Source organism: Kitasatospora aureofaciens, assembly GCF_001188955.3.
GTDB classification, from domain to species: Bacteria; Actinomycetota; Actinomycetes; order Streptomycetales; family Streptomycetaceae; genus Kitasatospora; species Kitasatospora aureofaciens.
On sequence record NZ_JPRF03000019.1, the window covers coordinates 1 to 112586 of the forward strand.

Consider the following 112586-nt stretch of genomic DNA (forward strand, 5'->3'; position numbering starts at 1 on the left):
TGCGGCCGCCGGTGCCGAGGGTGCCGCCCCGGCGGTGCGGGCGGACCGGCCGCGGCGGACGCGGTCGGTGTCGGAGGGGTCGGCGAGCCAGGGGGCCGCCGAGGCTCCGGACACTCCGGCCACTTCTGAAGCCCCGGCCGCTGAAGGCGCTCCCGCAGCCCCGGCCGCTCCTGCCGCCGAGGGTGTCCCGGCGGTCCGGGCGGACCGGCCGCGGCGGACACGGTCGGTGTCCGAGGGCTCGGTCAGCCAGACAGCCGATGAAGCTCCTGCGGCTCCTGCGGCTCCTGCGCGGCCCCGGTCCTCCGACGCGCCCTGGCACAACCCGGTGCCGGCCCGCGACGAGAAGCCCTCGGGTGAGGAACCGGACGGGGCGGCGGAGAAGGACGAGAACTCGGCCGGAGCGGCCGACCAGGACGGAGACGGCACGTGAACCTGCTCGACACGGTGCTCCGCTGCGTCGCCACCCTCGTCGTCTTCCTGGTCTTTCCGCTGGTCATCGGCCAGACCGAGCACAAGGTCATGGCGCACATGCAGGGCCGGCTCGGCCCGATGTACGCGGGCGGCTTCCACGGCTGGGCGCAGCTCGTCGCCGACGGCGTGAAGTTCGCGCAGAAGGAGGACATCGTCCCCGCCGGGGCGGACCGCCGGATCTTCCAGCTGGCGCCCGCCGTCTCGCTGCTGCCGTACCTGTTCGTGCTGCTGGCGATCCCGGTCGGCCCGGACGGCTTCGTCGGCCAGGCGATCGACGCCGGACTGTTCTTCGTGCTGGCCGTGATGGGCGTCGGCGTGATCGGCAAGCTGATGGCCGGCTGGGCCTCGGCGAACAAGTTCTCGCTGCTCGGCGGTCTGCGCACGGCCGCGCAGCTGATGTCCTACGAGCTGCCGATGGTGCTCGCCGCGGCCTCGGTGGCGATGGCCGCGGGCACCCTGTCGCTGCCCGGGATCCTGGACGCCTGGCACTGGTACTGGCTGCCCTGGCAGATCATCGGCGCCTTCGTGTTCTTCACGGCCGGCCTGGCCGAGCTCCAGCGGCCGCCGTTCGACATGCCGGTCGCCGACTCGGAGATCATCTTCGGCGCGTACACCGAGTACACCGGTCTGCGCTTCGCGCTGTTCCTGCTGTCCGAGTACGTGGGCATCCTGGTGGTGTCGGCGCTGACGGCGGTGCTCTTCCTCGGCGGCTGGCACGGGCCGATGGCCGACCAGCTCGGCTGGCTGTGGATGCTCCTCAAGACCTTCGCACTGGCCTTCGTGGTCATCTGGCTGCGGGTCACCTACCCGCGCCTGCGCGAGGACCAGCTGATGCGCTTCGCGTGGGTGGGGCTGATCCCGCTCGCACTCGTCCAGCTGGCCCTCACCGGCATCATCAAGGTGGCGATCTCATGAGTTTTCCCGGTGTCGGTCTGGCCAAGGGGCTGGCCGTGACGCTGCGGACGATGACGAAGAAGAGCGTCACCGCGCAGTACCCCGACGTGCAGCCGGTGCTGCCGCCGCGTTCGCGCGGCGTCATCGCGCTGCTGGAGGAGAACTGCACGGTGTGCATGCTCTGCGCGCGCGAGTGCCCGGACTGGTGCATCTACATCGACTCCCACAAGGAGACGCTGCCGGCCGCCGAGCCGAACGCGCGGGCCCGCACCCGCAACGTGCTGGACCGGTTCGCCATCGACTTCTCGCTCTGCATGTACTGCGGGATCTGCATCGAGGTGTGCCCCTTCGACGCGCTGTTCTGGTCGCCGGAGTTCGAGTACGCGGAGACCGACATCCACGAGCTGACCCACGAGCGGGAGAAGCTCCGGGAGTGGATGTGGACCGTCCCGGCGCCGCCGGCGCTGGACCCGGCGGCCGAGGAGCCCAAGGAGATCGCCACCGCGCGCAAGGCGGCGGACAAGCTGGCGGCTGCGGCTGCGGCTGCGGCCGACGCCGAGGAGAAGGGTGACGACGCATGACGGGCGCTGCCACGCTCCTCGCGGCGACCGGTTCGTTGGAGCCGGCCGCCCGTTCGTTCCTGTCCCCGACCGGCCAGGAGATCGTCTTCCTGCTGGTCGGCATCGCGGTGCTCGGCTCGGCGGTGGCCTCCGTCACCACCAAGCAACTGGTGCACGCCGCGCTCTGGCTGGTGGTCGCGCTCGGCGGGCTTGCGGTGGAGTTCCTGCTGCTCACGGCCGAGTTCATCGCCTGGGTGCAGGTGCTGATCTACCTGGGCTCGGTGATCGTCCTGGTGCTGTTCGGGCTGATGCTCACCAAGGCGCCGATCGGGCGCTCCCCGGACGCCGACTCCAAGAACCGCTGGGTCGCCCTGGTCGTCGCGCTGGCCTCGGCCGGGACGCTGGTGACGCTGGTCGTCGATGCCTTCCGGACCTCCTGGATCGACCTCGGCGCGGGCGGCGGCTCGGCCGCCGTCACCGGGGCCAGTCTGTTCCGGAACTGGGTGCTGCCTTTCGAGGCGCTGTCCGTGCTGCTGCTGGCGGCGCTGGTCGGCGCGATCGTGCTGTCTCGCGGGGCCAAGCGCCGGGTGCCCGCGCCGCGGGCGGGCAGGCTGCGGGCCGGACGGCCGGTCGGGTCGAACGGGACCGTCGCCGCGACCGCGCCGCGCACCGCCCCGGAGGCCGCCGCGCCCTCCGCGCCGTCCACGCCGTCCGTGACGGAGGAGAGCTGATGCACCTCGCCTACCCCGTCGTCCTCTCCGCGCTGCTGTTCAGCGTCGGCGTGTACGGCGTCCTCGCCCGGCGCAACGCCGTCCTGGTGCTGATGTCCGTCGAGCTGATGCTCAACGCCGTCAACCTCAACCTGGTCGCCTTCGACGCCTGGCTGCGCGACTCGCTGCACGCCGGGCAGGCGCTCACCCTGTTCACCATCACCGTCGCCGCCGCCGAGATCGGGCTGGGGCTCGCCATCGTCCTGCTGCTGTTCCGGGCCCGGGGCACCGCGGACATCGACCGGGCCACCGCGCTCGGCGACCCGGCCGAGCCGTACGCCTCCGTCGAGGAGGAGCCGGCCGCAGCCGAGGCACTGAAGGGCCGGGCCACCGCATGAACCTCGCCCTGCCCGCCCTCGTCCCCGCGCTGCCCGCCCTGGGCGCCGCCGCGACCCTGGCCGCCGGCAAGAAGGCGCCCGGGCTGGCCCGGCCGCTGGCGATCGTCCCGGTCGCCGTCTCGGCAGTGCTCGCCCTGGTGGTCGCCCTCCAGCTGGGCACCGGTCAGACCCTGGACGCGGCCACCCGGCTCACCCCGACCGGCGGCCCGGACATCTCGCTGGCCGTCCACCTGGACGGCTTCAGCTCGCTGATCTCCGTCCTGGTCGGTGTGGTCGCCACCTGCGTCCAGGTCTACTCGACCGCGTACCTGAAGGCGGACCCGCGCTACCCCTCGTACGCGGCGCTGGTCTCGCTGTTCACCGCGGCGATGTTCCTGGTGGTCTTCTCGGGCGACCTGATCGTGCTGCTGGTCGGCTGGGAGGTCATGGGCGTCTGCTCGTACTTCCTGATCGGCCACCACTGGGAGACCGCGGACGCCCGCTCGGCCTCGCTCAAGGCCTTCCTGGTCACCAAGCTCGGTGACGTGCCGTTCCTGTTCGGGATCTTCCTGCTCGGCGCGGACGTCCACAGCTTCCGCATCCCGGACGTGCTGGCGGCCGCGGGCGAGGGCAGGCTCGGCCACCCGACGCTGATCGCGCTGCTGCTGCTCGCCGGCGTGGCCGGCAAGAGCGCCCAGTTCCCGCTGCACACCTGGCTCCCGGACGCGATGGCCGGTCCGACGCCGGTTTCCGCGCTGATCCACGCCGCCACCATGGTCGCGGCCGGCATCTACCTGGTGGCCCGGCTGATGCCGGTGTTCCTGCAGTCGGGCGCGGCACTGGTCGTGCTCGCCGTGATGGCCGCCGTGACGATGATCGGCTCGGCGCTGTGCGCACTCGCCCAGGACGACCTCAAGCGGGTGCTCGCCTACTCCACCGTCGGCCAGCTCGGCTACATGGCCGGCGCGCTGGCCAGCGGGGACCGCGAGGCCTCGGTGTTCCACCTCGTCAGCCACGGCGCGTTCAAGGCCCTGCTGTTCCTGGCCGCCGGCGTGGTGATCCACGCCGCGCACACCAACTCGATCTCCGCGATGTCCCGGATCCCGGGGCTGCGCAAGCGGGTGCCGGACGCCTACTGGACGACGGGCATCGCGCTGGTCGCGCTGGCCGGGCTGCCGCCGTTCTCCGGCTTCTTCAGCAAGGAGGCGGTGCTGACCGCCGCCGAGCACGCCGCCAACGGCGAGGCGCTGACCAACGGGCTCGGCCCGGCCTCGGGGGTGCCGCAGGCGGCCGGCTGGATCGTGCTGATCTCGGCCGGGCTCACCGCCCTGCTGACCGGCGCCTACGCCACCCGGTTGTTCCTGGTGACCTTCCACAGCCCGGCCGGTGCGGCCGCGGCGGCACCGGAGGTGCTGCCCGCCGCCGACCGGGCGACGGTGGTGGCCGACCACGAGGCGGACGCGCCGTACTCGCCCGAGCTGGACGAGGCCGACCCGGCCACCGCCGAGCCGCCCGCGATGCGCTGGCCGCTCTGGGTGCTGGCCGTTCCGACCATGGCCTTCGGCGTCGCCGGGCTGCGCCCGGACTGGCTGCCCGCGCTGCTGGACGGCGGCTCGCTGCGCCCCACCGGCGTCACCGCCGTGACCGGCACCGGGCTCGCCGTGGTCGGGGTGCTCGCCGCCTACGGCGCCTGGCGCTCGGCCACCGCGCGGCTGGCCACCGGCCGTCCCGCCCCGGCCGCCGTCGGCCGGGTGCCCGAGCAGGCCGGAGCCCCGGCCGCCGAGGTGATCGTCGCCGACCCCGGGCGCACCCTGCTCGGCCCGCTGTTCGGCCCGGCCCGGCACGGCTTCGGCGTCGACCGGCTGTACCACGCGCTGTTCGTCCGCCCGGTGGCCGCCGCCGCCCAGCTGGTCCGCTTCCTCGACCGCGAGGTCGTCGAGGGCTACGTCCAGGGCAGCGGGATCGGCGCCAACCTGCTCGGCCGGGCCGTCCGGCTCGCGCAGACCGGCAACGCGCAGACCTACCTCAGCGCGCTGCTCGCCGGGGTCGTCCTGCTCGCCGTCCTGGTGGCGGTGTAGCCGGTGCTGCTGTCCTCCACCCCCGTCCCGTTCACCCCAGCTGGGAGCCCCCGATGAACGCGGTCCTCATCGCCCTCCTGGTGCTGCCACTGCTCGGCGCCGCGCTCACCCTGGCGCCCGTGTTCGGACCGGACCGGGCCGTCGCCGACCGGCGGGCGCTGCGGCTGAACTCCGTGGTCACCGGCGCGGTGTTCCTGGTCTCCGTCGCCCTCGCGGCCGGCTTCGACCACGGCTCGCCGGCCCGGATGCAGGCCACCACCGACGTGTCCTGGATCCCGGCCCTGCACGTGCGCTTCCACCTCGGGGTGGACGGCGTCTCGCTGCCGCTGATCGTGCTGACCGCGCTGCTCACCTTCCTCTGCGCGCTGTACTCGGAGAAGCGGCTGCCGGGCGGGGAGGCCCGGGACGCAGCCCCTGACGAGCACCGTCCCTCCGGGCAGGCCTTCGTCGGGCTGTTCCTGCTCCTCGAAGTCGGCATGCTCGCCACCTTTGCGGTCCTGGACCTCCTGCTCTTCTTCCTGGCCTTCGAGATCGTGCTGATCCCGATGTACTTCCTGATCGCCCGCTGGGGGAGCGGCGCGAAGACCCCGGCCGCCAACCGGTTCATCCTGTACACGCTGCTCGGCTCGGCCGTGATGCTGCTCGGCTTCCTGCTGATCGGCAGCAAGGCCGGCACCTTCGACATGCAGGCGCTGGCCGCCGCGCACGGCCACGGCCTGAGCCACACCACCCAGGTGATCGCCGCACTGGCGATCATGGTCGGGCTGGCGGTCAAGGCCCCCGCCTGGCCGCTGCACAGCTGGCTCCCCGACGCGCACACCGCCGCCCCGACGGTGGGCTCGGTGCTGCTCGCCGGCGTGCTGCTGAAGATGGGCACCTACGGTCTGGTCCGCGTCCTGCTGCCGGTCGTGCCGGACGGCACCGCGACGCTCGCCCCCTACCTGGGCGCCTTCGCCGCCGTCGGCATCGTCTACGGCTCGCTGGCCTGCCTGGCGCTCGCCCGCCCCGGATCCAAGGGCGACCTCAAGCGCCTGATCGCGTACTCCTCCGTCGGCCACATGGGCTTCGTGCTGCTGGGCATCGCCTCCCTCACCCCGGTGGGCGTCAACGGGGCGCTGTTCGCCAACATCGCCCACGGTCTGATCACCGGTCTGCTGTTCTTCGTCGTCGGCGCGCTCAAGGACCGCTACGGCACGGCGGACCTCGACACCCTCTCCGGCGCCACCGGCGCCGCCCTGTACGGGCGGGCACCCCGGATCGGCGCGCTGCTCGCCTTCGCCGCCGTCGCCAGCCTCGGCCTGCCCGGGCTGGCCGGCTTCTGGGGCGAACTGCTCGCCATGTTCGGCGCCTTCGACCCGGCCGCCGGCCTGTCGCGCCCCGCCTTCGTCACCTACATGGTCCTGGCCGGCCTCGGCACCCTCCTCACCGCCGCGTACCTGCTGATCGTGGTCAAGCGCGTCTGCATGGGCGACCCCGCGCAGCCCGCACCGGTGGACCGGCTGCCCGACCTGCGCCCGTACGAGGCCGTCAGCTGGACGCCGCTGGCCGCGCTCACCCTGGTGGCCGGGCTGTGGCCCGCTCTCCTGCTCGGCCTCTCCGACCCTGCCGTCAAGCACCTCCTCGGGGGTGGCTGACCGTGCTCGCAGCCCACACCGCCGCACTCGGACCTCACTCCACGGGGCAGCACACTGTGACCTCCCTCGCCGTAGCCAACCCGGGCAGCCTGATCCAGTCCGTGGACTGGGTGGCGATCGCGCCCCCGCTGATCGCCGCCGTGGCCGCCCTCGCGGTGCTGGTCACCGACCTGTTCCTGCCCGAGCGGCACAAGAAGTGGCTCGGCCGCCTCGCCGCGGCCGGACTCGCCCTCGCCCTCATCGCACTCCTCCCGCTGACCGGTTGGTCACCCCGAGCGACCTTCTGTGTCCGGAACGTAGCAGCGGCCACTGACACTCCGCCGGTCGGCGGCCCTGCCGCGGCCGGCTGCTCCTACGTCGCCGACCACTTCGCCCTGGTGTTCCAGCTGCTCGCCCTCGGCGGCGCGCTGATCGCGGCCCTGCTGTCGATGCACACGGTCGAGAAGGAGCGGCTGCCGGGCGGCGAGTACTGGTTCCTGCTGCTCTCCAGCGCCACCGGCGCCGCCCTGCTGCCGGCCTCCCGCGACCTCGCCACCATGGTGATCGCCCTGGAGGTCGCCTCGCTGCCCGCGTTCGCCCTGGTCGCGCTGCGCCGGGACGGGCGGGGCGCGGAGGCCGCGCTCAAGTTCTTCGTCTCCTCGGTGACCGCGACCGCCGTGATGCTGCTCGGCATCGGCTTCGTCTACGCGGCGAGCGGCAGCCTGCACCTCGGCGCCGTCGCCCAGGGCCTGGAGCACGCGCCCGGCCAGCTCAAGCCGCTGGCCGAGGCCGGGGCCGTGCTGACCCTGGTCGGCTTCGCCTTCAAGGTCGCCGCCGTCCCGTTCCACTTCTGGGTGCCCGACACCTACACCGGCGCCCCGCTGCCGGTGGCCGGCTACCTCTCGGTGGTCGGCAAGGCGGCCGGCCTGTCCGGTCTGGCGCTCGCCACCACCGTCGCGTTCCGCCCGTACGCCCACACCTGGGGCCTGGCGCTCGCCGTGCTGGCGGCCGTCACCATGACCGTCGGCAACGTCGGCGCGCTGCGGCAGCGCTTCGACACCCGGTACAGCGCGGTGCGGCTGCTCGCCTGGTCCTCGGTCGGCCAGGCCGGGTACCTGCTGGTGCCGCTCGCCGCCGCCGGGTACGCGCCCACCGGTGCCGACCCGCTCGGTGCGACCGCCGCGTACGCGCTGATCTACGGCGTGGTGAACCTCGGCGCCTTCGGGGTGGTCGCCGCCGTCGGCCGTCGGGCCGGGACCAGCGTGGACGACTTCCGCGGCCTGTTCGCCCGCAACCGCTGGACGGCGCTCGCGATGGCCTTCTTCCTGCTCTGCCTGGCCGGGCTGCCGCCGGGCGTGATCGGCCTGTTCGGCAAGGTCGTGGTGTTCCGCGCGGCGGTGGACGCCGGGCTGGGGTGGCTGGCCGTGGTGATGGCCGTCAACGTGGTCGTCGCCCTGTACTACTACCTGCTGTGGACGGCCCGGCTGTTCACCCCGGCCGACCCGGCGGCGGTCGCGGACGGTGCCGGGGCCCGGCTGCCGGTCAGCCTGACCGCCACGCTGGGGCTCACCGCCTCGGCGGCGGTGGTGCTGTCGGTCGCCCCGCAGCTGGTCCTCCAGGTCGCCGGCGGCAGTCTGTTCTGAGCCCGGGCCCGGGCCGAGCGCAGTCGTCGGCCCGGGGCCGTCCGGGTGGTGCGGCGGCGGCGCGGTGGTGTCGCGTCCGTCACAAGGGAACAAGGTCCCCGGCCCCACCCGTTGACCGGGCAAGAGGGACGAGGCGGAAAGGGCTTCCCCACCGCACCACTGGAGGGCCTGACGTGCACAGCCGGCACAACGGACTGAGGACCGCCGTCCTGCTCGGTGGCCTCTCGGCGCTGATCCTGGTGATCGGCAGTTTCTTCGGCCGGACCGGCTTCGTGGTCGCCCTGCTGGTCGCCCTCGGGACCAACGCCTACGCCTACTGGAACAGCGACCGGATCGCGCTGCGGGCCATGCGGGCCCGCCCGGTCAGCGAGTTCGAGGCGCCGGGGCTGTACCGGATCGTGCGCGAGCTCTCCACCTCGGCCCGCCAGCCGATGCCCCGGCTCTACATCTCCCCGACCCCGGCCCCGAACGCCTTCGCGACCGGCCGCAACCCGCGCAACGCGGCGGTCTGCTGCACCGAGGGCATCCTGCAGATCCTGGACGACCGCGAGCTGCGGGGCGTGCTCGGGCACGAACTGAGCCACGTCTACAACCGGGACATCCTGATCTCCTCGGTCGCCGGGGCGCTGGCCTCGGTGGTGATGTTCCTGGTGAACTTCGCCTGGCTGATCCCGTTCGGCCGGAGCGAGGACGACGACGGCCCCGGGCTGTTCGGGATGCTCGCCATCATGATCCTCGGGCCGATCGCCGCCGGACTGATCCAGATGGCGGTCAGCCGATCCCGCGAGTACCAGGCCGACGCCGACGGCGCCCGGAGCACCGGTGACCCGCTCGCCCTCGCCAGCGCCCTGCGCAAGCTCGACGCCGGCACCCGCCAGCTTCCGCTCCCGCCGGAGCCCCAGCTGCAGACCGCGAGCCACATGATGATCGCCAGCCCCTTCCGCCCGGGCGAGGCCGGCGCCCGGCTGTTCTCCACCCACCCGCCGATGGCCGAGCGGATCGCCCGGCTGGAGCGGATGGCGGGGTACCGGGGGTAAGGGCCGCTGAGCGGGCGCGGGTGGGGCGGCCCCGGAACTGGCCCCGGAGCTCGTTCGGGGCGCGGTCGTTCGTCGGCCCGCGGAGGCGTGGACCGGGGTGACGGGCCGCGGGCCGGCTCAGCCCACCGACTCCTCGCACGCCGTCCGCAGCCGGTGGATGCCCTCCGCCACCTGGGCGGGGCTCTCGGCGGCGGCATAGCTCAGCCGCAGGTGCGGGGCCGGCGGTTCGGCGGCGTGGTACGGGCGGCCGGGGGTGACCTGGACGCCGGCGCGCAGGGCGGCGGCGACGAGGGCGGCGTCGTCGGTGCCGTCCGGGAGGCGCAGCCACAGGTGGTAGCCGCCGGGCCGGTAGGCGCCGAGCAGGCCGGGAAGTTCGCGGTGCAGGGCGGCCACGGCGGCGGTTCGGCGCTCGCGCAGTTCGGCGCCGAGGGTGCGCAGGTGGCGGGCCCAGGCGGGGTCGGCGACCAGTTCCAGAGTCGCCTCCTGGAGCGGCCGGGGCACGAAGAAGCTGTCCACCACCTGGGTGGCCCGCAGCCGGGCCAGCGCCGGGCCGCGCGCGGTGAGGGCGCCGACCCGCAGGTTGGGGGAGGCGGCCTTGGTGAGCGAGCGCAGGTGCACCACCACGCCGTCCCGGTCGTCGGCGGCCAGCGGGCGGGGCAATGCCGGGGCGTCCGCGTGGACGAGCAGCCGGGCGAAGTCGTCCTCGACCACGAAGGCCCCGGCCGCCCGGGCGATCCGCAGCACCTCCGCCCGCCGCGCGGGTGAGAGCACCGCCCCGGTGGGGTTCTGGAACAGCGGCTGGCAGACGAAGACCCGCGCCCGGGTCGCCTCGAAGGCGTCGGCCAGCAGGTCGGTGCGGACGCCGTCGGCGTCGATCGGCACCGGTACCGGCCGCAGCCCGGCCGCCCGGATGACCGCGAGGATGCCCGAGTACGTCGGCGACTCGACCAGCACCGGTGAGCCGGGCGCGGCGAGCGAGCGCATCGCGACGGTGAGGCCGCCCTGCCCGCCGGAGGTGATCAGGACGTCCCCGGCGCTGATCGGCCCGGCGTGGCCGCCGATGTCGCGGGCGAACCAGCCGCGCAGCTCGGTGAGGCCGTCGGTGGGCGGGCGGTCCCAGGCGCCGGGGCGGCGGCCGGCCCGGGCGAGGGCGGCCGCGAGCAGCCGCTCGGGCAGCAGGGAGGCGTGCGGGTAGCCGCTGTTGAGGTCGATGACGTCCGGCGGCGGCACCCGGAGGGTGGCGAACACCGGGGCGGCCAGCAGGTCGCGCGGGCCGGAGTCGGCGCTGAGCGCGACCTCCTGCCAGGAGAGGTCGCCGGGGCGGGCGGCCGGTGCCGCCGGTCCGCCCGGGGCCGCGGCGAAGGCCGCCGCCCGGAACACCCCCGCACCGGGCCGGGAGACCACCAGTCCTTCGGCGACCAGCACCGCGATGGCGCGGGAGACCGTTCCCGGGCTGACCTGGTGGCGTTCCATCAGGGCCCGGCTGGAGGGGAGCTTCCGTCCCTCAGGGTAGCGCTCGACCTCTCGCCGCAGACTGTCGGCGAGTTCGGCCACGCTGCTACGCTCGTTCATGACAGCACAAGATAGCGCTACCCGGCCGGTGGCAGTAGCAGCGCAGCACGGCGGCCACGCCTCCGGCACCGCCCTGGCCGCCCTCGGGGTGGCCTCCTTCTCGCTCAGCTTCCCGGCCACCGCGTGGTCCCTGACCGGCTTCGGCCCGTGGACCTCGACCGGGCTGCGCGGCGCCGTGGCCGGGGTGCTGGCCGGGCTGTACCTGCTGGCCTCCGCCGCCCCGCTGCCGACGCGGCGGCAGTGGCCCGGACTGCTGGTGGTCTCGGCCGGCTGCGTGCTGGGCTTCCCGCTGCTCACCACGCTCGCCCTGCGGACCTCCTCGACCGCCCACTCCGCGGTGGTCATCGGAGTCCTGCCGCTGGCCACGGCGGTGGTCGCGGCACTGCGCACCGGCCGTCGGCCGTCCCGGGTGTTCTGGGCGGCGGCGCTGGCCGGAGCCGCCGCCGTGCTGGCCTTCACCCTGCTGCAGAGCCACGGCCGGCCGACCCTCGCCGACCTCTACCTGCCCGTCGGCCTGCTGGTCTGCGCGGCCGGGTACGCGGAGGGCGGGCGGCTGTCCCGGGAGCTCACGGGGGCCCGGGTGATCGCCTGGGCGGTGGTGACCGCGCTGCCCGCGATGCTGCTGACCTCCGGGTACGGGCTGGCCGCGGAGCCGGTGCACCTCGGCGCGAAGGCGCTGGCCGGGCTGGCGTACGTAGCGGCGGTCTCGCAGTTCGGCGGGTTCGTGCTCTGGTACCGGGGGATGGCCGCGATCGGCGTGCCGAGGGCCAGCCAGCTGCAGCTCGCCCAGCCGCTGCTGACGCTGCTCTGGTCGGTGCTGCTGCTGGGGGAGGACCTGCCGGTGGCGGCGCCGGTGACGGCGGTGGTGGTGCTGCTCTGCATCGCGGTCACCCAGCGGGCCCGGGTCTAGGACGTGTCTGCCGGACACGTTCCGGGGCACGCCCGGGACACGCCCGGGACTCGCTCCGCAGGCTCCCGGGCGGTGTCGTGCGCCCGCGAACCCTCGCGGTGAGCCGTCCGGAGGAGCCTTCCGCTCGTTAGGATGAGCCCGCGCCCCGCGTCGGTCCGGGGCGCGGCATCCGGAGGGAGTGGGCCGTCATGGCAGACGAGAGGCACGCCCCGGCGTCCGGGGACGCGCCGGCCCGCAGGCGCGGCCAGGGCGAGCTGGAGGCGCAGGTGCTGGCGGTGCTCCAGCAGGCGCCCGGCCCGGCCAGCGCGGGGTGGGTCCAGGAACGCCTGGAGGGCGATCTCGCGTACACCACGGTGATGACCATCCTGTCCCGGCTGCACGCCAAGAACGCCGTCTCCCGGAGCCGCTCCGGCCGCTCGTACCTGTGGCAGGCCTCCTCCGACGCCGCCGGGCTGGCCGCGCTGAGGATGCGCCGGATGCTCGACGGCGAGGCGGACCGGGACGCCGTCCTCGCCAGTTTCGTCACCGCGCTGCTGCCGCACGACGAGGAACTGCTGCGGGCGCTGTTGGACGCCGCGTCCGCGGATCCGGCAGCGGCCGACCGTGAGAGCTGATCCGTGGGCTTCTTCGTCTTCCTCCCGCTCATCCTGCCGCTGACCGCGGTGCCGATCGCCCGCCTGACCGAGCAGCACCTGCACCCGCGCGGTGCGGCCCGGCTGATGACGGTGATCAGCGCCGTGATGGCGGTGTGCAGCGTGCTCTGCCTGGGCCTGATCGGCGTGGTGGGCACCGCGCAGATCCCGGGCAACCCGCTGCCGGACAGCTGGTCGGACCCGGTGGTGCGGCACGCGCTGCCGTACCACGAGACGGTCGGCACGGCCGCGATGTGGCTGCTGGTGCTGGTGGCGTTCACCTGCTGCCGGACGGTCGTGCGGCACCTGCGGGTCCGCTCCCGCGCCCGGCGGGCGCTGGCCGGGCTGCCCGAGGGATCGGCCGGGGAGGAGGGCCTCGCGGTGCTGCCGGACCGCAACCCGTACGCCTACGCGCTGCCCGGCTCGCCCGGGCGGGTGGTGGTCTCCACCGGGATGCTGGACGGGTTGGCCGAGGACGAGCGGGAGGCGCTGCTCGCGCACGAGCGGGCGCACCTGCGCCACCGCCACCACCGCTACCTGCTGACCACCCAGCTCGCCGCCTGCGTCAACCCCTTCCTGCGGCCGCTCCAGGCGGCGGTGGCCTTCAGCGCGGAGCGGTGGGCGGACGAGGAGTCGGCCCAGGCGGTCGGGGACCGGCGGATCACCGCCCGGGCGGTGGCCCGCGCGGCGCTGGTCTCGCACGCCGCCCCGGCGCCGGGCTTCGCCGCCTTCGCCGCCCCGGCCGCCGCCCAGCCCGGCCCGGTGCCGCGCCGGGTGGCCGCGCTGCTCGGCCCGGTGCCGACGGCCCGCAACTGGCCGCCGGCCAAGACCCCGGCGGGCCTGGCGGCGATGGTGGCCGCGGCCGGTACGGCGGCCTCGGCGCTGTGCGCGCTCAACGCGGCGGTGGCCCTGCTGGTGGTGCTGAAGGCCGTCACCCCGCTGTAGGCCTGTGGGCCCGTAGGCTCAGATCCGGACGATCATCTTGCCGGTGTTGGCGCCGCGCAGCATGCCGAGGAAGGCCTCCACCACGCGGTCGAAGCCGTCCACGACGGTCTCGTCCGGGACGAGGGCGCCGGAGCGCAGGTGCGGGACGAGGAAGTCGTACAGCTCGGGGCGGGCGTCCAGGTGGTCGCGGACCAGGAAGCCCTCCAGCCGCAGGTTCTTGCCGACGACGTCGTACAGGTTGCGCGGCGCGGCCGGCGGGTCCTGGAGGTTGTTGTACTGGGCGACGGCGCCGCACCAGGCGATCCGGCCGCGGTCGCGCATCGCGCTGATCGCGCCCTCCAGGTGGTCGCCGCCGACGTTGTCCAGGTAGACGTGCAGCCCGTCCGGCGCGGCCTCGCGCAGGCGGTCGGCGATCGGACCGTCGTGGTAGTCGAAGGCGGCGTCGAAGCCGAGGTGCTCGGTGAGGTGGGCGGCCTTGGCGGCGGAGCCGGTGCTGCCGATGACCAGTCCGGCGCCGAGCAGTCGGGCGATCCGGCCGGCGGCGGTGCCGACGCCCCCGGCCGCCGCCGAGACGAACAGGGTCTCGTCGGGCCGGAGCCGGGCGATCCTGGTCAGACCGACCCAGGCGGACAGCCCGGTGCCGCCGAGGACCGACAGGTGGGCGCTGAGCGGGACGCCGGCGAAGTCGGGCAGCAGGTGGGCGCGCTCGGCGGTGACCACGGAGTGGGTGCGCCAGGCCTGCCGGTGGAAGACCAGGGTGCCGACCGGCAGCGTGTCGGCCCGGGTCTCCACCACCCGGCCGAGGGTGCGGCCCTCCAGCGGGGCGTGCAGCTCCCAGCCGCCCTCCTCCATCTCCTCGCGCATGTACGGGTCGACCGACTGGTAGAGGTTCTCGACGAGGGCCTCGCCGGCGACCAGGGCCGGGACGGGCTCGTCGACGAAGGCGAAGTTCTCGGCGCTCGGCGCGCCCGAGGGGCGGGAGACGAGGTGGACGACGCGGGCGGTGGGGCGGGACATCGGCGGTGCTCCGTACGGGTGGGTGCGGGTGGGGCGCGGTGGGACGTGCCCACCGTAGGGAGCCCGGGAGCGGCCGAGCAGGGGCCGGCGTCGATGGAACGGGGGGTTCCATGAGCGGCGTCGATGGATGCCGGTAGGTTCGCCGCATGACCGATCTCGCACCGCACGAGCTGCGCGTCCTGGTCGCCGTCGACGAGGAGCGGAGCTTCACGGCGGCCGCCGCGCGCCTGGACACCACCCAGTCCGCCGTTTCGCACGCCGTGCGCGCCTGCGAGCGGAAGCTCGGCGCGGTGCTCTTCGACCGTGGGCGCCACGGCGCACGCCCCACCGAGGCCGGCGCGCGGGCTGTCGGGTACGCCCGTCGGATCCTGCGGCTGCTGACCGTGATGGGCCCCGAGGTGCGCGGTGCCGGTGCCGGGGCGGTTGGGCCGGTGACCGGGACGCTGCGGATCGCCGCCTTCCGGAGCGCCGCCGCCCACCTGCTGCCGCCGGTGCTGGCCCGGCTGGCCGCCGATCACCCCGGGCTCACCCCGCACGTGCGGATCGTCCGGGAACTCGGCCGGGGCACCGCGGGGGAGGTCGCCGACGGGCGCGCCGACCTGGGGCTGGCCACCCTGGACGCCGGCGGCCCGCCGCCCGTCCCCGGCCTGGTCGCCGTCCGGCTGTACCGGGAGTCGTACGCGCTCGCGCACCCCCAGGACCACCCGGAGCCCGGCCGGCTGCCGCTGGTCGACTGGGCGGAGAACTGCGACTCCTACACCAGGGACTGGTGGCAGCGGCAGGACTGGCTGCCGCCCGCGACCGTCGACGCGGAGGACGACACGGTGGCGCTCTCGCTGGTCGCCCAGGGGCTCGGCATGGCGATCATGCCCCGGACGGCGCTGCTCGGCGCCCCGCCCGGACTGGCCGTCACCGACCTCGGCCCCCGCCCGCCCAGCCGCTTCGTCGGGTACGTGACCACGCCCGAGCTGGCCGGGACCCCAGCCGTCCGGGCGCTGATCCGCGAGCTGCGCGAGCTGCCGCTGCCGGCCGGGGTGACCGCCGCTCAGGGAGTGTCCGCGCCCTCGACGCTCTGACGGAGCTTGCGGAACTCGGCGGCCAGCGCGTCCAGGGGGTAGTGGGCGTTGAGGCCGCTCGGGTTGGGCAGGACCCACACCTCGGTGTCGCCGATGCCCTCCGGCTGGCGGCCGATCGCGGCCTGCCGCTTGCCGAAGGCCGTCCGGTAGGCACCGATGCCGAGCACCGCGAGGACACGGGGCCGCAGCCGCAGCACGCGTTCGCGCAGCGCCGCGCCGCCCTCGCGCAGCTCCTCGGCGGTGAGCTCGTCCGCCTTGGCGGTGGTGCGCGGGGCGACGTTGGTGATGCCGAGGCCGAGGGCGGGCAGCTCGCCCTGCTCGTCCGGGCGGTACTGGCGCACCGTGAAGCCGGAGCGGTGCAGGGCGGGCCAGAAGCGGTTCCCGGGGCGGGCGAAGTGGTGCCCGGTGGCCCCGGACCACAGCCCCGGGTTGATGCCGCAGAACAGCACCCTCAGTCCGGGGCCGGTGACGTCGGGGATGGTGGTGCCCTGGGCGGCCTGCAGTTGCTCGGGGGTCGGCCTCATCGGTGGTGGCTTCGGCTTCACCCGGCCAAGTCTGCCTCGGCCGCCGCCCGCGCCGTACGGCGGTTGCGCAGCAGGCGCAGGCCGAAGACGACCACGGCCGCGTACGTCCAGCCGACGAGGACGTCGACGATGAAGTGCTCGGCGCCGTAGACCAGGGTGAACGCCATCGCGAGCGGATAGGCGACCAGCAGCGCCCGCAGTGTGCGCCCGGCGGCCGGCCAGAACAGGAACAGCAGCATCGCCGGGTAGGCGGAGTGCAGCGAGGGCATCGCGGCGACGTCGTTGGCGAACTGACTGCCGTTCTCCAGCAGGGAGTCGGCCTGCGGCAGGCCCATGGCGGAGATGGTCTCCCAGACCACCCGGTGCAGCGGCGGCAGGTTGCCCTGCTGGGCGACCAGCCACGGCGGGTCGGCCGGGTAGAGCAGGTAGGTGGCGAAGCCGGCGAAGGTCAGCGTGAAGTAGCAGGCGAGCAACTGCCGGAAGCGCCGGTGGGAGCGCCGCCAGAGCACGGCGAGCAGGACGAAGACCACGAGGAAGTGGGAGAGGTAGACGGCCGTCGCGGCGTAGTCGTACCAGTGCGGTGAGCCCGGGGTGTAGAGGGCCTGCTGGAGCCGTACGGTCCAGGTCTCGCCGGAGCCGAGCAGCTCGTCGGCGCGCAGCTGGGGCAGCCAGTGCGGGGCCCAGGGGGTCTGGGCGCCGTAGCCGCGCAGCAGGGAGTAGACCCAGACCACGGCCATCACCGGGATCCAGTCGCGCAGCACCAGGAGGAAGCCGCGCCCGCCGTGGCCGCTGTGGACGGCGGCGGTCAGCAGGGCGCCGATCAGCCAGAGGAACACCACGTCATTGGCGAAGGCCATGCCCTGGGTGGCCACGAACCAGACGAAGGCGGTCAGATAGGCCGGCCAGGCCAGCAGACGCAGTCTCGACAGGCCGGTTCGGCGGTCGCGGTCGGACACCGGGCGCAGTCGTCCGGCCCGCACCGGGGACGGTGGGGCCGGGCTGAGCAGCTTCGTCATGCTCACCGAAACTAGCAACGGAAGCTTGAAGGACTCTGGGTGAACTATGACCAGCCCGTAAGAAAATCCCACGGTTGGGTCAAATCTGACCGGGCAAAGGTCCCGGAACCGTGCGGACGGGCCAGGCGGCGCGGCGCAGCGTGCGGCTCGTGGTCGCGGGCAGCAGGGCGGCGGCGAGCACCCCGGCGATCGAGGCCAGTGCGACGGGCCGATTTCTCGCTGCGGCTCGAACCGGAGCGGCTGGCCCGGCTGCAGGTCCGGCTCAAGGAACTCCTCGACGAGCTGACCGCGGAAGGTCCGAGTACGGCCGACGACGCCGTGGACGTGACCCTCTTCACCCTCCTCTACGGCCTCCGGCCGGGCACGGAATCATAAATTCCGCGCCGACTGTCGGTGCGGTGGGACAGCATGTCCGGCATGTCGTATGAACTCCAGGCGCTGATGGGCACATTGGAGCTGCTGACGGTGGCGGCCGCGGAAGTGCCGGCGGCCCGGGTGGTGCCGCTGGCGCAGGGGCTGGCACTGATCCCGCTCACCTCCGCCGTGCTGTCCGCACTCCAGGGCGACGCCGCCGTGCCCAAACCCGCCGGTGGGGCGGGGTTCGGCTGGCACTCCGACGGCTTCGAACTCCGGATCGCCGCCTGGTCCAAGGCCGGTCCGATCGCCTGCGTCGAGGCCGAGTACTTCGGCGGCAGCGGCACCCAGCGCGCCGCCGTCTGGTCGGACGGCCGGGTCGTCCTCGGGCCGCTCACCAGCGGCGACTCCGAGCCCTCGCCGGCCGAGGGCACCCCGATCTCCCGGGCCCTGCGGTGCCTCGGCGGACACGTCGAGCCGGGGCGGGCGGACGAGTTCGACTCGGTCGGGCTGGGGGCGCACCGCAGCACCGCGGGCTGGGCGACGGGCTGAGTCCGCGGGAGCCGACGGCGGGTCGAGAGGAGACGCGCCGCCGTTCGGCGTACCTGCGGTGGCTGCGCCCGGACGGCGACCGCACGGTGTGGGTCAGGCGATCTCGCCTGACCCACGTCGACAGGAAGCAGCACTCGTGCGTGCCACCCGGATGGCCGCCCTGCTGACCGCAGCCCTCGCGCTGACCATGGTCGCCACGGTGTCCGCCACTGCCGCCGACCACGGAGCCGCGGCCTCCCGATCCACCGTCGCCGCCCCGACCGCTGCTGTCCTCCCGGTCGTCCCGGTCACGGTCCCGGCACCGCCGACCACCCTCCCGGCCGCCGACCCGGCGCTCCCGGGCCTCCCCGTCGGCCAGGCCGACGAACCGGCGGTGCCCACACTGCCCGCGGTCCCCGGTGCTCCGGCCGACCCGACCCTCTCCGCGCTTCCCACGCTCCCCGCCGTCCCGGCCGCAGCGGATCCGAGCACGGCCCCCCTCGGGGCGGTCGGAGACCTCGTCAAGCAGATCACCGGCCTGATCTCCACGGTGACCTCCACCGTCCCCGAGCTCGGCGGCGCCGTCCAGCAGCTCGTCGCCTCACTGCAGAGCCTGCTGCAGAAGCTGATCGGCCAACTCCAGCCGATGGCAACACCGGCGAACGCCCCCGCCCCGTCCGCGCAGCCCGGCTCCGCATCCGCCGGCCTCCCTGGGCAGCTCGACGCCCTGCGCGCCCAGGCGCAGGCCCTGGCCGCTGCCGCCCAACTTCGGCCCGCCGCCGGCTGACCGACCCCGGCCGACGCGAACGGCCCCGCCCCCGAATCGGGAGCGGGGCCGTGCCGTCGCGTCCCCGCGGACGGGGGAGCGGCGGGTCGACTAGCGGTAGTTCACGAACTGGATCGCGAAGTCCAGGTCCTTGCCCTTGAGCAGGGCCTGGACGGTCTGCAGATCGTCGCGGCTCTTGGAGCTGACGCGCAGCTCGTCGCCCTGGACCTGGGCCTTGACGCCCTTCGGACCCTCGTCCCGGATGATCTTCGCGACCTTCTTGGCATCCTCCGTGGTGATGCCCTCCTTGATGTTCGCGAAGATCTTGTACTCCTTGCCGGACAGCTGCGGCTCGGCGGCGTCCAGAGCCTTCAGCGAGAGGCCGCGCTTGACGAACTTCGTCTGCAGCACGTCCAGGATGGCCCGCACGCGCTCCTCGCCGTTGGCCTTCATCTCGATCTTCTCGCCGGAGCGGCTGATCTCGCCGCCCACGCCCTTGAAGTCGAAGCGGGTGGCGATCTCACGGGAGGTCTGGTTGATCGCGTTGTCGACCTCCTGCCACTCGACCTTCGAGACGATGTCGAAACTGGAGTCGGCCATGGGTGTTGGTCTCCTTGATGCTCTGGCTTCACTGGCACGGCCCGCCCCAGCGGGCGCCCGCCGCCCAAGCCTATCCAGCGCCACCCCGGCCCCGCCCGTGACAGTCGCGCCGCGGTCCTTGATCATCGCGTGATCTATCGAGTGGCGGAACACCCCCGGGGATCAGGTATGGTTTACCAAGTCGAGCGGGGCGAGAGCCCGGCGAGACGACAATCCTGGCTGGTTGCCCGAGCGGCCAAAGGGAGCAGACTGTAAATCTGTCGCGCAAGCTACGCAGGTTCGAACCCTGCACCAGCCACAGGATAGAGAAACGGCCCCCGATCTGCGGAAACGCGGATCGGGGGTCTTTTCGTGCGTCCGGATGCCGCCGGGGGCAGTTATTGCGTATGGCTTGCAATTACGGTGATTGGGCAGCAGAGTGGGGGCCGGGGGTGGGAGTCCTTTCGAGCTGATCGTCTTCCCAACCGGCGCCCGCCGGGACAACGGCTTCGCCCACCCCCGCCAACAGCCCCTCCCGCCGTACGGTCCCCGTCGTGGGTACGCGTGAAGGCCTCCGGCGGCGGCATCAGGAACGCATGGGGGACGGGTGGCGTCGGGCGCGGTGACTCGGCGGCGCAGCGTGCTGGTGGTTCCCGTGACGGCGATCACCCGGCTCACCGTGCTGATCCCCGAGGTGGAGCCCGCCCACTGGTGGCAGTGCGCGCGGCAGAACCGGAGCGGCGCCGTGATCGACCGCGCCCTGCGCCGGCACGCCGACGCGGTGGTCCGCCGACTTCGGATGCGGAGCTGACCGGCGGGGAAGCAGGGGGAAGCCGCGTACGGCCCCGGACGGCGAACCGCCGTCCGGGGCCGTTCGTCGTCCCACCACCCCCGCGCGTCAAGGTCCCGTCAACGACCGGCCCGCGCCCGTATGGAGGGCGTCAGGGCCTCCTGAACGCGCCCTTGACGGCTGGTTTGCTGCATCTGCCGGTCGTCCGCCGGCGCCGCACGGAGGCGCCGGGGGTGGGCGGAGCCGTGCCCCTTCCGGTTCAACCACGGGTGACGACCCGAAGGAGGACCCGGTGCCGGACCCGAAGTGGTTCCAGCCCCGGCCCTCCGCCAACAACTACGCCGGTGACAACTCCGGCGCCTCCAACCTGGGCCCGAACAGCGAGGACCTGCTCAAGGCCGTCAACGACCGCCGCGCCGCCGTCGCCGCCTTCGACGGCGTCGACCCGGCGAGCGTCCCGGCCGACGCGCTGACCGCCTCCGGCTCCGGCCTCGACCCGCACATCTCGGTGGCCTACGCCAAGGAGCAGGTCAACCGGGTCGCCAAGGAGCGCAAGCTGCCGGTCGAGACGGTCGCCAAGCTCGTCGACAACTACACCGAAGGCCGCTCGCTCGGCTTCCTCGGCGACGAGGGCGTCAACGTCGTCCTGCTCAACAAGGCGATCAGCGAGCAGAGGTGACCGAACGGTGACACCCCACGACATACCAGGGTGACCGGGCCGACCCGGGCGGGGGAGGATGCCTCCGCGCCCGGGTCGGCGGCCCCGTGTCCGCCGACGCGTACCGACCAGCCGTCACCTCCCGATGGAAAGAAGCAGTGCCCATGGCCCGCGACTTCACACCCGGCTCCGGCGTCCGCACCGGTCGGCTGAGGGTGTACCTCGGTTCCGCCCCGGGGGTCGGCAAGACCTACCGGATGCTGGACGAGGCGCGGCGCAGACAGGAACGCGGGGCCGACGTCGTGGTCGGGTACATCGAGACCCACGGGCGCCAGCACACCCGGCGGATGTTGGAGGGTCTGGAGGTCCTGCCGCGGGTCCACCGCTCCTACCGCGGGGCCGAGTTCGAGGAGATGGACCTCGACGCGGTGCTCGCCCGCCGCCCGTCCGTCGTCCTGGTCGACGAGCTGGCGCACACCAACATCCCCGGCGGCCGGCACGCCAAGCGCTGGCAGGACGTCGAGGAACTGCTCGCCGCCGGGATCGACGTCATCACCACCGTCAACATCCAGCACCTGGAATCGCTGAACGACGTCGTCCGGAAGATCACCGGCATCCCGCAGCGCGAGACCGTCCCGGACGAGGTGGTCCGCCGGGCCGACCAGATCGAACTCGTCGACATGGCCCCGCAGGCGCTGCGCCGGCGGATGGCCCACGGCAACGTCTACAAGGCCGAGAAGGTGGACGCCGCGCTCTCCAACTACTTCCGGGTCGGCAACCTGACCGCCCTGCGCGAACTCGCCCTGCTCTGGGTGGCCGGCCGGGTGGACGAGGGACTGCGCGACTACCGGGCCGACCACCGCATCGACCGTGTCTGGGAAACCCGTGAACGGGTGGTGGTCGCCCTCACCGGCGGCCCCGAGGGCGAGACGATCATCCGCCGCGCCGCCCGGATCGCCGACCGCACCGCCGGCGGCGACCTGCTGGCCGTCCACGTCTCCCGCAGCGACGGCCTGGCCGGTGCCTCCTCCGGCGCGCTCGCCCAGCAGCGGCAGCTGGTGGAGGCCCTCGGCGGCAGCTACCACGTGGTGGTCGGCGACGACGTCCCCACCGCGCTGCTCGCCTTCGCCCGCGCCCACGACGCCACCCAGCTGGTGCTGGGCACCAGCCGCCGAGGCCGGATCAGCCGCTTCCTCACCGGCCCCGGCACCGGGCAGACCACCGTGGACGCCTCCGAGGACATCGACGTCCACATGGTCACCCACGAGTTCACCGGTCGCGGCAAGCTGCCCTCGCTCGGCCGCCGCCACTCCAAGCGCCGCACCATCGCCGGCTACGCCGCCGGATTCGTGCTGCCCTGGCTGCTCACCGCCGTGCTCTCCCAGGCCCACGCCAGCATCAACCTCACCACCGACGCGCTGATCTTCCAGCTCGGCGTGGTCATCGTCGCCCTGCTCGGCGGCGCCATGTCCGCTCTGCTGGCCGCGTTCATCGCCTCGGTGCTGCTGAACTACTACTTCATCCCGCCGATCCACAGCCTGACCATCGGCGAGACCAACAACCTCGTCGCCCTGGTGGTCTTCGCCGCCATCGCGCTCGCCGTCTCCACCGTGGTCGACCACGCCGGCCGGCTCACCAGCCGGGCCGCCCGCGCCACCGCCGAGGCCGAGACCCTCTCCACCCTGGCCGGCAGCGTGCTGCGCGGCGCCGACGCCCTACCCGCCCTGCTGGAGAAGTCCAGGACGGCCTTCGGCATGCGGACCGTCGCGCTGCTCTCCCGCTCCGACGGCGAGGTTCTCGCCCACTGTGCGGACCGGGCAGCCGCCGAGCACCCGGACGACGAGGAGACGCCGCACGAGACCACCGAGGTCCCGGTCGGCGCCGACGCCGTCCTGGTCCTCACCGGCCGCCGGCTGCCCGCCGCCGACCAGCGGGTGCTCACCGCCTTCGCCGCCCACGTCGCCGCCGCGCTGGAACGCGACCGGCTGGCCGTGGTCGCCGCCGAGGTGGAGCCGATCAAGGCCGCCGACCGGATGCGCACCGCCCTGCTCGCCGCCGTCAGCCACGACCTGCGCACCCCGCTCGCCGCCGCCCGCGCCTCGGTCGGCTCGCTGCGCAGCCCCGACGTCGAGTTCTCGCCCGAGGACCAGGCCGAACTCCTCGCCACCGCCGACGAGTCACTGGTCAAACTCACCCGGCTGGTCGACAACCTGCTCGACATGAGCCGCCTCCAGGCCGGCGCGCTCACCCTGCACCTGGCGCCGACCTCACTCGAGGAGATGCTGGTACGAGCCATGGACTCCTTGTCCGATCCGCAGGCCCCGATCCAGCCGCTGGACCTCGACACAGCGCCGGCGGTGCTCGCCGACCCGCCGCTGCTGGAACGCGTCCTCGCCAACGTGATCACCAACGCGCTGCGCCACAACGCCCCCGGCGCGCCCGTCCTGGTCACCGCCAGCCACCACGCCGACCTGGTCGAGGTCCGGGTGATCGACCGCGGCCCCGGCATCGCCCCCGAGGACCGCGACCGGGTCTTCCTGCCCTTCCAGCGCCTCGGCGACACCGACAACACCACCGGCGTCGGCCTCGGCCTCGCCCTCTCCCGCGGCCTCGCCGAGGCCATGGGCGGCAGCCTGGAGGTCGAGGACACCCCCGGGGGCGGCACCACCATGCTGCTCACGCTGCCCGCGGCCGCCGGGCACACCACCGCCGGGCACTCCACCACCGACCACTCCACCACCGACCACTTCACCGCCGAGCACTCCGCCACCGGGGAGGAGTCACCGCATGAGTGAGATCCTGATCGTCGACGACGAACCGGCCATCCTGCGCACCCTGCGGATCAACCTCAGCGCCCGCCAGTACGCCGTCCGCACCGCCGCCACCGGCGGGGAGGCGCTCGACCGGGCCGCGCACTCCGCCCCGGACGCCGTCCTGCTCGACCTCGGCCTGCCCGACCTCGACGGCATGGACGTGCTGTGCGGACTGCGCACCCGCAGCACGATGCCGGTCATCGTGCTCTCCGGCCGCTCCGACGCCGCCGACAGGATCGGCGCCCTGGACGCGGGCGCCGACGACTACCTCACCAAGCCGTTCCTGATGGACGAACTGCTCGCCCGGTTACGGGCGGTGCTGCGCCGGCCGCTGGGCGCCGTGCCGCCGGAGAGGGCGGTGATCGGCGACCACACCGTCGACCTCGCGGCCACCACGGTGCTCGGCCCGGGCGGCCCGGTGCGGCTCACCCCGACCGAGTGGCGGATCCTCGGCCTGCTGCTCGCCACCCCCGGCCGGCTGGTGCCCGGCCGGCAGATCCTGCGCGAGGTGTGGGGGCCGGCTCAGGAGACGCGCGGCAACTACCTGCGGGTCTACCTGGCGGGGCTGCGCCGCAAGCTGGAGCCCGACCCGGCCCGCCCGCGCCACCTGATCACCGAGCCGGGGATCGGGTACCGGTACGTGCCGTAGCACGCGCCGTAGCCGTAGGGCGTGCCGCAGTGCGGGCCCCGGAGCGTGCCCTGCGTCAACGAGACGTCAAGAGCCGGTCGTCGGGCGACAGGAGGGTGTCAAGGCCGGTCGGGGCCGGTGGTCCGCGGTCGTAGGTTCGGTGCCGGAACGAGCGGGCCCTGCTCCGTGTGGGGGAAGCCGGGGCCGCTCCGGCCGCCGTCCCCGAGGACGGCCAGCAGGTGGGGGAGGGGCGCGCGGCGCAAAGCGCGCGCCCTTCTGGCCTGCGGCCTCAGCAGTCGGCGCCGTCGGACTGCCGGGGCAGCGCCAGCGCCACCGTGTCGGCGAACTCCCGGACCGCGCTGGTCCGGCTGACCACCCGGCCGCTGTGCACCACCAGCCGGCTGTGCCCGCCCGCGAGCGCCCCGGCCAGACTGTCCCCGCGCACCGCCAGCAGCTCCGCCGGGAATCCGGCGTCCACCCGGACCGGCGGCAGCCCGAGCGCCGCCCGGGCCTGGTTCGCCACCGCGTCGTAGGCCGCCTCCGGGTCCAACTCCCCGCCCGCCGCGAGCAGATAGGCGGACTCCAGCGGGTCGGCCCGGCCGACCGGGTTGGACTGGTCCCGAAGGGCGCCGCTGCCGGCCGCCAGCGGCACCCGGGCCGCGGTCAACTCCCGCACCAGACCGGGCCGCTGGCCGGACGGCCGACCTTCCAGCCCGGTACAGCCGCCGTTCTGCGGCAGCCAGACCACCCGCACCCCGCTGGTCGCCAGCACGGTGGACGCGCCGCGGGCCAGCGCCCCGCACGGGCCGAGCGTCACCCGCGGCCGAAGCGGCGCCAACGCACTCGCCAGACGGGCGAGTTGGGCCGCGTCTGCGGCGGTGGTGTGGAGGTCGACCGGGCAGTCCGCCTCCCGGGCGGCCTCCAGCAGCAGCTGCACGTACCCCGCCGGGTCCGGGTCCAGCTCCGGGCAGCCGCCGGCCGCCGTGGCGCCCAGTTTGAGGGCCTCGCGCAGCTGGGCACGCCCGTCCGCGCCGGCCCGGCCGGTGAGCAGCCGGGGCATCGCCACCGCCTGGAGATCGGCCAGGCCCCGCAGCGCCTGGCGGGCGGTGAGCACCGCCTCCAGCGGGTGCAGCCCGTGCACGTCGCCGATCCGTACGTGGGTGCGCTGGGCGGTGGCACCGTAGCCGAGCGAGGTGAGCGCGGCCTCGGTGACCCGGCGGGTGAGGTCGGCGGGGGTGTCCGGCGGCGGGGCGGGCAGGGCGGCGGAGAAGGCGGAGTCGTAGTGGGCGTGCGCCTCGGCGGGGGCCGGGAGCAGGAGGTAGCCCCGGAGGTCGATCCGGGCGCCGGTGGTGACGGTGGGGGCGCCGGGCAGGGCGGGCAGCGGGCCGAGGCTGCCGACGGTGCCGACCGCCTGGATGCGGTCGCCGCTGATCCGGACGTCCACCACCCGTCCGTCGGCCAGCCGGGCCCCGGTGAGGAGCAGGACCGGGCCGTGTCCGAGTGGGTTGGCCGCCGGGTCGGGCCCGGAGTGCGGCCCGTCGGGGGCTGCGCTGTCCATCGACGGCTCCTTCTCGTGCCCCGGCCAATGAGCGTCGAGCCTATGGCGCACGGGGGCGGGCCGCCGGGAGGCGGGCAATAGTCGTATCGGCTCGGGGCGCGCGGCTCGTGGGCCGATCGAACGCCCGGCCTTGGATCGGTCGTCCGTGCACCTCGCCGACCTGCGGTCTTCGCCCCGGGATACGGATTTCACCTCTGGGCGCGGAACGTGTAATCTCTTCCTCGTTCGCCCCTATAGCTCAGTCGGTAGAGCGTCTCCATGGTAAGGAGAAGGTCTGCGGTTCGATTCCGCATGGGGGCTCTGGTGAAAGGCGGTCAGCTTCGGCTGTGCTGCTGATCACTGTGGCGGTGTAGCTCAGTTGGTAGAGCAAGCGGCTCATAATCGCTGTGTCACCGGTTCAAGTCCGGTCACCGCTACCCCGCGTAGTCGGTCGGGAGATCGCACTCCCGGTCGGCTACTCTTGTTGTGTTCTTATTCGTTGTCCAAGGAAGGCACTCCCGTGGCTGCCACCGACGTCCGCCCGAAGATCACGCTGGCCTGCGTGGAGTGCAAGGAGCGGAACTACATCACCAAGAAGAACCGGCGTAACGACCCGGACCGTCTTGAGATGAAGAAGCACTGCCCCCGCTGCAACTCGCACACCGCGCACCGCGAGACCCGCTGACCCTGTCGCAGGGCGCCGGGCCTGTGTGAACTCAGGTCTTCGACTCCGGGCCGTATCCCTCAACAGGGGGTGCGGCCCGGAGTCTTTTTCGTATCCGTCCGCGTTTCCATCCGCGTTCCGAGGAGCTGCCATGGCGCTCGACCCGTCCTTCATCGGGCGTAGTTACCCGCCCACCGATCCTTACGAGGTCGGCCGGGAGAAGATCCGCGAGTTCGCGATCGCGATCGGGGACGCCAACCCGGCGTACACCGACGCGGAGGCCGCGAAGGCGCTGGGTCACCAGGACGTGATCGCCCCGCCGACCTTCCCGTTCGCGATCGCCTTCCAGGCGGCCGGCCAGGTCGTCGAGGACCCGGAGCTGGGCCTCGACTACAGCCGGGTGGTGCACGGTGACCAGAAGTTCCGGTACAGCCGCCCGGTGCGGGCCGGTGACCGGCTGACGGTCGCGGTCACCATCGACAACATCAAGTCGCTGGCGGGCAACGACGTGCTCACCGTGCGCGGCGAGGTGGCGGACGAGACCGGCGAGCACGTGGTGACGGCGATCATGACGCTGGTGGCCCGGGCCGCCGACGAGGCGGGGGAGTGAGCGCGATGGCGATCAACTACGACGAGGTCGAGGTCGGCACCGAGCTGCCGGCGCAGTCCTTCCCGGTGACCCGCGCCACACTGGTGCGCTACGCGGGTGCCTCCGGCGACTTCAACCCGATCCACTGGAACGAGAAGTTCGCGCTGGAGGTCGGCCTGCCGGACGTCATCGCGCACGGCATGTTCACCATGGCCGAGGCGATCCGGGTCGTCACGGACTGGGTCGGCGACCCGGCCGCGGTGGTCGAGTACGGCGTCCGCTTCACCCGGCCGGTGCCGGTGCCGAACGACGGGGTCGGCGCGGTGATCGAGGTCTCGGCCAAGGTCGCCAAGAAGCTGGAGGACCGCAGGGTGCAGGTCGACCTGCTGGCCACCTCGGGCGGCCAGAAGGTGCTCGGGATGTCCAGGGCGGTCGTCCGGCTCGCCTGAGGCGCCCGATCTCCGGCCGGTTCGCCGGCCCGGCTCCCGGTCTGTTCCCAGGCCGTTCTCCGAGGTCAGCCGCCCCGGAGCCCGTTCGGCGGGTTCCGGGGCGTTTTTCGGGCTTGCGGGGCTAGTGATTGGTCACTAACTTATTGCCGTGGCGAAGACGAGCATGCGGATGAGTGCGGAGGAGCGGCGCGAGAGCGTCGTCCGGGCCGCGGTGATCGAGTTCGCCAGGCACGGCTACCGGGGCACGTCCACCGAGGCGATCGCCCGCCGGGTGGGCGTCTCGCAGCCGTACCTGTTCCGGCTGTTCCCGGGCAAGCAGGCGATCTTCACGGCCGCCGCCGAGCGCTGCATCGAGGAGACCTGGCGGGTCTTCGACGAGGCGTCCGTCGGGCTGACCGGGGAGGAGGCCGCCGCGGCGATGTCCGAGGCGTACATGGGCCTGGTCGAGGACCGCGAGCAGCTCATGATGCAGATGCAGCTCTACGTCTCGGTGTTCGCCTCCCGGATGGCCGGCGAGGACGAGATCGGGGCGATGGCCCGGCAGCTGTGGGGGGAGCTGTTCGAGCGGGTCCGGGAGCGGGTCGGCGGTGACGTGCAGGGCACCACGGAGTTCTTCGCGTACGGGATGCTGATCAACACCCTGGTGGCGCTGGGCTTCCCCCGGGAGCACCGGATCTGGGACGGCTTCGGCGAGCGCGAGGACGGGCACGAAGGCGAACGCCGGTACGGGCACGAAGGTGAACGCCGGGACGAGCACGACGGCGAGGGCGAACGCCGGGACGGGCGCGCGGGCGGGGAGTAGCAGGTCGCACGGTGGAGTCCGTGCGGCCCTTTTTCGGCCGTGGAAAGTTAGTGATCAATAACTATCTGGGAAACTCTGGGGGAAGTGGAGTCATGACGGAGATCACGACGAAGAACGCGGCGGAACTCGCGACCGATAAACCGGGCCTCGGACGCACCGGCGTCTGGACCCTGGTGATCACCAGCCTCGCCGGCTTCATGGCGGCCCTGGACAACCTGGTCGTCACCACCGCGCTGCCGTCCATCCGCGAGGAGCTCGGCGGCGGGCTGTCCGACCTGGAGTGGACGGTCAGCGCCTACACCCTGTCCTTCGCCGTGCTGCTGATGTTCGGCGCGGCGCTCGGCGACCGCTTCGGCCGCCGCCGGATGTTCCTGATCGGGCTCAGCCTCTTCACCGTCGGTTCCGCCGCGGCCGCACTCTCGCCCGGCATCGGCGCGCTGATCGCCGCCCGCGCCCTCCAGGGCGTCGGCGCCGCGGTGTCGATGCCGCTCACCCTCACCCTGCTGACGGCCGCCGTCCCTGCGGTCAAGCGCGGGATGGCCTTCGGCATCTGGGCCGGGGTCAACGGCCTCGCCATCGCCGCCGGCCCGCTGATCGGCGGCGCCCTGACCGAGCACTTCTCCTGGCAGTGGATCTTCTGGGTGAACGTCCCGGTCGGCGTCGCCCTGGTGCCGCTGGCCGCCCTGCGGCTGCGCGAGAGCTTCGGCGCCAGCCCGGCCCTGGACGCGGTCGGCACGGTGCTGGTGAGCCTCGGCCTGTTCGGCGTCGTGCTCGGCCTGATCCGCGGCAACCCGGACGGCTGGACCAGCCCGCTGGTGCTGGCCGCGCTGGCCGGCGGCCTGGTGCTGCTGATCGCGTTCGTGCGCTACGAGCAGCGCGGCGCCAGGCACCCGATGCTGCCGATGCGGCTGTTCCGCAACCGCACCTTCGCCGCGGTCAACGCCTCCGGCCTGCTGATGTTCCTCGGGATGTTCGGCTCGATCTTCCTGATCAGCCAGCACCTCCAGACCGTGGGCGGCTACACCCCGCAGGAGGCCGGCATCCGGATGCTCCCGTGGACCGGGGTGGGCCTGGTCGTCGCGCCGGCGGCCGGAATCCTGGCCGACCGCTTCGGCGGCCGTCCGATCGTGCTCGTCGGACTGACGCTCCAGGGCGTCGGCCTGGCGCTGTACGCGGCGATCAACGACGGGCTCGGCCACTACGAGTACTCCCCGGTGGTCCCCGCCGTGGTGATGTGCGGCGTCGGCATGGCGATGTACTTCGCGCCGACCGCCGCCATGGTGATGGACAGCGTCCGGCCGGAGGAGCAGGGCATCGCCTCCGGTGCCAACAACGCTCTGCGCGAGGTCGGCGGCGCGCTCGGGGTGGCCGTGCTGTCGGCGGTGTTCTCGGCGCGCGGCGGCGACGGCTCGGCGGGGAACTTCGTCCACGCGATGGTGCCCGCGCTGTACGTCGGAGCCGGCCTCGTACTGGCGGGCGCGGTCTGCGCGCTGGTGCTGCCGCGCCGGGCGAAGGCGGCCGGGGCCGTGGTGACCGAGCAGGCGGCCGTGATCGAGAGGGCCGCGATGATCGAGCAGGCGGCGGTGATCGAGCAGTCCGCGGCGCCCGTGGAGGGGCGGCCCGTCCCGGCCGAGGTCTCGAAGGCCTGAGCGGTGGGCGCGGGCCCGGGCCCGCGCCCACGTCCACCGGGGGCGGCCGACCGGCCGCCCCCGTCCCCTTACGCTGGTGGGCGTGCTGGTAGAAAACGACGCCCCCCTCGCCCCGCTGACCACGCTCCGGCTCGGCGGCCCGGCCCGCCGCCTGGTGACCGCCCACACCGACGACGAGGTGATCGCCGCCGTCCGCGAGGCCGACGCGGCGGGCGAGCCGCTGCTGGTCCTCGGCGGCGGCTCCAACCTGGTGATCGGCGACGCGGGCTTCCCCGGCACCGCGCTGCGGATCGCCACCACCGGCTTCGCCCTGGACGGCACGGTGCTGGAGCTGGCGGCCGGCGAGGTGTGGTCGGAGGCGGTCACCCGCGCGGTGTGCGAGCACGGCCTGGCCGGCATCGAGTTCCTGGCCGGCATCCCCGGCTCGGCCGGCGCGACCCCGGTGCAGAACGTCGGAGCGTACGGCCAGGAGGTGGCCCAGACCGTCACCGAGGTGGTCGCGTACGACCGCGCGGCGGGCGAGGTGGTCACCCTCACGAACGCCGAGTGCGCGTTCTCCTACCGGCACAGCCGCTTCAAGGCCGAGCCGGACCGCTACGTGGTGCTGCGGGTGCGTTTCGCCCTGGCGGACCGGGCCGGGCTCTCCACCCCGGTCAAGTACGCCGAGGTCGCCAGGCACTTCGGCGTCGAGCAGGGCGAGCCGGTACCGCTGGTCGAGGCGTACGAGGCGGTGCTGGCGCTGCGGGCCGGGAAGGGCATGGTGCTGGACCCGGCGGACCACGACACCTGGTCGGCCGGCTCCTTCTTCACCAACCCGGTGCTGACGGCGGCGCAGTACGAGTCCTTCCGCACCCGTCCGGGCACCGAGAACGCCCCCGCCTACCCGGCCCCGGAGGGCTGCACCAAGACCTCGGCGGCCTGGCTGATCGACCGGGCGGGCTTCGGCAAGGGTTACGGCGACGGCCCGGCGACCCTCTCCACCAAGCACACCCTGGCGCTCACCAACCGCGGCGCGGCCACCGCCGAGGACCTGCTGGCCCTGGCCCGGGAGATCCGGGACGGGGTCCGCGAGGCCTTCGGGGTGGAGCTGGTGAACGAGCCGGTGATGGTGGGCGTCAAGCTCTAGGACCGGACAGCCCTGGGCCGGCCAGCCCCGGGCCGGACAGCTCCAGGACCTAGGACCCGGGGGGTGCCTGCCCGTCCACCAGCCAGGCGTCGATGTCCGCCAGCAGCTCCTTGCGGACGGCCTCCGGCGCGCACGAGCCGCGCACCGACTGCCGTGCCAGCTCGGCGAGTTCGGCGTCGCCGAAGCCCAGGAGGTCCCGGGCCAGGTCGTACTGGGCGGCGAGCCGGCTGCCGAACAGCAGCGGGTCGTCCGCGCCGAGCGCCAGCGGCACCCCGGCGTCGAACAGCCGGCGCAGCGGCACCTCCTCGGGGCGCTCGTAGACGCCGAGCGAGACGTTGGAGGACGGGCAGACCTCGCAGGTGATCTGGCGGTCCGCCAGCCGGGCCATCAGCCGCGGGTCCTCGGCGGCCCGGACGCCGTGGCCGATCCGGCCGGCGCCCAGGTCGTCCAGGCAGTCCCGGACGGACTCCGGCCCGGCGAGCTCGCCGCCGTGCGGGGCGGCCAGCAGCCCGCCCTTGCGGGCGATCTCGAAGGCCCGGTCGAAGTCGCGGGCCAGGCCGCGGCGCTCGTCGTTGGAGAGGCCGAAGCCGACCACGCCGCGGTCGGCGTAGCGGACGGCGAGCCGGGCCAGCGTCCGGGCGTCCATCGGGGACTTCATCCGGTTGGCCGCGACCAGTACCCGGATGCCCACCCCGGTGGCCGCGGAGGCGTGCTCGACGGCGTCCAGGATCAGTTCCAGCGCGGGGATCAGCCCGCCCAGCCGGGGCGCGTAGGAGGTCGGGTCGACCTGGATCTCCAGCCAGCGGGAGCCGTCCCGCCGCTCGTCCTCCGCGGTCTCCAGGACCAGCCGGCGGATGTCCGACTCGTCGCGGAGCACCGAGCGGGCGGTGTCGTAGAGGCGCTGGAAGCGGAACCAGCCGCGTTCGTCCGTGGCCCGCAGCTTGGGCGGCTCGCCGGAGCTGAGGGCCTCCGGCAGCCGGACGCCGTGCTTGGCGGCCAGCTCCAGCAGGGTGGCGGGCCGCATCGAGCCGGTGAAGTGCAGGTGCAGGTGGGCCTTCGGGAGGCCCCTGACGTCTCGCGGGTTCAACAGGCGTTCCATTTTCCGATACTGCCGTATGCGGCCCCCGAACGGGAACCGCCCTCTTCCCATCCCCCGAAGGGGTGAAAGAGGGCGGTGTGCCGGGTGAATCCCGGATGTCGTGTTGACCTGGGAGGTCAGTCGGTGGCCTCGCCGAGCAGCTTCTGGAGCCGGCTGACGCCCTCGACCAGGTCGGCGTCGCCCAGCGCGTAGGAGAGTCGCAGGTAGCCGGGGGTGCCGAAGGCCTCGCCCGGGACGACCGCGACCTCGGCCTCGTCCAGGATCAGCGCGGCCAGCTCGCCGGAGGTCTGCGGGCGACGGCCGCGGATCTCCTTGCCCAGCAGGCCCTTGACCGACGGGTACGCGTAGAAGGCGCCCTCGGGCTCGGGGCACAGGACGCCCTCGATCTCGTTGAGCATCCGCACGATGGTCCTGCGGCGGCGGTCGAAGGCCTCGCGCATCTCGGCCACCGCGTCCAGGTCGCCCGCGACGGCGGCCAGCGCGGCGCGCTGCGCGACGTTGGAGACGTTCGAGGTGGCGTGCGACTGCAGGTTGGTCGCGGCCTTGATCACGTCCTTGGGGCCGATCACCCAGCCCACCCGCCAGCCGGTCATGGCGTAGGTCTTGGCGACCCCGTTGACCACGATGCACTTGTCGGCGAGCTCGGGCAGCAGGGCCGGCAGCGAGGTGAAGCTCGCGCCGCCGTAGACCAGGTGCTCGTAGATCTCGTCGGTGAGCACCCACAGGCCGTGCTCCAGCGCCCAGCGGCCGATCGCCTCGGCCTCGGCCTCGGTGTACACCGCGCCGGTCGGGTTGGACGGGGAGACGAACAGCACCACCTTGGTGTTCTCGGTGCGGGCGGCCTCCAGCTGCTCGACCGAGACCTTGTAGCCGGTGGTCTCGTCGGACACGACCTCCACCGGGACACCGCCGGCCAGCTGGACCGACTCCGGGTAGGTGGTCCAGTACGGGGCCGGGATGATGACCTCGTCGCCCGGGTCCAGGATCGCGGCGAAGGCCTCGTAGATCGCCTGCTTGCCGCCGTTGGTGACCAGCACCTGGGAGGCGTCCACCTCGTAGCCCGAGTCGCGCAGCGTCTTGGCGGCGATCGCGGCCTTCAGCTCGGGCAGGCCACCCGCCGGGGTGTAACGGTGGTTCTTCGGGTCGCGGCAGGCCTCGACGGCCGCCTCGACGATGTAGTCCGGCGTGGGGAAGTCGGGCTCGCCGGCACCGAAGCCGATCACCGGACGGCCGGCCGCCTTGAGGGCTTTGGCCTTGGCGTCCACGGCGAGGGTCGCGGACTCGGCGATCGCGCCGATCCGGGCGGAGACCCGGCGGTCGGCGGGGCGGATGGAAGGGTCGGGCTGCGGGGTGGAAGCGCTCATGCCTGCATCGTCGCAGAACCGGGACGGACCGGTCATCGCGGTTTCACCATCCGTACGGCTCCGTCCGCATCGCGGCCCCCGCCGATCCGCCGGTGGTCGACGCGCCCGGCCGGACATCCGCCGGTCGGGCGGCGGCTCCGGAAGAAGAGGTTCGACCAAACAGCCTCCGACCACGTACACTCGCTCCTCGACGGCCCACCGGAAAAGACCGGAGCTTTCACCGCCTGTGCAGACGGCGGGGGGAGATGCGGTAGGTTGGTCGCCACCAGGGGCCGCGAGGTTCCGTAGGGCAATAGCTCAATTGGTAGAGCACCGGTCTCCAAAACCGGCGGTTGGGGGTTCGAGTCCCTCTTGCCCTGCTGCTTGATCCGTACTCAGCCCGTTCGCTCCACAGAGCGAGCGGGCTTGATGCGGAGAGGGCACCGATCAGCACCGCTTGAGCCGACCGCTCGTGCCTGAACCGGGTACGCAGGCGATGTTCGGCCGGACCCGGATTCAGGTGAGGACGAGTGACGGAGACCACGGGCTCCACCGCAACGCCTGAGAGCGGCAACCCCGAGGGGACCGACGGCGCTGCCGAGACCGCTGCTGCCGAGGACGGCAAGAAGTCCGGCAAGCAGAAGAAGTCCGGCAAGCGGGCCAAGAAGGGCCTCTTCGCGCGGATGGGCCTGTTCTACCGCCAGATCATCGCCGAGCTGCGCAAGGTCGTCTGGCCCACCAGGAGCGAGCTCACCAACTACACCGCCGTCGTGGTGACCTTCGTCGTGGTCGTGATGGGCTTCGTCTACGGCCTCGACTACGGCTTCGCCAAGCTGAGCCTCTTGGTCTTCGGCTGATCGAGCCCCACCTCCGAACCACCTCCCGACCCGGGCCGAATCCTCGGCCCGGGTCGAGCTGTCGGCGGCGGACGTACGCGCGCGTACCGTGGACTCGGTACTGTTGAAGTCTCCGAGACCTCTCCTGGCGCCCGCGCGAGCGGCCGCGCGCCGGTCCGGTTTCGGAGCGCGCCACCTTCACCATCTCCAGGAAAGAAGCAGCCACCGTGTCTGAGTCCCCCCTGTACGACGCCGACGAGACCGTCCGCGAGGCGGATGTCGCCGCCGAGCTGGACGCGGCCGAGCTGGCTGACGACGCCGAGTCCGCCGAGCAGATCGTCGACGCCGCGGACAGCGACGAGGACGAGGTCGAGGCGTACGACGAGGCCGAGTCCGGCGAGGCCGCCGAGGAGTCCGCGCTGCACGTGGAGGCCGCCGAGGCGGAGGACGGCACCGAGGAGCTCGCCGCCGAGGCCGACGATGAGACCGAGGCCGAGGAGTCCGCCGCCGAGGCCGAGGCCGAGGTCGACCCGGTCGCCAAGTTCCGCGAGGACCTGCGCTTCATGCCGGGTGAGTGGTACGTGATCCACACCTACGCCGGCTACGAGAACCGGGTGAAGCAGAACCTGGAGCAGCGCGCCGTCTCGCTGAACGTCGAGGAGTACATCTTCCAGGCCGAGGTGCCGCAGGAGGAGGTCGTCCAGATCAAGAACGGCGACCGCAAGACCATCCGCCAGAACAAGCTCCCCGGTTACGTCCTGGTCCGCATGGACCTCACCCCGGAGTCCTGGGGCGTCGTGCGCAACACCCCCGGTGTCACCGGCTTCGTCGGCAACGCCTACGACCCGTACCCGCTGACCCTGGACGAGGTCGTCAAGATGCTCGCCCCGGACGTCGAGCGCCAGGCCGCCAAGGAGGCCGGCAAGCCCTCGCCGGTCAAGCCGACCGAGATCCAGGTGCTGGACTTCGAGGTCGGCGACTCGGTCACCGTCACCGACGGCCCGTTCGCGACCCTCCAGGCGACCATCAACGAGATCAACCCCGACTCGAAGAAGGTCAAGGGCCTGGTCGAGATCTTCGGCCGGGAGACCCCGGTCGAGCTCTCCTTCGACCAGATCCAGAAGAACTAGTCCACGGTCTTCGGATCCGGGGCGGGGGCCGAGGGCCCCCGCCCCGAATCCGTTTTGGTCCAGCAGCGCCGACGCGTTAGCCTGGTCCGATGTGTGTGCTGGCGACCGGGTGTCGCCCCGGTTCCGCACGCACCAGCAATCACCTCTCGGAAGGACCCGGAGAGACATGCCTCCCAAGAAGAAGAAGGTCACGGGGCTTATCAAGCTCCAGATCAACGCCGGTGCGGCCAACCCGGCGCCGCCGGTCGGCCCCGCGCTGGGTCAGCACGGCGTCAACATCATGGAGTTCTGCAAGGCCTACAACGCTGCGACCGAGTCGCAGCGCGGCATGATCGTGCCGGTGGAGATCACGGTCTACGAGGACCGTTCCTTCACCTTCATCACGAAGACGCCGCCGGCCGCGCGCCTCATCCTGAAGGCCGCGGGCGTCGACAAGGGCTCCAGCGAGCCGCACAAGACCAAGGTCGCCAAGCTCACCAGCGCCCAGGTCCGCGAGATCGCCACCACCAAGATGCCCGACCTGAACGCCAACGACCTGGACGCGGCGGAGAAGATCATCGCCGGCACCGCCCGGTCGATGGGCATCACCGTCGAGGGCTGATCCTCCCGTCCCGCCAGGGACACCCACGGCTCAGCCGTCCCCCGTGGTAGGGCCTGCGCAGGCCCGTTGACTACCACAACTCCCATCACCATTCAGGAGCAGCAGTGAAGCGCAGCAAGGCTCTGAAGGCCGCGGACGCCAAGGTCGACCGCGAGCGCCTTTACGCCCCGCTCGAGGCCGTCCGCCTCGCCAAGGCGACCAGCACCACCAAGTTCGACGGCACCGTTGAGGTCGCCATGCGTCTGGGCGTCGACCCGCGCAAGGCCGACCAGATGGTCCGCAGCACCGTGATCCTCCCGCACGGCACCGGTAAGACCGCTCGGGTCCTGGTCTTCGCGACCGGCGAGCGTGCCGAGGCCGCGCGTGCTGCGGGCGCCGACATCGTCGGTGCCGACGAGCTGATCGACGAGGTCGCGAAGGGCAAGCTGGACTTCGACGCCGTCGTCGCCACCCCGGACCTCATGGGCAAGGTCGGCCGCCTGGGCCGCGTGCTCGGTCCCCGTGGTCTGATGCCGAACCCGAAGACCGGCACCGTGACCCCGGACGTCGCCAAGGCTGTCAACGACATCAAGGGCGGCAAGATCGAGTTCCGCGTCGACAAGCACTCGAACCTGCACTTCATCATCGGTAAGGCCTCCTTCACCGACGAGCAGCTGGTCGAGAACTACGCCGCCGCGCTGGACGAGGTGCTCCGCGCCAAGCCGTCCGCCGCCAAGGGCCGCTACATCAAGAAGACCGCGTTCTCGACCACCATGGGCCCCGGCATCCAGGTGGACCCGAACCGCACCCGCAACCTCCTCGTCGAGGAGGACCCGGCCGCGGTCTGAGCCCCAGCGCTCTAGAGCAGTCCGTACGGCGGGCCCGTACCCCCTTCACCGGGGGTGCGGGCCCGCCGTCGTTCGTCCCCGACCCCGCGGTGCGAACGGCCCGGAAACGGTTGCGGGATCGGGACACGGGCGGACGGGAACGGTTGACCGAGTCGTCGTACGCTCTGCCGGTCAGTTCATGTGGAGAATCCGTGACCGCCGGAGTGTGCCGTGCCGCCCGCCCTTCGCCCCGCCGCGCTCGCGGCGGCCCTCCTGCTGCTCGGCGCCGCCACCGGCTGCAGCATGCTGGCCGCCCCCGGCACCCAGGTCCCCGGTGAGCCGGCGCCGGTGCCGCCCAAGCAGGTGGTGCTCGCGGCCGCCCAGGCGCTGGACGACACCGGTGGCGCCCGGATCGAGGTGGTGCGGGAGGGCCCGGACGGCCGGCGCACCGCGAGCGGCACGCTGGTCTGGGGGGACCGCGACGAGGCCGCGCTGGCCGTCACCGACGAACTGGGCAGCGGACGGCTGACCCTCCACGACGGCGCGATCGACCTCGTCTACCAGGGCGCCGCGCCCAAGCACGCGGACCGCGGCACCGCGGAGTCGCTCGACCCGAAGGCCGGGATCGACCCCGGCGGCTACGCGGGCGGGTGGATGAGCACACTGGTCACCAACCCGGGCAGCCGGGCGTACGCGATGGCCCGGACCGACCGGCTCGGCTCGCTCGGCGGCGAACAGCTGGCCGGAGTGACCGCCGCCCACTACCGGGGCACCGTCCCGGTGGCCGACTACTTCGGCGCGGACGGGGAGCTGAGCACCCAGCGGCTGGCCGCGCTGGTCGACTGGTACCGGCAGCGCGGGGTCGCGCAGATCGGCTACGACGTCTGGGTCGGGCCCGGCCGGCGGCTGCTGAGGCTGCGCGAGACGGCGCGGGGGAGCGCCGGAACCACGGTGACCACGACGGATGTCTCAGTCCCCGGGGCGGGGGACACGGCGTCCGCCGCGGCCGGATGACCGCAGGGGGATATCCGGTGCGGATCGCTCCCGGCGATCCGTTAGAGTCCGCGTGAGAAGAAGCTGAGGATCGGCTCTTCCGAAGAACTTACGGGGGGTACTCCATGCGTGCCGTGCGTCTCGCCGCCACCGTCGCGACCGCCGCCGTCCTGCTGGCCGGCGCCACCGCCTGCGGCAGCAAGGGCGGCAGCGACAACAAGGCGGCCGCTGACACCAAGGACGCCGGGTCGGTCCCGGCCGGGCTGACCGCGGACCCGAAGGCCGCGCTCACCGCCGCCGCCCTGGTGATGCAGAAGGCCGGGAACGGCAAGGTCGCCATGACCTCCCCGGACCCCACCAGCCCGGGCGGCGCCGGCACCGTCGACTGGAAGGACCCGGGCAAGGTCGCCCTGGACGTGTCCAGCGACATGGACGGCAAGAAGCTCAAGATCCGGGTGATCGGCGCCGACGCCTACGTCGGCTCCGACGACGCCACGGCCCTGCAGGGGAAGCACTGGGTCAAGGTGCCCTCCTCGCAGGAGATGGGCGGCGCCTTCGTGGTGATGGGCCAGATGACCAACCCGGTCGCCCAGCTCACCATCGCCGCCGCGAGCGGCAAGCTGAGCAAGGTCGCCCAGGAGGGCGTCGACGGCGTCCAGACCACCCACCTGCGGGCGGTCGAGGAGACCGCCACCCTGGTGGCCGGGATGACCGCGCTCACGCCCGAGCAGCGCCAGTCCGTCCAGAAGACGCTGGAGGAGGACGGCAAGACCCTCACCGTCGACTTCTGGCTGAACGACAAGCAGGAGCTCGTCAAGTACCAGGAGTACGGCGACACCAACGGCGAGGCGAAGGCCGTCACCATCAAGTACTCCGACCTGGGCAAGGCCGGCAAGACCGAGGCGCCCGCCGCCGGTGACCTCGGCTCCCAGGCCGACCTCCTCAAGCTCTTCGGCTGATCCGGCCCGACGCTCGAACCGGCGCTGCGCCGGGACCGTCCGCAGCAACCACCGGCTACCGCCCCGGGCGCACCGCGCGTCCGGGGGTTCTCAAGGGGGGAACACCATGGCTGGAACCCGCAAGGCCGCCGTCGCCGTCGTCCTCGGCGCGTTGGCGCTGACCGCGACCGCCTGCAACGACAACAGTGACTCCGGCAAGAACGCCGCCCCGGCCGCGCCCACCACGGCCGCCGCCGCGACGACCCAGGCGGCCCCGCCGGCCAAGGTGAGCCCGGCGGTCTTCCTGGAGCAGGTCACCAAGAAGACCGGCGCGGCCAAGTCCGCCAAGGTCACCGAGGACATCGCCATCGGCAGCATCACCATGAAGGCCGACGGCGCCATGGGCTGGGGCGACGGTCTCCAGGGCGACATGACGATGGACATGTCCGGCATGCCGAATGCCGACAAGATGACCGCCAGCATGGGCGGCACGGCGTTCGTCTACCGGTTCGTGCCGGACGGCATGTACATGAAGCTCGGCGGCGATGCCCTGAAGGCGTCCGACGGACGGCACTGGGTGCACATCGGCTTCGACGACGTCGCCAAGATGCAGGGCGGCGGCACCGCGGCCGGCGGTGCGAGCACCGCCGACCAGTTCAAGAAGGCCGACCCCGTGGAGGGGGTGCGGACCCTGATCGCCTCCGGCACCGTGACCGAGGTCGGCCAGGAGACGGTGAACGGCAAGCCGGCCACCCACTACACCGGTGTGCTGAACGTGGCCAACATGGCGAAGGCCAACGGCGGCCTGACCCCCGAGCAGGTCGACCAGCTGAAGAAGTCGCTGGCCACCATGGGCATCACCAGCGAGACCATCGACGTCTGGGTGGACGCCGACCAGCTCGTGGTGAAGCGGACGGAGCAGGCCGACACCAAGGCCGGCGCGATGAAGGTCACCGTCACCTACTCGGACTACGGAACCCCGGTCGCCACGACCGCGCCGGACAAGTCCGACTCGATCGAGATCACCGAGCTGGCGAAGCTCGGCAAGGACGCGGCCGCCGCCGACAACAGCTGACCCCGGTCCCCGCTCCGGCCCCGACTCGTCCGACCGGTGGACGGGCCGGGGCCGGAGGGGTGCGACCAGGGGGCCGCCACCGGCGGATCCGGGTCCGGATGGCAAGGTGGCCCGGTGGGAGAGGAACGCACGATGGCGGGACGGCAGCGGCTGGCGGCACTGGCCGCCGTCGCCGTGCTCGCGAGCGGACTGACCGGCTGCGGCGGGGGCGATGTCGCGCCCGCCACGCCGTCCGCCGGGTCGAGCGCGAGCAGTGCCTCCCCGACCACCGCCACCCCGACCGGTCCGGCCAAGCCGACCGACCGCTCGCCGCACGGGGTGCTGCTCTCCGCCGAGCTGGCCATGCAGACCGCCCGCCGGGCCAAGGTCAGCTACCGGCTGGGCGCGGACGCCGGCTCCGGTCCGCTGTTCTGGGCGCCCAAGACCGCGCTGCAGATCAAGCGCTCCACCCCGGGGGACGCCGAGCAGCTGATCGTCGTGGACACCGTCGCCTACCAGGGTGGCGACGCCGCCACCGCGGCCAGGAACGGCGGCAAGCACTGGGAGCGCTTCACCGTCCCGCCCGACCCGGACGGCCACAAGGAGGTCCCGTACGCGGGGCTGATCGACCTGCTGAACCCGGTCGAGGCGCTGGCCGCGGCCACCGCAGACGGGGCGGAGGCGAGCTTCGTCGGCGAGGAGAAGTACGAGGACTCGACCGTCGAGCACTACCGGGTGACCACCACCGCCGAGAAGTACGCGGCGGCCCAGACCGCGCTGACCCAGGCCCGACGGGACAACCTGCGGGCCGCGCTGGCCCCCGGCGGCTCGATCTCGCTCACCGTGGACCTCTGGCTGAACGACAAGGACCAGCTGGTCCGGCTCCAGCGCACCGGCAACGGCGACAGCGGCCGGGCGGACGACTCGGTGCTCTACTCCGACCCGGCCGGCCCGCTGCTCTCGGCCCAGGCGCCGGCCGAGACGGACACCGTGGACACCGGCGTCCGGACCGTCTCCCCACTGGCCCGCTGAGCCGCTCCCGGCCCGCCCGGGTTCACCCGTCCGAGGGCGATTTGCGTCGTACGGACCGGTCCGGTTACTGTTGCCGAAGCCAAAGACCGCTGGTTGTCGCCGCGCCCGTCAGGGAGCAGGTGGCCGAAGGATCTGCGCTTCGTCGCAGGCAGCCCGCGCAGGTGTGTCTGGAGCTTCGACTTCCGGGTACCGCGTCCGCGCGGCCGCCCGTCGAGGTCGTCACGAGCCCCGTGCGCCTGCGCACCGGGGCTCATTGCATTTCGCAAGGGCTTTCCTTCCGTCCGGTCGGTTCGAGGCGTGAATGGTCGACTTTCGCGGTCGGCCGGACTTCGACATCACGGAAGGAGGCGTAAGCCTATGGCCAGGCCCGACAAGGCTGCTGCCGTCGCCGAGATCACGGACAAGTTCCGTGGCTCCTCCGCGGCGCTGCTCACCGAGTACCGCGGTCTCTCGGTGAAGCAGGTGAAGACCCTGCGTCGCTCGCTCGGCGACAACGCCGAGTACGCCGTGGTGAAGAACACGCTGACCAAGATCGCGGCCAATGAGGCCGGGATTTCGGAGCTCGACGACCTGTTCAACGGTCCGACGGCTGTCGCCTTCGTCACCGGTGACCCGGTGGAGTCGGCGAAGGCTCTGCGTGACTTCGCCAAGGAGAACCCCGCTCTCATCATCAAGGGCGGTGTCCTTGACGGCAAGGCGCTGTCCGCCGATGAGATCAAGAAGCTCGCGGACCTCGAGTCCCGCGAGGTGCTGCTCGCCAAGCTGGCGGGTGCCCTGAAGGCCAAGCAGTCCCAGGCTGCCGCGCTCTTCCAGGCCCTGCCGTCGAAGCTCGTCCGCACTGTGGACGCGCTGCGCGACAAGGTCGAGCAGGGCGGTGCCGGTACGCCGGCTCCCGCCGCCGAGGACGAGGCCGCGGAGTAATTCCGCAGGCTCACGCCTCGCTGCGGGCCCGTACGCCCGCCAACCCGTACATCCGGCACCACCTGCCGATTTAGTGGAAGGACGCCAATCATGGCGAAGCTGTCCCAGGACGAGCTGCTCGCGCAGTTCGAGGAGCTCACCCTCATCGAGCTCGCTGCCTTCGTGAAGGCCTTCGAGGAGAAGTTCGACGTCACCGCCGCCGCCCCGGTCGCCGTTGCCGCCGCCGGCGTTCCCGGTGCTGCCGTTGAGGCCGCCGAGGAGCAGGACGAGTTCGACGTCATCCTCGACGGTGCGGGCGACAAGAAGATCCAGGTCATCAAGGAGGTGCGCACCCTGACCTCCCTCGGCCTGAAGGAGGCCAAGGACCTCGTTGACACCGCTGGTGCCAAGGTCCTGGAGAAGGTTGCCAAGGACGTTGCCGAGAAGGCCAAGGCCGCCCTCGAGGGTGCCGGCGCCAAGGTCACCGTCAAGTGACTTCTCGCCCCCTCTGAGGGGGCCTGAGGCCGGGCCGATCACCCTTGCGGGTGGTCGGCCCGGCCTTTTGCGTTCCCCCGGGGCAGGCCGGGCGGAGCGGCCGGGAACCACCGGTGTGGCCGATCGCTCACTCGGTACTGTCCGCGTCGAGGAGTATGGTGATCACCGTCGTCGACAGTGGTCCCGACCACGGCTTCTGTAACGCCGGGGGGCTCCGGGCCGATAGACGGGTCGAGGTCCGCGCCGCCGGCGGGCCCTTGACGAACCTGGCGAGGCGCGCGATTCTCAAGGCGCGAGTCCGCCCCGGTTGGTTCGCCGCTGGATGCATAACCAGTGGCTCCGGCGGGAAATGACTCCACGTGAGTTAGAGCAGTACCCGGTGGGCGTCCGCGCCCCCGGCTACCGGGAGGAGTCTCCGATTCGGTTTCCGAATCAGAGCTGGACAGCAGTGTGGCCTTTGGCTACACTGTCCCTTTGCGCTGCCTGTTAGCTGCTCCGTGACTCGTCGCCCGGAGTTTGCGTTGCCCTGAAGGGGTCTGGCACCGCCTCCGCAAAGCGGCTCTGACCTGGGACATCGACCCCGGCAGAGGCCATGGCGAGGTAGGCGGCTCCAAGCCCAAGCAGGCCCGGCTGGTACGCGCGTAGTGAGCTCCGAGCCCTCGGAAGGACCCCCCTCTTGGCCGCGCCGCGCAACGCCTCGAACAATTCCGCCGCATCCACCGCCCCGCTCCGCGTCTCCTTCGCGAAGATCAAGGAGCCCCTTGAGGTCCCGAACCTCCTGGCCCTGCAGACCGAGAGCTTTGACTGGCTGCTCGGCAACGCGGCCTGGAAGTCCCGGGTCGAGCAGGCGCTGGAGTCCGGTCAGGACGTCCCCACCAAGTCCGGTCTGGAGGAGATCTTCGAGGAGATCTCTCCGATCGAGGACTTCAGCGGGTCGATGTCCCTGACCTTCCGCGACCACCGTTTCGAGCCGCCGAAGAACTCCATTGACGAGTGCAAGGACCGCGACTTCACGTACGCGGCCCCGCTCTTCGTCACGGCCGAGTTCACCAACAACGAGACCGGTGAGATCAAGTCTCAGACGGTCTTCATGGGCGACTTCCCGCTCATGACCCACAAGGGCACGTTCGTGATCAACGGCACCGAGCGCGTCGTCGTGTCGCAGCTCGTCCGCTCCCCGGGTGTGTACTTCGACTCCACCCTGGACAAGGTGTCCGACAAGGACATCTACTCCTGCAAGGTCATCCCCTCGCGTGGTGCCTGGCTGGAGATGGAGATCGACAAGCGCGACATGGTCGGCGTCCGCATCGACCGCAAGCGCAAGCAGTCCGTCACCGTGCTGCTGAAGGCTCTCGGCTGGACCAACGAGATGATTCTCGAGGAGTTCGGCGAGTACGAGTCGATGCGCAACACCCTGGAGAAGGACCACACCCAGGGCCAGGACGACGCGCTGCTGGACATCTACCGCAAGCTGCGCCCGGGCGAGCCGCCGACGCGCGAGGCCGCGCAGACGCTTCTGGAGAACCTGTACTTCAACCCGAAGCGCTACGACCTGGCCAAGGTCGGTCGTTACAAGCTCAACCGCAAGCTGGGCAACGCCGAGTCGCTGGACTCCGGCGTGCTCACCGAGCCCGACATCATCGGTGCGATCAAGTACCTGGTGAAGCTGCACGCCGGTGAGACCGAGTGGCGTGACGAGACCGGCCGCGACATCGTGGTCGAGGTCGACGACATCGACCACTTCGGCAACCGCCGCCTGCGCAACGTCGGCGAGCTCATCCAGAACCAGGTCCGTACGGGTCTCGCCCGCATGGAGCGCGTCGTGCGCGAGCGCATGACCACCCAGGACGTCGAGGCGATCACGCCGCAGACCCTGATCAACATCCGGCCGGTCGTCGCCTCCATCAAGGAGTTCTTCGGCACCAGCCAGCTGTCGCAGTTCATGGACCAGACGAACCCGCTGTCGGGCCTGACCCACAAGCGCCGTCTGTCCGCCCTCGGTCCCGGTGGTCTCTCCCGCGAGCGCGCCGGCTTCGAGGTCCGTGACGTGCACCCCTCGCACTACGGCCGCATGTGTCCGATCGAGACCCCGGAAGGCCCGAACATCGGTCTGATCGGGTCGCTGGCCTCGTACGGCCGGGTCAACGCCTTCGGCTTCATCGAGACCCCGTACCGCAAGGTCGTCGACGGTGTCGTCACCGAGAAGGTGGACTACCTCACCGCCGACGAGGAGGACCGCTACGTCATCGCCCAGGCGAACGCCCCGCTGACCGCGGACCTGCACTTCGCCGAGCCGCGCGTCCTGGTCCGCCGCCGTGGCGGCGAGATCGACTACATCCCCGGCACCGAGATCGACTACATGGACGTCTCGCCGCGCCAGATGGTGTCGGTCGCGACCGCCATGATCCCGTTCCTCGAGCACGACGACGCCAACCGCGCGCTCATGGGCTCGAACATGATGCGCCAGGCGGTGCCGCTGCTGAAGAGCGAGGCCCCGCTGGTCGGCACCGGCATGGAGTACCGCTGCGCCGTCGACGCCGCGGACGTCATCACCGCCGAGAAGGCCGGTGTGGTGCAGGAGGTCTCGGCCGACTACGTCACCGTGGCCAACGACGACGGCACGTACACCACGTACCGCGCCGCCAAGTTCACCCGCTCCAACCAGGGCACCGCCTTCAACCAGAAGGTGCTCGTGGACGAGGGCGCCCGGGTCGAGGTCAACCAGGTGCTGGCCGACGGCCCGTGCACCGACGAGGGCGAGATGGCCCTCGGCAAGAACCTGCTCGTGGCGTTCATGTCGTGGGAGGGTCACAACTACGAGGACGCGATCATCCTGTCGCAGCGCCTCGTGCAGGACGACGTCCTCTCCTCGATCCACATCGAGGAGCACGAGGTCGACGCCCGTGACACCAAGCTCGGCCCCGAGGAGATCACCCGGGACATCCCGAACGTCTCCGAGGAGGTCCTCGCCGACCTCGACGAGCGCGGCATCATCCGGATCGGCGCCGACGTCGTCACCGGTGACATCCTCGTCGGCAAGGTCACCCCGAAGGGTGAGACCGAGCTGACCCCCGAGGAGCGCCTGCTCCGCGCGATCTTCGGCGAGAAGGCCCGTGAGGTCCGCGACACCTCGCTGAAGGTGCCGCACGGTGAGTCCGGCAAGGTCATCGGCGTCCGCGTCTTCGACCGCGAGGAGGGCGACGAGCTTCCCCCGGGTGTGAACCAGCTGGTCCGCGTCTACGTGGCCCAGAAGCGCAAGATCACCAACGGTGACAAGCTCGCCGGCCGCCACGGCAACAAGGGTGTCATCTCCAAGATCCTCCCGGTCGAGGACATGCCCTTCCTCGAGGACGGCACCCCGGTCGACATCATCCTCAACCCGCTGGGTGTCCCGTCCCGAATGAACCCGGGACAGGTCCTGGAGATCCACCTCGGGTGGCTCGCCAAGCAGGGCTGGGACGTCTCCGGTCTCGCCGACGAGTGGGCCCAGCGCCTCCAGGCGATCGGCGCCGACCGGGTCGAGGGCGGCACCAACCTCGCCACCCCGGTCTTCGACGGCGCCCGCGAGGACGAGATCACCGGCCTGCTGGACAACACCACCCTCACCCGTGACGGTGAGCGCCTGGTGAACTCCACCGGCAAGGCCCGCCTGTTCGACGGCCGCTCCGGCGAGCCGTTCCCGATGCCGGTCTCGGTCGGCTACATGTACATCCTCAAGCTGCACCACCTGGTCGACGACAAGCTGCACGCCCGTTCGACCGGTCCGTACTCGATGATCACCCAGCAGCCGCTCGGTGGTAAGGCGCAGTTCGGTGGTCAGCGCTTCGGTGAGATGGAGGTGTGGGCCCTCGAGGCGTACGGCGCCGCGTACGCCCTGCAGGAGCTGCTCACCATCAAGTCCGACGACGTGCTCGGCCGCGTGAAGGTCTACGAGGCCATCGTCAAGGGCGAGAACATCCCCGAGCCCGGCATTCCCGAGTCCTTCAAGGTTCTCATCAAGGAAATGCAGTCGCTCTGCCTCAACGTGGAGGTGCTGTCCTCGGACGGCCAGTCCATCGAGATGCGGGACTCCGACGAGGACGTCTTCCGCGCCGCCGAAGAGCTCGGCATCGACCTGTCCCGGCGCGAGCCGAGCAGCGTCGAAGAGGTCTGACGGAGGTCGGGCCGGCTCGCGCTTCTGAATCAAGCAGAGTGCGCAGCCGGCCCGCCCCCAGGCCCCCCTCAGACCACAGACAAACTCTCGAATCACGAAAGAGGGCTTGACGACCAGTGCTTGACGTCAACTTCTTCGACGAGCTCCGCATCGGCCTGGCCACCGCCGACGACATCCGCCAGTGGTCGCACGGCGAGGTCAAGAAGCCGGAGACCATCAACTACCGCACCCTGAAGCCCGAAAAGGACGGCCTCTTCTGCGAGAAGATCTTCGGCCCGACCCGGGACTGGGAGTGCTACTGCGGTAAGTACAAGCGCGTCCGCTTCAAGGGCATCATCTGTGAGCGCTGCGGCGTCGAGGTGACCCGCGCCAAGGTGCGCCGTGAGCGGATGGGCCACATCGAGCTGGCCGCCCCGGTCACCCACATCTGGTACTTCAAGGGTGTGCCGTCCCGCCTCGGCTACCTGCTCGACCTGGCGCCGAAGGACCTCGAGAAGGTCATCTACTTCGCCGCCTACATGATCACCTGGGTCGACGACGAGCGCCGCCAGCGCGACCTCCCGTCCCTGGAGGCGCACGTCTCGGTCGAGCGCCAGCAGATCGAGAACCGCCGCGACGCCGACCTCGAGGCCCGCGCCAAGAAGGCCGAGACCGACCTGGCCGAGCTGGAGGCCGAGGGCGCCAAGGCCGACGTGCGCCGCAAGGTGCGCGAGGGCGCCGAGCGCGAGATGAAGCAGCTGCGCGACCGTGCGCAGCGCGAGCTCGACCGCCTCGACGAGGTGTGGGCCCGCTTCAAGAACCTCAAGGTCCAGGACCTCGAGGGCGACGAGCTGCTCTACCGCGAGCTGCGCGACCGCTTCGGCACCTACTTCTCCGGCTCGATGGGCGCGGCGGCCCTCAAGGACCGCCTCGAGACCTTCGACCTGGCGGAGGAGGCCGAGCGCCTCCGCGAGATCATCCGCACCGGCAAGGGCCAGAAGAAGACCCGTGCGCTGAAGCGCCTCAAGGTCGTCTCCGCGTTCCTGCAGACCAGCAACAAGCCGAACGGCATGGTCCTGGACTGCGTCCCGGTCATCCCGCCGGACCTGCGTCCGATGGTGCAGCTGGACGGTGGCCGCTTCGCGACCTCCGACCTGAACGACCTGTACCGCCGCGTCATCAACCGCAACAACCGCCTGAAGCGCCTGCTCGACCTCGGTGCCCCCGAGATCATCGTGAACAACGAGAAGCGCATGCTCCAGGAGGCCGTCGACGCGCTGTTCGACAACGGCCGCCGCGGCCGTCCGGTCACCGGTCCGGGCAACCGCCCGCTGAAGTCCCTCAGCGACATGCTGAAGGGCAAGCAGGGTCGTTTCCGCCAGAACCTGCTCGGCAAGCGAGTCGACTACTCGGCCCGTTCGGTCATCGTCGTCGGCCCGCAGCTCAAGCTGCACCAGTGCGGTCTGCCGAAGGCCATGGCGCTGGAGCTCTTCAAGCCGTTCGTGATGAAGCGCCTGGTCGACCTGAACCACGCGCAGAACATCAAGTCGGCCAAGCGCATGGTCGAGCGTGCCCGCCCGGTCGTGTGGGACGTGCTCGAAGAGGTCATCGCCGAGCACCCGGTCCTGCTGAACCGTGCGCCCACCCTGCACCGCCTCGGCATCCAGGCCTTCGAGCCGCAGCTGGTCGAGGGCAAGGCCATCCAGATCCACCCGCTCGTCTGCACCGCGTTCAACGCGGACTTCGACGGTGACCAGATGGCCGTCCACCTGCCGCTCTCCGCGGAGGCGCAGGCCGAGGCCCGCATCCTGATGCTGTCCTCGAACAACATCCTGAAGCCGGCCGACGGTCGCCCCGTCACCATGCCGACCCAGGACATGGTGCTCGGTCTGTTCTTCCTGACCTCGGACCGCGACAACGTGAAGGGCGCCGGCCGCACCTTCTCGTCGACGGCCGAGGCGATCATGGCCTTCGACGCCCGCGAGCTGGACGTCCAGGCCCCGATCGAGCTGCGCCTCGGCGCCGGCACCGTCCCGCCGCGCGGCTGGACCCCGCCGGTGGACGAGGAGGGCCGGTCCAGCTGGTTCGAGGGCGAGCCCTTCCGCCTGAACACCACCCTGGGCCGCGCGCTCTTCAACGAGCTGCTGCCCGAGGACTACCCGTTCGTCGACTACGAGGTGGGCAAGAAGCAGCTCTCCGCGATCGTCAACGACCTGGCGGAGCGCTACCCCAAGGTCACCGTCGCGGCGACCCTGGACAACCTGAAGGCGGCCGGCTTCCACTGGTCGACCCGTTCCGGTGTCACCGTCTCGATCTCGGACGTCATCGTCCCGCCGAGCAAGCCCCAGATCCTGGAGGGCTTCGAGGCGAAGGCGGAGAAGGTCCAGAAGCAGTACGAGCGCGGTCTGATCACCAACGACGAGCGCAAGCAGGAGCTCGTCGGCATCTGGACCCAGGCGACCAACGAGGTCGCGGACGCCATGGCCGCGAACTTCCCGAAGACGAACCCCATCTTCATGATGGTCGACTCGGGTGCCCGTGGAAACATGATGCAGATGCGCCAGATCGCCGGTATGCGTGGTCTGGTGTCGAACGCCAAGAACGAGACCATCCCGCGACCCATCAAGGCGTCGTTCCGTGAGGGTCTGTCCGTGCTGGAGTACTTCATCTCCACCCACGGTGCCCGTAAGGGTCTGGCCGACACCGCCCTCCGTACCGCCGACTCCGGCTACCTCACCCGTCGTCTGGTCGACGTCTCCCAGGACGTCATCATCCGCGAGGAGGACTGCGGCACCGAGCGCGGCCTGAAGCTGTCGATCGGCTCCGTGGGCGCCGACGGCGTGCTGCGCAAGGCCGACGACGTCGAGACCAGCGTGTACGCCCGCATGCTCGCCGAGGACATCACCGTCGACGGCAAGCTGCTGGCCACCGCCAACACGGACCTCGGCGACGTCCTGATCGACGAGCTGATCCGCCACGGTGTGGGCGAGGTCAAGACCCGCTCGATCCTGACCTGTGAGTCGGCCGTCGGCACCTGCGCCATGTGCTACGGGCGCTCGCTGGCCACCGGCAAGCTGGTCGACATCGGTGAGGCGGTCGGCATCATCGCCGCCCAGTCCATCGGTGAGCCCGGTACCCAGCTGACCATGCGTACCTTCCACACCGGTGGTGTGGCCGGTGACGACATCACCCAGGGTCTGCCGCGTGTCGTCGAGCTCTTCGAGGCCCGCACCCCCAAGGGTGTGGCCCCGATCTCGGAGGCCGCCGGCCGGGTCCGCATCGAGGACACCGAGAAGACCCGCAAGCTGGTCGTCACGCCGGACGACGGCAGCGACGAGATCGCCTACCCGGTCTCGAAGCGCGTCAAGCTGCTGGTCAGCGAGGGCGAGGCGGTCGAGGTCGGCCAGAAGCTGACCATGGGTGCCACCAACCCGCACGACGTGCTGCGGATCATGGGCCAGCGTGCCGTCCAGGTCCACCTGGTCGCCGAGGTCCAGAAGGTCTACAACTCGCAGGGTGTGTCGATCCACGACAAGCACATCGAGATCATCATCCGGCAGATGCTCCGCCGCGTGACGATCATCGAGTCGGGCGACGCCGAGCTGCTCCCGGGCGAGCTCGTCGAGCGCGGCCGCTTCGAGCAGGAGAACCGTCGCGTGGTCGCCGAGGGCGGTCACCCCGCCTCCGGCCGTCCGCAGCTGATGGGTATCACCAAGGCCTCGCTGGCCACCGAGTCCTGGCTGTCGGCCGCCTCCTTCCAGGAGACGACCCGGGTCCTCACCGACGCGGCGATCCACGCCAAGTCGGACCCGCTGCTGGGCCTCAAGGAGAACGTCATCCTCGGTAAGCTCATCCCGGCCGGTACGGGTCTGCCCCGCTACCGCAACATCCGGGTCGAGCCGACCGAGGAGGCCAAGGCCGCGATGTACTCGGCCGTCGGCTACGACGACTACGACCTGTCGCCCTTCGGCGCCGGCTCCGGCCAGGCGGTTCCGCTGGACGACTACGACTACGGCCCGTACACCGGCTGAGTCACCTCTGCGGCCGGCAACGGCCGCTGAACGCCAGGGCGGTCACCCCTCACGGGGTGGCCGCCCTGCGGCGTTTCCGGACCAGCCTCAGCGGGCGGCGGCGGCCGCCGCGGCGCGCCAGTCCTCCAGGCGGCGGATCCGGGTGTGGGTGTCGGGGTGGGAGGAGAGCAGCCGCTGGCCCAGGCCCGGACGGACGGCCCGGCCGCCGTTCTCCCGCGCGGCGATCGCCAGGGCCTGCTCCTCGTCCCGCAGGAAGCCGTGGAAGACCTCGATCATGGCGTCGGCGAACCCGAGTTCGGCCGCCTGGACGTCCGCCCGCAGCTCGGAGCGGCGGCCCACCGCGGCGAGCAGGTACGGCGTGACCAGGACCAGCAGCAGCGGCGGGAAGGAGAGGGCCACGGCCACCACCACGACGACCGAGACCAGCCCGACCACCAGGGCGCCGAGGAGCGAGAACACCGACGCGATCTGGAAAGCGATCACCGCCGCGATCCGGAAGGCCGCCCAGGCGATCCGGGCCGGCATCGAGTACCAGTAGCCGAGCAGGGTCGCCCAGGCGTGACCGCCGCGGTGGTGACCGAGCTCGTGGGCGAGCACGGCGGCCAGCTGGGCGTCGGGGAGGGTCTCCAGCGCGTAGCGGGTGACGCCGACGATGTGCCCGGCCGCCGCGGTGGCGTTGACGGCCTTGTGGTCCTCGATCCACAGGTCGTACGTCTCCGGGCTCACCCCCGCCTTGGCGGTCACCTGGTGCCAGATGGGCTCCAGCCGGGTCAGCTCGGAGTGCAGCGCCGGACGCATCCGGAACAGGTAGCGGGCGAGGAGCTTCTCGGTCGGGCGGTGGAACACCAGCGCGCCGGAGGCGATCCAGGCGCCGATCAGCAGGTAGTTGAAGGGCGCGGCGAGGAACATCGAGATGATCCCGATCACCAGCAGGCTGCACAGGAAGTGCGGGAGCTGGAACACCAGTTGGCCGATCGCGGTGGCGTCGGCGCCGCGCTGGCGGGCGGCCAGGTGGATCCGGCCGGTGTGGGGGTCGATGTCGACGGTGCGGTCGAGGACGGGCGGCTGCGGCGGGGCGGGCGGCGGGGCGAAGCCCCGGGGGGGGACGCGGGGCGGTTGCTGCGGGGGCGGGGTGGGGGCCGGGTACTGCGGTGGCGTGGCGGTCGGGTACTGCGGGGAGGCGGCCGGGTACTGCGGTGGGGCCGAGGCCGGGTACTGGGGCGGCACGGCGGTGGTGGGGTACTGCGGCGGAGTGGCCGTCGGGTACTGCGGGGCCGTGGCGGGGTACTCGGGCGGGGTCGTGCCCGGGTACGGCGGCGGAGTCGCGCCCGGGTACTGGGGAGCGCCCTGCGGGGACTGGGGCGGGACGGTCGGGTGCTGCGGCGGGGCGCCGGGGGACTGCGGCGGCGGTGCGTCCGGGTAGGTCGGTTCGGTCATGGCGAGGTCCTCGGGGACGGGACGCGCGCACGGCGGCGTCCGTACGGTGCTGGGCTGTGCAGGACGGTGCGGATCGGTGCTGGACGGGTTGTGCGGCGCCGGTTCAGCCCAGGAACAGGGCGGTGACCAGCGGGAACAGGCCGGCGCCGAAGGAGAGGATGCCGACCCGGACCCAGGAGTGCTTCCGCGAGACGATCAGGCTGTTCTCCGCGAGCGCGGCGCGGACGGCATCGGCGGCCAGCCGCTCGGTGTCGGCCAGGGCGTCGGCGAGCAGTCCCTGCTCGGCGGCCAGCCGGATGTCCCCGAAGTAGCCGAGCGGGCGGCCCGGCCGCCAGTTGCTGCGGCGGAAGCGGGGCAGCACCGCCAGCAGCAGCGCGACCAGGGACACGGCGATGCCGAGCCCGCCGAGCGCGAGCAGCACCTTGGCGGCGCCGGAAAGCTGCTGAGGTGCCCAGCCGGTGCTGGTGAGCAGGCCGCCCAGCACCCCGACGATCACGCCGAGGGCGGCGACCAGGACGGCGGCCTTGCTGTCCGCGCGGGCGATCTCGGTGCGCAGTTCGGCGAGCAGGGCGGTGCCGGGCGGTGGTGCCGGCAGGGTGTTGGCGGGCGCGACGGTGGTGGGCGGGTCGGACACGGTGGGGCTCCTCGGGTTCACCGGTTGAGCGGAGGGTTGGGGCCCTTGTCGAGCCGGGGCGCGCCCGGCCCGGGCGAGGCCGGACCGGCGGGCCGCTGCCGCAGGAGGGCTTCGAGGGCGGCCTTGGCGTCCTGGCGCGGGCCCTCCAGCTCGAACTCCTCCAGGGCGTTCTGGCCGAGCAGCCGCTCGATCACGTGGAGCTGGCCCTGGACCAGTTCCCGCTGCTCGTCCTTCAGGTACTTGAGGGCCTCCTTCAGGTCCTCGGGGTGGGCGGCGACCTGGAGGGCCCAGGCGGCGACCCCGCCCTGCTCCAGGTGGTACTGGTAGAACTTCGCCTTCGCGGCGAGGATCTCGTGGGACTCCTCGACCTGCCGGAGGGCGTGCGGGTGCGCCTGGGTGTCGAAGTGGTAGCCGCGCAGCCGCTCCTTCTGGTCGCGGGCGGCCTGGTCGATGTCCAACTGGACGGCGCAGCGCACCCGCAGGCCCTCGGCCTCGGCGACGGGGTACTCGTCCAGCGCCTGCTGGACGGCGGTCTCGGCCTCGCCGCTCTGGTCGGTGGTGAGGTTGCGGGTGACCGCCCGCATCCGCTGTCGGATCCGGGGGGTGAGCAGCGCCGGTACGTCCCGGATCCGGCTGGCCACGACCAGCTCCGCCGCCGACACCTGCCAGTCGATCTCCACCATGGCTTCGAACGCACCGATGTCGTCCCGGCCGGGCAGCCGCTCCTCGATCCGCAGGTGGTGCAGGCCGAGGTCGACCTCGAAGGCGGCCTGGTAGCCGCGGCCGACCAGGTCGCTGAAGCCCGGGCGGTGCGGCGGCAGGTAGACCTGGTGCTCGCCGGACGGCGTGGTCAGGACCAGGGCGGAGTCGGCCCGGGCGTTCGGCCGCTTGGGCAGGCCGAGCGCGCGGCCGAGCGGGTGGACCGTCAGGACCGGGTCGACGAGGTCGCCGGCGGGGAAGTCGGGGCGGTGTGGTGCCGACATGCGCGGGTGCTCCAGGATCGGGACGGGTTCGGGGGTGCGGTCTCAGCCGCCGGGCGGGAACGGGGTCGCCGGGCTGCCGGTGCGGACGGTGCGGACGAGGTGGTCCAGCCGCTGGCGGTCACGCTCGGTGACAGCCAGGTCGTCGAACAGTTCGGTGAGCCGGGCAGTGGTCTCCGGCTGGTCGGCGGCGCCGATCAGCCAGCCGCGCAGCACGCCCAGGGCCGCGTCGCGGTAGCCGCGGTCCTCCAGCGCCGTGCGCCACAGCGCGACCAGCAACGAGCGGACGGGGACGGGCTCCTCGGGGACGGCCAGCACCGTGACGCTGACCACGCTCCCCGGTTCGGGGCGCGGACTGCGGGCGTACCAGTCGAGCAGCAGCGGCCGGCCGACGGCGGTGTCCTCGGTGCGCCGGGCGGCGGTCAGGAAGACGGCCAGGGCCAACTGCCGCAGGGAGGCCGGGCCGGAGAGCCAGCGGACCAGGGCGCGCAGCACCTGCTCGGCCTCGGCGGAGAGCAGCAGCAGCTCGGCCGCTTCGAGCAGCCCGAGCACCTGGAAGCGGTCGGCCCGGTCGGGTGCCGGGGGCAGCGCACCGGGCTGGAACTTGGCGGCGAGCTGGTCGAGCTCCCCGTCGCTCAGCCGCTCGGCGGCCAGCACGAAGGCCTCCAGGGCCTGGGCGGGCATCAGCGGGCCGAGCAGGGCGTAGCAGCGGATGGCGGTCCAGCGGCGGCGGGCGCTGTCGTCGCCGGCCCAGCTGCGCAGGATCCGGGGGACGGCGGCGGTGCCCGCGTGGTAGGCGAGGGCGAGGCTGTTGGCGGCCTGGAGGCAGAGCCGGAAGTCCTTGGCGCCGGACCAGGGGCCGAGCAGTCCGCTCATGGTGGCGGAGAGGTCGACGGAGGCGAGCAGGGCGGTGGTGGAGGCGACCCGGGTACGGACCAGGGCGCGGGAGTCGGTGGCCAGCGCGTTGAGCCAGCCGGTGATCGCGGGGCGGGCGGAGGGGTGGCTCGTCCAGACCTCGCGCAGCAGGGTGGGCGCGGTGCGGGGGTCCAGGAAGGAGGCCATCCGCTGTGGGACCGGGCCCCAGGGGGTCTGCTCGGTCTCCTCGGTGAGTTCGGCGTGGGCGAGGGCCATGCGCTCCTCGACCGAGCTGCCGAAGGGCGGGATGCCGTCGGGGCGTCCGGGGGTGCGGATGGTCTCCAGCCGGCGGAACAGCTTGTCGGCGCACTCGGCGGCGAGGGTGTAGGGGGCGTGGTCGAAGACGGCCAGGGAGATCAGGAAGGCCTTCTCCTGGAGGGGGAGTTCGTCGTCCCCGAACCAGCGGCCGACCTTCTCCTGGACGATGCCGTGGCCGAAGTCGGCGAGGTCGGCGGGGTGGCCGGTCTCGGGGGAGTAGCGGGCGAGTTCGACGGCGAACCCGGCTACTTCGCGGATCGGCGGGTACTTGGCCAGGAACTCCTGGACGGGTTCCAGGGTGAGCAGGTGCCGACCGGAGGGCAGGCCGTCCCGCAGGGCGTCCAGGTGGGCGCCGAGGACGAGCCCGGGATCGGGCGGCTGCCAGTCGACGGTGGGGAGTTCGCGGATCGCGGCGGAGCGGGTGGTGGTGACGACCAGGTAGCCGTCCTGCTTGGCGAGGGTCTCGCGCAGGCGGTCGAGGTCGGACCGGAGCAGCGGGCGGGTGCGGGAGGTGGTGTAGTCGGCGAGCAGGTAGCCCGGGGCCGGTTCGGCGCCGGTGAGCAGCGCGGTGGGGGAGACGTCGGGGTCGAGGTTGCGGATCCGGCGGATGCCCAGCGTGTGCAGCAGCATCAGGGCCGCGGAGCGCCGTCCGGTGTCGGCCCGGCCGGTGAGGATCAGGACGCGTTGCTCGCGCAGCTGCTGGAGGGCCTGCTGGAAGGCAGGTCCGGGGCGGAAGACCGTGGTCAGGGCGGTGAGTTCCTCGGCGGGGACCTCGCCGGAGGCGTGCGGTGGGGCGCCGAAGGCGGAGCCGAACTGGTAGACGGTGGTCTTCGGGCCGGTGACGACGTCGCCGTGGACCTGCCCGCCGGAGACGGTGTGCCGGTCCCCGCCGACCAGGTCGCCGCCGAAGCTGGGGTTGCCGCCCGCGAAGAGGTAGTTGCGGCCGGCGAAGCTGTCCGGGACGTGCTCCAGCAGTTCCTGGACGGCCTCCAGGGCGTTCTGCGGCTCCTCGGGCGGGGCCTCCTGGAGTTCGTCGGGGTCGAGCGGCTGGGCGGCGGCGTCCGGTTCGGCGGTGGCGGTCACCGCTCACCGCCGACGGTGTTGCCGGTGTTGACGTCGCCGTGGACCTCGCCGCCGGAGACGATGTGCTGGTCGCCGCCGATCAGGTTGCCGCCGAAGGTCGGCGATCCGCCGAGGAACTGGAAGGTGGCGGGGGCGCGGCTCTCGGCCGGGTCCGGGGCCTGGGCTGCGGGCGGGGCGGGAGCCGGGCCCGGCGTCGGAGCGGCCGCGGCCGCCGGGGCAGCACTCGGCGGGGGCGACGGCGCGGGCGCGGGTTCGCCGTGCAGCCAGGCCGTGAAGTCGCCCTCCTTGCCCTGCACGGTGACCCGGTGGAACGCCTCCGGCAGCAGTCCGCCGTGACCGTGCCGGACGATGCCCTGGTAGAGCGCGTCGGAGACGCCGAGCACGCAGGGGCCGTTCCGGTGCCGCAGCGCCTCGCGCAGGGCCGCCGAGTCCAGCAGCCGGAAGGCCTGGTTGAGGTCCCAGCCGACGGCGCCGCCGAGGGCCCCGCCGAGTTCCTGGACGGCGACCTCGCCGGAGGCGAGCACGATCCGCAGCCGTACCCGGGCTTCGGCGGCCGCGAGGCGGTTGTTCGCGTGCAGCAGGGCGGGGGTCTCGTTGACCAGCGCGTGCAGCAGCCGGGGCTTGGGGACGGTGGGGCTGATCAGGGCCATCACCGAGTCGCCACGGTCCTCCAGGCGCTGGTCGGCGGGCTCGACCCCGGCGCTGCGCAGCGTCTCGTGCAGGACGGAGTAGAGCATCCGGCGCATGAACGCCTGCTCGACGTCGTCCCGTCTGCCGAACTGCTCGATGTCCAGCAGCAGGATGGTGTGGTTCACCGGATCGGTCATGGTCGCCTCTCGGTTCGTCGTCGGGCCTCAGACTGCCCGCTGCGGGCGTGTCGGTGTGAGCGCCGATGAGGCACTCGCTCTGTGACGGTGTGCACAGAACCTTCCTGCGGATCAGCGGAGTTGACCGGGCCTCCGGAGCAGGTCGGGGCGCGCGATGACCAGCGAGCGGCGGCTGGTGACGACGATGCCGCGGTCCCGCAGGGACTTGAGCAGCCGGGCGACGGCCTCCCGGGAGGCGCCGACCGAGCCGGCCAGCTCCTGCTGGCTGAGCGGGACGGAGACGACGATGCCCTCGGCGGTGCGGCGACCGTGGGTGCGGGCTAGTTCCAGCAGCAGGTCGGCGAGGCGTTCGCTGACGGTGAGCGAGGCGAACTTCAGCCGGTGGTGGTCTGCGGCCCGCAGCCGGTCGGTGGAGAGCGCGAGCAGCTGCATCGAGGCCGCGGGGGTGCGCTGGAGGTAGGCGGTGAAGGCGGCCCGGTCCACGGCGGTGGTCTCGACCTGTTCCAGCGCGGTGACGGTGGCCGCCCGGGGCCTTCCGCTGAGGGCGGCGGACTCGCCGACGATGTCGCCCGGCCCGCGCAGGGCGAGCAGCGCCTCGTACCCGTTCTCGGCGGCGGCGGTCACCTTGAGCCAGCCGCGCAGGACGAGCAGGACGTGGTCGGAGGGTTCGCCTTCGCGCAGCGCGGCGGTGCGCGCGGGGTAGTCGAGCCGGCGGCCGAGGGCGAGCAGCGCGGTGCGGTCGGCGTGGTCGAGCCGGGCCAGGAAGGGCACGCGGTCGTCGAGGCCGTGACCGGTCGCGGGACCTGGTCCGCCGGGCGGCGTGTTGGCCATGCCTGATCAGCCCTTGTCGTCAGCGCCTGGGCGCGGTGGGCTCGGAGAGGTTGAGTGCGGGCAAACAAGCTACCGGCGAAGCGGCGTCCGCGCCGGTGAATCGGTGAATTGCCCGCCATCCCCCTCGCGGGGGAGCGGCGGGAACCGCTCCGGCGAGGGAGGTGGCGCAGGGTCCGGTCGAGGGAGGCTTCTCGGTGTCGGGATGACGGGGCTTGCGAAGGGGGCCGGACATGAAGCGGGTGCTGGGCGCGGTGGCGATCACGGCGGGGGTGCTGGTCGGGATGTCGGGCTGTCTGCCGATCGGGGACGACCGGGAGCACCGGACGGTCAGCTACGGCGTGGCCGAGCAGGTCAAGGAGCTGGTGATCGAGGGGCAGAACGGCGGTGTCGTGGTGACCGGCGGCGGCGGGGCGGTGCATGTGGTCGAGGACCAGAACTACCGGGGGGACGCGCCGAAGAGCACCCACGAGGTGAAGGACGGCGTGCTCCGGCTGACGTACGACTGCGACTCCTGCGGGATCGGGTACACCGTCAACGTGCCGGCCGGGACCAAGGTGCGGGTCAAGGAGACGAACGGCGGCATCAAGCTGTCCGGGCTGGCCGCCGACGCCGAGGCCGACGTGACGAACGGCGGGGTCGAGGCCAGCGGGCTGACCTCTCCCCAGGTGCGGCTGGCCGCCGTGAACGGGGGTGTGCGGGCCGACTTCGCCGGCGCGCCGTCGAAGCTGGAGGCGACGACCTCGAACGGTGGGGTGAATCTGAAGGTGCCGTCCGGGGAGGCGTACACGGTGGACGCACAGGCCACGACGGGCGGGATCGACGTGAGCATCCCCTCGCAGCCGGGCGCGGCGCACAGCATCACCGCCCGGGCGAAGACCGGCGGTGTGACGGTCAGCGGTGCCTGACCGGGCGGTGCCGGAGGTTCTGCCGGTAGGGCATGATCTTCTGCGCGGGGGCGGGGTCCCCGGGTACGGGGGAGGTACGGCGGTGGAGCGCGTCGCGCGCTGGCGGACATGGACGGCCGGGCTGAGCCCGTACGTGCTGGACTCGTCTCTGGCGCTGGTGTCGGCAGGGATCGCGGTGTGGGCGGTCTACAACGACGACACCCGTTGGCCCACGTGGGTCTACCTGTTGGCGGTGGCCACCGCGGTGCCGCTGCCGTGGCGGCGCAGGGCACCACTGACCGTGCTGGCGCTGTACAGCGCCGCCGAGATCACGCTGTCCGTGCTGGCGCACTCGGCGAACGCCCAGGTGCCGCTGGCCGGTGTCCTCGGCCTGTACACGGTGGCGGAGCGGTGTTCGGACCGGGCGCGTTGGTCGGTGCTGGCCGTCACGGTCGTCGGCAACGTGGTCGGCACCCATTCGCCGAACGGCGCGCTGTTCAGCGTGCTCACCTCGGCGGGCTCGTTCGTCTTCGGCGCCCTGGTGCGCACCCAGCGGCAGTTGGTCCGGGTGGAGGCGGAGCGGGCGCGGGAGGCCGGGGTGCGGGCGGCCAGCGAGGCGGCCCGGGCGGTCGCCGAGGAGCGGTCCCGGATCGCCCGGGAGATGCACGACATCCTGGCGCACGCCGTCTCGCTGATGGTCATCCAGGCCGAGGCCGGGCCGCTGGTGGTGCGCGACAACCCGGACCGGGCGATCCGCGCCTTCGACACCATCGCCGACTCCGGCCGTGATGCGATGGTCCAACTGCGGCGGGTGCTCGGGGTGTTGAAGGACCCGGAGGCGGGGCGGGAGCTGGCGCCGCAGCCCCGGCTGGCCGAACTGGCGGACGTGGTCGAGCGGGTGCGCCGGTCCGGCCTGGGGGTCGAGCTCGAACTCGCCGACGGGCTGGGCGCGCTGCCCGCCGATGTGGAGGCGGCCGCGTTCCGGATCGTGCAGGAGGCGCTGACCAACACCGTCAAGCACTCCGGGGCCGACCGGGCCGCGATCCGGGTGCGGCGCTCCGGCGAGGTGCTGGAGGTGGTGGTCTCCGACAACGGCCGCGGGGTGCCGCTGGCCGCCGACCGTACGGTGGCCGGCTGGTCCGGCGGGCGCGGGCTGGTCGGCATCCGCGAGCGGGCGGCGGCCTGCGGCGGCCGGGCCGAGGCCGGTCCGGGGCCGGAGGGCAGGGGTTTCCTGGTGAGTGCCCGGCTGCCGCTGGGGCCGGCGGGCGTGGTGGAGAGGGTGGGCGGATGACGCCGATACGGGTGGTGGTCGCGGACGACCAGGAGCTGGTGCGGGCCGGGTTCGGGATGATCCTGGACGCCCAGCCGGACATCGAGGTGGTGGCCGAGGCCTGCGACGGCGCCGAGGCGGTCGAGGCGGTGCGGGCGCACAACCCGGACGTGCTGCTGCTGGACGTCCGGATGCCGGTGATGGACGGCCTGGAGGCGGCCCGCCGGGTGTGCGCGGAGTTCCCGGCCACCAAGGTCATCATGCTGACCACCTTCGACATCGACGACTACGTCTTCGACGCGCTGTACGCGGGCGCCAGCGGCTTCCTGCTGAAGGACGTCCGACGGGACGACCTGGCGCACGGGGTGCGGATGGTCGCCTCGGGGGAGGCACTGCTCGCGCCCTCGGTGACCAGGCGGCTGATCGGCGAGTTCGCCGCCCGCCGGCCGGGCAGCCACGAGCGGGCGGTGCGGCCGCCGTCCAAGCTGCTGGAACAGCTGACCCTGCGCGAGCACGAGACGCTGCGGCTGATCGCGCGCGGGCTGTCCAACGCGGAGATCGCGGCCGAGCTGGTGGTCAGCGAGCACACCGTGAAGACCCACGTCAGCAATGTGCTGAGCAAGCTCGGGCTGCGCGACCGGGTGCACGCCGTGGTGTTCGCGTACGAGGCCGGGGCGGTGGTGGCGGGCGAGTCCTGAGGAACTCCCCCGTACGGGGGAGGGGCCGGGTTAGCCGGTACGGGCGATCCGCGACGAGGGGCCCGGACGGAAGGCTCAGGGGTGTCGGAACGGACACGGGCCAGCGGCCACGGACAGTGGTCCGCGGGCCCCGGACACGGGAGAACCTCGCATGAACGCCCCTCGGAACAGCCGCCTCACCGGCTACGCCGCCGTCGGAGCCCCCGCGCTGATGGCCCTCTACGGCGGGATCCGCCTGGTGCCCGGCTCCCGCCAGCCGGGCCTCGGCTGGACCGCCGGGCACACCGCGATGTTCGCCGGCCTGCTGCTGTTCGTCCCGGTGCTGCTCGCCCTGCGTGCCCTGCTCGCCCCGCGCGGCACCACGGCCGGGAAGCTGGCCGCGAACGCCGCGCTGGGGACGGCGTTCGCGGGCCTGCTGGCCTCGCTGGTGCAGATCGGGATCGACCTGTACGTCGGCGTGGTCTCGGCGACCAAGGAGGAGCAGTCGCGGCTGTTCGGGCGGGTCCAGGACGTCCCCGGGGTGCTCCCGGCCGTGTACCAGGTCGGCCCGCTGCTGTTCTACGTCGGCCTGCTGGCGCTGCTGGTCGCCGCCTCGGTGGGGGCGGGCCGGACGCTGCCCTGGTGGAGCCCGGTGCTGATGCTGGTCGGCACCCTCGCCACGGGCGTCGACCTGGCCTTCATCCCGCTCGCCGCGGCCTGCTACCTGGTCGCCCTCGCCCCGTTGACCCGCCCGGCCACCGCCCTGCGCCCGGCACTGGCCTGACCGGTGTTGGGCTCGATCGGCGTTGGGCCTGACCGGGATCGGCCCGCCCGGCACTGGCCCGACCCGCTCCGGACTGACCGGCGGTCGGCCGTCAGCTCATCCGGAACACCGGCCCGCGCGGGGTGAACGGCAGCCCGGCGCCGCGCGGGACGAGGAAGGCGTGCTCGCGGCGCACCCGCAGCACGTCGCACTCGCCGTCGGTGATCACCAGGACGGGTGCCCCGGGCGGGAAGTCCTCGGCCCGCTCCAGCAGGTCGATTCCCGGCTGGAGGACGGTGCCGCCCCGGCCGTGCACCCGGAGCCGCCCGGCGATCTCCTCGACCGGGAGGTACCCGGCGTCGTGCGGGGCGGCGTCGCAGTGCACCACCCGGGCGGCCGGGACGTCCCGGGCGGCGGCGTACGAGGCGATCGCCCCGAGCGCCTTGCCGAGCAGCGTCCGGTCCATCGAGCCCGAGGTGTCCAGGACGACCCCGAAGGTGCAGCGCGGGACCTCCTCCTCGGGGCGGTAGCGGCCGGCCCGGGGGATGTCCGGGGTGGCGGACTGCCGGCGGGCCGGGCGGGAGTAGCTGCGCACCGGCTCCGGGCTCGGCACGAACTCGTCGAACCAGCGCGCCAGTCGGGCGTCCCAGGGCAGCGGCGGGTGGGCGAGCGCGCGGATCTCCTCGACCAGTCCGGCCGGGAGCAGGCCGCGTCCGCGCTGGTGCAGTTCGAAGCCCTGCTGCAGCCCGCGCCGGTAGAAGTCGTCGAGGTCCACGTAGGTGCGCCGGTCGCGCACCAGCGGTTCGCCGAGGACGTCCGGGCGGTTCTTGCCGGCCAGGGTGGCGAGGCGGCGGATCCGGCGCTGGTCGCGGGCGATCCGGTCGTACACCTCCTCGGCGGACAGGCCCTTGAACTGCGGGTCGTGCAGCAGCCCGTCGGGCATCTCGCCGACGCCCATCTCCAGCAGCCAGCCGTTGATGACGTAGTCGGCGGCGACGTTGAACAGGAACGGGTCCCGCCCGCCGCGGCGCTCGCCGTGCCGCAGGGCGGCGTGCAGGATCTCGTGCCCGAGGACGAACCGCCACTCCTCGTCGGAGTGGTGGCGCAGCGGGTTGACGTAGATCTCGCCGACCTCGGCGTTGACCGCGGCGACGGCGATGTCGTGCGCCCGGGCGAGTTCGGCGTCGGCCACGACGGTGAGGCCGGCTGCGATGCCGCCGAGCAGCGGGTACGAGGAGACGAACCAGTTGAGCGCCCTGGTCCACGGCCGCTCGGGCAGGCGCTCGCCGGTGTCGGCGTCGATCCGGCCGCCGGCCCGGTCCATCGCGGCCGACATGGTGCGGGTGAGGGCGGCGGCGAAGGACGCCTGCCAGTCCTCGGGGACCAGGCCGTGGCCGTGCCACTCGACCAGCAGCTGGTCACGGCCGCCGGAGCCGGCGGCTCCGGCCGTCCCGGCGGTGCCGGCCGTCGGCAGGCCGTCGCGGCGCCAGCGGGCGGCCAGCTCCTCCTCGTCTCCGCCCGGGTACTCCTGGGGGAGTGCGACCGGGGCACGGCCGACCGGGAAGGTGGCGAGGAAGCGGTTGACCACGGTGCAGCGGGCGGCGGCCGCGGGCGGGTCGGGCTGGACCCGGGTGCCGCGGGCGGCCGGGAGGTGGCCGAAGCCGAGGTGCAGCAGGCAGTGGGCCAGCACCCAGGCCCACTCCTCGGGTTCGGCCCGGCGGCGCGGGTTGACGTGCACGGTGCCGTCGGAGTCGACCACCGCCCAGCCGTCCGGCGGGGCGGTGGTGCAGTCCCGGGTGCGGCAGACGTCGGCGCGCAGGGCGGCGAAGGCCGGGTTGCGGCGCAGCAGCCGGACGCCCTCGGCGAAGGACTCGGCGCCCGGGTCCGCCGGCTTCGCGGGGGAGGGCTTCACCGGCGGGCCTCGACCAGCCGGGGCATGTCCCGGGCGGCCTCGATCAGGAACCAGGAGGGCAGCACCGGGTTGCCGTCCGCGCCGTCGGCGATCACCGTCTGGGCGACCTCCACCGAGATCTCGGCCAGCTGCACCAGCAGCGACTTGGCCCGGAAGGCGGTCTGCCGCTGCGCCCCGGAGGCGTGCTCCTTGCGGGCGGGCAGCTCCTTGACCAGGCGGCCGCGGAAGGCGTCGGCCAGGTAGTAGAGCAGGTCGCGGTCCTCCAGCCGGTGCGGCCAGCGGGCGTCGCCCTTGAGGATCGCCTCCAGGCCGTAGGAGTTGCGGACGATCTTCGCGTAGCCGCAGAAGGCGACCGCGTGCTGCGCGCTGAGCAGCCCGTACGTGACGACCTTGAGGGTCTCCTCGTCCAGGGCGGGGCCGAAGGAGTGCAGCGCGTCGGAGAGCATGTGCCAGGCGCGCGGGGTGGAGAACGGCTCCTCGGTCTTGGGCGGGGCGGACCACAGGTGGTCGGGCCGGTCGGTGAGGTGGTCGACGATCCAGGGGTGGATGCCGGCGCCGGCCGCCCAGCGCAGCCAGTCCTCGGCGCTGGCCCGCAGGTGGACGTGGACCATGCGGTTGACCAGAGCGGACGCCATCGGGCGGGCGAGCGCGCCATCGGTGGCGCGGTTCCCGGCGCCGATCACGATCGAGCCGGGCGGCAGCTCGTACGAGCCGATCCGGCGGTCCAGGATCAGCGAGTAGAAGGCCTTCTGGACGTCCGGCGAGGCCGCGTTGAGCTCGTCCAGGAACAGGCAGTACGGCTCGTCGCGGGCGATCTGCTCGGGCGGGCAGAACCGGGAGCGGCCCTCCGGGGTGAGCTGCGGGACGCCGATCAGGTCCTCCGGGGCGAGCTGGGTGCCGACCAGGCTCACGCACTCCAGTCCCAGCGACTCGGCGAACGCCCTGACCAGGGAGGACTTCCCGATCCCGGGAGCGCCCCAGAGGAACACGGGGCGGACGGTGGCCAGGCCGAGCAAAAGCTCGGGGACCTGCGAGGGCGAGACGCTGACTGCTCCCTGCACGGGGCTCCTTCACGGAAACGCTGGGTGACCGGCCCAGTGTGCGGCGGGAGTTGACACGGCGCACCCGGATTTTCGGTGGCAGAGGGCTGGTCGGCCGCCGTACCGTCCGGGCATGAACGCGAAGCGTCCCCTGATCGCCGTGCTCACCGGCGCGGGCATCTCGACCGACTCCGGCATCCCCGACTACCGCGGCCCGCAGGGGCTTTGGCAGCGGGATCCGTCGGCCCAGGAGCTCGTGACCATCGGGCCCTACCTGGCCGACCCGGAGGTGCGGAAGCGGGCCTGGCTGATGCGCCGTGACGCCGGCGCGATGGCGGCCGAGCCGAACGCCGGGCACCGGGCGCTGGTCGATCTCGAGCGCTCCGGCCTGCCTCTGCGGGTGCTGACCCAGAACGTGGACGGGCTGCACCAACGGGCCGGTCTGCCCGCCCGCAAGGTGTTCGAACTGCACGGCACCGCACGGGAGGTGCAGTGCGCGCGCTGCCGGGTGGTCGGACCGATGGACGAGGCGCTGGCCCGCGTCGCGGCGGGGGAGCCGGATCCGGCCTGCCGCGAGTGCGGGGGGATCCTGCGCCCGCGCACGGTGATGTTCGGGGAGGCGCTGGACCCGGTGGTGCTCCAGCAGGCCGACGCGGTCGCCAAGGCCTGCGACCTCTTCGTCGCGGTGGGCACCAGCCTCCAGGTGTTCCCGGTGGCCGGGCTGCCGCTCATCGCGGTGGAGACCGGGGCGAAGCTGATCATCGTGAACGCCGAGCCGACCCCGTACGACGAGGCGGCGGCCGAGGTGATCCGGGAGCCGATCTCCACCGCGCTGCCGGAGCTGGTGCGACGGCTGGTGCGGGAACGGGCCTGAGAACAGGGGCCGGAAGGGTCTTAGAAGGGACGCACCGCGTGCGTACGATGATCCTTCCGGCTCCCCCCTCACGGCCTGGAGTGATCGAGCGATGACGACGACGGCGAAGTTCGACCCCTGGTCGGCGGCGTTCGTGGCCCACCCGTACGACGTGTACGCCGAACTGCGCGAGCACGCGCCGGTGACGTACCACGAGCCGACGAACCAGTGGCTCGTCTCGCGCCACGAGGACGTCAGCGCCCTGCTGCGCGATCGGCGGCTCGGCCGCACCTACACCCACCGGTTCAGCCACCAGGAGTTCGGCCGCCCCGAGCCCGACCCGGCGCACGAGCCCTTCCACACCCTCAACGACCACGGGTTGCTCGACCTGGAGGCGCCCGACCACACACGGATCCGCCGCCTGGTCTCCAAGGCCTTCACCCCGCGCATGGTCGAGGGGCTGCGGCCCACCGTCCAGCGCCTCGCGGGCGAACTGGTCGACGGGCTGCTCGCGGCCGGCGGCGGAGACCTGATCGCCGCCGTCGCCGAGCCGCTGCCGGTCGCCGTGATCGCCGAGATGCTCGGCGTGCCGGAGGGGGACCGGCATCTGCTGCGCCCCTGGTCGGCCGACATCACCGGGATGTTCGAGCTCAACCCGAGCGAGGAGGTCGCCCGCCGCGCCGTTACCGCGAGCACCGAGTTCTCCGACTACCTGCGCGCCCTGATCCGCGAGCGCCGGGCGAACCCGGGTGAGGACCTGATCAGCGCGCTGATCCAGGCCCAGGAGGGCTCCGACGCGCTCAGCGAGCAGGAGATGGTCTCCACCTGCGTGCTACTGCTCAACGCCGGCCACGAGGCGACCGTCAACACCACCGGCAACGGCTGGTGGGCACTGTTCCGCAACCCCGGCGAACTCGCCCGGCTGCGCGGCGACGTGGACGGGCTGCTGCCCACCGCCGTCGAGGAACTGATGCGCTGGGACACCCCGCTGCAGATGTTCGAGCGCTGGGTGCTGGAGGACATCGAGGTTCGCGGCGTCACCGTCCCGCGCGGCGCGGAGATCGCCCTGCTCTTCGGCTCCGCCAACCGCGACCCGGAGCGCTTCGCCGACCCCGACCGCCTCGACCTCGGCCGCACCGACAACCCGCACATCACCTTCGGCGCCGGAATCCACTTCTGCCTGGGCGCGCCGCTTGCCAGACTGGAGCTCACCGAGTCCTTCGGCGCGCTGCTGCGTCGGGCCCCGGGCCTGCGGCTGGTCCGCGAGCCCGAGTGGAACCCGGGCTACGTGATCCGAGGGCTCAAGGAACTGCTGGTCGAGGTCTGACCACGAAGAGGGGGGAACCGCCGTGGGCAAGGCGACAGGGGCGCTGCTGGGACTGGCGATCGGCGACGCGATCGGCCGGGTGACCGAGTTCAAGAGCGTCGAGGAGATCGCCGCCGTCGAGCCCGACTGGCGGCGGCTCCCGCTGCCGGAGAAGGCGTTGGTCACCGACGACACCCAGATGACGCTCGCCCTCGCCCGCGGCCTGCGCACCGCCCTCTCGCGCGGGACCCTGACCCCGTTGCGCCTGGAGCGGCCGGTCCGCGAGGAGTTCGTCGACTGGTGGCGCTCGCCGGAGAACAACCGCGCCCCCGGCATGACCTGCCTGCGCGCCTGCGAGCGGCTCAGCCACGAGAAGTACCGCTGGCAGCAGGCCAGCGACGTCGGCTCCAAGGGCTGCGGCGCCAACATGCGGGTCGCCCCGATCGGGCTCATCCGCGAGCTGGACGCCCGGCAGCTCTCCGGCGCCGCCCAGCTGCAGTCCGCGCTCACCCACGGCCACCCGACCGCCCTCGCCGCCAGCGACCTCACCGCCTACGCCGTCCGGAAGCTCGCCGAGGGAGTCCCGCCCGCCGGACTGCCCGCGGTGCTGCGGGCGTACGCGCTGGCGAGCCGCGAGCGCTACGACGAGTTCTGGCTCGGCGACCTCGCCGCGCGCTGGTACGGCGCCTCCCCGCAGGCCGTGCTCGCCCGCGGCTGGGACGACTGCCTCAAGGTCCTCGACCAGCTGCAGGCCGCGCTCGCCGCACCGGACCTGGAAGCCGACCCCTGCCTGGCCACCGGCGAGGGCTGGGTCGCCGAGGAGGCCTTCGGCACCGGCTTGCTCTGCTTCCTGCTGCTGCCCGACGACCCGGTGGCCGCCGTCCGCCGGGCCGCCTACTCCAGCGGCGACTCCGACTCCCTCGCCTGCCTGACCGGCGCCTTCGCCGGCGCGTACCACGGCGAGGCGGTCTGGCCGGAGGAGTGGGTCGAGCGGATCGAACACCGGGACGAACTGCTTGAGTTCGGCGCCCTCTGGGACTGAGTGGTCAAGGCCCGGTCTCGCGGCCGAAGATCCGCCGGAACAGCGCGGCCGGGCCGCCGTCGGCGCCGCTTCACCGGGGTGATCCGGGGTCGGCCGGGTACAGCTTGACCAGGTGGGGCGTCAGGCCGAGGAACGCCAGCGACCGCACCTCGCCGTACGTCGCGAGCCGGTGGCCGATGCGCTGCGCGGAGTCCGGCCCGAACAGCTCGTCGAAGTAGTCGAGTTGCTCGACGGTGAGCGGCAGCGCCCGCAGCGAGGCGAGGAGCGCCGACAGCGCGTCCGAGAGCTTGGAGAATTGCGCGGGCCCCGTGAGCCCCTTGACCTCCACCACTACGGGGAACGGGTGCGGCGCAGCCTCCACGGACGCATCCACGAGCCTCATCGTGTACCACCTTCCGGGCCCATCAGAGCCCAAACGATCCATCTGTCTCCTGGGACGGGCTGTCGGTGGCGCCCTCCGGACCTCGGACGAGTCCTTCGAAGTCGCCTGGTTCCACCCGGACGAGGTGGACGCGCTACCCATGGTCACCAGCATCCGTAAGCGGCTCGATGACTGGCGAAGCGGTCAGATTCCTGTGGTTCGGTAGCCGAGGCGGAACCCGATCGCGGGGTGCCGCGTCGAAGGGCCATGACGAACAGCCGCACCGGAAACCGTCGTCGCGCCGCCGTGCTCCTCGCCGCCGTGCTCGCCGCGCCGCTGCTCAGCGGCTGCGGCAGCACCGGGGCCGCCACCGGCACCGAGCTGAAGGCCTCCGCGCCGGCCAGCCGGCCCGCCGTGGACCCGGCCCAGGTGACCGCCGCCGCGCAGGCCACCGACGCCTTCGGGCTCGACCTCCTGCACGCTCTCACCACGACGCCGGACGGTGCCGGGCGCAACACGGTGGTCTCGCCCGTCGGGCTGGCCACCGTGCTCGGGATGCTGATGCCCGGGGCGCGCGGCGCGACCGCCGACGAACTCGCCAAGGCCCTGCACACCGGACTCGACCCGAAGCAGTACGCGCTCGCCGTCGGCGCGCTCGACCAGCGGACGAAGAACGGCGACCGGCTCACCCTGCACCAGGCCGACGAGGTCTGGACGCAGCAGGGCTTCCCGGTCGAGCCCGACTACCTGGCCACGCTCGCGGCCGCCTTCGACGCCGGGGTGCACACCACCGACTTCAAGAAGGACCCCGAAGGCAGCCGCAAGGCGGTCAACGCGGCCGTGGAGAAGGCCACCGAGGGCCGGGTCAAGGACCTCTTCGCCCCGAAGACGATCAACCCGGACACCCGGCTGGTCCTCACCGACGCGCTCTACCTCAAGGCCAAGTGGGCCTCCGAGTTCAAGTCCTCGAACACCGAAGACCGCCCGTTCCACAAGCTCGACGGCACCGTGTCGAACGTCTCGACGATGAGCCAGACCGGCGGGTTCAAGTACGCCGACGGCTCCGGCGGGATCGTCGGAGAGCCCTGGCAGGCCGTCGAACTCCCTTACGCGGACGGCAACCTGGCGATGGACCTGATCGTCCCCGCGCAGGGCGGCTTCGCGGCCTTCACCAAGGGACTGGACCAGCCCCAGCTCGACCGGATCCTCGGCGCCCTCGCCGAGCGGCCCGTCGACCTGCAGCTGCCGCGCTTCCACTTCGACACGTCCAACGAGCTCACCGCCGCGCTGCGTTCGCTCGGCGTCCACTCGGTCTTCGACCACGCCGACCTCAGCGGCATCGCCAAGGAGCCGCTCGCCGTCAGCACGGTCGTCCAGAAGGCCACCGTCCAGGTCGACGAGGAGGGCACGGTCGCGGCGGCCGGCAGCGGCGTCGGGATCGTCGCCGGGGCGGCGCCCGCTCCGCGCGATCCCGCCCAGCTGCACATCGACCGGCCGTTCCTGTTCCTGGTCCGGGACACCTCCACCGGCCGGCCGCTGTTCCTCGGCCAGGTCACCGACCCGCAGGCGAAGTAGGGCCGCTCACGAGGCTGTTCACCAGGCCGGGTAGCGCCCGCCGAGCGCCGGGTGGGCCGGGTCGCGGCTACCGAACAGCACCAGCAGGTCGTCCGCGACCGTCAGCAGCTCGGCCCGGCCCTCGATCGCCCGCACCCACTCGCCGGGCAGGGCCGAGGCGCCGTACGCGGCCCCGACCAGGTTGCCGCAGACCGCGCCGGCGGAGTCGCTGTCCCCGGAGTGGTTGACCGACAGCAGCAGCGCGGTGCGCACCGGGTCGGGGTCGAGGGTGGCCGCCAGCAGCGAGTACACGGCGATGGCCAGGCACTCCTCGGCGATCCAGCCGAGCCCGACCCGCTCCACCGTCTCCGCCACCGGCTCGGCCTCCTGGGCCAGCCGCACCGCCCGGGCCAGTGCCTGGACGGTCTCCTTGGAGCTCGGCAGCTCGCGGATCTGCTCCACCGTCTCACCGACCGCCGCCCACGGCTCGGTCCCGGCCGCCAGCCGCTCGACCAGTGCCGCGAAGGCGCCGGCCGCGAGGTAGCCGGTCGGGTGCCCGTGGGTGAGCTGGGCGCACTGCACGGCCAGCCCGAAGGACTGCTCCACGCCGAGCCGGGCCAGCCCGAACGGCGCCGAGCGCATCACCGTGCCGCAGCCCTTGGAGCCCGGGTTGATCGGCCCGGGCCGTCCGATCGCGGACGGCGCCTCGAACTCCGGGTGCTCGGACACCCCGCTCAGGCAGGCGTTGCCCGGCGCCCGCCGCGCGTACAGGAACGACCGGCTCAGCAGCCAGCCGTCATACGGGCGGGGCTGCGGCTCGGTGTCCGGCGCGCTCTGGTACTGGGTCCGCAGCCAGCGCCGGTACGCGCCGTGCACCGCCTCCGGCACCGAGCCGCCGCCGCCCGTCCAGCCGCGGACGAAGCCGCGGATCAGGCCCTCGGCGGTGAACAGCGTCATCTGGGTGTCGTCGGTGACCTCGACCGGGCCGCTCCCGGCCGGCAGCGAGGTCACGCCCTGAGGCCCGAACCGGTCCTGGATCTGGTGCAGTTGCTGGAACTCCACCGGCCAGCCCAGCGCGTCACCGATGGCGCCGCCGAGCAGCGCACCGCGCACCCGGTCCCGGTATCCCGACTCCGCCGCCGACTCCGTCACCGGATTTCTCCCAGGGTGCTCCCGGCTTCAGCTGGGAGGGGAATGGGTGCTTGGAGCGGAGCTGCGAAGCGGTGGAGTTCTCTGCGCATCTGTACTGATCCCTCTCGTTGTCAGTGGGGTCGGCTAGCTTGTGGGTCATGACGATGCGGCAGGTTGCGGAGGACGCCGGGCACACCCGGTACACCTACCGCCTGCGTGTGTCGTCGACCGCGTCCGTGCTGCTGGGTGCGGAGTGGGGTAGGTGCCGGTGGGTGTGGAACGAATGCGTGCACATGTCGCGTAAGGTCCACCCGCACAACCGGGCCGATCCGGAGGCGAAGCGCAGCTGCGGACCGGCCGACTTGGACAAGCTCCTGACGCAGGCGCGCGGGGCGATGACGTGGCTGCGTGAGGGGGCGTCGGTCCCGCAGCAGCAGACCGTCCGGGACTTCGCGAAGTCCCGCGCCAAGGCGCTGGCAGTGGAGGGCTTCCGGCCGACGTTCCTCGGCCGTACCACGATGGCCCGCAAGGCCGCCGACGCCGCCATCGGCGCGACCAAAGCGGCGCTGGTCGAGCAGGCCCGCAAGCACGGTCGGACCGTTTACCTGGTCAACCCCGCGCACACCACGATGGACTGCGCGCACTGCGGTGTGAGAGCCAAGCACCGCCTCCCCCTCTCCGAACGGATCTATACGTGCACCGCGTGCGGAGTCTCGTCCCCCAGGGACAAGAACTCCGCGCGTGTGATGCTCGTCCGGGCTGGTCTCAACCCGGTTGGTGTCGATCGTGGAAGACCACAGCGTCCGCCGGACGTCGCGGCAGCGTGAGCCAGGAATCCCCCGCCCCCGAGCGGGGGAGGAGTCAAGTCGAATCCCCCTTCGTTCGTGGCGGGTCGTTTCTATCAGGCGGGCCGTCAGTTGTGGATCTCGCCCCGCCCGTGCAGGGCGGCGCGGTCGGCCGCGGCCCGCCCGGCGGCCCAGCCCTCGCCGTCGCTGACCCGGACCCGCTGCGAGACCAGCTTCGGGAACAGCCGGCCGACCTCCTCGTCCACCGCCGCCGAGCGGGCGGCCAGTGCGGGCAGCAGCCGTGCGTCGGGCAGCAGCTGCTCCTCGGTGCCGTCCTCGCGCAGGTGGCGGCCGGCCGCGGCGGCGGTGGTGGTCCGCTCGGTGGCGGCGGTCAGCCGTTCGCGGATCCGCGCCGCGTACGCGACCAGGAAGGACTGCCGGAACGCCTTGCTGCGCGAGTCCTTGCCGGAGCCGGCCTTGTTGAGCGCGTGGGTGGCCTGCACCAGCAGCGAGGTGTAGAGCAGTTCGACGCCGTCCAGGTCGCCGTCGAAGCCGATCACGGTGCAGAAGCCGAACTCCTTCGCCCACACCACGCGGCACCGGTTCGCCGCCGCGACGGCGTCCAGCAGCATCGTCTTGGGGCCCTCGTACGGGTTGTCCACGCCGATCCGCAGCGCCGCCGGGGTGTTCCGGTCGGCCGCGGCGGCGGCCACCAGCGCCTCGTCGATGCTGTGCTGGGCCATCAGCTGCTGGGCCTTGGCGGTCAGCGCCTCGGCCTCCTCCGGGTACTCGGTGGACTCGGCCTTGGCCAGCAGCGCCCGGATCCGGGCCAGCATCCGCGGCTCGCCGGTCACCGGACCGGTGGGGCGACGCGCCGCCGTGGACGCGCCGGGCGCGGGGCCGACCGGCGCGATCGGGGGCAGCCGGCCCCAGCTGCGCAGCAGCTCCAGGACGGCGGTGGCGAGCGCGAAGCGGTCCAGCCGGTGCCGGTGGGCGAAGGCCCCGAGGTACTGCTCGTCGGACGGCCACCACACCTCGGCCTCCAGCTCGCGCAGCTGCTCCAGCCAACGCCGGTCCAGGCCCGCGGCGGGGTGGCGGCGGGCCTCGGCGGCGATCAGGTCCACCGCGAGCGCCAGGTGGACCGGCTTCAGCCCGCGCCGCACCACCCGCACCAGGTCCGCCGGGCGCCACCCGGCCGACCAGCAGCGGCCCACCGCGGTGTCCGCGTACCCCAGCAGCGCCCGGCTGACCGCCGGCCACTGCCCGGCCGAGGCGGCCAGCAGCGAGGCCCCGGTGTCCAGGGCGAGGTCCAGCCCCTCCTCGGGGGCGGTGAGCACCGACCGCACCGCCTGCTCCAGCAGCGGCCCGGCGTTCCCGTCGCCCTGCTGCGCGCGCTTGCCCACGGTGTGTCCCTGCTCTCCTCGACGGTTCGGCCCCTCCGGCCCATGATGCCGGAGGGGCCGGGCGGGCGGCCCGGGAGCAGGACCTACCGTTCGATGGCCTTGGCCATGATCTCCGGGATCCGCTCCAGCAGCCGGGCGGCCGCCAGCCGGATGCCCAGGGTGGCGACCAGGCCGCCGTACAGCGGGCCGAGCAGCAGCAGCGGCCAGGTCGGTCCGTCCGAAGCGAGCGCCCAGAACAGGTAGCCGCCGACCGGCAGGGCGAGCACCGCGACACCGATCATCGAGCCGAACTGGTTGAGCAGGATCAGCCCGCCCTGCCCGGGGGCGGCGTTGCGCATCGGATTGCTGTCGGCCGGCATGGTGTAGGGCGCCAGCACGCTGAACACCGAGCCGAGCGCGATGCCGCAGCCGAGCACCGCCACCGCCAGGCCGACCGCGGACGGCAGTCCGGCCCAGTCGCCGGTGACGGCGGCCAGCACCAGCCCGAGCACCACCGCGACCGGGACGGCGTACGACAGCACCGCGTACGCCCGGCCGCGCAGCTCGTCCCGGGCATCGGCCGGGGTGCGCAGGGTGGCGGCGACCATCCAGAACGCCGAGCCGTCCATGCCGAACAGGTTGAGCATCTGCAGTCCGAGGAAGGTCCCGGTCATCGCCAGCAGGTAGACGCTCGACCAGCCCTGGACCACCGACAGCACGCAGATCACCAGCGTCATCCCGACGCTGGTGAACAGCGCGGCCTTGGCCCGCGGCTCGCGCCAGGCGTACCGCAGGTGGCGCTGCATCACCGCGCCGGTACGGCCCTCGGGCAGGAAGCGCCAGCCGCCGGTGTTCTGCACCCCGCGCGCCACCTCCACGGTGGAGGCGTCGGCGGTGACCATCAGCTCCTGCAGGCTGCCGCGCCACCAGCGCAGCAGCAGGACGAGCAGCGCGCCGGCCGCGGCCAGCTGGAGCAGCCCGAACGCGTAGTGGCCCTCGCCGACGGTGCGCGGGGCGTCCGCCGCGCTGATCGGCGGGATCCAGCGCAGCACCGCGGCGATCGGCCTCAGCGGGCTGAGGTCGATGTCCTTGCCGTGCTGCCGGCCGAAGATGCTCTGCGAGCCGACGTTGGCGGCCTGGACGAGCAGGGCGAAGGCCAGCCCGCCGAAGATCGCGAAGTCCTTGCCGCGCCGGCTGGAGAGCATCCGGGCGTTCCCGGCCGCGACCGCACGGGAGAGCGTGACCAGGCAGAGCAGCGCGAGCGGCACCCCGACCACCGCGGCCGCGGCCGAGGAGCCGCCCACCGCGCCGGACAGCACCGCGCCGGTCACCAGCACCAGGCTGATCAGCGGACCGGGCCCGATCAGCGAGGCCAGCAGTGAGCCGCGCAGCAGCGGGCCGGGCCGCAGCGGCAGCATGGTGAGCCTGGTCGGGTCGGCGCTCTCGTCGCTGGAGAACAGGAACAGCGGCAGCGCCGCCCAGCCCAGGGTGAGCACGCCGAGCAGCACCACCCCGGTGTCCCCGGACCCGGCGTAGCGCCCGTTGAGCACCGCCATGCCGAGGGCCGTGAAGCCCGCGACGACCAGGCCGAGGACACCGCCGACGACGTACACCGCGGTCCGGCCGGGGCTGCGGCGCAGCCCGTTGCGCAGCAGCCGCAGCTTGAGCGCGACCAGGCCGCGCACCACCGTGCGCCCGTCGGGCACCGTGCGCCCGTCGGGCACCGCCGCCCCGGTCACCGGGCGCTCCCGGAGTGCCCGCCGCCGAGCCAGCCGAGCGCCTGGCCGTCGTCCTCGCGGACGCCGATCAGCTCTAGGAAGGCCTCGTGCAGGCTGCGCCCGCCGCGGACGGAGTCCAGCGGCCCCTGGGCGATCACCCGGCCCGCGTTTACCACGGCGACCCAGTCGCAGAGCTGCTCGACCAGTTCCATCACGTGGCTGGAGAAGACCACCGTGGAGCCGGCCGCCGCGTACCGCTTGAGCACGCCGCGGATGGTCTGGGCGGAGACCGGGTCGACGCCCTCGAAGGGCTCGTCCAGGAACAGCACGTCGGGGTTGTGCAGCAGTGCGGCGGCCAGGCCGACCTTCTTGCGCATGCCGGTGGAGTAGTCGGCGACCAGCTTGTCGGCGTCCCGGGCGAGGTCCAGGACGGCCAGCAGCTCCTCGGTGCGGCGGTCCACCTCGGTGGCGGGCAGCCCGCGCAGGCGGCCGGTGTACTGGAGCAGTTCGCGCCCGCTGAGCCGCTCGAACATCCGCAGGCCCTCGGGGAGGATGCCGATCCGGGCCTTGACCGTGACCGGGTCGGCCCACACGTCGGTGCCGTGCACCAGCACGGTGCCCTGGTCGGGCCGGAGCAGGCCGGTGACCATGGACAGCGTGGTGGTCTTGCCCGCGCCGTTCGGCCCGACCAGGCCGATGAACGCCCCGGCGGGCAGTTCCAGGCTGAGCCCGGCCACGGCGGCCTGGCTGCCGAAATGCTTCCACAGCTCCTGGATGCTGACGGCCGAGGGGGCGGGTTCGGAGGGCGACGGTGCTGACGCCTGCATGGCGGCCTTCTGTCTGTGGTCGTGGGTGGACGAACGGGTGGTCGAACGGACGCTCCGGGCCCAGCCTGGCACTGCCCGAACGGGCTGTCGCCCGCTTTGAGCATCCCCTGAGCGTGGCCGCCGGTCCGATCCCGCAACTACTCAGTTCCCTTGTTCGTCCTGCACTATGAGGAGCAGTGAGCGCGCGGGGTGCCGCGCTGCCGGGGAGGTGGCGGATGTCCGTTCAACCGTGGGGTGAGCCCGGTCCTGCCCATCGGCAGGCCGCCGGCTGGCAGTCCGGTCCGCCGCCTCAGGCGGCGATGCGGGCGAGCCACGCGGACCGGGACCGGACGGTGGACGTGCTGAAGGCCGGGTTCGCGGAGGGGCGGCTGTCCGTCCAGGAGTACGAGCAGCGCCACGAGGCCGCGGCCCGGGCGGTGACCTACGGCGAACTGGCCGCGCTGGTGGCGGACCTGCCGAGCGGGCCGATGGCGGCGCCGCTGCAGTCCGCGCAGGCGGTTCCGGCGACCTTCCTGGTGCCGCCGCCGGTACCGCAGGCCCGGCCCACCAACGTGCTGGCGGTGGTCTCCCTGGTGTGCGGCCTCACCGGCTTCCTGGTGCTGCCGGTGGTGCCCGCGCTGATCACCGGCCACACCGCCCGGTCCCAGATCCGCGAGCGCAACATGGACGGCGACTGGGCGGCCGTCCTCGGCCTGGTGCTCGGCTACCTGGGCGCCGCCTTCTGGTCCTTGATGTTCTTGCTGGCCATCGCGTAGCGTCCGCTGCTCCCGCCGCCGCCCCGTCCGCCGCTCCGCTGGCGGGCACCCGGCGACTGTGGTAGAGCGGGTGGAGGGCGGTCCGACACCGGCCGGTCGCGTACGGGACACCGGGGCGACACCCGGGCGGAGGCCGCGACCTGCGGCGTTGCATTTGTTTTGACCGAGCCCCATGCGCTAGGTACGCTCTGACCTTGTGCCTGGGGTGTCCCCGGGTCCTTGTGCGTGCATGCACACCGGTCGCCGCGCCGAGCCGGAGCGCCCTCCAGCGCACCGCGCGTAGAGCGCCGTCGCTGTACATCAGCCATGGGATTCCGTGACGGAAGAGCCCAACACACCCGACCGCGTGGGTCGACCACGGGGTCGTGTGCGAGGGAGACACCGCAGGTTAGTTCCACCAAGCCTTGGCACACAGAAAACGGAGAAACGGTGCCTACGATCCAGCAGCTGGTCCGAAAGGGCCGGCAGGACAAGGTCGAGAAGAACAAGACTCCCGCGCTGAAGGGTTCCCCGCAGCGCCGTGGGGTCTGCACGCGTGTGTACACGACCACCCCGAAGAAGCCGAACTCGGCTCTCCGCAAGGTCGCCCGTGTGCGCCTCACCAGCGGGATCGAGGTCACCGCTTACATCCCGGGCGAGGGCCACAACCTGCAGGAGCACTCCATCGTGCTGGTTCGCGGTGGTCGTGTGAAGGACCTTCCTGGTGTCCGCTACAAGATCATCCGCGGTTCGCTCGACACCCAGGGTGTCAAGAACCGCAAGCAGGCCCGCAGCCGCTACGGCGCCAAGAAGGAGAAGTAAGAATGCCTCGTAAGGGCCCCGCCCCGAAGCGCCCGGTCATCATCGACCCGGTCTACGGCTCCCCGGTCGTCACCCAGCTGGTCAACAAGATCCTGCTGCACGGCAAGCGCTCCACCGCCGAGCGGATCGTGTACGGCGCCCTCGAGGGCGTCCGTGAGAAGACCGGCTCGGACCCGGTCGTCACGCTGAAGCGTGCGCTGGAGAACGTCAAGCCGGCCCTCGAGGTCAAGTCCCGCCGTGTCGGTGGCGCGACCTACCAGGTTCCGGTCGAGGTCCGTCCGGGCCGCGCCAGCACCCTGGCGCTGCGCTGGATGGTCGGTTACTCGCGCGCCCGTCGCGAGAAGACCATGACCGAGCGCCTGATGAACGAGATCCTCGACGCCAGCAACGGCCTGGGCGCTTCCGTGAAGCGTCGCGAGGACACCCACAAGATGGCCGAGTCCAACAAGGCCTTCGCGCACTACCGCTGGTAGTCCGTACCCCGTCACTAGACAGAGAGAGAACGAGCCACCATGGCTGCAACCTCCCTTGACCTCGCCAGGGTCCGCAACATCGGGATCATGGCGCACATCGACGCGGGCAAGACCACCACCACCGAGCGGATCCTGTTCTACACCGGTGTCTCGTACAAGATCGGTGAAGTCCACGACGGCGCTGCCACCATGGACTGGATGGAGCAGGAGCAGGAGCGCGGCATCACGATCACGTCGGCCGCGACGACCTGCCACTGGACGGTCGACGGCGTCGACAACACCATCAACATCATCGACACCCCGGGTCACGTCGACTTCACCGTCGAGGTGGAGCGCTCGCTGCGCGTCCTCGACGGTGCCGTCACGGTGTTCGACGGTGTCGCCGGTGTCGAGCCCCAGTCCGAGACCGTGTGGCGGCAGGCTGACCGCTACGGCGTCCCGCGGATCTGCTTCATCAACAAGCTGGACCGCACGGGCGCGAACTTCTTCTTCTGCGTCGACACCATCGTGGAGCGCCTCGGCGCCACCCCGCTGGTGATGCAGCTGCCGATCGGTGCCGAGGCGGACTTCCAGGGCGTCGTCGACCTGGTCCGCATGAAGGCTCTGGTCTGGTCGGCCGAGGCCGCCAAGGGCGAGATGTACGACGTCGTCGACATCCCGGCCGAGCTGCAGGAGCAGGCGGACGAGTACCGTACCCAGCTGATCGACACCGTGTCGAACGTCAGCGACGAGATCATGGAGCTCGCCCTCGAAGAGGCCGAGATCCCGGTCGAGCTGCTGCAGGACGCGATCCGCAAGGGCACCCTGAACTCGGACTTCACCCCGATCTTCTGCGGCACCGCCTTCAAGAACAAGGGCGTTCAGCCCCTGCTCGACGCGGTCGTCAAGTACCTGCCGTCGCCGCTGGACATCGAGTCCATCGAGGGCACCAAGCCCAACGACCCGGACACCAAGATCTCCCGCAAGGCCTCGGACGACGAGCCGCTGGCCGCGCTGGCGTTCAAGATCATGTCCGACCCGCACCTGGGCAAGCTCACCTTCGTCCGGATCTACTCCGGCCGCCTGGAGTCCGGCACCTCGGTGCTGAACGCCGTCAAGGGCAAGAAGGAGCGCATCGGCAAGATCTACCGCATGCACGCGAACAAGCGTGAGGAGATCGAGTCGGTGGGCGCCGGCGACATCGTCGCCGTCATGGGCCTGAAGCAGACCACCACCGGTGAGACGCTGGCCGACGAGAAGAACCCGGTCATCCTGGAGTCCATGGACTTCCCGGCCCCGGTCATCCGCGTCGCCATCGAGCCCAAGTCCAAGGGTGACCAGGAGAAGCTGGGTGTCGCCATCCAGCGTCTCGCCGAGGAGGACCCGTCCTTCCAGGTCAACACGGACGAGGAGACCGGCCAGACCATCATCGCGGGTATGGGCGAGCTGCACCTCGAGGTGCTCGTCGACCGTATGCGCCGTGAGTTCAAGGTCGAGGCCAACGTCGGCAAGCCGCAGGTCGCATACCGCGAGACGATCCGTCAGGCCGTCGAGCGCATCGACTACACCCACAAGAAGCAGACCGGTGGTTCCGGTCAGTTCGCCAAGGTGCAGATCGCGATCGAGCCGCTCGAGCAGGCCGAGGGCTACGAGTTCGTCAACCTGGTCACCGGTGGCCGCGTCCCGCGCGAGTACATCCCGTCGGTCGACGCCGGTTGCCAGGAGGCCATGGAGTTCGGTGTCCTCGCCGGCTACCCGCTCCAGGGCGTCCGCGTGAAGCTGCTCGACGGCCAGTCGCACGACGTCGACTCCTCCGAGCTCGCGTTCAAGATCGCCGGTTCGATGGCCTTCAAGGAAGGCGCGCGGAAGGCCAAGCCGGTCCTCCTCGAGCCGATGATGGCCGTCGAGGTCACCACGCCCGAGGACTACATGGGCGACGTGATCGGCGACATCAACTCTCGCCGTGGCCAGATCCGGTCCATGGACGAGCGTCACGGTGCCCGCGTCGTCACGGCGCTGGTGCCCCTCTCCGAGATGTTCGGCTACGTCGGTGACCTGCGCAGCAAGACCTCTGGTCGCGCGAGCTACTCGATGCAGTTCGACTCGTACGCCGAGGTCCCCAAGGCCGTGGCTGAGGAGATCATCGCCAAGTCGAAGGGCGAGTGACGTCCCGATATTCGGGATGATTCACACCCCTTAGGCTATTAGGAGGCGACCCGGGAGGATCCGTCCGGATCCTCCCGGGCCCTCCGGCCCCCCACCCACGGGACGGCGCGAGGTGCCCCGGGCACCCGGGCCGGGCCCGTATCAAAGACCAACTGACGTCAGCACGGCGTACAGGAACTGTCCTCAGGAGGACTCAGTGGCCAAGGCGAAGTTCGAGCGGACGAAGCCCCACGTCAACATCGGCACCATCGGTCACATCGACCACGGCAAGACCACGCTGACCGCGGCCATCACCAAGGTGCTGCACGACGCGTACCCGGAGATCAACCCCTTCACGCCGTTCGACCAGATCGACAAGGCCCCGGAGGAGCGTCAGCGCGGTATCACCATCTCGATCGCGCACGTCGAGTACCAGACCGAGGCGCGTCACTACGCCCACGTCGACTGCCCGGGTCACGCTGACTACATCAAGAACATGATCACCGGTGCCGCCCAGATGGACGGCGCCATCCTGGTGGTCGCCGCCACCGACGGCCCGATGCCGCAGACCAAGGAGCACGTCCTCCTGGCCCGCCAGGTCGGCGTTCCGTACATCGTCGTCGCCCTGAACAAGGCCGACATGGTGGACGACGAGGAGATCCTGGAGCTCGTCGAGCTCGAGGTCCGCGAGCTCCTCTCGGAGTACGAGTTCCCGGGCGACGACCTGCCGGTCGTCCGCGTCTCCGCCCTGAAGGCCCTCGAGGGCGACAAGGAGTGGGGCGAGAAGCTCCTCGGCCTCATGCACGCGGTCGACGAGAACATCCCCACCCCGGCCCGCGCCGTGGACCAGCCGTTCCTGATGCCGATCGAGGACGTCTTCACGATCACCGGTCGTGGCACCGTCGTCACCGGTCGTATCGAGCGCGGCATCCTCAAGGTCAACGAGACCGTCGACATCATCGGCATCAAGACCGAGAAGACCACCACCACGGTCACCGGCATCGAGATGTTCCGCAAGCTGCTCGACGAGGGCCAGGCCGGTGAGAACGTCGGTCTGCTGCTCCGTGGCATCAAGCGCGAGGACGTCGAGCGCGGCCAGGTCATCATCAAGCCGGGTTCGGTTACCCCGCACACCGACTTCGAGGCCCAGGCCTACATCCTGTCGAAGGACGAGGGTGGCCGCCACACCCCGTTCTTCAACAACTACCGCCCGCAGTTCTACTTCCGTACCACGGACGTGACCGGCGTCGTGACCCTCCCCGAGGGCACCGAGATGGTCATGCCGGGCGACAACACCGCCATGACCGTCGCGCTGATCCAGCCCGTCGCCATGGAGGAGGGCCTGAAGTTCGCCATCCGTGAGGGTGGCCGTACCGTCGGCGCCGGCCAGGTCACCAAGATCGTCAAGTAATTCGACGCTCTGACCTGCCTGCCCCGTCAGGCTCGTCCGAAGGGCCCCACGCACCTCGCGGTGCGTGGGGCCCTTCGGCGTCCAACCCGGCGCTCACCTGGGCGCACTCGCTCTCACGGGCAGCTCATGGCCGACTGTTATGGTCGGCTGACCATCCAGCCCCCGCCGTCGCGGAAAGTGGGACCCAACGCATGTCTACGGCACCGCTGTTGTCGGTCGTGATGCCGATCTACAACGAGCAGGAGGCGCTCCCGCTGACCGTCGAGCGGCTGCGTCCGATCCTGGACGGCCTGGGCATCGACTACGAGGTCGTCGGAGTGGACGACGGCAGCCGGGACGCCACACCCGTGCTGATGCAGAAGATCCGGCAGGACTGGCCGGAGTTCCGCATCGTCCGCTTCGCCCGCAACTCCGGCCACCAGGCCGCGCTCACCGCGGGCATCCACCGGGCGCTCGGCGACTACGTGGTCAGCATCGACGCCGACCTCCAGGACCCGCCGGAGAAGATCCCCGAGATGCTCGAACTGGCCCGCGAGCAGGGCCTCGACGTGGTCTACGGGGTACGCGGGGACCGCGGCACCGACACCGCGTTCAAGCGCCGGACGGCCGGCGCCTACTACTGGCTGATGCGCAAGCTGGTCGGCAAGCGGATGCCCAACCAGGCCGGCGACTTCCGGCTGCTCAGCCGCAACGCGGTGGACGCCCTCAAGCAGCTGCCCGAGCACCAGCCGGTCTACCGGCTGCTGGTGCCGTGGCTCGGCTTCCCCAGCGGCGAGGTGGTCTATGTCCGCGAGGAGCGGGTGGCCGGCGGCACCCACTACCCGCTGTCCAAGATGGTGCGGCTCGCGCTGGACAGCATCACCAACTTCTCCGCCGCCCCGCTGCGGCTGGCCACCTACCTCGGCCTGGTCAGCTTCGTGGTCTGCATAGGGCTGGCGATCCACGCCACCGTCGCGTACGCGCTCGGGTCGACGGTGCCCGGCTGGTCCTCGCTGTTCATCGGGATGCTGTTCCTCGGCGGCGTGCAGCTGATCTGCGTCGGGCTGCTGGGGGAGTACGTCGGCCGGATCTACTCCGCGGTGCAGGCCCGTCCGACCTACTTCGTCGGTTACGACTCGGCCGAGGACGACGAGCGGGGCCGGGGCCGGTGACACTGACCGGCGAACCCGCCGCTCCCACCCCGGGGCCGCGCCGCCAGCTGCCGTCCTTCCTGGTCATCGGCGTCCTGAGCACCGTCTTCTACCTGGGGCTGTTCGTCGTCGCGCGGTGGTTCACCGACCCGCAGACGGCCAACCTGATCGCCCTGGCCGTCAGCGCGGTGGCCAACACGGCGGCCAATCGCCGCTTCACCTTCGGGGTGGTCGGCTCCCAGGGGATGGTCCGCCACCAGCTGCAGGGCGCGGTGGCCTTCCTGATCGGGCTCGGCCTCAGCTCCGGGGTGCTCGCCCTGCTGGACCGGGTGGTGCCGCACGCCTCCAGGCCGGTGGAGGTCGGCGGGCTGATCCTCGCCAACGGGCTGGCCACGGTGGCCAGGTTCGTGCTGTTGAAGGTCTGGGTGTTCCGCGGCCGGGAGTCCGGACCGTCCGGGTCCTGAAACCCCGACCGTTGGTGGACGGTCCGTTCGCGCCCCTGGGCCGCTCCGGGTGATCGCGCCCTCGGTATGCTGGGCCCTCGTAGCCTGCCCGCGCAGACGGTAGATGAAGTCCGGACCCGGTAGGGGGAGACGGGCGGCAGGACTGAACCGGAGGGGCACGGCACCGTGTCGACCGTACACAGCTCGCCCGACAGCGGGATCCAGCGACCGACCGTGCCACCGGGGCCGGCCGGCGGGCGGGCGAGCCGCAACCCGCTCGTGCTGGCCGGCGGACTCGCGCTGTCCTGGCTGGTGCCGACCGGTCTGGTCACGCTCCATCTGGGCATCCTGCTGCTGCCGCTGCTGCTGGTCGCGACGGCCTCCGTGATCCGGGTCGGCGGGGTGCTGCTCGACCGGCTCTTCGTCGCCGCGCTGATCCTGTTCGGCGGCGTGCTGACCCTCGGCCTGGTCTTCTCGCTCTGGCCCTGGGGCCTGTCCCCGGTCGCCACCACCGGCACCATGTTCAGCGTGCTGACGGTGGCCGCCTGGGCCGCCCGGCGCGCCCCGCGGCTGCCGCTGCGCTTCCGCTGGTCCGACCTGCTGGTGGTGGGCACCTTCGGCGGGCTCTGGCACTACCTCTACCACCCGGTCGCCGGTGCGACGGCGGCCGAGCGGGTCGCGTTCTTCGCGACGTCGGAGGACCGGCTCTCGCACTTCTCCTTCTTCTCCGCCATCGAGGGCGTGGGCGGTTTCAACTTCTTCCACCAGGACGCGGCCAAGGCCTACCTCATGCCGCCGTCCGAGGTGACCTATCCGCAGGGCTCGCACTTCCTGCTGGCCTGGACGGACACGCTGGTCCACTCCGCCGCGAACCCCGGCGACATGCTCCAGACCATGAACCGGTACTTCCTGTACCTGCTCGTGGCGTACGCGCTGTTCTGCACCGCGCTGGTCTGGGCGGCACGGTGGATCGGCGGCCCGCGGCTGCGGGGCTGGCGGGCGGCGGCGGTGTGCGCGACCGTCGGCTCGATCATGTTCGCCAGCAACTACATGGACCTCCTGGTCCACGGCTTCGACTCGACCTTCATCGGCCTGCTGCTGATCGCGCTCTCCCTGGCGGTGCTGGTCCGGCCGGCGATGGGCCGCACCGAGTTCGTGCTGGCCGCCTCGGCCGGGCTGATCACCGTGACCTTCACGTACAACATCTACGGCGCGTTCGTCGGCGTGGCCCTGCTGGGCGCGCTGGTGGCGCACCGGCGCAAGTTCGCCGGGTACTGGTGGTGGACGCTCGGCGCGCTGCTGTGCGCGCTGGGCGTGGCCGCGCTGCCGAGCGTCCTGTCGGTCATGGGCAACCTGGACGTCGCGAGCGCCTCGAACATGAACGGCCCGAGCGTCGGGGCGGACCGCTCGGTACTCATCGGCGGCGGCCTGCTCGGTCTGTTGGCGGCGGCCATGCCGCGCAGTCGCCGCACGGCCACCGGCCAGGCCCACCTGGCGGTGCTGCTGGGCACCGGCGCGGTGCTCAGCGCCTTCGCCGCCTACCAGCTGCACAGCATCGGCCGGTACTCCTACTACTTCCACAAGATGACGGCCGTGGGCGTCGTGGTCGCGCTGATCTCGGTCGGCGCCGTCGGCGTCATGCTGCAGACGCCGTACCGGGGCACCAGCCGGGCACTGCCGCGGCGCCTGGGCGAGCTCGCCCTCTCCGGGCTGGCCGTCGCCGCCGCGCTCAGCATGTTCGCCAACGTGCAGTGGGGCTTCCTGGCCACCAAGGACAACCCGTCCGCCTGGTCCGGCAACCCACTGGTGGCCTGGGGCCGCGGCGAGTTCGAGAGTGACATGGGCCCCAAGGGCGTCGAGGCGCTGGCCCCGCTGCGCGGCACGGGTGGCCCGGTGATCGCCCTCGTCTCCAACGACGACTACAAGAACCTCAAGGCCACCTGGCTCGCCTCGCTGCTGAACCGGCGCGGCGGTGACATGAAGGCGCTGTACGAGATGCACTGGGTGGACATCGGCGGTCCCCAGGTCAAGGAGGAGGACTACCAGCGCTCCTTCGGCCGGCTCAAGGGCGCGATCGACATGCTCCCGGCCCCGCACCCGCCGGTGACCATCCTGACCGCGGACCGTGCGGTGGGTGACCGGATCAAGCGCGACCTGGCGAAGCAGGGGGTGAAGGCCACCGTGCTGAGCGACCCGGAGATGCTCTGGACGCAGCCCTGGGGCCGCACCTTCCCCGGGGTCTGACAGGACGACCGGCGGGGCACGCGCGTGCACTGAGCGTTTACGCCGACCCGCTACTATTCACAGCAATCGCACGGCCCGGTCGGCCTCGTGCGTGGACGTGTGGCATGGCCGGCCGGTGAATCGGTGGTCATGTGATGAAGAACCCGATCGCCAAGCTGCTTGGGGTGCTTCCCCCGGGGGCGCGGCTCGTGGTCGGTGGCACGGTCGTGCTCGGAGCCTCGGCGTACGTCTACATGGCGCTCGTGGGCTACAGCCTGAGCACCGTCGGCGCGGCCAGGGTGACGATGCTCTGGACCATCGTGATGTCCGTGGGGTGGGGGCTCTTCCAGCCGGTCGAGCTGGAGCTGACCCGACTGGTGGCCGCCCGCAAGGTCGCGGGGCACGGTGCGCTGCCCGCGGTGCGGCGGATGCTGCTGCTCGCCATGGCGATCCTGGTCGCGGTCTGCGGAGTGCTGGCCGTCGCCGCCCGCCCGATCGCCGACCAGTTGTTCAGCGGTGACCGCAGCCTGGTGGTCGCGCTGGCCGGCGGCCTGGCCGGCCTCGCGGTGAGCTCGGTCGCCCGCGGCGCGCTGGCGGGCCTGGGGCTGTTCGGCCCGTACGGCACCCAGCTGGCGGTCGACGGCGGCCTGCGGATAGGGCTGGCCGGTGTGGCGGCGGCGGTCGGCCTGCACTCGGCGATGGCCTTCGGCCTGATCCTGTTCGTCTCCCCGCTGCTGGCCTCGCTGATCGGCCTGCGCGACACCCTGGCCGACCGCACCCCGGGGCCCGAGGTCTCCTGGAAGCAGCTGACCGGAGGCCTCGGCCTGCTGATCGCCTCGGTCATGCTCAGCCAGCTGGTGGTCAACGCGACCGTGGTCTGCGTGCGCCTGCTCTCGCCGAAGCACTCCGAGGCCTCCGACGCGCTGGTCTTCGCGATCGGCCAGGCCGTGGTGATGGCCCGGGCGCCGCTGTTCGCCTACAGCGCCCTGCAGGCCTCGATGGTCTCCGCGCTCTCCGGCGCCGCCGCGGCCGGCAACCACGCCGAGTTCCGCAAGGTGCTGACCCGCACCACCGCGATCGTCGCCGCGATGTGTATCGGCGGCGGCCTGCCGGTGATCGTGCTCGGCTCCCGACTCAACCCGCTGCTGTTCAACGCGAAGGACGTGCTCGGACCACTGGACTTCGTCTGGCTGGTGTTCGGGACGCTCTGCTACGTCCTGGCGACGGTCTTCGGCCAGGCGTTGATGTCGAGCGCCCAGCACCGCCGCCAGCTGGTGGGCTGGACCGCCGGTTCCGTAGCATTGGTGGCTGTCGCGCTCGCTCCGGGTGACGTCGGCCTCCGCGCGGAGCTCGCCTACCTGGCCGGCTCGCTGGTCAGCGCGGTCCTGATGCTGTGGTCGCTCTACCGCGCGTTCCCGTCCCGTCCCGCCGCCGTCCCGTCCGACCGGTCCGCAGCAGAGCCGCTGCGGACGTCCTGAGGTGCGGGGGCCCGACGCCATGACCATCACCCATAGACAGACCCGAGGCACGGGCCGCCGTGCCGTTCGCGAAGCATGGAGCACCTGTGTCCGAGTATGACAACGTCTGGCTGGTGATCCCTGCCTACAACGAAGGCCAGGTGATCGCCGAGGTCGTGGAGGGGGCGCGCAAGACCTTCCCGAACATCGTGGTGGTGGACGACGGCTGCACCGACGACACGGCCCAGCACGTCATGACGACCGGCGCCCACCTGGTGCGGCACCCGGTCAACCTGGGGCAGGGCGCCGCGCTCCAGACCGGTCTGAAGTACGCCCTGGAGCAGGAGGGCGCAGAGTACTTCGCGACCTTCGACGCGGACGGCCAGCACCAGACCGCGGACGTCGAGAAGATGGTGGCGCTGCTGCGCGAGGGCGAGGCCGACATCGTGCTCGGCTCCCGCTTCATCGAGCAGACCGGCCAGGTGCCGTGGATCAAGCGCGTGGTGCTGCGCACCGCCGCCGCGGTCAGCCCGACGGCCCGCAAGCTCAAGCTCACCGACGCGCACAACGGTCTGCGCGTGATGAACCGCGAGGCCGCCAGCCGGATCAAGATCACCATGAACGGCATGGCGCACGCTTCGGAGATCGTTTCCTTCCTCGCCGGCTCGGACCTCCGGGTCGCCGAGGTCCCGGTGGACATCCTGTACACCGACTACTCGCGCGCCAAGGGCCAGTCCCTGATCAACGGCGTGAACATCCTCTTCGACATCTCGCTGCGGGAGCGTAACCGCCGATGAATCACCTCTGGATCCAGCTGATCCTGGTCGTGGCCGCGGTGGCCATGGCCCTCCTGTTCGTCCGGCGCTGGGACGCCGCGAACACCCGGGCGTGGAAGCGCATCGCCTTCGCGCTGTTCGTGATCGCCAACGTCGTCGCCATCCTGTGGCCGTCCGGCGTGACCAAGCTGGCCACCGCGCTCGGCGTCGGCCGCGGTACCGACCTGGTGCTCTACCTGATGGTGATCGCCATGGGCTTCCTCACCCTCAACACCTACCTGCGCTTCCGCTCGCTGGAGAAGAAGCTCACCGACCTGGCCCGCACCGTGGCCATCACCGAGGGCGTCCGCCACAACAGCGACCGCCTGGACACCCCGGTCGGCTCCGACCACTGACCGGCCGCCTCCCGCGCGGCACGGTGACGAGCACGAGGAGGGGGTCGCACCCGCTGGGTGCGGCCCCCTTCCGGCCGTACAGGGAAATCCGTCTTTCCGGAGACCGTCCTGAACCGGGCGGTCCACCACGACCGTCTTCCGGGGTATCGGCCCGCCGACCACGGCGGCCCGTGCACTGGTTCGCAGCGGTACCGCCCGGCGACCACCGGCCGGAAGCTGGTTGACTTGGCTCGCCCGGCGGCCGCGGCCGGGCGGCACCGAAGCATGATCCAGGACCAGGAGGTGCGGCGCTGCCATGAGCGTCGATTTCGTCATCCCGTACTACGGCGACCCGGAGTACCTGTTCGCCACCATCGACAGCATCCGGGCCCAGCACCAGCAGGACTGGCGGCTGACCGTGGTGGACGACCAGTACCCGGGCAACCGGGCGCTGGAGTACATCGAGGGCCTGAACGACGAGCGGATCCGCTACGTCCGCAACGAGGAGCGGCTCGGCCCCAACGGCAACACCTACAAGGCGTCCACCCTGGCCGAGCGCGAGTTCGTCTCGATGATGGGTGCCGACGACCTGCTGGAGCCGAACTACCTGGACGTCGTCCTGGAGCGGATGAAGGCCGACCCGAACGCGATCGCGGTCCAGCCGGGCGTGAAGGTGATGGACAGCGACGGGGTCCTGGTGCCGTCGCTCGGCATCGGCGACAAGGTCAAGCGCCGGATCGCCGCCCCGGCCCGCAAGGCCGGCCTGATCAGCGGCGAGGACGCGGTGAAGAGCCTGCTGTCCGGCAACTGGCTGTACACCCCGTCGCTCCTCTACCGGCAGTCCGCGCTGTCGAAGATCCCGTACCGCCCGGACATCGACGCCGTGCACGACCTGGCGTTCATGGTCGACATGCTGATGGAGGGCGGCAACCTGCTGGTCGACGAGCGCGAGGTGTTCCGCTACCGGCGCCACCAGGCCAGCGACTCCTCGACCCGGGTGAAGGACGGCAAGCGCTTCGACGAGGAGCTGCGCTACTACGGGCTGATCGCCAAGGAGCTGCGCGCCAAGGGCTGGAACGCGGCGGCCCGCTCGGCCGACCTGCACCTCTCCTCCCGGCTGCACGCCCTGATGGTGGCCGCCGGGCGCCTCGGTGCGGGGGACTTCGCCCACGCCGGCGCCATGGTCGGCCGCGCCGTCCGCAGCAGCTGACCGGGCGCCGAACGGGCGGAATTATCATGTCGGCTGATCCCGATCGCCGACCCACCATGCCACTCACCGGACGTGGCCATGCACGGAAGTGACTGACATGACTGATCTGGCCACCAGCCCGGTCGGCGGCTCCGAGGCGGAGCACCGGCAACCGGAGGGCGCGAGCGCGACCCGCCCCGGGCGGATGGACGGCCTGCTGGCACGCCCCTGGGCGGTCCGTTCGGCCGAGGCACTGGTCTCGATCGCGGCGGCGTTCGCCTTCACGCTGCTCTGCAGCCGCATCGACGTGAACCCGCTCAACCGGGTCGGCCAGGTCAGCGGTCTGGCGATGCTGCAGAAGTACGCCGCGGTGGTGGGCCTGCCAGTCCTCGCCGTGCTGCTCTACGCCGCCTACCGGGGCACCCTGGCCCGCTACCAGCTGGTCCAGCGGCTGGTCTGTGCGGCCGTCGCGGGCCTGGCCACCGGCGCGGTGGCCGGCGGCATCGCCGTGGCGCTGCACGGCACCCAGTGGGGCCTCGGCGGTCAGGAGGGCGACCCGGGCAACCTCATCGGCATGGCCAACGACATGCTGCGCGGCCAGGGCCTGCCCGGCGTCTACCCGCCCGGTTTCCCGGGGGTGCTGGCGATCTGGTCGAAGCTGTTCTACGGCGGCATCGGTGGCGGCGGCTACGCCATGAAGGACCTCCAGCTGATCTTCAGCGCGCTGGTCGGCCCGATGGCCTACCTGTCCTGGCGGCTGCTGCTGCGCCCGTTCTGGGCGCTGCTGGTGGCCGTCCCGGCCGCGATCCTGTTCCTGGACCCGATCCGGCCGTACAGCCACGTCACCATGCTGGTCATGGTGCCGATGCTGGCCGCGGCGCTGCGCGAGCTGCGCCGGGCGCACCAGCTGACCACCCGCTCCACCGTCTGGCGCGGTGTCGGCTTCGGCGTCTCGTTCGGCCTGATGTTCCTCTGGTACTCGGGCTGGTTCGTCTGGGCCGCGCCGGGGGTGCTGGTCCTGACGCTGTTCCTGGTGCCGTGGCGCAAGGGCGCCGCCCGGTTGAAGCCGGTGCTGCTGTTCCTGGCGGCGACCCTGGTCAGTGCCGCCGTGGTCGGCGCGCCGCTGCTGTACCAGCTGGTGCGGCTGGGGGCCGAGGCCAAGGACCGGTACGCCTACCTCTCGGTGTACATCGACCCGGCGTACGTCATGGGCTGGGCCTCGGACCGGGCCGGCGACCTGACCTACCACGACTTCCCGTGGCGCGGCGAGCTGGCCGGGCAGAGCGCCTACACCCTGCTGCTGCTGGCCGGTGTCGCGCTGGCGCTCGGCCTCGGGCTGCGCAGCATCGTGGTCCGGACCACCGCGGTCACCCTGGTCAGCGCCTGGCTGCTGCGGTACTGGTTCGCCTCCCACCTGGCCCAGGCCAAGGCCGTCCAGCTGTACCCGCGCACCACCTGGATCATCCTCTACGCGCTGATGATCCTCGCGGTGCTCGGCCTGATGTTCGTCGTCCAGCGGGGTACGGCCTGGCTGCGCACCGTCCAGCGCGTCGGCACCGACGGCGGGCCGGCCCCGCTGACCCTGCGCCCGGAGGTCACCGGCCGCCTGGTCGCCGGCGCGGTCTGCGCGGTGGCGCTCTTCGCCACCATGGCGGCCTCCTGGTCGGTGGACCGCTACATGCCGACCACCGACCCGAAGCTCCTGCCGAGCAGCGGCAGCCAGAACGTGGACATGGGCATCGACGCCTGGCGGGCGCACATCCTGGTGAACCGCGACGGCAAGTGCCCCAAGTTCGACCCGGCCGGCCCGCACGACTGCGCGCCGGTGAACAAGGGGCTCAAGGAGTACAACAACGGTCCCGACAAGGGCCAGTTGTGGTGCAGCAACGTGCCCGGTGACGCGTGGGCGCTGGTCTGCGGCACCAAGCGACCCTGGTGACGCGGCCGGGCGGCGGCAGCCGCCCGCTCTGACGGTCACCCCCTCGGGGCCGGTGAGGTACGCCTCACCGGCCCCGATTGGCATCCGGGCTGCTCCATGTGGCAGTATGTCCAAGTTGCTCGGTTGAGTGCCGATGCTGCGCGCCTCCCGCCGGGAGGACTGGAAGCGAGTCCCATGTACTCGTCGTTCCCGTGATGGCCGTCAAGCGTGAGTTCTACGCCGCGGCAGCTGCGGGGCGAAAGTACGGGAATCTTCCGGGAAGCGTGTGCGGGGCCTCGGCCCGGCCACCCCCCACCCCGAAAGTTCGAAACCGACGAAGTACTTCGCCGGTTTTTTGCAAGCGCGAGTGCGACACGCCCGAGCGCGGGGGTCGGAGGGGAGTCGTGAAGTGACTAAGGACAAAGGACTACTGAGTAGCCATGGCGGGACAGAAGATCCGCATCCGGCTCAAGGCCTACGACCACGAGGTCATCGACTCCTCGGCGAAGAAGATCGTCGAGACGGTGATCCGTACTGGTGCGCAGGTCGCGGGCCCGGTGCCGCTGCCCACTGAGAAGAACGTGTACTGCGTCATCCGCTCGCCGCACAAGTACAAGGACTCGCGCGAGCACTTCGAGATGCGTACTCACAAGCGTCTGATCGACATCCTCGACCCCACGCCGAAGACGGTTGACTCGCTCATGCGTCTCGACCTGCCGGCTGGCGTCGACATCGAGATCAAGCTCTGAGAGGCGCACCGAAGATGGCTAAGCAGATTAAGGGCATCCTGGGCGAGAAGCTCGGCATGACCCAGGTCTGGGACGAGAACAACCGGGTCGTCCCGGTGACCGTCGTCAAGGCTGGGCCGAATGTCGTGACCCAGGTCCACACCGCCGACAGCGCGGCCGGCTACAGCGCCGTCCAGCTCGGCTTCGGCGAGATCGACCCCCGCAAGGTGAACAAGCCCCTCGCGGGCCACTTCGCCAAGGCCGGTGTCACCCCGCGCCGCCACCTGGTCGAGATCCGTACCTCGGACGCGTCCGAGTACACCCTGGGCCAGGAGATCACCGCCGAGCTGTTCGAGGCGGGTGTCAAGGTCGACGTGACCGGCACCTCCAAGGGCAAGGGCTTCGCCGGTGTCATGAAGCGTCACAACTTCAAGGGTCTCGGCGCCGGTCACGGCACCCAGCGCAAGCACCGCTCGCCCGGTTCCATCGGTGGCTGCGCCACCCCGGGCCGTGTGTTCAAGGGCCTGCGCATGGCTGGTCGGATGGGCCACGAGCGTGTGACCACCCAGAACCTGACCGTGCACGCGGTCGACGCGGAGAAGGGCCTGCTGCTCATCAAGGGCGCCGTCCCGGGCCCGAACGGCGGCCTCGTCCTCGTCCGCACCGCGGCGAAGGGGCTGTGAAGGATATGAGCACCATTGACATCCTGTCGCCGGCTGGCGACAAGACCGGCAGCCTCGAGCTGCCGGCCGAGATCTTCGACGCGAAGGTCAGCGTTCCGCTGATGCACCAGGTCGTCGTGGCGCAGCTCGCTGCGGCCCGTCAGGGCACCCACAAGACCAAGACTCGTGGCGAGGTCCGCGGTGGCGGCAAGAAGCCGTACCGCCAGAAGGGCACCGGCCGCGCCCGTCAGGGCTCGACCCGTGCGCCGCAGTTCGCCGGCGGTGGCGTCGTGCACGGTCCCGTGCCGCGCGACTACTCGCAGCGGACCCCGAAGAAGATGATCGCCGCCGCCCTGCGCGGTGCACTCACCGACCGGGCCCGCCACAACCGCATTCACGTCGTCACCGGCGTGACCGCGACCGAGGCGCCGTCGACCAAGGCCGCCAAGGGCCTGTTCGGCAAGATCACCGACCGCAAGAACGTCCTCCTGGTCGTCGAGCGCTCGGACGAGCTGGGCCTGAAGTCCGCTCGCAACCTGCCGAACGTGCACATCCTGGACGCCGGTCAGCTGAACACCTACGACGTGCTCGTCTCCGACGATGTGGTCTTCACCCAGGCCGCCTTCGAGCGTTTCGTGGCCGGTCCGGCCGCGTCCGCCAAGGCCGTTGCCGCTGAGGGCGAGCTCGAAGGGAGCGCCGCCTGATGAGCGACGTTACGAGCAAGACGTTCACGGACCCCCGTGACGTCCTGGTGAAGCCGGTCATCTCGGAGAAGAGCTACTCGCTCCTCGACGAGAACAAGTACACGTTCATCGTGTCGCCGGGCGCCAACAAGACCCAGATCAAGCAGGCCGTCGAGGCGGTCTTCTCGGTCAAGGTCGAGGCTGTCAACACGATCAACCGTCAGGGCAAGCGCAAGCGCTCCAAGACGGGCTTTGGCAAGCGCAAGGACACCAAGCGCGCCATCGTGACGCTGGCCGAGGGCAACCGCATCGACATCTTCGGTGGTCCGGTCTCCTGAACAAGGAGATCGTGATCGTCGATTAGGACGAGGACGAGAGAGCCAAATGGGCATCCGCAAGTACAAGCCGACTACGCCGGGCCGTCGCGGCTCCAGCGTGGCCGACTTCGTAGAAATCACGCGGTCCACCCCGGAGAAGTCGCTGGTTCGCCCCCTGCACAGCAAGGGCGGCCGCAACAACGCCGGTCGTGTCACCGCTCGCCACCAGGGTGGCGGTCACAAGCGCGCCTACCGCGTGATCGACTTCCGTCGTCACGACAAGGACGGCGTGCCGGCCAAGGTCGCGCACATCGAGTACGACCCGAACCGCACCGCGCGCATCGCGCTCCTGCACTACGCGGACGGCGAGAAGCGCTACATCATCGCGCCGCGCGGCATCGCGCAGGGTGACCGGATCGAGAACGGCGCTGGCGCCGACATCAAGCCGGGCAACAACCTGCCGCTGCGCAACATCCCGGTCGGTACCACCATCCACGCCGTGGAGCTGCGTCCCGGTGGCGGTGCCAAGCTGGCCCGTTCCGCCGGTTCCGGCATCCAGCTGCTCGCCCGTGAGGGTCGCATGGCGCACCTGCGCATGCCCTCCGGTGAGATCCGCCTGGTGGACGCGCGCTGCCGCGCGACCGTCGGCGAGGTCGGCAACGCCGAGCAGTCGAACATCAACTGGGGCAAGGCCGGCCGCATGCGCTGGAAGGGCGTCCGCCCGACCGTGCGTGGTGTCGCCATGAACCCGATCGACCACCCGCACGGTGGTGGTGAGGGTAAGACCTCCGGTGGTCGCCACCCGGTCTCGCCGTGGGGTAAGCCCGAGGGCCGTACCCGTCGCCCGAACAAGGCGTCGGACAAGCTCATCGTGCGCCGCCGCAAGACCAACAAGAAGCGCTAGGAGCAGGTCAGATGCCGCGCAGTCTCAAGAAGGGCCCCTTCATCGACGGCCACCTCATCAAGAAGGTGGACGCTCAGAACGAGGCGGGTACCCAGAACGTCATCAAGACCTGGTCCCGTCGTTCCGTGATCTCCCCGAGCATGCTCGGCCACACGATCGCGGTTCACGATGGCCGTAAGCACGTCCCGGTGTTCGTCACCGAGTCGATGGTCGGCCACAAGCTCGGCGAGTTCGCTCCGACCCGCACCTTCCGCGGCCACGTCAAGGAAGACCGGAAGTCGAAGCGTCGCTAAGCCTGAGCTTGCGCGCCAAAAAGACTCAATGACTTACTCCATTAAGGGGACAACCATGGAAGCCAGGGCACAGGCGCGGTACATCCGCGTGACGCCCATGAAGGCCCGCCGCGTGGTGGACCTCATCCGTGGCATGAATGCCACGGAGGCCCAGGCCGTCCTGCGTTTCGCTCCGCAGGCCGCCACCGTGCCGGTCGGCAAGGTGCTCGACAGCGCCATTGCCAACGCCGCGCACAACTACAACCACTCCAACGTGGACGACCTCTACATCTCCGAGGCGTACGTTGACGAGGGCCCGACCCTGAAGCGGTTCCGCCCGCGTGCCCAGGGCCGTGCCTACCGGATCCGCAAGCGGACCAGCCACATCACCGTGGTCGTCAGCAGCAAGGAAGGGACCCGGTAATGGGCCAGAAGGTTAACCCGCACGGGTTCCGCCTCGGCATCAGCACGGACTTCAAGTCCCGCTGGTACGCCGACAAGCTGTACAAGGACTACGTCAAGGAAGACGTTGCCATTCGTCGCATGATGACGAAGGGCATGGAGCGCGCCGGCATCTCCAAGGTCGAGATCGAGCGCACCCGCGACCGAGTCCGCGTCGACATCCACACCGCTCGCCCCGGCATCGTCATCGGTCGCCGTGGCACCGAGGCCGACCGCATCCGCGGCGACCTCGAGAAGCTGACCGGCAAGCAGGTCCAGCTGAACATCCTCGAGGTCAAGAACCCCGAGCTGGACGCCCAGCTCGTGGCTCAGGGCGTCGCGGAGCAGCTGTCCTCCCGCGTCTCCTTCCGTCGTGCCATGCGCAAGTCGATGCAGGGCACCATGAAGTCCGGCGCCAAGGGCATCAAGGTCCAGTGCTCCGGTCGTCTCGGCGGCGCCGAGATGAGCCGTTCGGAGTTCTACCGCGAGGGCCGTGTGCCGCTGCACACCCTGCGCGCGAACGTCGACTACGGCTTCTTCGAGGCCAAGACCACCTTCGGCCGCATCGGCGTGAAGGTCTGGATCTACAAGGGCGACGTCAAGAACATCGCCGAGGTCCGCGCTGAGAACGCCGCTGCCCGCTCGGGCAACCGCCCGGCCCGTCCCGAGGGTGGTCGTCCCGCCCGCGGTGGCGAGCGCCGTGGTGGCGAGCGCGGTGGCCGTGGCCGTCGTCCCGCCGCTGCCGAGGCCCCCGCGGCCGCGGCCGTCGAGGCTCCGGCTGCTGAGAACACCGGAACGGAGGCCTGACCCAAATGCTGATCCCCCGTCGGGTCAAGCACCGCAAGCAGCACCACCCGAAGCGCCGTGGCGCTGCCAAGGGTGGCACCGAGCTGGCGTTCGGCCAGTTCGGCATCCAGGCCGTGACCCCGGCCTACGTGACGAACCGTCAGATCGAGTCCGCTCGTATCGCGATCACCCGTCACATCCGTCGTGGCGGCAAGGTCTGGATCAACATCTACCCGGACCGTCCGCTCACCAAGAAGCCGGCCGAGACCCGCATGGGTTCCGGTAAGGGTTCGCCGGAGTGGTGGATCGCGAACGTGCACCCGGGTCGGGTCATGTTCGAGCTGTCGTACCCGAACGAGAAGGTTGCTCGCGAGGCGCTCACCCGCGCCGCGCACAAGCTGCCGATGAAGTGCCGGATCGTCCGGCGCGAGGACGGTGAGAGCTGATGTCGGCCGCTACCAAGGCTGCTGAGCTTCGCTCGCTGGACAACGAGGGTCTCGTTGCCAAGCTGCGCGAGGCCAAGGAGGAGCTGTTCAACCTCCGCTTCCAGGCGGCGACCGGGCAGCTCGACAACCACGGACGGCTCAAGCTCGTCCGCAAGGACATCGCGCGGATCTACACCCTGATGCGCGAGCGCGAGCTGGGCATCGAGACGGTGGAGAACGCCTGATGACTGAGAACACCAACGAGACGCGCGGTTTCCGCAAGACCCGTGAGGGTCTCGTCGTCAGCGACAAGATGGACAAGACCGTCGTCGTCGCCGTCGAGGACCGCGTCAAGCACGCTCTGTACGGCAAGGTCATCCGCCGTACGAACAAGCTGAAGGCGCACGACGAGCAGAACGCGTGCGGCGTGGGCGACCGGGTCCTCCTCGCGGAGACCCGCCCGCTGTCCGCGACGAAGCGCTGGCGCGTCGTCGAGATCCTCGAGAAGGCCAAGTAACGAAGCCGATGAGGTACGGCCGTATGTGCACCGGGTCCCTGGACGCCGGTGTGAGCAGCGGCCGGCCCGTCGACTCTCGTTGACGATCAGGAGAAAGCTGTGATCCAGCAGGAGTCGCGACTGCGTGTTGCCGACAACACTGGTGCCAAGGAGATCCTTTGCATCCGTGTTCTCGGTGGCTCCGGTCGCCGCTACGCCGGAATCGGGGACGTCATCGTCGCGACCGTCAAGGACGCGATCCCCGGTGGTTCGGTGAAGAAGGGTGACGTCGTCAAGTGCGTCGTCGTCCGCACCGTCAAGGAGCGCCGCCGTCCGGATGGCTCGTACATCCGCTTCGACGAGAACGCCGCTGTCGTGCTGAAGAACACCGAGGGTGACCCCCGTGGCACCCGCATCTTCGGCCCGGTCGGCCGCGAGCTGCGCGACAAGAAGTTCATGAAGATCATCTCGCTGGCGCCGGAGGTGCTCTAACCCATGGCGAACAGCATGAAGATCAAGAAGGGTGACCTGGTCCAGGTCATCACCGGCAAGGACAAGGGCAAGCAGGGCAAGGTCATCCAGGCCATGCCGGCTGAGAACAAGGTCCTGGTCGAGGGTGTCAACCGGGTCAAGAAGCACACCAAGCCGGGTCCGGGTACCCAGGGTGGCATCGTGACCGTCGAGGCCCCGGTGCACGTCTCCAACGTCCAGCTGGTCGTGGAGAAGGACGGCAAGAAGGTCGTCACCCGCGTCGGTTACCGCTTCGACGACCAGGGCAACAAGATCCGCGTTGCCAAGCGGACCGGTGAGGACATCTGATGTCTGAGACGACTGTTGAGAAGGTGGCCCCCCGCCTCAAGGAGCGTTACAACTCCGAGATCAAGGGCCAGCTGCAGGAGCAGTTCTCGTACGAGAACGTCATGCTGATCCCCGGCCTGGTCAAGGTCGTGGTCAACATGGGTGTCGGCGAGGCCGCCCGTGACAGCAAGCTGATCGAGGGCGCGATCCGCGACCTGACCGCGATCACCGGTCAGAAGCCGGCCGTGACCAAGGCTCGCAAGTCCATCGCGCAGTTCAAGCTGCGCGAGGGCCAGCCGATCGGCACCCACGTCACCCTTCGCGGTGACCGCATGTGGGAGTTCCTGGACCGTCTGGTTTCGCTGGCCCTGCCGCGAATCCGTGACTTCCGTGGTCTCTCCCCGAAGCAGTTCGACGGCCGTGGCAACTACACCTTCGGTCTGACCGAGCAGGTTATGTTCCACGAGATCGACCAGGACAAGGTCGACCGTCAGCGCGGTATGGACATCACCGTCGTGACCACCGCTCAGACCGACGACGAGGGCCGGGCGCTCCTGCGCGCTCTGGGCTTCCCGTTCAAGGAGGCGTGAGCCAATGGCGAAGAAGTCCCTCATCGCGAAGTCCGAGCGCAAGCCGAAGTTCGGCGTCCGGGCCTACACCCGGTGCCAGCGCTGCGGCCGTCCGCACTCGGTGTACCGCAAGTTCGGCCTGTGCCGTGTCTGCCTCCGTGAGATGGCGCACCGCGGCGAGCTGCCGGGCGTGACCAAGAGCTCCTGGTAGTCCCAGAGCTCTAGGCACACAGCGAAGCAGAGGTGCCCGATCCCACACCGCCCGCCGAAGTCACAATGCTGAGGTTTGGGCTGCCGTACGGATTCCCGTAAGGTAGTGGGGTCGGGCCCCCTGCCACGGCTTCCCCATGGACGTCCGTGGCCCTCTTCTGGGAGGGCTCGCACCCAGTCTTACTACGTCGTAGGTCCCCTGCGCTTGTGCCCCTGACGAACTCGGAAGAGTGCGGAAGGGGGACCTGGCGCGGAGAAACCACGGCGAGAGAGGCCTGAGGCCATCATGACCATGACCGACCCCATCGCAGACATGCTCACGCGTCTGCGTAACGCGAACTCGGCGTACCACGACTCCGTGGCGATGCCGGCGAGCAAGATCAAGGCGCACGTCGCCCAGATCCTGCAGCAGGAGGGTTACATCTCCTCCTACAAGGTTGAGGAGCCCGCTGAGGGCGAGGTCGGCAAGAAGCTGACCATCGAGCTCAAGTTCGGCCCCAACCGTGAGCGCTCCATTGCCGGCATCAAGCGCATCAGCAAGCCGGGTCTGCGCGTTTACGCAAAGTCCACCAACCTGCCGAAGGTGCTCGGCGGCCTGGGCGTGGCGATCATCTCCACGTCGTCCGGCCTCCTGACCGACAAGCAGGCCGCCAAGAAGGGCGTAGGCGGAGAAGTTCTCGCCTACGTCTGGTAATTCGGGAAACGGAGGTACAGCAATGTCGCGCATTGGACGGCTGCCCATCCAGGTCCCCGCTGGCGTGGACGTCACCATCGATGGCCAGACGGTCGCGGTGAAGGGCCCCAAGGGTTCCCTCACCCACGTTGTCGCTGAGCCGATCGAGATCGGCAAGGGCGAGGACGGCACCGTGCTCGTCACCCGCCCGAACGACGAGCGTCGCTCGAAGGCCCTGCACGGCCTGACCCGCACGCTGGTGGCGAACATGATCACCGGCGTGACCGCGGGCTACCGCAAGTCGCTGGAGATCAGCGGTGTCGGCTACCGAGTCACGGCGAAGGGCTCCGACATGGAGTTCGCGCTGGGCTACAGCCACCCGATCCTGATCACCGCGCCGGAGGGCATCTCCTTCGTCGTCGAGTCGCCCACCAAGTTCCACGTGGACGGCATCGACAAGCAGAAGGTCGGCGAGATCGCCGCCAACATCCGCAAGCTGCGCAAGCCCGACCCGTACAAGGCCAAGGGTGTCAAGTACGCGGGCGAGGTCATCCGCCGCAAGGTCGGAAAGAGTGGTAAGTAAGCGATGAGTGTCTCTGTCAAGATCGGCAAGGGCAACGCCTACAAGAGCGCCGCTCGCAAGCGCCGCGCGATCCGCGTTCGCAAGCGCGTCGTCGGCACCGAGGTGCGTCCGCGCCTCGTCGTGACGCGCTCGAACCGTCACATGGTCGCCCAGGTCATCGACGACGCCAAGGGTCACACCCTGGCGTCGGCGTCCACCCTCGACGTGTCCATCAAGGGCGCCGAGGGCGACAAGACCGAGCTGGCCAAGAAGGTCGGGAGCCTGGTCGCCGAGCGCGCCAAGGCCGCCGGCATCGAGTCGGTCGTCTTCGACCGCGCGGGCAACCGGTACGCCGGCCGCATCGCCGCCCTGGCGGACGCGGCTCGCGAGGCCGGGCTCGACTTCTAAGCCGCTCGTCGACTCTGTCGACGGACGTAAACGAGAGAGGTAATTCCAATGGCTGGACCCCAGCGCCGCGAAGGCGGCGCCGGTCGCGGCACGGGTGGCGAGCGGCGCGACCGTAAGCGTGACGGTCAGGGCAACGCCCAGGCTGTCGAGAAGACCGCTTACGTCGAGCGCGTCGTCGCGATCAACCGTGTCGCCAAGGTTGTCAAGGGTGGCCGTCGCTTCAGCTTCACCGCGCTCGTCGTGGTGGGCGATGGCGAGGGCACCGTGGGTGTCGGTTACGGCAAGGCGAAGGAGGTTCCGGCCGCCATCGCCAAGGGTGTTGAGGAGGCCAAGAAGAACTTCTTCCGCGTCCCCCGTATCCAGGGCACCATCCCCCACCCGATCCAGGGTGAGAAGGCCGCCGGCGTCGTGCTGCTGAAGCCCGCCGCCCCCGGTACCGGTGTTATCGCCGGTGGTCCGGTGCGCGCCGTCCTGGAGTGCGCCGGCATCCACGACATCCTGTCGAAGTCGCTCGGCTCGGACAACGCGATCAACATCGTGCACGCCACCGTGGCTGCTCTGAAGGGCCTCGTCCGCCCCGAGGAGATCGCCGCCCGTCGTGGCCTGCCGCTGGAGGACGTGGCCCCCGCCGCTCTGCTGCGGGCGCGTGCTGCTGGGGTGAGCGCCTGATGGCTCGCCTGAAGATCACGCAGACCAAGTCGTACATCGGCAGCAAGCAGAACCACCGTGACACCCTGCGTTCGCTCGGCCTGAAGCGCATGCACGACGTCGTGGTGAAGGAGGACCGTCCCGAGATCCGCGGGATGGCCCACACGGTCCGTCACCTGGTGACGGTTGAGGAGGTGGACTGATCATGGGCGACAACCCGATCAAGATCCACAACCTGCGTCCCGCCCCGGGTGCCAAGACCGACAAGATCCGCGTGGGTCGTGGTGAGGGCTCCAAGGGTAAGACCGCCGGTCGTGGTACCAAGGGCACCAAGGCCCGCTACCAGGTTCCGCAGCGCTTCGAGGGTGGCCAGATGCCGCTCCACATGCGCCTGCCGAAGCTGAAGGGCTTCAAGAACCCGTTCAAGATCACGTTCCAGGTCGTCAACCTCGACAAGCTGGCCGAGCTCTACCCGCAGGGTGGCGAGGTCACGGTCGAGGACCTGGTCGCCAAGGGCGCGGTTCGCAAGAACTCCCTCGTCAAGGTGCTCGGCACCGGCGAGGTCTCGGTTGCGCTGCAGGTGACGGTCGACGCCGTCTCCGGCTCGGCCGCCGAGAAGATCAAGGCCGCCGGCGGTACGGTCACCGAGCTCGTCTGAGCCCGCTGAACCCGCCGACAACCGGCTTCGAGCCCCGCACCTCCTCCGGGAGGTGCGGGGCTCGTGCCTTTACCGGCCCTTTCACTCCGGGGCCGAAATCGGGGCGGCCCGCCCCTCGTTCTTTTGTGTGGCAAAACCGGGCATCCCGTACCCCCGTGAGTGGGGGACGGGCCGTACGCGCTTCTTTCGAGTGGCCGCGCACTGTTAGAGTCCGTGGAGTTCCCTTGTAGGCTGCGCGTAGGCTCGCCTGTGCCGTCTGTACGGGAGCCCGAACCGCAAACTCCCCATTCCAGGACCGACCCTCCCGCCGACGACGCGCGGGAGGCGCAGGAGGCACCGTGCTCAGTGCGTTCGCGCGGGCGTTCCAGACGCCCGACCTGCGCAAGAAGCTGCTGTTCACGCTGGGCATCATGGTGCTGTTCCGGCTGGGCTCGCACATTCCGATTCCGGGCGTGAGCTTCACGGCCGTGAACGAGTGCGTGAAGGAGACCAAGAACAACGGCCTCTTCGGGCTCGTCAACCTGTTCAGCGGTGGCGCGCTACTCCAGCTGACGATCTTCGCCCTCGGCATCATGCCGTACATCACGGCGAGCATCATCCTCCAGCTCCTCACCGTCGTGATCCCGCGACTCGAGGCGCTGAAGAAGGAGGGCCAGGCCGGTACGGCGAAGATCACCCAGTACACCCGCTACCTGACCATCGCGCTCGCCGTGCTCCAGGGCACCGGCATCGTGGCGACGGCCTCCAGCGGTGCGCTGTTCTCGGGCTGCCCGCTGGCCAACCAGATCGTGCCGGACACCTCGGTGTTCCGGATCGCGGTCATGGTCGTCACGATGACGGCCGGCACCACGGTCATCATGTGGCTGGGCGAGCTGATCACCGACCGCGGCATCGGCAACGGCATGTCGCTGCTGATCTTCACCTCGATCGCCGCGCAGTTCCCGTCCTCGATGTGGGCCATCAAGCAGTCCGGCACCATCGGCGGCGGCTGGGTCGAGTTCCTGTCCGTGGTCGCGGTCGGCATCATCGTCGTGATGCTGGTCATCTTCGTCGAGCAGGCCCAGCGCCGGATCCCGGTCCAGTACGCGAAGCGGATGATCGGCCGCCGGGCGTTCGGCGGCACCTCCACCTACATCCCGCTCAAGGTGAACCAGGCCGGTGTCATCCCGGTCATCTTCGCCTCGTCGCTGCTGTACATCCCCGCCCTGGTGGTCCAGCTGACCAACAGCCAGGCCGGCTGGGCGGTGTGGATCAAGCAGAACTTCGTCAAGGGTGACCACCCGATCTACATGGCGACGTACTTCCTGCTGATCGTCTTCTTCGCCTTCTTCTACGTGGCCATCTCCTTCAACCCCGAAGAAGTTGCCGACAACATGAAGAAGTATGGTGGCTTCATCCCGGGCATCCGGGCCGGCCGGCCGACGGCCGAGTACCTGAACTACGTGCTGACCCGAATCACGTGGCCGGGTTCGCTCTACCTGGGCCTGATCGCGTTGATCCCGATGATCGCCCTGGTCGCCTTCGGACAGCAGACCAACTTCCCGTTCGGCGGCACCAGCGTGCTCATCGTCGTCGGCGTCGGACTCGAAACTGTGAAGCAGATCGAGAGCCAGCTCCAGCAGCGCAATTACGAAGGGTTCCTCCGCTGATGCGTATCGTCCTCGTTGGTCCTCCCGGGGCCGGGAAGGGTACTCAGGCGCACCTGCTCGCCAAGACCCTGTCCATCCCCCACATCTCCACCGGAGACCTGTTCCGCGCCAACATCGGCCAGGGCACCCCGCTGGGGCTCGAGGCCAAGAGCTACATGGACGCGGGTCGCCTGGTGCCGGATGAGGTCACCATCGGGATGGCCAAGGACCGCATGCTCCAGGCCGACGCCGCCAACGGCTTCCTGCTCGACGGCTTCCCCCGCAACCTGGGCCAGGCCAAGGCGCTCGACGAGTTCCTCGCCGAGCAGGGCATCGAGCTGGACGGCGTGCTGGACCTGGAGGTCCCCGAGGACGAGGTCGTCCGGCGGATCGCCGGCCGCCGCCTGTGCCGCAACGACGGGGGCCACGTCTTCCACGTGGACTACAACCCGCCGAAGGTCGAGGGCGTCTGCGACGAGTGCGGCGGCGAGCTGTACCAGCGCTCGGACGACACCGAGGAGAAGGTGCGCACCCGCCTGGAGGTCTACCACACGGAGACCGAGCCGATCATCGACTACTACGTCCAGCAGGGCCTGGTGGCGACCATCTCGGCCCTCGGCAAGGTGGACGAGGTCACCCAGCGCGCGATCGAGGCGCTGAAGCAGAACGGCTGAGGTCCCTCAGCGAGGTACGACGTACGGCCGGGGCGCCCGTGGAGCGGGCGGCCCGGCCGTTTCGGCGTCGTACGGTGGTAAGCAGTGGCAATCCGGACTTGGAAGGCGTGACCCTGATGGTGGAGATCAAGACCCCCGAGCAGATCGCGAAGATGCGAGCGGCCGGGCTGGTCGTCGCCGAGGCGCTGAAGGCCTGCCGCGCGGCGGTCGCTCCCGGGGTGACCACCCAGGAGCTCAACGACATCGCGGACAAGGTGATCACCGACCACGGCGCCACCTCGAACTTCCGCGCCCACCACGGCGGCCTGTGGTTCCCCGGGGTGATCTGCGCCTCGGTGAACAACGAGGTCGTGCACGGCATCCCGGGTGACCGGGTGCTGCAGGAGGGCGACCTCATCTCGATCGACTGCGGCGCCATCCTGGACGGCTGGCACGGCGACTCGGCGATCACCGTGGCGGTCGGCGAGGTCAGCCCGGAGGTCGAGATGCTGAGCCGGGTGACCGAGGGCTCGATGTGGGCCGGCATCGCCCAGATGAAGAAGAGCAACCGCCTGGTGGACGTCTCCAAGGCGATCGAGGGCTACATCCGCCGCCAGCCGCTGCCGCCCAAGGGCAAGTGGGGCATCACCGAGGGCTACGGCGGCCACGGCATCGGCACCGCGATGCACATGGAGCCGCACGTGCTGAACTACGTCGAGCGCGGCCGCGGCAAGGGCCCGAAGCTCGTCCCGGGCACCGTGCTGGCGATCGAGCCGATGGTCTCCCTGGGCACCCCGCACACCACCGTGCTGGACGACGACTGGACGGTCGTCACCAACGACGGCACCTGGGCCTCGCACTGGGAGCACTCGGTGGCCGTCACCGAGCAGGGCCCACTGGTGCTGACCGCCTTCGACGGCGGCCGGGCCGAACTCGCCAAGCTGGGCATCACCGCAGCTCCGGACCCGCTGGCCTAGTCGCCGAGGCGGCCAACTGCCGCTCATGACAAGGGATCAGAGCCCTGGAGGTTTGGACCTCCAGGGCTTTTGTCCTATTTTTGACGGCTGACGGGGCAGTCAATGGCTTACGAGCGAGCAGGAGAGAGCAACGTGCTCAAGGGATTCCGCGACTTCATGATGCGCGGCAACGTCGTCGACATGGCCGTGGGTGTGGTCATCGGCGCCGCGTTCACCGGGGTGGTCACCGGCTTCGTGTCCGCGTTCCTCACCCCGCTGGTCGGCGTGGTGGTCGGCGCGGCCGGCGACTTCAGCTCGTACAAGGCGACCGTCGCCGGGGTGACCTTCCCGTACGGCCAGTTCCTGAACGTGGTGATCGCGTTCGTCATGACGGCCGCGGTGCTGTACTTCTGCGTCGTGCTGCCCGTCACCAAGGCCACCGAGCGCTACCTGCCGAAGAAGCCGAAGACCCCGAAGCGCCCCTGCCCCGAGTGCCTGACCGAGATCCCGCAGGCCGCCCGCCGCTGCTCGGCCTGCACCGCCCACGTCGAGCCGCTGACCGTCACCACCGGGTTCTGAGCGTCCGGGTGTGACGACGGACTCCTTCCGGGGCCGCCGTTTTGGCCCGTGGGACGCGCTGGCGTAGGATGGACCGTCGGCTCACTCGTAGCGTGCTTCAGCACGCCCTCTTCCCCTCGGGGCTGGGGTGAACCCAGGTTCGCACGAGCGTTCCGCATACGGTAGCCGGTCCCGGAAGGTGGATCTCGCAGTTCATGGCTAAGAAGCAAGGCGCCATTGAGATCGAGGGCACCGTGATCGAGTCTCTTCCGAACGCGATGTTCAAGGTCGAGCTGCAGAACGGTCACAAGGTCCTCGCGCACATCAGTGGCAAGATGCGCATGCACTACATCCGCATCCTGCCGGACGACCGGGTGGTCGTGGAGCTCAGCCCCTACGACCTCACGCGCGGCCGGATCGTCTACCGCTACAAGTAAGAACGTCAGATCTAGACCCGGAGAACCTGAAACATGAAGGTCAAGCCGAGCGTCAAGAAGATCTGCGACAAGTGCAAGGTGATCCGCCGCCACGGCCGGGTCATGGTGATCTGCGACAACCTGCGCCACAAGCAGCGCCAGGGCTGATCTCTCCCCAGCATTTCTCGTAGTACTTCGCGCGACGCGAAAACGTCATAAGCGGGTCACCCGATCCGTCCCGAAGCGGGACGGACTGCCGCCCCCGGTCAGAGGCCGGGGCTCCATCGTCGAGAGGCGAAGGAGTAGGTGGCACGCCAGACCTCTGAAGAACCACAGGAGCCTTGAATGGCACGCCTCGCCGGCGTTGATCTCCCCCGTGAGAAGCGGATCGAGATCGCCCTCACCTACGTGTACGGCATCGGCCGTACCCGCGCCCAGCAGACCCTCGCCGAGACCGGCGTCAACCCGGATGTCCGCGTTCGCGACATCACCGAGGAAGACCTGGTCAAGCTGAGCCAGTACATCGACGCCAACTACACGGTCGAGGGTGACCTCCGCCGTGAGGTGGCCGCCGACATCCGCCGCAAGGTCGAGATCGGCTGCTACGAGGGTCTGCGTCACCGCCGGGGCCTGCCGGTCCGCGGCCAGCGCACCCACACCAACGCGCGTACCCGCAAGGGCCCGCGTCGCGCGATCGCCGGTAAGAAGAAGCCGGGCAAGAAGTAGTCCGTCCCGTAACCGGACATCCCTCCGGCCCGCGGGTCAGCGGACCGACCACCTCAGTAGGAGAACAGACTTATGCCCCCCAAGGGTCGTCAGGCTGCCGGCGCGAAGAAGATCCGCCGCAAGGAAAAGAAGAACGTCGCTCACGGCCACGCGCACATCAAGAGCACGTTCAACAACACCATCGTTTCGATCACCGACCCCGCGGGCAACGTGATCTCCTGGGCCTCCGCCGGCCACGTCGGCTTCAAGGGCTCGCGCAAGTCCACCCCGTTCGCCGCGCAGATGGCCGCCGAGGCCGCTGCCCGTCGCGCGCAGGAGCACGGCATGCGCAAGGTTGACGTCTTCGTGAAGGGTCCGGGCTCCGGCCGCGAGACCGCGATCCGTTCGCTCCAGGCCACCGGCCTGGAGGTCGGCTCGATCCAGGACGTCACCCCCACCCCGCACAACGGCTGCCGTCCGCCGAAGCGCCGCCGCGTCTGACGCAGCGCCTTCGGGCACGCGGGTCGCTTTAAACCTCGTACGGGCTCCTGTTCTTGCAGGAGCCCGTACGCTTGGTCCTGTCGGCATCAAATAGTGGGTGCCGAAGACAACTGGAGGAACCTCCCCATGCTTATCGCTCAGCGTCCCTCGCTGACCGAAGAGGTCGTCGACGAGTTCCGCTCGCGGTTCGTGATCGAGCCGCTGGAGCCGGGCTTCGGCTACACCCTCGGCAACTCCCTGCGCCGCACGCTCCTGTCGTCGATCCCGGGTGCCGCTGTCACCAGCATCCGCATCGACGGCGTCCTGCACGAGTTCACCACCGTGCCGGGCGTCAAGGAGGACGTGACCGACCTCATCCTCAACATCAAGCAGCTGGTCGTCTCCTCGGAGCACGACGAGCCGGTTGTGATGTACCTGCGCAAGCAGGGCCCGGGTGTCGTCACCGCCGCCGACATCGCCCCGCCGGCGGGTGTCGAGGTGCACAACCCCGAGCTGGTCCTCGCCACCCTCAACGGCAAGGGCAAGCTGGAGATGGAGCTGACCGTCGAGCGCGGTCGCGGCTACGTCTCCGCCGTCCAGAACAAGGCCTCCGGCCAGGAGATCGGCCGCATCCCGGTCGACTCGATCTACAGCCCCGTGCTGAAGGTCACCTACAAGGTCGAGGCCACCCGTGTCGAGCAGCGGACCGACTTCGACAAGCTGATCGTCGACGTCGAGACCAAGCCCGCCATGCGTCCGCGCGACGCCATGGCCTCGGCCGGCAAGACCCTGGTGGAGCTGTTCGGCCTCGCCCGCGAGCTGAACATCGACGCCGAGGGCATCGACATGGGCCCGTCCCCGACGGACGCCGCCCTGGCCGCCGACCTGGCGCTGCCGATCGAGGAGCTGGAGCTCACCGTCCGCTCCTACAACTGCCTCAAGCGCGAGGGCATCCACACCGTGGGTGAGCTCGTCGCCCGCTCCGAGGCCGACCTGCTCGACATCCGCAACTTCGGTGCGAAGTCGATCGACGAGGTCAAGGCGAAGCTGGCCGGCATGGGCCTGGCCCTCAAGGACAGCCCGCCCGGGTTCGACCCGACCGCCGCCGCCGACGCCTTCGGCGCCGACGACCTGGACGACGCGGGTTACGCGGAGACCGAGCAGTACTGAGAGACTTGACCGCGGGGGCGGTTCCCCGGAACCGCCTCCGTCGTCATGAAAGCCGTACGGGCACAGTGCCCGTACGCCCGCTGTGGTACCTGGTACGGCCGCAGTCGGAGATTCAAGGAGTAATTCCATGCCGCGTCCCACCAAGGGTGCCCGTCTGGGCGGTGGCCCGCACCACGAGCCGCTGCTGCTCGCCGGTCTGGCCCGTGAGCTGTTCCAGTACGGCCGCATCACCACCACCGAGGCCAAGGCCCGCCGCCTGCGCCCGCTGGCGGAGAAGCTGATCACCAAGGCGAAGAAGGGCGACATCCACAACCGTCGCCTGGTGCGCAAGACCATCACCGACGTCTCGGTGCTGCACACCCTCTTCACCGAGATCGCGCCGCGCTACGAGAACCGCCCGGGTGGCTACACCCGCATCACCAAGATCGGTCCCCGTCGTGGCGACAACGCCCCGATGGCCGTGATCGAGCTGGTCGAGGCGCTGACCGTCGCGCAGACCGCCGTCGGCGAGGCCGAGGCCGCCACCAAGCGTGCCGTCAAGGAGGCCGACGAGGCCGCCGCCGTCGACACCAAGGCCGACGAGGCCGAGGCCGCCGAGCAGGCCTGACACCTCTAGGTGTGTTGCGGGCCCGTTCTCCCAGCGATGGGGGAGCGGGCCCGTTCCTTGTTTTCCGAGGACCGGGAGAAGAGAAGCAGTGGTCAACGATTGCGCCGAGCAGCCGCCGGTGAAGGACGGCCCGGCCGACGGGTACGTCCGGGTCCGGCTCGACCTCGCCTACCAGGGCGCCGAGTTCTCCGGCTGGGCCCGCCAGAAGGGCGGCCGCAGGACCGTCCAGGAGGAGATCGAGACCGCGCTGCAGATCGTCACCCGCAGCCCGGAGCTGTTCCCGCTGACCGTGGCCGGCCGCACCGACGCCGGTGTCCACGCCCGCGGCCAGGTCGCCCACGTCGACCTGCCGGCCGAGCTGTGGGAGGCACACCGGGAGAAGCTGCTGCGCCGGCTCGCCGGGCGGCTGCCCGGGGACGTCCGGATCTACCGGGTCGGCGAGGCGCCGGCCGGGTTCGACGCCCGCTTCTCGGCGATCTGGCGCCGGTACGCCTACCGGGTCGCCGACCATCCCGGCGGGGTCGACCCGCTGCTGCGCGGGCACGTGCTCTGGCACGACCGGCCGCTGGACGTGGAGAAGATGAACGCCGCCGCGAAGCTGCTGCTGGGCGAGCACGACTTCGCCGCGTACTGCAAGAAGCGCGAGGGCGCCACCACCATCCGCACCCTGCTGGAACTGCACTGGGACCGCGTCCCGGTGGACACCTACGCGAGCCAGGAGGGAAGCCTCGCGGTGGCCACCGTCCGGGCCGACGCCTTCTGCCACAACATGGTCCGGGCGCTGGTCGGGGCGATGCTGCTGGTCGGTGACGGGCACCGGCCGGTGGAGTTCCCCGGCGAGGTGCTGGCCGGCGGGGTCCGCAACTCGGCCGTCAACGTGATCCGGCCGTACGGGCTCACCCTGGAGGAGGTCGGCTACCCGCCGGACGACCAGTTCGCGGAGCGGAACCGTCAGGCCCGGAGGATGCGCACCCTGCCCGGTCAGCCGGCCGCCTCGTAATCCGTTTTGGCCCGGGGCGTCCGCTTGGGACAATCCTTCCCATGGGACACGTCGAGATTTCGCACCTGGAGTACTACCTGCCGGACGGGCGGGTGCTGTTCGACGACGCGTCCTTCCGGGTCGGCGAGGGCGCCGCGGTCGCCCTGGTCGGCGCCAACGGGGCGGGCAAGACCACCCTGCTGCGCATGATCGCGGGCGACATCCAGCCGCACGGCGGCTCGGTGACGATCAGCGGCGGGCTCGGCGTGATGCGCCAGTTCGTCGGCACCACCGGCCGCGAGGACCGGTCCGACACCCCGGGCGCGCTGCCGGCCGACGCCTCGGTGCGCGACCTGCTGGTCTCGGTCGCCCCCGCGCGGATCGCCAAGGCGGCCCGCGCGGTGGACGCCGCCGAGCTGGCGATGATCGCCCAGGACGACGAGAAGACGCAGATGGCCTACGCCCAGGCGCTCTCCGACTGGGCGGACGTCGGCGGCTACGACTACGAGACCGACTGGGACGTCTGCACCACGGCCGCCCTGGGCGTGCCCTTCGACAAGGCCCAGTGGCGCGGTCTGAACACCCTCTCCGGCGGCGAGCAGAAGCGGCTGGTGCTGGAGGCGCTGCTGCGCGGCCCCGAGGAGGTGCTGCTGCTCGACGAGCCGGACAACTACCTGGACGTCCCGGCCAAGCGCTGGCTGGAAGAGGCCATCAAGGCCACCTCGAAGACCGTCCTGTTCATCTCGCACGACCGCGAGCTGCTCTCCCGCACAGCCGACAAGATCATCAGCGTCGAGTCCGGCGCCGCCGGCAGCAGCGTCTGGGTGCACGGCGGCGGCTTCGACACCTTCCACGAGGCCCGCAAGGCCCGCTTCGAGCGCTTCGAGGAGCTGCGCCGCCGCTGGGACGAGGAGCACGCCAAGCTCAAGAAGCTGGTCGTCACCCTGCGCCAGGCCGCCGCCGTCAGCCACGAGATGGCCTCGCGCTACGCGGCCGCCCAGACCAGGCTGAAGAAGTTCGAGGACGCCGGCCCGCCGGAGGCGCCGCCGCGCGAGCAGAACATCACCATGCGGCTCAAGGGCGGGCGCACCGGCGTGCGCGCCTTCACCATGGAGCGGCTGGAGCTCACCGGCCTGATGCAGCCCTTCGACCTGGAGGTCTTCTACGGCGAGCGGGTCGCGGTGCTGGGCGCCAACGGCGCCGGCAAGTCGCACCTGCTGCGGCTGCTGGCCGGTGACACCACGGTCGAGCACACCGGCGACTGGAAGCTCGGCGCCCGGGTCGTCCCCGGCCACTTCCGGCAGACCCACGCCCACCCGGAGCTGTTCGGCCGCACCGTCCGGTCGATCATCGAGGAGGAGCACGCGCTCAGCCGCGGCGCCGCGATGGGCGCGCTGCGCCGGTACGAGCTGGACCGCCAGGAGGAGCAGAAGTTCGAGTCGCTGTCCGGTGGGCAGCAGGCCCGGCTGATGATCCTCAAGCTCGAACTCGACGGTGTGACGGCCCTGTTGCTCGACGAGCCGACCGACAACCTGGACCTGGAGAGCGCCGAGGCGCTGCAGGCCGGGCTGGAGGCCTTCGACGGCACGGTGCTGTGCGTCACCCACGACCGCTGGTTCGCCAAGACCTTCGACCGCTTCCTGGTGTTCGGTGCGGACGGGCGGGTCTTCGAGTCGCCCGAACCGGTCTGGGACGTCACCCGGGTGGAGCGCGAACGCTGAGTGACCGGAGGGCGGGCGCCGGGCGATTTTTGACCGCTTCCCGCCCGCCCGGTAACCTGGACGCTTGATGTGCGTATTGGCTCGCTCTATCTCACGTGAGAGGTCGGTACGCCGGAGACATCAGGTCGACGACCAGCGGTCCCCCTTGAATTGCGTCCAAGGTTGGCCAGGCTGCTCTTCCGTCCGGGTGCTCCTGTCAGGACTCACTCACTGAAAAGCGAAGGCTACGACCGTGCGTACGTACAGCCCCAAGCCCGGCGACGTCCAGCGTCAGTGGCACGTCATCGACGCGACCGACGTCGTGCTCGGCCGCCTGGCTTCCCAGGCCGCCAACCTCCTCCGGGGCAAGCACAAGGCGATCTACGCGCCGCACGTTGACACTGGTGACTTCGTCATCATCATCAACGCCGACAAGGTGCACCTGTCCGGTAACAAGAAGACCCAGAAGCTGGCCTACCGCCACTCGGGCTTCCCGGGCGGTCTCCGTTCGGTGCGCTACGACGACCTGCTGGCGAACAACCCGGAGAAGGCCGTCGAGAAGGCCATCAAGGGCATGATCCCCAAGAACAGCCTGGGCCGTCAGATGCTCTCGAAGCTCAAGGTCTACTCGGGCGACCAGCACCCCCACGCTGCCCAGCAGCCGGTGCCGTTCGAGATCACCCAGGTCGCGCAGTAATTCGGCCACCAAGCCCCCCAACACTGAAAAGAGCTGAGGAACACCGTGGCCGAGACCACTGAAACCCTTGAGGTCGACTTCGACGAGGCCGTTGAGGCCGTCGAGGGCGAGTACACCTCCGAGGAGAGCTACACCTCCGAGTCGCTGGCCGGCCGCTTCGGCGAGGCCACCCCGGGCGCCGGCCTCGGCCGTCGCAAGGAGGCGATCGCCCGCGTGCGCATCGTCCCCGGCACCGGCCAGTGGAAGATCAACGGTCGCACCCTCGAGGACTACTTCCCGAACAAGGTGCACCAGCAGACCGTGAACGAGCCCTTCAAGCTCCTCGAGCTGGACGGCCGTTACGACATCGTCGCCCGCATCAGCGGCGGCGGCGTCTCCGGCCAGGCCTACGCGCTGCGCCTCGGCGTGGCCCGTGCCCTGAACGAGGCCGACGTGGACAACAACCGCGGCGCCCTCAAGAAGGCCGGCTTCCTGACCCGTGACGCCCGCGCCGTCGAGCGCAAGAAGGCCGGTCTGAAGAAGGCCCGCAAGGCGCCGCAGTACAGCAAGCGCTAATCGCGTCCCCGGGGGTGCGGTCCGCCCTGGCGGCGCACCCCCTGGTTGCGCAAACCGTCGCCCCGGAGTACCTCGTGTACTCCGGGGCGACGTGTTCCCCGGCTAACGTGCGGCGGCCGGGATCATCGGTGGGTTCCGAGCATGGTGATGGAGGACGGGACAGTGGGACGACTCTTCGGTACGGACGGCGTACGCGGTGTGGCCAACGAGGGCCTGACGGCGGAGCTGGCGCTCGGCCTGTCGGTGGCGGCCTCCCACGTGCTCGGCGAGGCCGGCGCCTTCGACGGGCACCGGCCGGTCGCGGTGGTCGGCCGTGACCCCCGTGCCTCGGGCGAGTTCCTGGAGGCCGCGGTCATCGCCGGCCTGGCGAGCTCCGGCGTCGACGTGCTGCGGGTCGGCGTCCTGCCCACCCCCGCCGTCGCCTACCTCACCGGCGCGCTCGGCGCCGACTTCGGCGTGATGCTGTCCGCCAGCCACAACGCCATGCCGGACAACGGCATCAAGTTCCTCGCCCGCGGCGGCCACAAGCTGGACGACCGGATCGAGGACGCCATCGAGACCCACTACCGCAAGCACACCGTCGGCGGCGAGGACTGGAACCGCCCGACCGGCGCGGCCGTCGGCCGGGTGCGTGAGTACACCGAGGGCTTCGACAAGTACGTCGCCCACCTGATCGGCGTGCTGCCCAACCGCCTGGACGGCATCAAGGCCGTCATCGACGGCGCCCACGGCGCCGCCGCCTACGTCGCCCCCGAGGCCTTCGCCCGGGCCGGCGCCGAGGTCGTGCACACCCTGGGCGCCGAGCCCACCGGGCTCAACATCAACGACGGTGTCGGCTCCACCCACCTCGACCGGCTGCGCGCCGCGATGAAGGAGCACCGGGCCGACCTCGGCATCGCCCTGGACGGCGACGCCGACCGCTGCCTGGCCGCCGACGCCGAGGGCAACGAGGTGGACGGCGACCAGATCATCGCCATCCTCGCCGTCGCCATGAAGGAGGCCGGCACCCTGCGCCGCAACACCGCGGTGGCCACCGTGATGTCCAACCTCGGCTTCAAGCTGGCGATGGAGCGCGAGGGCATCGACCTGGTGGAGACCGCCGTCGGCGACCGCTACGTCCTGGAGGCGATGAAGGAGCACGGCTTCGCGCTCGGCGGCGAGCAGTCCGGCCACGTCATCCTGCTGGACCACGCCACCACCGGCGACGGCACCCTGACCGGCCTGATGCTGGGCGCCCGACTGGCCGCCACCAAGCAGCCGCTGGCCGACCTGGCCGCCGTGATGACCCGTCTGCCGCA

General features: G+C 71.3%; 116 protein-coding genes and 4 tRNA genes (1 of these 120 running past the window's edge). 99 read left to right on the plus strand and 21 right to left on the minus strand.

Annotated features, from left to right (window positions below; genetic code table 11):
- Positions 1-426: 426 nt before the first annotated feature.
- The 8 genes from nuoH (at position 427) to htpX (ending at position 9383) form a co-directional block, all read left to right on the plus strand.
- Positions 427-1386: an NADH-quinone oxidoreductase subunit NuoH gene (gene nuoH / locus HS99_RS11315; RefSeq protein ID WP_030284193.1), complete on the plus strand. Its 960-nt coding sequence runs from the start codon at positions 427-429 to the stop codon at positions 1384-1386.
- Positions 1383-1946, plus strand: coding sequence for a NuoI/complex I 23 kDa subunit family protein (locus HS99_RS11320; RefSeq protein ID WP_030551565.1), 564 nt, complete (start codon positions 1383-1385; stop codon positions 1944-1946). The genes nuoH and HS99_RS11320 overlap by 4 nt, the downstream gene beginning before the upstream one ends.
- Positions 1943-2656 (plus strand): NADH-quinone oxidoreductase subunit J family protein, encoded by a 714-nt coding sequence (locus HS99_RS11325; RefSeq protein ID WP_030551564.1) that lies wholly within the window; start codon positions 1943-1945, stop codon positions 2654-2656. Before HS99_RS11320 ends, HS99_RS11325 begins: the two co-directional genes overlap by 4 nt.
- A complete protein-coding gene (gene nuoK / locus HS99_RS11330; RefSeq protein ID WP_030284186.1) occupies positions 2656-3033 on the plus strand; it encodes an NADH-quinone oxidoreductase subunit NuoK in 378 nt (125 codons plus the stop codon). The genes HS99_RS11325 and nuoK overlap by 1 nt, the downstream gene beginning before the upstream one ends.
- Positions 3030-5090: an NADH-quinone oxidoreductase subunit 5 family protein gene (locus HS99_RS11335; protein WP_030284185.1), complete on the plus strand. Its 2061-nt coding sequence runs from the start codon at positions 3030-3032 to the stop codon at positions 5088-5090. Before nuoK ends, HS99_RS11335 begins: the two co-directional genes overlap by 4 nt.
- A gap of 53 nt (positions 5091-5143) precedes the next feature.
- Positions 5144-6724, plus strand: a complete 1581-nt coding sequence (locus HS99_RS11340; RefSeq protein ID WP_030284184.1) for a complex I subunit 4 family protein — start codon at positions 5144-5146, stop codon at positions 6722-6724.
- Positions 6725-6780: 56 nt separating this feature from the next.
- Positions 6781-8346, plus strand: a complete 1566-nt coding sequence (locus HS99_RS11345) for an NADH-quinone oxidoreductase subunit N (protein WP_030551562.1) — start codon at positions 6781-6783, stop codon at positions 8344-8346.
- Between the two features lie 173 nt (positions 8347-8519).
- Positions 8520-9383 carry a zinc metalloprotease HtpX gene (htpX, locus tag HS99_RS11350; RefSeq protein ID WP_030284182.1) on the plus strand — a complete coding sequence of 288 codons (864 nt, stop codon included), beginning with the start codon at positions 8520-8522 and terminating at the stop codon, positions 9381-9383.
- Between the two features lie 117 nt (positions 9384-9500).
- Here the strand turns inward: htpX and HS99_RS11355 are convergent, their stop codons facing one another.
- Positions 9501-10955, minus strand: a complete 1455-nt coding sequence (locus HS99_RS11355; RefSeq protein WP_030551559.1) for an aminotransferase-like domain-containing protein — start codon at positions 10953-10955, stop codon at positions 9501-9503.
- On the opposite strand from HS99_RS11355, the gene HS99_RS11360 reads away from it, so the two are divergent.
- From HS99_RS11360 to HS99_RS11370, 3 genes are all read left to right on the plus strand, one after another.
- A complete protein-coding gene (locus HS99_RS11360) occupies positions 10954-11865 on the plus strand; it encodes a DMT family transporter (RefSeq protein WP_046386166.1) in 912 nt (303 codons plus the stop codon). The genes HS99_RS11355 and HS99_RS11360 overlap by 2 nt on opposite strands.
- Before the next feature lie 188 nt (positions 11866-12053).
- Complete coding sequence (locus HS99_RS11365; protein ID WP_030284173.1) at positions 12054-12479, plus strand: BlaI/MecI/CopY family transcriptional regulator; 426 nt, start codon at positions 12054-12056, stop codon at positions 12477-12479.
- Between the two features lie 3 nt (positions 12480-12482).
- Positions 12483-13442, plus strand: a complete 960-nt coding sequence (locus HS99_RS11370; protein WP_030284170.1) for a M48 family metalloprotease — start codon at positions 12483-12485, stop codon at positions 13440-13442.
- 18 nt (positions 13443-13460) lie between these two features.
- Here the strand turns inward: HS99_RS11370 and HS99_RS11375 are convergent, their stop codons facing one another.
- Positions 13461-14459 carry an NADP-dependent oxidoreductase gene (locus tag HS99_RS11375; RefSeq protein ID WP_030551554.1) on the minus strand — a complete coding sequence of 333 codons (999 nt, stop codon included), beginning with the start codon at positions 14457-14459 and terminating at the stop codon, positions 13461-13463.
- 146 nt (positions 14460-14605) lie between these two features.
- On the opposite strand from HS99_RS11375, the gene HS99_RS11380 reads away from it, so the two are divergent.
- Positions 14606-15535 (plus strand): LysR family transcriptional regulator, encoded by a 930-nt coding sequence (locus tag HS99_RS11380; protein ID WP_030551552.1) that lies wholly within the window; start codon positions 14606-14608, stop codon positions 15533-15535.
- Here the strand turns inward: HS99_RS11380 and mug are convergent.
- Together mug and HS99_RS11390 are read right to left on the minus strand one after the other, a co-directional pair.
- Entirely contained in the window at positions 15505-16059 is a 555-nt protein-coding gene (gene mug, locus HS99_RS11385; protein WP_030284162.1) for a G/U mismatch-specific DNA glycosylase, read from the minus strand. The genes HS99_RS11380 and mug overlap by 31 nt on opposite strands.
- A gap of 17 nt (positions 16060-16076) precedes the next feature.
- Positions 16077-17075: a phosphatase PAP2 family protein gene (locus HS99_RS11390; RefSeq protein ID WP_050366726.1), complete on the minus strand. Its 999-nt coding sequence runs from the start codon at positions 17073-17075 to the stop codon at positions 16077-16079.
- Between the two features lie 198 nt (positions 17076-17273).
- On the opposite strand from HS99_RS11390, the gene HS99_RS44775 reads away from it, so the two are divergent.
- The 3 genes from HS99_RS44775 to HS99_RS11400 all read left to right on the plus strand — a co-directional run bounded on the left by HS99_RS44775 (position 17274) and on the right by HS99_RS11400 (position 18747).
- Positions 17274-17450 (plus strand): hypothetical protein, encoded by a 177-nt coding sequence (locus HS99_RS44775; protein WP_157846559.1) that lies wholly within the window; start codon positions 17274-17276, stop codon positions 17448-17450.
- A 42-nt stretch (positions 17451-17492) separates the two neighbouring features.
- Positions 17493-17981, plus strand: a complete 489-nt coding sequence (locus HS99_RS11395) for a hypothetical protein (RefSeq protein ID WP_030551548.1) — start codon at positions 17493-17495, stop codon at positions 17979-17981.
- A 136-nt stretch (positions 17982-18117) separates the two neighbouring features.
- On the plus strand, positions 18118-18747 hold the full coding sequence (locus tag HS99_RS11400; protein ID WP_030551546.1) for a hypothetical protein: 630 nt from the start codon (positions 18118-18120) through the stop codon (positions 18745-18747).
- A 90-nt stretch (positions 18748-18837) separates the two neighbouring features.
- Here the strand turns inward: HS99_RS11400 and HS99_RS11405 are convergent, their stop codons facing one another.
- Positions 18838-19326 carry a YajQ family cyclic di-GMP-binding protein gene (locus tag HS99_RS11405; protein ID WP_030284153.1) on the minus strand — a complete coding sequence of 163 codons (489 nt, stop codon included), beginning with the start codon at positions 19324-19326 and terminating at the stop codon, positions 18838-18840.
- A gap of 217 nt (positions 19327-19543) precedes the next feature.
- On the opposite strand from HS99_RS11405, the gene HS99_RS11410 reads away from it, so the two are divergent.
- From HS99_RS11410 to HS99_RS11430, 5 genes are all read left to right on the plus strand, one after another.
- Positions 19544-19624: transfer RNA gene (locus HS99_RS11410), tRNA-Tyr, on the plus strand.
- 336 nt (positions 19625-19960) lie between these two features.
- Positions 19961-20116, plus strand: a complete 156-nt coding sequence (locus HS99_RS44780) for a hypothetical protein (RefSeq protein ID WP_157846558.1) — start codon at positions 19961-19963, stop codon at positions 20114-20116.
- Between the two features lie 271 nt (positions 20117-20387).
- Positions 20388-20774: a potassium-transporting ATPase subunit C gene (locus HS99_RS11420; RefSeq protein WP_078938944.1), complete on the plus strand. Its 387-nt coding sequence runs from the start codon at positions 20388-20390 to the stop codon at positions 20772-20774.
- 143 nt (positions 20775-20917) lie between these two features.
- Positions 20918-23548, plus strand: coding sequence for an ATP-binding protein (locus HS99_RS11425; RefSeq protein ID WP_079151523.1), 2631 nt, complete (start codon positions 20918-20920; stop codon positions 23546-23548).
- The gene (locus HS99_RS11430; RefSeq protein ID WP_030290453.1) at positions 23541-24215 is read left to right on the plus strand and encodes a response regulator; all 675 of its coding nucleotides are present in this window, start codon (positions 23541-23543) and stop codon (positions 24213-24215) included. Before HS99_RS11425 ends, HS99_RS11430 begins: the two co-directional genes overlap by 8 nt.
- Positions 24216-24483: 268 nt before the next feature.
- Here HS99_RS11430 and HS99_RS11435 read toward each other — a convergent pair whose 3' ends face one another.
- On the minus strand, positions 24484-25752 hold the full coding sequence (locus HS99_RS11435) for an amidohydrolase family protein (protein ID WP_030290452.1): 1269 nt from the start codon (positions 25750-25752) through the stop codon (positions 24484-24486).
- A 227-nt stretch (positions 25753-25979) separates the two neighbouring features.
- On the opposite strand from HS99_RS11435, the gene HS99_RS11440 reads away from it, so the two are divergent.
- From HS99_RS11440 to HS99_RS11475, 8 genes are all read left to right on the plus strand, one after another.
- Positions 25980-26052: transfer RNA gene (locus HS99_RS11440), tRNA-Thr, on the plus strand.
- A 43-nt stretch (positions 26053-26095) separates the two neighbouring features.
- Positions 26096-26168, plus strand: a tRNA-Met gene (locus HS99_RS11445).
- Between the two features lie 83 nt (positions 26169-26251).
- Positions 26252-26416, plus strand: a complete 165-nt coding sequence (rpmG, locus tag HS99_RS11450; protein WP_006604855.1) for a 50S ribosomal protein L33 — start codon at positions 26252-26254, stop codon at positions 26414-26416.
- A 130-nt stretch (positions 26417-26546) separates the two neighbouring features.
- Positions 26547-27005 (plus strand): MaoC family dehydratase N-terminal domain-containing protein, encoded by a 459-nt coding sequence (locus HS99_RS11455; RefSeq protein WP_030290451.1) that lies wholly within the window; start codon positions 26547-26549, stop codon positions 27003-27005.
- Between the two features lie 5 nt (positions 27006-27010).
- Positions 27011-27433, plus strand: a complete 423-nt coding sequence (locus HS99_RS11460) for a MaoC family dehydratase (protein ID WP_030290450.1) — start codon at positions 27011-27013, stop codon at positions 27431-27433.
- A 169-nt stretch (positions 27434-27602) separates the two neighbouring features.
- Entirely contained in the window at positions 27603-28235 is a 633-nt protein-coding gene (locus HS99_RS11465; protein WP_063737874.1) for a TetR/AcrR family transcriptional regulator, read from the plus strand.
- Between the two features lie 92 nt (positions 28236-28327).
- Entirely contained in the window at positions 28328-29884 is a 1557-nt protein-coding gene (locus HS99_RS11470) for an MFS transporter (RefSeq protein WP_030290448.1), read from the plus strand.
- Positions 29885-29966: 82 nt separating this feature from the next.
- The gene (locus HS99_RS11475; RefSeq protein WP_030290447.1) at positions 29967-31010 is read left to right on the plus strand and encodes a UDP-N-acetylmuramate dehydrogenase; all 1044 of its coding nucleotides are present in this window, start codon (positions 29967-29969) and stop codon (positions 31008-31010) included.
- A gap of 49 nt (positions 31011-31059) precedes the next feature.
- Here HS99_RS11475 and HS99_RS11480 read toward each other — a convergent pair whose 3' ends face one another.
- Entirely contained in the window at positions 31060-32109 is a 1050-nt protein-coding gene (locus tag HS99_RS11480; protein WP_030290446.1) for an adenosine deaminase, read from the minus strand.
- A gap of 116 nt (positions 32110-32225) precedes the next feature.
- Positions 32226-33473 (minus strand): pyridoxal phosphate-dependent aminotransferase, encoded by a 1248-nt coding sequence (locus HS99_RS11485; RefSeq protein WP_030557926.1) that lies wholly within the window; start codon positions 33471-33473, stop codon positions 32226-32228.
- Between the two features lie 286 nt (positions 33474-33759).
- Here HS99_RS11485 and HS99_RS11490 point away from each other — a divergent pair.
- The 13 genes from HS99_RS11490 (at position 33760) to HS99_RS11550 (ending at position 50400) form a co-directional block, all read left to right on the plus strand.
- Positions 33760-33832 (plus strand) — tRNA-Trp (locus HS99_RS11490).
- 150 nt (positions 33833-33982) lie between these two features.
- A complete protein-coding gene (gene secE / locus HS99_RS11495; RefSeq protein ID WP_030290444.1) occupies positions 33983-34309 on the plus strand; it encodes a preprotein translocase subunit SecE in 327 nt (108 codons plus the stop codon).
- Between the two features lie 206 nt (positions 34310-34515).
- A complete protein-coding gene (nusG, locus tag HS99_RS11500) occupies positions 34516-35418 on the plus strand; it encodes a transcription termination/antitermination protein NusG (protein ID WP_078938729.1) in 903 nt (300 codons plus the stop codon).
- A 166-nt stretch (positions 35419-35584) separates the two neighbouring features.
- A complete protein-coding gene (rplK, locus tag HS99_RS11505) occupies positions 35585-36019 on the plus strand; it encodes a 50S ribosomal protein L11 (protein ID WP_030290442.1) in 435 nt (144 codons plus the stop codon).
- Between the two features lie 104 nt (positions 36020-36123).
- The gene (gene rplA / locus HS99_RS11510) at positions 36124-36846 is read left to right on the plus strand and encodes a 50S ribosomal protein L1 (RefSeq protein ID WP_030290441.1); all 723 of its coding nucleotides are present in this window, start codon (positions 36124-36126) and stop codon (positions 36844-36846) included.
- 210 nt (positions 36847-37056) lie between these two features.
- The gene (locus HS99_RS11515; protein WP_030290440.1) at positions 37057-37839 is read left to right on the plus strand and encodes a hypothetical protein; all 783 of its coding nucleotides are present in this window, start codon (positions 37057-37059) and stop codon (positions 37837-37839) included.
- Positions 37840-37943: 104 nt separating this feature from the next.
- Positions 37944-38777, plus strand: a complete 834-nt coding sequence (locus HS99_RS11520) for an SCO4651 family lipoprotein (RefSeq protein ID WP_033355164.1) — start codon at positions 37944-37946, stop codon at positions 38775-38777.
- Between the two features lie 106 nt (positions 38778-38883).
- The gene (locus tag HS99_RS11525; protein WP_050366728.1) at positions 38884-39831 is read left to right on the plus strand and encodes an SCO4651 family lipoprotein; all 948 of its coding nucleotides are present in this window, start codon (positions 38884-38886) and stop codon (positions 39829-39831) included.
- 132 nt (positions 39832-39963) lie between these two features.
- Positions 39964-40842, plus strand: a complete 879-nt coding sequence (locus tag HS99_RS11530) for an SCO4651 family lipoprotein (RefSeq protein ID WP_030557923.1) — start codon at positions 39964-39966, stop codon at positions 40840-40842.
- A 357-nt stretch (positions 40843-41199) separates the two neighbouring features.
- Positions 41200-41763, plus strand: coding sequence for a 50S ribosomal protein L10 (gene rplJ / locus HS99_RS11535; RefSeq protein WP_030290437.1), 564 nt, complete (start codon positions 41200-41202; stop codon positions 41761-41763).
- A 90-nt stretch (positions 41764-41853) separates the two neighbouring features.
- Positions 41854-42237: a 50S ribosomal protein L7/L12 gene (gene rplL, locus HS99_RS11540; protein ID WP_030290436.1), complete on the plus strand. Its 384-nt coding sequence runs from the start codon at positions 41854-41856 to the stop codon at positions 42235-42237.
- 676 nt (positions 42238-42913) lie between these two features.
- On the plus strand, positions 42914-46390 hold the full coding sequence (gene rpoB, locus HS99_RS11545) for a DNA-directed RNA polymerase subunit beta (protein WP_030290435.1): 3477 nt from the start codon (positions 42914-42916) through the stop codon (positions 46388-46390).
- Positions 46391-46506: 116 nt separating this feature from the next.
- Entirely contained in the window at positions 46507-50400 is a 3894-nt protein-coding gene (locus tag HS99_RS11550; protein ID WP_030290434.1) for a DNA-directed RNA polymerase subunit beta', read from the plus strand.
- A gap of 87 nt (positions 50401-50487) precedes the next feature.
- Here the strand turns inward: HS99_RS11550 and HS99_RS47735 are convergent, their stop codons facing one another.
- The 6 genes from HS99_RS47735 to HS99_RS11580 form a co-directional block, all read right to left on the minus strand.
- Positions 50488-51837 (minus strand): M48 family metalloprotease, encoded by a 1350-nt coding sequence (locus tag HS99_RS47735; RefSeq protein ID WP_079151524.1) that lies wholly within the window; start codon positions 51835-51837, stop codon positions 50488-50490.
- Positions 51838-51940: 103 nt separating this feature from the next.
- Complete coding sequence (locus tag HS99_RS11560) at positions 51941-52471, minus strand: Pycsar system effector family protein (RefSeq protein WP_107048713.1); 531 nt, start codon at positions 52469-52471, stop codon at positions 51941-51943.
- A gap of 17 nt (positions 52472-52488) precedes the next feature.
- On the minus strand, positions 52489-53454 hold the full coding sequence (locus HS99_RS11565; protein ID WP_050366729.1) for a hypothetical protein: 966 nt from the start codon (positions 53452-53454) through the stop codon (positions 52489-52491).
- Positions 53455-53496: 42 nt separating this feature from the next.
- Positions 53497-55707 carry a hypothetical protein gene (locus HS99_RS11570; RefSeq protein WP_030553982.1) on the minus strand — a complete coding sequence of 737 codons (2211 nt, stop codon included), beginning with the start codon at positions 55705-55707 and terminating at the stop codon, positions 53497-53499.
- Positions 55704-56534 (minus strand): hypothetical protein, encoded by an 831-nt coding sequence (locus HS99_RS11575; RefSeq protein ID WP_030280697.1) that lies wholly within the window; start codon positions 56532-56534, stop codon positions 55704-55706. Before HS99_RS11575 ends, HS99_RS11570 begins: the two co-directional genes overlap by 4 nt.
- A gap of 111 nt (positions 56535-56645) precedes the next feature.
- The gene (locus tag HS99_RS11580; RefSeq protein ID WP_030280698.1) at positions 56646-57365 is read right to left on the minus strand and encodes a Crp/Fnr family transcriptional regulator; all 720 of its coding nucleotides are present in this window, start codon (positions 57363-57365) and stop codon (positions 56646-56648) included.
- A 230-nt stretch (positions 57366-57595) separates the two neighbouring features.
- On the opposite strand from HS99_RS11580, the gene HS99_RS11585 reads away from it, so the two are divergent.
- From HS99_RS11585 to HS99_RS11600, 4 genes are all read left to right on the plus strand, one after another.
- Positions 57596-58270: a DUF4097 family beta strand repeat-containing protein gene (locus HS99_RS11585; RefSeq protein ID WP_030280701.1), complete on the plus strand. Its 675-nt coding sequence runs from the start codon at positions 57596-57598 to the stop codon at positions 58268-58270.
- 82 nt (positions 58271-58352) lie between these two features.
- Positions 58353-59540, plus strand: a complete 1188-nt coding sequence (locus HS99_RS11590) for a sensor histidine kinase (protein ID WP_030597233.1) — start codon at positions 58353-58355, stop codon at positions 59538-59540.
- Complete coding sequence (locus HS99_RS11595) at positions 59537-60217, plus strand: response regulator (RefSeq protein WP_030280704.1); 681 nt, start codon at positions 59537-59539, stop codon at positions 60215-60217. The genes HS99_RS11590 and HS99_RS11595 overlap by 4 nt, the downstream gene beginning before the upstream one ends.
- Positions 60218-60368: 151 nt before the next feature.
- Positions 60369-60980 carry a hypothetical protein gene (locus HS99_RS11600; RefSeq protein WP_030280709.1) on the plus strand — a complete coding sequence of 204 codons (612 nt, stop codon included), beginning with the start codon at positions 60369-60371 and terminating at the stop codon, positions 60978-60980.
- Positions 60981-61071: 91 nt separating this feature from the next.
- Here the strand turns inward: HS99_RS11600 and HS99_RS11605 are convergent, their stop codons facing one another.
- Entirely contained in the window at positions 61072-62871 is a 1800-nt protein-coding gene (locus HS99_RS11605; protein ID WP_030280711.1) for a vWA domain-containing protein, read from the minus strand.
- Positions 62868-63932 (minus strand): ATP-binding protein, encoded by a 1065-nt coding sequence (locus HS99_RS11610; protein WP_030280713.1) that lies wholly within the window; start codon positions 63930-63932, stop codon positions 62868-62870. Before HS99_RS11610 ends, HS99_RS11605 begins: the two co-directional genes overlap by 4 nt.
- Positions 63933-64044: 112 nt before the next feature.
- Between HS99_RS11610 and HS99_RS11615 the strand changes: the two genes are divergently transcribed.
- The 3 genes from HS99_RS11615 (at position 64045) to HS99_RS11625 (ending at position 67112) form a co-directional block, all read left to right on the plus strand.
- Complete coding sequence (locus HS99_RS11615) at positions 64045-64785, plus strand: SIR2 family NAD-dependent protein deacylase (RefSeq protein ID WP_030280716.1); 741 nt, start codon at positions 64045-64047, stop codon at positions 64783-64785.
- A 91-nt stretch (positions 64786-64876) separates the two neighbouring features.
- Positions 64877-66091, plus strand: coding sequence for a cytochrome P450 (locus tag HS99_RS11620; RefSeq protein WP_030280718.1), 1215 nt, complete (start codon positions 64877-64879; stop codon positions 66089-66091).
- Between the two features lie 22 nt (positions 66092-66113).
- Positions 66114-67112, plus strand: a complete 999-nt coding sequence (locus HS99_RS11625) for an ADP-ribosylglycohydrolase family protein (protein ID WP_030280720.1) — start codon at positions 66114-66116, stop codon at positions 67110-67112.
- Positions 67113-67182: 70 nt separating this feature from the next.
- Here HS99_RS11625 and HS99_RS11630 read toward each other — a convergent pair whose 3' ends face one another.
- Positions 67183-67494 (minus strand): hypothetical protein, encoded by a 312-nt coding sequence (locus HS99_RS11630; RefSeq protein WP_078958628.1) that lies wholly within the window; start codon positions 67492-67494, stop codon positions 67183-67185.
- 246 nt (positions 67495-67740) lie between these two features.
- On the opposite strand from HS99_RS11630, the gene HS99_RS11635 reads away from it, so the two are divergent.
- A complete protein-coding gene (locus tag HS99_RS11635) occupies positions 67741-69048 on the plus strand; it encodes a serpin family protein (RefSeq protein ID WP_050366730.1) in 1308 nt (435 codons plus the stop codon).
- Positions 69049-69066: 18 nt separating this feature from the next.
- Here HS99_RS11635 and HS99_RS11640 read toward each other — a convergent pair whose 3' ends face one another.
- Positions 69067-70179 (minus strand): ADP-ribosylglycohydrolase family protein, encoded by a 1113-nt coding sequence (locus tag HS99_RS11640; protein ID WP_037828677.1) that lies wholly within the window; start codon positions 70177-70179, stop codon positions 69067-69069.
- A gap of 137 nt (positions 70180-70316) precedes the next feature.
- Here HS99_RS11640 and HS99_RS11645 point away from each other — a divergent pair, with 137 nt between their 5' ends.
- The gene (locus tag HS99_RS11645; RefSeq protein WP_167344904.1) at positions 70317-70985 is read left to right on the plus strand and encodes a zinc ribbon domain-containing protein; all 669 of its coding nucleotides are present in this window, start codon (positions 70317-70319) and stop codon (positions 70983-70985) included.
- A gap of 86 nt (positions 70986-71071) precedes the next feature.
- On the opposite strand, the gene HS99_RS11650 is transcribed toward HS99_RS11645, so the two are convergent.
- From HS99_RS11650 to HS99_RS11660, 3 genes are all read right to left on the minus strand, one after another.
- Positions 71072-72346, minus strand: coding sequence for a DUF2786 domain-containing protein (locus HS99_RS11650; protein WP_046385841.1), 1275 nt, complete (start codon positions 72344-72346; stop codon positions 71072-71074).
- Between the two features lie 83 nt (positions 72347-72429).
- Positions 72430-74064: a hypothetical protein gene (locus HS99_RS11655; protein ID WP_030553965.1), complete on the minus strand. Its 1635-nt coding sequence runs from the start codon at positions 74062-74064 to the stop codon at positions 72430-72432.
- Positions 74061-74870, minus strand: a complete 810-nt coding sequence (locus HS99_RS11660; RefSeq protein WP_030553963.1) for an ABC transporter ATP-binding protein — start codon at positions 74868-74870, stop codon at positions 74061-74063. The genes HS99_RS11655 and HS99_RS11660 overlap by 4 nt, the downstream gene beginning before the upstream one ends.
- 215 nt (positions 74871-75085) lie before the next feature.
- Between HS99_RS11660 and HS99_RS11665 the strand changes: the two genes are divergently transcribed.
- The 49 genes from HS99_RS11665 to glmM all read left to right on the plus strand — a co-directional run.
- Positions 75086-75625: a DUF1707 and DUF4190 domain-containing protein gene (locus HS99_RS11665; protein ID WP_305953110.1), complete on the plus strand. Its 540-nt coding sequence runs from the start codon at positions 75086-75088 to the stop codon at positions 75623-75625.
- A 429-nt stretch (positions 75626-76054) separates the two neighbouring features.
- Positions 76055-76426 carry a 30S ribosomal protein S12 gene (rpsL, locus tag HS99_RS11670; RefSeq protein WP_014144289.1) on the plus strand — a complete coding sequence of 124 codons (372 nt, stop codon included), beginning with the start codon at positions 76055-76057 and terminating at the stop codon, positions 76424-76426.
- 2 nt (positions 76427-76428) lie between these two features.
- Complete coding sequence (gene rpsG / locus HS99_RS11675) at positions 76429-76899, plus strand: 30S ribosomal protein S7 (RefSeq protein ID WP_030055803.1); 471 nt, start codon at positions 76429-76431, stop codon at positions 76897-76899.
- A 39-nt stretch (positions 76900-76938) separates the two neighbouring features.
- A complete protein-coding gene (fusA, locus tag HS99_RS11680; protein ID WP_030280740.1) occupies positions 76939-79044 on the plus strand; it encodes an elongation factor G in 2106 nt (701 codons plus the stop codon).
- 196 nt (positions 79045-79240) lie between these two features.
- Positions 79241-80434: an elongation factor Tu gene (gene tuf, locus HS99_RS11685; RefSeq protein ID WP_030280743.1), complete on the plus strand. Its 1194-nt coding sequence runs from the start codon at positions 79241-79243 to the stop codon at positions 80432-80434.
- 191 nt (positions 80435-80625) lie between these two features.
- Complete coding sequence (locus HS99_RS11690; RefSeq protein ID WP_037828681.1) at positions 80626-81585, plus strand: glycosyltransferase family 2 protein; 960 nt, start codon at positions 80626-80628, stop codon at positions 81583-81585.
- Complete coding sequence (locus HS99_RS11695) at positions 81582-82028, plus strand: GtrA family protein (protein ID WP_050366731.1); 447 nt, start codon at positions 81582-81584, stop codon at positions 82026-82028. The genes HS99_RS11690 and HS99_RS11695 overlap by 4 nt, the downstream gene beginning before the upstream one ends.
- 165 nt (positions 82029-82193) lie before the next feature.
- A complete protein-coding gene (locus tag HS99_RS11700) occupies positions 82194-84251 on the plus strand; it encodes a hypothetical protein (protein ID WP_030553958.1) in 2058 nt (685 codons plus the stop codon).
- A gap of 134 nt (positions 84252-84385) precedes the next feature.
- Positions 84386-85708, plus strand: a complete 1323-nt coding sequence (locus HS99_RS11705) for a hypothetical protein (RefSeq protein WP_030280751.1) — start codon at positions 84386-84388, stop codon at positions 85706-85708.
- Positions 85709-85794: 86 nt separating this feature from the next.
- Positions 85795-86484 (plus strand): glycosyltransferase family 2 protein, encoded by a 690-nt coding sequence (locus tag HS99_RS11710; protein ID WP_030280753.1) that lies wholly within the window; start codon positions 85795-85797, stop codon positions 86482-86484.
- A complete protein-coding gene (locus HS99_RS11715) occupies positions 86481-86858 on the plus strand; it encodes a DUF2304 domain-containing protein (RefSeq protein ID WP_030280755.1) in 378 nt (125 codons plus the stop codon). The genes HS99_RS11710 and HS99_RS11715 overlap by 4 nt, the downstream gene beginning before the upstream one ends.
- Positions 86859-87153: 295 nt before the next feature.
- Positions 87154-88047 (plus strand): glycosyltransferase family 2 protein, encoded by an 894-nt coding sequence (locus HS99_RS11720; RefSeq protein ID WP_046385840.1) that lies wholly within the window; start codon positions 87154-87156, stop codon positions 88045-88047.
- Between the two features lie 97 nt (positions 88048-88144).
- On the plus strand, positions 88145-89965 hold the full coding sequence (locus HS99_RS11725; protein WP_030280760.1) for a glycosyltransferase family protein: 1821 nt from the start codon (positions 88145-88147) through the stop codon (positions 89963-89965).
- A gap of 419 nt (positions 89966-90384) precedes the next feature.
- Positions 90385-90693 carry a 30S ribosomal protein S10 gene (rpsJ, locus tag HS99_RS11730; protein ID WP_012785157.1) on the plus strand — a complete coding sequence of 103 codons (309 nt, stop codon included), beginning with the start codon at positions 90385-90387 and terminating at the stop codon, positions 90691-90693.
- 14 nt (positions 90694-90707) lie between these two features.
- The gene (rplC, locus tag HS99_RS11735) at positions 90708-91355 is read left to right on the plus strand and encodes a 50S ribosomal protein L3 (protein WP_030280762.1); all 648 of its coding nucleotides are present in this window, start codon (positions 90708-90710) and stop codon (positions 91353-91355) included.
- A gap of 5 nt (positions 91356-91360) precedes the next feature.
- Positions 91361-92038 carry a 50S ribosomal protein L4 gene (gene rplD / locus HS99_RS11740; RefSeq protein ID WP_030280765.1) on the plus strand — a complete coding sequence of 226 codons (678 nt, stop codon included), beginning with the start codon at positions 91361-91363 and terminating at the stop codon, positions 92036-92038.
- On the plus strand, positions 92038-92355 hold the full coding sequence (rplW, locus tag HS99_RS11745) for a 50S ribosomal protein L23 (protein ID WP_030280768.1): 318 nt from the start codon (positions 92038-92040) through the stop codon (positions 92353-92355). Before rplD ends, rplW begins: the two co-directional genes overlap by 1 nt.
- 46 nt (positions 92356-92401) lie before the next feature.
- The gene (gene rplB, locus HS99_RS11750; protein ID WP_030280770.1) at positions 92402-93238 is read left to right on the plus strand and encodes a 50S ribosomal protein L2; all 837 of its coding nucleotides are present in this window, start codon (positions 92402-92404) and stop codon (positions 93236-93238) included.
- A gap of 11 nt (positions 93239-93249) precedes the next feature.
- Positions 93250-93531: a 30S ribosomal protein S19 gene (gene rpsS, locus HS99_RS11755; protein ID WP_030280772.1), complete on the plus strand. Its 282-nt coding sequence runs from the start codon at positions 93250-93252 to the stop codon at positions 93529-93531.
- A gap of 55 nt (positions 93532-93586) precedes the next feature.
- Positions 93587-93934: a 50S ribosomal protein L22 gene (rplV, locus tag HS99_RS11760; RefSeq protein WP_030280773.1), complete on the plus strand. Its 348-nt coding sequence runs from the start codon at positions 93587-93589 to the stop codon at positions 93932-93934.
- Positions 93934-94758 carry a 30S ribosomal protein S3 gene (rpsC, locus tag HS99_RS11765; RefSeq protein ID WP_030280775.1) on the plus strand — a complete coding sequence of 275 codons (825 nt, stop codon included), beginning with the start codon at positions 93934-93936 and terminating at the stop codon, positions 94756-94758. Before rplV ends, rpsC begins: the two co-directional genes overlap by 1 nt.
- Before the next feature lie 5 nt (positions 94759-94763).
- On the plus strand, positions 94764-95183 hold the full coding sequence (gene rplP / locus HS99_RS11770; protein WP_030232476.1) for a 50S ribosomal protein L16: 420 nt from the start codon (positions 94764-94766) through the stop codon (positions 95181-95183).
- Entirely contained in the window at positions 95183-95407 is a 225-nt protein-coding gene (gene rpmC / locus HS99_RS11775; RefSeq protein ID WP_030232478.1) for a 50S ribosomal protein L29, read from the plus strand. The genes rplP and rpmC overlap by 1 nt, the downstream gene beginning before the upstream one ends.
- Positions 95407-95679: a 30S ribosomal protein S17 gene (gene rpsQ / locus HS99_RS11780; RefSeq protein ID WP_030280777.1), complete on the plus strand. Its 273-nt coding sequence runs from the start codon at positions 95407-95409 to the stop codon at positions 95677-95679. The genes rpmC and rpsQ overlap by 1 nt, the downstream gene beginning before the upstream one ends.
- Positions 95680-95778: 99 nt before the next feature.
- Positions 95779-96150 (plus strand): 50S ribosomal protein L14, encoded by a 372-nt coding sequence (gene rplN / locus HS99_RS11785; protein WP_030232481.1) that lies wholly within the window; start codon positions 95779-95781, stop codon positions 96148-96150.
- A gap of 15 nt (positions 96151-96165) precedes the next feature.
- Complete coding sequence (gene rplX, locus HS99_RS11790) at positions 96166-96477, plus strand: 50S ribosomal protein L24 (protein WP_030263484.1); 312 nt, start codon at positions 96166-96168, stop codon at positions 96475-96477.
- Positions 96477-97046: a 50S ribosomal protein L5 gene (gene rplE, locus HS99_RS11795; protein WP_030280779.1), complete on the plus strand. Its 570-nt coding sequence runs from the start codon at positions 96477-96479 to the stop codon at positions 97044-97046. Before rplX ends, rplE begins: the two co-directional genes overlap by 1 nt.
- A gap of 4 nt (positions 97047-97050) precedes the next feature.
- On the plus strand, positions 97051-97236 hold the full coding sequence (locus HS99_RS11800; RefSeq protein WP_030055830.1) for a type Z 30S ribosomal protein S14: 186 nt from the start codon (positions 97051-97053) through the stop codon (positions 97234-97236).
- A gap of 285 nt (positions 97237-97521) precedes the next feature.
- Entirely contained in the window at positions 97522-97929 is a 408-nt protein-coding gene (gene rpsH / locus HS99_RS11805) for a 30S ribosomal protein S8 (protein WP_030280781.1), read from the plus strand.
- Positions 97930-97951: 22 nt separating this feature from the next.
- Complete coding sequence (gene rplF / locus HS99_RS11810; protein WP_030280782.1) at positions 97952-98491, plus strand: 50S ribosomal protein L6; 540 nt, start codon at positions 97952-97954, stop codon at positions 98489-98491.
- Between the two features lie 3 nt (positions 98492-98494).
- Positions 98495-98878 (plus strand): 50S ribosomal protein L18, encoded by a 384-nt coding sequence (gene rplR / locus HS99_RS11815; protein WP_030280785.1) that lies wholly within the window; start codon positions 98495-98497, stop codon positions 98876-98878.
- Between the two features lie 48 nt (positions 98879-98926).
- Positions 98927-99547, plus strand: coding sequence for a 30S ribosomal protein S5 (gene rpsE, locus HS99_RS11820; protein WP_030280788.1), 621 nt, complete (start codon positions 98927-98929; stop codon positions 99545-99547).
- Positions 99547-99729, plus strand: a complete 183-nt coding sequence (rpmD, locus tag HS99_RS11825; RefSeq protein WP_030055835.1) for a 50S ribosomal protein L30 — start codon at positions 99547-99549, stop codon at positions 99727-99729. The genes rpsE and rpmD overlap by 1 nt, the downstream gene beginning before the upstream one ends.
- A 2-nt stretch (positions 99730-99731) precedes the next feature.
- Positions 99732-100184, plus strand: a complete 453-nt coding sequence (rplO, locus tag HS99_RS11830) for a 50S ribosomal protein L15 (RefSeq protein WP_030280790.1) — start codon at positions 99732-99734, stop codon at positions 100182-100184.
- Positions 100185-100522: 338 nt separating this feature from the next.
- A complete protein-coding gene (secY, locus tag HS99_RS11835) occupies positions 100523-101833 on the plus strand; it encodes a preprotein translocase subunit SecY (protein WP_030280792.1) in 1311 nt (436 codons plus the stop codon).
- Positions 101833-102486 carry an adenylate kinase gene (locus HS99_RS11840; protein ID WP_030280796.1) on the plus strand — a complete coding sequence of 218 codons (654 nt, stop codon included), beginning with the start codon at positions 101833-101835 and terminating at the stop codon, positions 102484-102486. Before secY ends, HS99_RS11840 begins: the two co-directional genes overlap by 1 nt.
- A gap of 116 nt (positions 102487-102602) precedes the next feature.
- Complete coding sequence (gene map, locus HS99_RS11845; protein ID WP_030280803.1) at positions 102603-103442, plus strand: type I methionyl aminopeptidase; 840 nt, start codon at positions 102603-102605, stop codon at positions 103440-103442.
- 132 nt (positions 103443-103574) lie between these two features.
- Positions 103575-104000 (plus strand): large conductance mechanosensitive channel protein MscL, encoded by a 426-nt coding sequence (gene mscL, locus HS99_RS11850; protein WP_030280806.1) that lies wholly within the window; start codon positions 103575-103577, stop codon positions 103998-104000.
- A gap of 194 nt (positions 104001-104194) precedes the next feature.
- A complete protein-coding gene (infA, locus tag HS99_RS11855; protein WP_003956442.1) occupies positions 104195-104416 on the plus strand; it encodes a translation initiation factor IF-1 in 222 nt (73 codons plus the stop codon).
- A 33-nt stretch (positions 104417-104449) separates the two neighbouring features.
- Entirely contained in the window at positions 104450-104563 is a 114-nt protein-coding gene (gene rpmJ, locus HS99_RS11860) for a 50S ribosomal protein L36 (protein ID WP_003956441.1), read from the plus strand.
- 177 nt (positions 104564-104740) lie between these two features.
- Positions 104741-105121, plus strand: a complete 381-nt coding sequence (gene rpsM / locus HS99_RS11865; protein WP_030259703.1) for a 30S ribosomal protein S13 — start codon at positions 104741-104743, stop codon at positions 105119-105121.
- 72 nt (positions 105122-105193) lie between these two features.
- Positions 105194-105601, plus strand: a complete 408-nt coding sequence (gene rpsK / locus HS99_RS11870; protein ID WP_030232513.1) for a 30S ribosomal protein S11 — start codon at positions 105194-105196, stop codon at positions 105599-105601.
- A 126-nt stretch (positions 105602-105727) separates the two neighbouring features.
- Entirely contained in the window at positions 105728-106750 is a 1023-nt protein-coding gene (locus HS99_RS11875; protein ID WP_030055844.1) for a DNA-directed RNA polymerase subunit alpha, read from the plus strand.
- Between the two features lie 127 nt (positions 106751-106877).
- Complete coding sequence (gene rplQ, locus HS99_RS11880; protein WP_030280807.1) at positions 106878-107357, plus strand: 50S ribosomal protein L17; 480 nt, start codon at positions 106878-106880, stop codon at positions 107355-107357.
- A gap of 88 nt (positions 107358-107445) precedes the next feature.
- Positions 107446-108357, plus strand: a complete 912-nt coding sequence (gene truA / locus HS99_RS11885) for a tRNA pseudouridine(38-40) synthase TruA (protein ID WP_046385839.1) — start codon at positions 107446-107448, stop codon at positions 108355-108357.
- Between the two features lie 41 nt (positions 108358-108398).
- Positions 108399-110057, plus strand: a complete 1659-nt coding sequence (locus HS99_RS11890) for an ABC-F family ATP-binding cassette domain-containing protein (protein ID WP_030553947.1) — start codon at positions 108399-108401, stop codon at positions 110055-110057.
- Between the two features lie 232 nt (positions 110058-110289).
- Positions 110290-110733 (plus strand): 50S ribosomal protein L13, encoded by a 444-nt coding sequence (gene rplM / locus HS99_RS11895; RefSeq protein ID WP_030055846.1) that lies wholly within the window; start codon positions 110290-110292, stop codon positions 110731-110733.
- A gap of 45 nt (positions 110734-110778) precedes the next feature.
- Positions 110779-111288 (plus strand): 30S ribosomal protein S9, encoded by a 510-nt coding sequence (gene rpsI, locus HS99_RS11900; protein WP_030280813.1) that lies wholly within the window; start codon positions 110779-110781, stop codon positions 111286-111288.
- Positions 111289-111450: 162 nt separating this feature from the next.
- Positions 111451-112586, plus strand: the 5' portion of a protein-coding gene (gene glmM / locus HS99_RS11905) for a phosphoglucosamine mutase (RefSeq protein ID WP_030553944.1). 229 nt of this gene lie beyond the right edge of the window; the window shows 1136 of its 1365 coding nt (coding positions 1-1136); it begins with the start codon at positions 111451-111453; its stop codon lies off the right edge, out of view.

Coding starts and splice junctions, on each gene's coding strand:
- HS99_RS11320 (WP_030551565.1), top strand. CDS start 1,383: ATGAGTTTTCCCGGTGTCGGTCTGGCCAAGGGGCTGGCCGTGACGCTG.
- HS99_RS11325 (WP_030551564.1), top strand. CDS start 1,943: ATGACGGGCGCTGCCACGCTCCTCGCGGCGACCGGTTCGTTGGAGCCG.
- nuoK (WP_030284186.1), top strand. CDS start 2,656: ATGCACCTCGCCTACCCCGTCGTCCTCTCCGCGCTGCTGTTCAGCGTC.
- HS99_RS11335 (WP_030284185.1), top strand. CDS start 3,030: ATGAACCTCGCCCTGCCCGCCCTCGTCCCCGCGCTGCCCGCCCTGGGC.
- HS99_RS11340 (WP_030284184.1), top strand. CDS start 5,144: ATGAACGCGGTCCTCATCGCCCTCCTGGTGCTGCCACTGCTCGGCGCC.
- HS99_RS11360 (WP_046386166.1), top strand. CDS start 10,954: ATGACAGCACAAGATAGCGCTACCCGGCCGGTGGCAGTAGCAGCGCAG.
- HS99_RS11355 (WP_030551559.1), bottom strand. CDS start 10,955: ATGAACGAGCGTAGCAGCGTGGCCGAACTCGCCGACAGTCTGCGGCGA.
- HS99_RS11365 (WP_030284173.1), top strand. CDS start 12,054: ATGGCAGACGAGAGGCACGCCCCGGCGTCCGGGGACGCGCCGGCCCGC.
- HS99_RS11375 (WP_030551554.1), bottom strand. CDS start 14,459: ATGTCCCGCCCCACCGCCCGCGTCGTCCACCTCGTCTCCCGCCCCTCG.
- HS99_RS11380 (WP_030551552.1), top strand. CDS start 14,606: ATGACCGATCTCGCACCGCACGAGCTGCGCGTCCTGGTCGCCGTCGAC.
- mug (WP_030284162.1), bottom strand. CDS start 16,059: ATGAGGCCGACCCCCGAGCAACTGCAGGCCGCCCAGGGCACCACCATC.
- HS99_RS11390 (WP_050366726.1), bottom strand. CDS start 17,075: ATGACGAAGCTGCTCAGCCCGGCCCCACCGTCCCCGGTGCGGGCCGGA.
- HS99_RS11395 (WP_030551548.1), top strand. CDS start 17,493: ATGTCGTATGAACTCCAGGCGCTGATGGGCACATTGGAGCTGCTGACG.
- HS99_RS11405 (WP_030284153.1), bottom strand. CDS start 19,326: ATGGCCGACTCCAGTTTCGACATCGTCTCGAAGGTCGAGTGGCAGGAG.
- HS99_RS11425 (WP_079151523.1), top strand. CDS start 20,918: ATGGCCCGCGACTTCACACCCGGCTCCGGCGTCCGCACCGGTCGGCTG.
- HS99_RS11430 (WP_030290453.1), top strand. CDS start 23,541: ATGAGTGAGATCCTGATCGTCGACGACGAACCGGCCATCCTGCGCACC.
- HS99_RS11435 (WP_030290452.1), bottom strand. CDS start 25,752: ATGGACAGCGCAGCCCCCGACGGGCCGCACTCCGGGCCCGACCCGGCG.
- HS99_RS11455 (WP_030290451.1), top strand. CDS start 26,547: ATGGCGCTCGACCCGTCCTTCATCGGGCGTAGTTACCCGCCCACCGAT.
- HS99_RS11460 (WP_030290450.1), top strand. CDS start 27,011: ATGGCGATCAACTACGACGAGGTCGAGGTCGGCACCGAGCTGCCGGCG.
- HS99_RS11465 (WP_063737874.1), top strand. CDS start 27,603: ATGAGTGCGGAGGAGCGGCGCGAGAGCGTCGTCCGGGCCGCGGTGATC.
- HS99_RS11470 (WP_030290448.1), top strand. CDS start 28,328: ATGACGGAGATCACGACGAAGAACGCGGCGGAACTCGCGACCGATAAA.
- HS99_RS11480 (WP_030290446.1), bottom strand. CDS start 32,109: ATGGAACGCCTGTTGAACCCGCGAGACGTCAGGGGCCTCCCGAAGGCC.
- HS99_RS11485 (WP_030557926.1), bottom strand. CDS start 33,473: ATGAGCGCTTCCACCCCGCAGCCCGACCCTTCCATCCGCCCCGCCGAC.
- rplK (WP_030290442.1), top strand. CDS start 35,585: ATGCCTCCCAAGAAGAAGAAGGTCACGGGGCTTATCAAGCTCCAGATC.
- HS99_RS11520 (WP_033355164.1), top strand. CDS start 37,944: ATGCGTGCCGTGCGTCTCGCCGCCACCGTCGCGACCGCCGCCGTCCTG.
- HS99_RS11525 (WP_050366728.1), top strand. CDS start 38,884: ATGGCTGGAACCCGCAAGGCCGCCGTCGCCGTCGTCCTCGGCGCGTTG.
- HS99_RS11530 (WP_030557923.1), top strand. CDS start 39,964: ATGGCGGGACGGCAGCGGCTGGCGGCACTGGCCGCCGTCGCCGTGCTC.
- rplJ (WP_030290437.1), top strand. CDS start 41,200: ATGGCCAGGCCCGACAAGGCTGCTGCCGTCGCCGAGATCACGGACAAG.
- rplL (WP_030290436.1), top strand. CDS start 41,854: ATGGCGAAGCTGTCCCAGGACGAGCTGCTCGCGCAGTTCGAGGAGCTC.
- HS99_RS47735 (WP_079151524.1), bottom strand. CDS start 51,837: ATGACCGAACCGACCTACCCGGACGCACCGCCGCCGCAGTCCCCCGGC.
- HS99_RS11565 (WP_050366729.1), bottom strand. CDS start 53,454: ATGTCGGCACCACACCGCCCCGACTTCCCCGCCGGCGACCTCGTCGAC.
- HS99_RS11575 (WP_030280697.1), bottom strand. CDS start 56,534: ATGACCGATCCGGTGAACCACACCATCCTGCTGCTGGACATCGAGCAG.
- HS99_RS11580 (WP_030280698.1), bottom strand. CDS start 57,365: ATGGCCAACACGCCGCCCGGCGGACCAGGTCCCGCGACCGGTCACGGC.
- HS99_RS11585 (WP_030280701.1), top strand. CDS start 57,596: ATGAAGCGGGTGCTGGGCGCGGTGGCGATCACGGCGGGGGTGCTGGTC.
- HS99_RS11595 (WP_030280704.1), top strand. CDS start 59,537: ATGACGCCGATACGGGTGGTGGTCGCGGACGACCAGGAGCTGGTGCGG.
- HS99_RS11600 (WP_030280709.1), top strand. CDS start 60,369: ATGAACGCCCCTCGGAACAGCCGCCTCACCGGCTACGCCGCCGTCGGA.
- HS99_RS11615 (WP_030280716.1), top strand. CDS start 64,045: ATGAACGCGAAGCGTCCCCTGATCGCCGTGCTCACCGGCGCGGGCATC.
- HS99_RS11620 (WP_030280718.1), top strand. CDS start 64,877: ATGACGACGACGGCGAAGTTCGACCCCTGGTCGGCGGCGTTCGTGGCC.
- HS99_RS11630 (WP_078958628.1), bottom strand. CDS start 67,494: ATGAGGCTCGTGGATGCGTCCGTGGAGGCTGCGCCGCACCCGTTCCCC.
- HS99_RS11635 (WP_050366730.1), top strand. CDS start 67,741: ATGACGAACAGCCGCACCGGAAACCGTCGTCGCGCCGCCGTGCTCCTC.
- HS99_RS11645 (WP_167344904.1), top strand. CDS start 70,317: ATGACGATGCGGCAGGTTGCGGAGGACGCCGGGCACACCCGGTACACC.
- HS99_RS11660 (WP_030553963.1), bottom strand. CDS start 74,870: ATGCAGGCGTCAGCACCGTCGCCCTCCGAACCCGCCCCCTCGGCCGTC.
- HS99_RS11665 (WP_305953110.1), top strand. CDS start 75,086: ATGTCCGTTCAACCGTGGGGTGAGCCCGGTCCTGCCCATCGGCAGGCC.
- rpsG (WP_030055803.1), top strand. CDS start 76,429: ATGCCTCGTAAGGGCCCCGCCCCGAAGCGCCCGGTCATCATCGACCCG.
- fusA (WP_030280740.1), top strand. CDS start 76,939: ATGGCTGCAACCTCCCTTGACCTCGCCAGGGTCCGCAACATCGGGATC.
- HS99_RS11690 (WP_037828681.1), top strand. CDS start 80,626: ATGTCTACGGCACCGCTGTTGTCGGTCGTGATGCCGATCTACAACGAG.
- HS99_RS11705 (WP_030280751.1), top strand. CDS start 84,386: ATGAAGAACCCGATCGCCAAGCTGCTTGGGGTGCTTCCCCCGGGGGCG.
- HS99_RS11715 (WP_030280755.1), top strand. CDS start 86,481: ATGAATCACCTCTGGATCCAGCTGATCCTGGTCGTGGCCGCGGTGGCC.
- HS99_RS11720 (WP_046385840.1), top strand. CDS start 87,154: ATGAGCGTCGATTTCGTCATCCCGTACTACGGCGACCCGGAGTACCTG.
- HS99_RS11725 (WP_030280760.1), top strand. CDS start 88,145: ATGACTGATCTGGCCACCAGCCCGGTCGGCGGCTCCGAGGCGGAGCAC.
- rpsJ (WP_012785157.1), top strand. CDS start 90,385: ATGGCGGGACAGAAGATCCGCATCCGGCTCAAGGCCTACGACCACGAG.
- rplC (WP_030280762.1), top strand. CDS start 90,708: ATGGCTAAGCAGATTAAGGGCATCCTGGGCGAGAAGCTCGGCATGACC.
- rplD (WP_030280765.1), top strand. CDS start 91,361: ATGAGCACCATTGACATCCTGTCGCCGGCTGGCGACAAGACCGGCAGC.
- rplW (WP_030280768.1), top strand. CDS start 92,038: ATGAGCGACGTTACGAGCAAGACGTTCACGGACCCCCGTGACGTCCTG.
- rplB (WP_030280770.1), top strand. CDS start 92,402: ATGGGCATCCGCAAGTACAAGCCGACTACGCCGGGCCGTCGCGGCTCC.
- rpsS (WP_030280772.1), top strand. CDS start 93,250: ATGCCGCGCAGTCTCAAGAAGGGCCCCTTCATCGACGGCCACCTCATC.
- rplV (WP_030280773.1), top strand. CDS start 93,587: ATGGAAGCCAGGGCACAGGCGCGGTACATCCGCGTGACGCCCATGAAG.
- rpsC (WP_030280775.1), top strand. CDS start 93,934: ATGGGCCAGAAGGTTAACCCGCACGGGTTCCGCCTCGGCATCAGCACG.
- rplP (WP_030232476.1), top strand. CDS start 94,764: ATGCTGATCCCCCGTCGGGTCAAGCACCGCAAGCAGCACCACCCGAAG.
- rpmC (WP_030232478.1), top strand. CDS start 95,183: ATGTCGGCCGCTACCAAGGCTGCTGAGCTTCGCTCGCTGGACAACGAG.
- rpsQ (WP_030280777.1), top strand. CDS start 95,407: ATGACTGAGAACACCAACGAGACGCGCGGTTTCCGCAAGACCCGTGAG.
- rplX (WP_030263484.1), top strand. CDS start 96,166: ATGAAGATCAAGAAGGGTGACCTGGTCCAGGTCATCACCGGCAAGGAC.
- rplE (WP_030280779.1), top strand. CDS start 96,477: ATGTCTGAGACGACTGTTGAGAAGGTGGCCCCCCGCCTCAAGGAGCGT.
- HS99_RS11800 (WP_030055830.1), top strand. CDS start 97,051: ATGGCGAAGAAGTCCCTCATCGCGAAGTCCGAGCGCAAGCCGAAGTTC.
- rpsH (WP_030280781.1), top strand. CDS start 97,522: ATGACCATGACCGACCCCATCGCAGACATGCTCACGCGTCTGCGTAAC.
- rplF (WP_030280782.1), top strand. CDS start 97,952: ATGTCGCGCATTGGACGGCTGCCCATCCAGGTCCCCGCTGGCGTGGAC.
- rplR (WP_030280785.1), top strand. CDS start 98,495: ATGAGTGTCTCTGTCAAGATCGGCAAGGGCAACGCCTACAAGAGCGCC.
- rpsE (WP_030280788.1), top strand. CDS start 98,927: ATGGCTGGACCCCAGCGCCGCGAAGGCGGCGCCGGTCGCGGCACGGGT.
- rpmD (WP_030055835.1), top strand. CDS start 99,547: ATGGCTCGCCTGAAGATCACGCAGACCAAGTCGTACATCGGCAGCAAG.
- rplO (WP_030280790.1), top strand. CDS start 99,732: ATGGGCGACAACCCGATCAAGATCCACAACCTGCGTCCCGCCCCGGGT.
- HS99_RS11840 (WP_030280796.1), top strand. CDS start 101,833: ATGCGTATCGTCCTCGTTGGTCCTCCCGGGGCCGGGAAGGGTACTCAG.
- map (WP_030280803.1), top strand. CDS start 102,603: ATGGTGGAGATCAAGACCCCCGAGCAGATCGCGAAGATGCGAGCGGCC.
- infA (WP_003956442.1), top strand. CDS start 104,195: ATGGCTAAGAAGCAAGGCGCCATTGAGATCGAGGGCACCGTGATCGAG.
- rpmJ (WP_003956441.1), top strand. CDS start 104,450: ATGAAGGTCAAGCCGAGCGTCAAGAAGATCTGCGACAAGTGCAAGGTG.
- rpsM (WP_030259703.1), top strand. CDS start 104,741: ATGGCACGCCTCGCCGGCGTTGATCTCCCCCGTGAGAAGCGGATCGAG.
- rpsK (WP_030232513.1), top strand. CDS start 105,194: ATGCCCCCCAAGGGTCGTCAGGCTGCCGGCGCGAAGAAGATCCGCCGC.
- HS99_RS11875 (WP_030055844.1), top strand. CDS start 105,728: ATGCTTATCGCTCAGCGTCCCTCGCTGACCGAAGAGGTCGTCGACGAG.
- rplQ (WP_030280807.1), top strand. CDS start 106,878: ATGCCGCGTCCCACCAAGGGTGCCCGTCTGGGCGGTGGCCCGCACCAC.
- HS99_RS11890 (WP_030553947.1), top strand. CDS start 108,399: ATGGGACACGTCGAGATTTCGCACCTGGAGTACTACCTGCCGGACGGG.